Source organism: Hymenobacter setariae (genome assembly GCF_007713685.1).
In the GTDB taxonomy this organism is placed as follows: domain Bacteria; phylum Bacteroidota; class Bacteroidia; order Cytophagales; family Hymenobacteraceae; genus Hymenobacter; species Hymenobacter setariae.
In genome coordinates, this window is record NZ_VMRJ01000001.1 from 1,168,508 (window position 1) to 1,282,524 (window position 114,017).

Consider the following 114,017-nt stretch of genomic DNA (forward strand, 5'->3'; position numbering starts at 1 on the left):
CAGGCGTAGGCTCGGCCATCGGTGGTACGGCTGGTGCTATCATTGGCGCTATCGCAGCCATTGGCACGTCGGTAGCTCTGCCAGGCCTAGGTCTCATTATTGCTGGCCCGCTGGCCGCAGCACTTGCTGGCGCTGGTGCCGGTGGCCTCACGGGCGGCCTAGTAGGCGCGCTAGTAGGCTCGGGCATTCCTGAAGAGCATGCTACCGAATACGAAGAAGGTATCAAGAACGGTGGTATCGTGATGGGCGTGAAGCCCCGCAACGCTGAAGACTCGAAGTATTTCGAGGAGCAGTTCCGCAACAACGACGCCGACAAAGTGTACCGCTACTAAGTAGCTCCGCTTCAAAAGTCAAAAGCCTCTCCCAATTGGGAGAGGCTTTTTTTGATGCTAGGCCATTAGCTGGTGATTTGCATTTTTTCTGGCTGTCAGTCAGCCGCTAGCTCGTTGCTTCAAGAATGGCCTGCAACGTACAGGTCGGCCGGGCGTCCCTTGCGTAAGGGCTTGTCAGGTACTTCGGCAACTTACCAAACCTATGTGCTTAGTGCATGAACTAAGCAAATGAATTATTAATGAAATACTTGGCACTTACTCCTCCACCCAATTGATGGAGCAGACTAATTTGAACTTGCTGGCAACCATTCATAGCGTAGTCAGTTTTAGTACAGAATTTGGGTGCTGGCGGCGAAGGTTTATAACTAAGATACCCACCTAGGGTATGGACTATTGTAATAACGTATGTGGATAGTAAGACTAGCGCTGGCGCGGCCCTACACCTTCGTGGTGATGGCGCTGCTCATTCTAATCGGGGGCGTGCTAACGATTCAGCGCATGGCGGTGGACATTTTTCCGGACATTCCGATTCCGGTAGTGGGCATCGTGTGGACCTACAACGGCATCGCACCGGAGGAGATGAACCAGCGCATCGTGGTGCCGGTGCAGCGCTCCATTACCACGACCGTTAACAACGTAGAACACTTAGAAAGCCAGAGCCTTAAGGGCATCGGTCTCATTAAGGTATTTTTCCAGCCGGGCACCAACCCCGATGCGGGCGTTGCCCAAATTACGGCCATCACCCAAACGCTCCTGCGGGTACTGCCGCCCGGCATCACGCCGCCGCTTATTATCCGCTATTCGGCTTCCAACGTGCCGATTGCGCAAACTTCGCTGAGTTCGGAAACCCTAGGTGAGTCGGACCTCTTCGATGCGGCCAACGCCTTTATCCGGCCCGGCCTGGCGGTAGTGCAGGGCGCCTCGGTGCTGCTGCCAAATGGCGGCAAGCCCAAGCAAATAATGGTGGACCTCGACCCCGTGAAGCTTGCTGGCAAAAACCTAAGCGGCAACGACGTGGTGAATACGCTGCTGGCGCAAAACGTGATTATCCCAGCCGGCTCAGCCAAAATCGGCTCGCGCGAGTACGATGTGCGGCTTAACTCCAGCCCCGAGGCGGTTGCTACGCTTAATGATTTGCCCATTAAGACGGTAGACGGTACTACGGTGTATATCCGCGATGTAGCCTTTGTGCACGAGGGCGCGGCGGTGCAGCAAAACGTAGTGCGCCAGAACGGGCGCCGCACGGCTATTATTCCAATTCTGAAAAGTGGCTCGGCTTCCACGCTAGCTATTATTGATAAGATTAAGCAAGTGCTGCCGAACATTCAGGCCAATGCTCCTCCGGGTCTGAATATCAAACTCTTGTTTGACCAATCGTTTTTCGTGCGGGCCAGCATCAAGGGCGTAATCATTGAAGCTAGCATCGCGGCGGGCCTCACGGCGCTCATGATTCTGCTGTTTTTGGGCTCGTGGCGCTCGACCCTCATTATCGCCATCAGCATTCCGCTTTCGATTCTGGTCAGCATCATCGTGATGAATATTCTGGGCCAGACCCTGAATATTATGACCCTAGGTGGCCTTTCGCTGGCCGTGGGCATCTTGGTCGATGACGCGACGGTGGAAATAGAAAATATCCACCGCAACATGGGCCAGAAAAAGGGCCTCAAGCGCAGTATTCTGGATGGGGCGCAACAGATTGCGACGCCCGCGCTGGTAGCCACGCTGGCTATTTGCATCGTGTTCGTGCCGGTGTTTTTCTTAGGTGGGGTGGCCTCGGCCATTTTCGCCCCGCTCGCCACGGCGGTTATTTTCGCCATGCTGGCTTCGTACATTCTTAGCCGGACACTGGTGCCAACGTTAGTGATGTATTTGCTCCGCAAGGAGTTGCCCATCTATCACGCCCAGGAAGAAGAGGAGGTGCCAAGCGCCCACTTCCGCAACGGCCGCGAAGTGCCGCAGCACGAGCGCGACCTGGCGCGCCTGCGCCGCCAGCAGTTTGAGAAAGAGCACCCCAGCGGCACACCCGAAGAGGAAGCCGAGGAGCCTATCACCGATGCCGAGCGCAAGGCCGCCGATGGCATCACTAAAAGCTGGGTGTGGCGCTTGCACACGGCGTTTGAGCACCAGTTTGAGAAGTTTCGGGCCGTTTATACCAGCGCGCTCGACTGGGCATTGGATAACCGTAAGAAGGTAGTGACAGCCTTCGCGGTACTGTTTATCGGCTCGCTAGGGCTGTACCCGTTCATTGGCCAAAACTTCTTCCCAACCGTGGATGCCGGCCAGCTGCGCTTGCACATTCGGGTACCCACCGGCACGCGGGTAGAGGAAACCGAGCGCCGCTTCCGGCAGGTGGAAGAGGTTATTAAGCAAGTGATTCCGAAAGATGAGTTGGATTTGGTACTAGATAATATTGGCTTGCCAGCCATTCCGATTAATCTCATTCTCAGCGACAATCCTACCATCGGGGCGGGTGACGGCGAGATATTGGTGAGCATGCACGAGGAGCACGGCCCCACCGGTGAGTACATCGAGGAAATCCGCCGCCGCATTCACAAACAGTACCCCGACCTGGTTATCTTCTTCCAGCCTGCCGACATCGTAAACCAGACGCTGAACTTCGGTCTGCCCGCCCCCATTGATATTCAGGTATCGGGCCGCGACAAGGCTGCCAACAAGCGCATTGCCGAGGAGCTGAGCAAAAAGGTGGGCGCCGTATCAGGCGTTGTTGATGCATTTGTATACCAAGCATTTGACCAGCCACAGATTCGCCTCGACATCGACCGGGTGCGGGCGCAGCAGGCCGGCCTCACGCAGCGCGATATTGCCAACAACGTGCTCGTCAACCTGTCATCGAGTACCCAAACTAACCCCAACCAGTGGCTGAATCCGCAAAACGGCGTGAGCTACACCGTGGCTGTGCAAACGCCTCCGCGTGACCTCTCGACCACCGACGCGCTAGGCAACATCACCGTAACCGGCGCCACGCAGCCTAGCCCGCAGTTGCTTACCAGCTTTGCCCAATTGCGCCGCACCGAAACTACAGCCGTGGCTTCGGACTACAACATTCAGCGCACCGTGGATGTGTACGCCAGCGTGAGCCAGCGCGACCTAGGCGGCGTGAGCGGCGACATCCGTAAAATCATCGCGGCGGCGCAGAAGGAAGCGCCTAAGGGCACGACCATTACCCTACGCGGGCAGTCGGAGTCGATGCGGACCTCCTTTATCGGCCTAGGGCTGGGTGTAGCGGGTGCTATTCTGCTGGTTTACTTGCTGATGGCGGTGAACTTCCAGAGCTGGCTCGACCCGCTCATCATTATTACAGCGCTACCGGGTGCATTGGCGGGCATCCTCTGGATGCTCTTTATTACCCAAACCACGCTCAGCGTGCCGGCCCTCATGGGTGCCATCATGTGCATTGGGGTAGCCACAGCCAACTCGATTCTGCTCGTCACGTTCGCCAATGAACGCCGCGAAGAAGAACCAGACCTCGACCCGCGGGATGCAGCTCTAGACGCTGGCTTCACCCGCCTACGCCCGGTACTAATGACGGCCCTGGCCATGATTATTGGCCTATTACCCATGTCTTTAGGCATGGGCGAGGGCGGCGAGCAAAACGCTCCCCTGGGTCGCGCCGTGATTGGCGGCCTAACACTAGCTACGATAACAACCTTGTTTTTTGTGCCGATTATGTTTTCTTATCTGAAGAAGAAAGAAGAGCAACCGGCCGAGGCGGAAGCACAAGCACAAGCGGCGTAACCCACTTTCCCGCGCCCTCCCCCAAAAGAGGATACGGGGAAATGATGCTCACCACGCCTGCTCACGCTACTATAGTTTATAAGTAATCCATCTGAATGTCAACCGAAGAACGAAATAGCGGCAGTGGTCGCTTCTGGCTGCTTATCATTATTGCCTTAGTTGTATTTGCAGGGCTGTTCGTGCTGGGCTGGCTGCCGCGCCACCGCCGCGACACCGCCCGCGACGAAGAAAAGCAGGAGCAGCAGACGGCCAAGCCCGTCGTGACCGTGCAGCCCGCCAAAGCCGCCCCCGATACCACCAGCGTGACCCTCCCCGCCGACCTACGCTCGCAGCACGAAACCGAGCTGTTTGCCCGCGTCAATGGCTTTGTGCAGAGTTGGAAGGCCGACATTGGACAGCGTGTGCGGCGGGGCCAGGTGCTGGCTACTATCACCACGCCCGAGCTCGACCAGCAGATAGCACAGGCCCAGGCCAACTTGGCACTAGCCCGCACCTCGTTTGGCCGTTTGCAGAGCGTGACGCTGCCCGGTGCTATTTCGAAGCAAGAACTAGATGCCGGCCAGGCGCAGTATCTAGCTCAGCAGGCCGTGGTGAAACAGCTACAAGCCCAGCGCTCGTTTCGGCAGGTAATCGCACCTTTCAATGGCACCGTGACCCAGCGTAATGTGGATGTGGGCACGCTCGTGACGGGGGGCAACGCTACTGGCTCGCAGCTCTTTAAGGTAGAGCAAACTGACACGCTCCGCGCCTTTGTGGACGTGCCGCAGAACTTCGTGCCTAGCATCAAGCGTGGCTTGTCGGCCAGCATCATCGTGCCCGAATTTCCAAACAAGCCTTTCAAAGGCATTGTGGCTCGCGATGCCGAAGCCCTCGACCCGCAAACCCGCACCCTACGCACCGAAGTGCGCCTGCCCAACCGCCAGGGCCAGCTGCGCCCCGGCACCTACGGCCAGGTACGCTTCAAGCTACCGCAAACTGCGCCCACTGTCCTTATCTCAGCCAACGCATTGGTACCCAGCGGTACCGAGCAGAAAGTAGCGGTGGTGCAAGATGGTAAAGTTCACTACCAAAACATCGTGGTAAGCCGCGATTTTGGCGCAAATCTCGAAGTCAGCCAGGGACTGAAGGGTGGCGAAATGCTGGTTATCAACCCCGGCGAAAACCTCACCGAAGGCCTCGAAGTGGGCACCAAGCTAGCCGAGGCACCTAAGAAACCCGCCGGCCCAGCACCCGCCGCACCGCGTCCTAACGACCCCGACGCGCCGCGCGTATCGTCGCCGCTAGGCAAGTAGTTATTCAGTTGGTTGCTAATACTTTGCTGAGTCATGCAGCGCGCAGCGAAGCATCTCGCGTGTTCACATCTGCGAACGTTGGAATTTGCTGCGCCGCACGAGATGCTTCGCTGCGCGCTGCATGACAGACGCGCTAAGCGACCAAGAACTAGACATTAATTTATCCGAATGCGTAGTACCCCTCTTATCTTATTAGGCTTAACCCTAGGTGGCTGCGCAGCCACGCGCTATCACTACGACCCGCCCACCCAGGCCATCCCTACAGCCTGGAAAAATGCGCATCCGGCCGACTCTCTAGGTCGCATTCAGCCCGAGCGTCCCGTAGCTGCGCCCACCGAAGCCCCGCCGCAGCTGAGCCAAACCCCAGCCGCCGGGCCGTGGTGGGCGGTGTTTAATGACACGACCCTAACTCGGCTCGAAACCCAGGCTAACGCGCTCAACTTCAGCACGCGAGCGGCGGTGGCCCGGGTTGAGCAGGCGCGGGCGCAACTGCGCATTGCCGATGCCCAGCGGGCGCCGGTGGTGGCTATTGCGCCCTCCACGTATTACTCGCAGTTGTCGGCGCTGCGGCCCCGGCAGGCGTCGGCCATTCCGGCCGTAGCGGTCAATCAAAACCAGTTTTACGTACCCGTCAATGTAAATTATGAGGTAGACCTATGGGGCCGCCTTCGGCGTAATGCCCAGGCTGCCACCGCCAACCTACAAGCCACCGAAGACGACGAGCAGGCCGTGCGCCTGACCGTAGCCGCCGATGCCGCTAACGCCTACTTTAGTTTGCGCGGCCTCGATGCTGAGTTACTAGTACTCGATAGTGCCCGCCAGGCGCGCCGCTACAACGTGCAGCTCACTAGTGCCCGCTTTAAGGCTGGTGTGGACAACGAAATCGGCGTGCGCCGCTCCGAAACCGAGCTGGCCAATGTAGAAGCCAGCGCTGTGGAGCTACGTCGCCAGCGCGCCGGCCTAGTGGCTTCGCTCTCGACCCTTACGGGCCGTCCGGCAAGCAGCTTTGTGCTGCCCTCGGTGCAGCCCGATTCGGTGGGCCCAGTTATTCCGATACCCGACCAACGCCAGGTGCCGGCCACGCCACCCGGCCCGCTGCTGCCCGCGGCGCCCGTTATTCCGGCCAACGTGCCGGCCCAGCTGCTCGCCCGCCGCCCCGACCTGCGCCGCGCCGAGCGCCTCACCGCCGCCGCCGACCTGCGCGCCAAAGCCGCCCGCCTGGCCCGCCTGCCCACGCTACAACTCAATGGCTATATCGGCCCCCAAACCACCAACGTAGGCGACCTTCCCAAGCTAGCCAATGCCTATACCTACTACGTGGGCGGCGGCTTCAACATCCCCATCTTCGACGGGGGCCGCCTGCGCGGCAACCAGCAGCTAGCTGAGGCCCAGACCAACGAGGTAGTTGCCAATTTCCGCAACCTCACCCTTACGGCCTACGAGGAAGTGGAAACTGCCCTAGCCGACGTAGCTAGCAGCCAGGCCCAGCTAGCCGCCCAGCAGCGCGCCCTGCGCGCCGCTCGCCTCGCCGGCCGCCTTACACTAGAGCGCTATCGTCGCGGCCTCACCGACTACTTCGCCGTGGTCGATGCCGACCGCCAAACTCTCGATGCCGCCCGCCTTGTGGTGCAAACCCAAACCACACAGCTTCGTGCTGCCGTGCAGCTAGTGCGCACCCTAGGCGGCGGTTGGCAATAGGCTTTAACCGTCTGTCATGCTGACGAAGGAAGCATCCTGCGTGGTGCAGTAATGTTACTCAACTAGTAAGCAGGCGGACAAGATGCTTCCTTCGTCAGTATGACAAACGGTTAGTTATCGCTTCCTAACGGTTCACAAAATCGCTACTTCTCTGTTGTCTCCGCGCCGGGCCACCCGCCCGGCGCTTTTGTGTTTATGAAACTACTCTACTCCTACCTGCGCCACTACTGGGGCCTACTGGCGCTGGCGCTGCTGCTGGCAGCTACCAACCAGATTTTCTCGCTGCTCGACCCGTACATTTTCCGCAAGCTGGTCGACCATTTTACGCCGAAAGAGGGCGGCGCGGGCTTTCATATCGTGCCGTTCTGGCCCTTTTTCAAAGAGGCGATACCTTATATCGGGCTTATGCTAGGTGTCGCCATGGTGTCGCGTGTGGCTAAGAACTTCCAGGATTACTACGTCAACGTGATTACCCAACGGCTGGGGGCGCAGCTGTACTCCGATGGGCTGCGGCACTCGCTCGATTTGCCTTATCAGGTATTTGAGGACCAACGCTCGGGCGAGACCCTAGGCAAGCTTCAGAAGGTGCGTATCGATGTAGAGAAGCTAATTCAAGGCTTTGTCAACGTGCTATTTACGGCGTTGGTGGGCATCATCTTCGTGATGTGGTACGCCATCAGCGTGTACTGGCCTATTGCGCTGGGGTACTTCCTCACTATTCCGCTGCTGGGCATCTTGAGCTTTGCGCTGAGCAAAAAAATCAAGGTTATCCAGAAGACCATCGTGGGTGAGACTACGGCCCTGGCCGGCGCCACCACCGAAAGCCTGCGCAACATCGAGCTGATTAAAAGCCTAGGTTTGGCCCAGCAGGAAACTAAGCGCCTCAACGGCATCACCGACCGCATCCTGAAGCTGGAGCTGCGCAAGGTGCGCTACCTGCGCTCGCTAAGCTTTGTGCAGGGCACGTTCGTGAACTTGCTACGCAACGTTATCATCTTGCTGCTTTTGTATTTGCTGGTGCAGCGACACATCAGCCTAGGTCAGTTTTTCTCGTTCTTTATTTACTCGTTTTCCATTTTTGGGCCGCTGCAAGAGCTGGGTACTATCATTGGGTCGTACCGCGAAGCCGAGGCCTCGCTGGGCAATTTCCAGCAGATTCTGGACACGCCCCGCGACGTGAAGCCCGCCCACCCGCAGCCCATCGCCAAAATCGAAACACTGGCCTTCGACCACGTAGTATTTAAACACCTCACCGCCCCCGCTCCAGCACTGGCCAGTATTTCGTTTGGGGCCAAGCTCGGCGAAACCATCGCGTTCGTCGGCCCCAGCGGCTCGGGCAAAACCACGCTCGTGAAGCTACTCGTGGGCCTCTACCCCGCCCAGAGCGGTCAGATTCGCTACAATAATATTCCGAGCACGGAGGTGGACCTAGACCAGTTGCGCGAGCAAATTGGCTTCGTGACCCAGGACACGCAGTTGTTTGCTGGTACCATTCGCGAAAACCTGCGCTTCGTGGCCCCCCACGCCACCGATGCCGAGTGCCTCGCCGCCCTGCACCAGGCGGCGGCCGATTCGCTACTGGCCCGCGCTCCGCAGGGCCTCGACACCGTGCTTGGCGAGGGCGGCGTGAAGGTGAGCGGCGGCGAAAAGCAGCGCCTCAGCATCGCCCGCGCCCTGCTGCGCCACCCTACCTTACTGGTATTCGACGAGGCTACGTCGGCCCTCGACTCGCTTACAGAAGAGGAAATCGGCCGCACGGTGCGCGAGCTGTCGGGCTCGCGCCAGCACATCACGGTGCTCATTGCGCACCGCCTCAGCACCATCTTGCACGCCGACCGCATTTTCGTGCTGGAGCGCGGGCAGGTAGCCGAGCAGGGCCGCCACGAGGAGCTGCTGGCCCAAAAAGGCCTGTACTACGCCATGTGGCGCCAGCAGATTGGCGAGCGCAAAGAAGTGGCGGTGGGGTAACGATTAGTAACCAAGAAATCAGCTGGCTGGCCCTAAGTAACGACTTCAACGCTGCGCTTGCTAAAGGCAGTCGGAGCGCCTTACCTTGCACCTGCTCACCTCATTCTCTCACCATGTCCTCTACCCGCAATATCATCGCCTGGATTCTTCAAATTCTGCTGGCCGTTGCCTTTATCGCGTCGGGCGGCAACAAGCTGTTGCATCTCGCCGACACGGTGAAAGGCTTTGGTGGCATGGGCTTTCCGAGCTGGTTTGCCTATTTCATTGCGGCGGCCGAGGTGCTGGGCGGCATCGGCCTACTGGTGCCGCGCTTTACGCGCCCAGCGGCCTTAGGCCTTCTACTTATTATGATTGGCGCGGCCTACGTGCACACCACCAAAATTCCGGGCGGCCTGCTGCCTAATGGGCTACCGGCGCTGGTGCTACTAGTGCTGCTCATAGTGGTGTATCTGCTGCGTCGCCCCGCGGCTGCCCGCGCTTAAAATTGCTTTCATAGAAGAATGATGGCGCAGCCAATGCGCCGCTATTCTTAGTTCAAATGGAATCTCCCGCCGAAACCGAAGAAGTATACGCCATTCCGGCCTCCTACCGGAAGATGGAAAACCTGCACATCCTGTTCTGGCTCGTCAAGGACATTAGCTGGTGCATGATTTGGAAAACGCTGGGCATCATCATGGTTTTTCCAACCTTGAGTATCGCCCTGCTTATCACCTGGCGCACGCGCGGCATCAAAGCCGAGCTGGCGCATAACCTAGCCATTGTCTTCTGGATTTCGGCCAACTCGTACTGGATGATGAGCGAGTTTTTTGGCTTCGACACGGTGCCCATCGGCACCATTACCGATGGCAAGCATCTGGCGATTATTCCATTTAGCATTGGGCTGTTCATTCTGCTGTACTACTACATCGTGCAGAAACCCCGCGAAACCCGCGAGGACCAAGTGGCGACGTTGTAACTATATCCGTCCTGCAGAGTGCAGCGGAGCGTCTCGCGTGGTGCAGTAAAATCAACCGTATTAATTACTGCGCCACGCGAGATGCTTCGCTGCGCTCTGCAGGACGATTTTTACCTTCCTGGCACGCCCTGGGCCAGGGTCTTGATGCGGCACACGAAGGTGGTGGCCATCAGGTATAAGGAGTGGCCATCGTCGCCCCAGGCACAGTTGGCCACTACCTCGCCGGGGTCGATAGTGCCTAGGTGCTGACCTTGGGGCGAGAGGATGAGCAGGCCACCCACCCCGGCCGCGTACACGTTGCCGGCTTGGTCTACTTTGAGGCCGTCGGGCACTTCTTTGAAGCGGATTTTGGGTAGGCTAGCCATGTCGAAGAAGGTGCGGCGTTTGCCTAGTTTACCGTTCTTACCTACCTCATAGGCCAGGATAACGGGCCGCAGCGAGTCGGCATTAGACACATAGAGCGTGCGGCCATCAGGACTGAAGGCGAGGCCGTTGGCGCGAGCTACGTCGGTTATTTCGGCCGTTACCTGTCCATCGGGGGCGCGGCGAAATACGCCCGTGAAAGCTAGCTCGCGGGCGGGTTCGGGACTCTTTTTGCTGAGCAAGCCGAAGGGCGGGTCGGTGAAATATAGGGTGCCATCGGGCGCGGCCACTACATCGTTGGGGCTGTTGTAACGCTTGCCTTGGTAGTTGTCGGTGAGGGTGCGCTTGCCGCTTTTCTGCCCTAGGGGCAGGCTGGCGATGCGGCGGTCGCCGTGCTCGGCGAGCAATAGATTGCCGCGGCCATCCAAGGCCAGGCCGTTGCTGGAGGGCTCGTCACTGTAGGGCAGGCGGCCGGTGTAGCCGGTGTGCTCCAAGAACTTCGAGTGGCCACCCTGCGCTTTCCAGCGGTAGATGGTTTGGGTTTTGGTATCTGAAAAGAGCAACATGCTGCTATCGGGCACCCACACCGGGCCCTCGACATGGGTATGGCCCGAGGAGATAATTTCGAGCGGCGCGCCGGGCGCAATTAGCTGGTCGAGGGCGGGCTGCTGGCGCACTACGCGGCCAGTGGTGAGATAAGGTGCTTGGGCCACCACCGGCCCGGCCGCCAGCCCTAGGGCCACCCAGGCACTACAAACAATCGAAAAACGCATAGCTAACGCAAGGAAAAAGGGCGGATACGCTCGCGCCTGCCAAAGGCTTACCCAGCTCTGCGCCCGAATGTTGCACCGCTGAGCTTTTCTCAACCCTATCCGCACGCGGCCGTAGGAACAGCTTGCGCGCCTCGCCGCGAAACCTTCCGCGCCGTTCGCGGTGAAAAATTCTACCGTATGCGCTTCCCTCTGCTTTTTGCCTGCCTGCTGTCCATGCTTTCCGCCGCCGCGCAAGACTTAAAAATCCCGCTCGAAGAAGTGGCTCAAACCGGCCGCCACCAGCCCATCGGCGTGGGTATTTCGCACAAGGGACGCATTTTCATGACGTTCCCCAAAAAGAAGAACGATAAAAACTACGAATACGATTATGGCCTGGCCGAAATCGTGAACGGCCAGCGCCGCCCCTACCCCAACGCTCTCTGGAACCAGTGGGACTCGACGCAGGCCGCTACCCGCTTCGTAAATGTGCAGGCCGCCGTAGTCGATGCCGACGATAATCTCTGGGTGCTCGACCCCTCGAATCCAGATGACCAAGCACCCGTCATTGCCGGCATCAAGCTCTTAAAAATCAACCTAGGGATGAACAAAGTCGAACGCATCTACCGCTTCGAGGACTTGCCCCGCGAGCGCACCGGCCTCAACGATGTCCGCATCGACACGCGCCGGCAGCTGGCTTACATTTCCGACCCTGTGCTGGCTGGCATCGTGGTGCTCGATTTGAAAACCGGCAAGAGCCGTATCGTGCTGCAAGGCCATAAATCGACGGCCACCGAGCCGGGCTTCGTGCTGCGCCTCGATGGCAAGGAAGTAAAAGACAAATCGGGTAAGCCCTTCAGCAGCAACGTCAACGGCATCGCGCTGCCGCCCAATGGCAAGTATTTCTATTACCGCGCCATCAACCAAACCAAGCTCTACCGCATTGCCACCGAGTACCTCGCCAACCCTGCCCTAGGTAGTGCCGAACTGGCCACCCACGTCGAAACAGTGGGCGAAACCGGTGTGAGCCACGGCATGCTCTCCGACGAAGCAGGCAACATCTACCTCTCCGATTCGCCCAATTACGCCATCCGCCGCGTGACGCCCGCTGGCCGCCTCGAAACCTTGGTGCACGACCCACGCCTGAGTTGGCCCGATACCTTCGCCCTAGGCTATGACGGCTACTTGTACCTGACCGCCACGCAAATAAATCGCGCCCCGAAGTGGAACGGCGGCGAAAGCAAGGTCGATTACCCGTTCCGTTTGTATCGGATTAAACTGCCGTAAAACCCCACCCCCGGCCCCCTGGCCCCTACCCCCTCCGGGAGAGGGGAGCCGGACGATTATTATTGTAAGCAAAAGAGCCTTTAGCGTACTGCTAAAGGCTCTTTCCTTAATTAACGTTTGTTTGCGGTCGGCTCTCCTCTCCCGGAGGGGGTAGGGGCCAGGGGGCCGGGGGTGGGGTTAATGCGCTACCAAAGCTGGTGCACCTGTGGCCTAATCATGCGGTCGTACACGCCGCGTACGGCGGCCAACTGCTCAGACGTCAAGGCTGGGATTTCTTCTGTTTTCAGGTTTGATAGCAGCTGCTCTGGCTTCGACGCGCCGGGGATAATGCAGCTAACCTCCGGGAACATCAATATCCAGCGCAGGGCCACTGGGGCCAGATTAGGCTGGTCGGGGAAAATCTTTTTCAGCTCTTCCACTGCCGCTAGGCCGGTGTTGTAATCTACTCCCGAGAATGTTTCGCCTTTATCAAACGCCTCACCATTGCGGTTGAAGTTGCGGTGGTCGTCTTTGTCGAAAGTAGTCTGGGCTGAGAACTTGCCCGTGAGCAGGCCGCTGGCCAGTGGCACCCGCACAATTACGCCCACGTCGCGGCGCTGGGCCTCTTTGAAGAGCAATTCGGCCGGGCGCTGCCGGAACATATTGAAAATCACTTGCAGCGTGGTCACGTTGGGGTACTCGATGGCTTTCAGGCCTTCCTCTACCTTTTCCACGCTCACGCCTAGGTTCTGGATTTTACCTTCTTCCTTGAGGCGGTCGAATACCTCAAAAATTTCGGGGCGGTAGTACACTTCCGTGGGCGGGCAGTGCAGCTGCACGAGGTCGAGGGTGTCGAGGCCCATGTTGCGCAGGCTGTCCTCCACGAAGCCGCGCAGGGCGGCGGGCTGATAGGCCTCGGCGGTGTGGGGCTGAAGGCGACGGCCACACTTGGTAGCCACGTAGATGCGCTCGCCGGCGCGGCTGCGCACGAGGCGGCCCACGGCCTTTTCACTTTCGCCGTCGCCGTACACGTCGGCCGTGTCGATGAAGTTGATGCCCGCGTCTACGGCGGCGTTTAGGATATGGTCGGCGTTGTCGTGGCTGAAGGGCTCGCCCCATTTGCCACCTACCTGCCAGGTGCCGAGGCTGATTTCAGAAATGGAGAAGCCGGTTTTGCCGAGGGTGCGGTGCTGCATGAAGGGTGGGTTTTGAAACAAGAAAAGCGGACCTAGGCCCGCTTTTGTAACTCGTAAACGGCCCTAGGGTTGCCAGTTGCGCGGGCTTTAGCTTCGCTGACTTTCAGTTGTAGTCTGCGTTTGGTTTGATGTTCGCCAGTAAACGCGGGCAACCAAGTCCGCATAACGGCTAAATCTTGCCTTCGCCCACGCACGTCACACCGAATAACTTATTCGCCGATGCGATTTTCATCTCTACCGACGTCAAGCCCAGCAAGATATTATTGACCACAGGGCTGAATGGCCGCATATTGGAAGCCGCATCTTTACCCTTCAGATTATCGAGTTGGCGCACGGTCCATATCATTGGAAACAGGCCGCCGTAGAGGTAGTAATTGCTGATTTTGCGGAAACCCGCCGTTTGCAGCACTTTGCGTAGCATCGGAATTTTGTAGCGCCGGTAGTGCCCTAGGTACACGTCGTGCCCACTCCAAAGCGACTGAAACGCCGGCACTGTGATAAAGAAGTAGTTATTGTCGCCCACACAAGCTGCCTTCACGCTTTGCAGCATGGCTAGGTCATCTTCGATGTGCTCGAGCACGTCCATCATCACCACCAGCCCATTCTCGATGGTGGCCGGAATGCTATGGACTTTCTCAATTTTCTGGCCCTGCGTCAAGGACATTTCTTCTAGCGAGTAGCCCGTATCGACGAGGTATACCTTGCTGATGGCGTCGCCATACAGCTTTTCGAGCTCGATGGCGAAGAAGCCCGACCCCGACCCAATATCCACAATGGTTAGTGGCTTGCCCCCGGCCAGCGCTTTTTTGGCGTAGTTGAGCAGCGGCAGCTTTTTGCTTTGGTAATACCAATGCACGTGCGGGTCAACGCCAGCTTCGAGTTCCTTTAAATCCATGCGGCTACGAAAATTCTTGCTTTAATACAGTGCGTAAATATAGCCCGGCACTGAGTTGTCGCCGTTGTGCGCCGCTGCGCACCCAGGCTACGCGCTAGCCTCGGCTACTCCGTTGCGGCTTTGGGTGCGTAGTGCCGAAACAGCCCGCCCGCAATGGGCGTCCAAAGCGCGGCGCGCTGGCCACTGACTTTCAGTCCGTTATTTGCCCACGTATTGCAGGTGTGCCAAAAGCTGTAGGCCCACTGGCCTTCGTAAAAGGCATCGTGCCCAGCATAGGTGTGGCCCGGCAGGTACTGCACGCGGCCATCGTCCCCCGGCCGAAAGCTGCCCTGCACGTAGGCAACTAGCCGAGCGTACTGGTCGGGGGTGAGCTCCAGGCGCACGCAGGTGGTGCTGGGTGCCAGCTCGCTCTGCTTGTAAAAAGTAGTGTGCATGGCCGACGTACCTAGGTGAAACGCCGCCCGAAAGGCAATTGGAAACGTAAGGTCGCCCCAGCCCGGAATGTAGAAAAAGCCTTTGTCGCCCCAGCCGAAGGCGAGGTAGTCGTAGCCCGCGCTATCGCGGCTGGTGGTGTGGGCGTATTTTATCTGCCGGCTCCAATCTACTTGGGCGGTGCGCACGGGCAGCACCAGGTCGGTGTGCACGCCATTGGGCGTGTAGACATACACCGGGATGCGAGGCCCGCCCGGCGGCACCGGCTCGGCCGCCACCGGAATAAGTGCCAGGCCAAACGCGGCGGCCACATACAGCAGCAATACGGCCACGAGCCCACCTAGAGCATAGCCAATCGCTTTTAGAGTTTTACGGAAGAAGTTGCTCATGCCCAGCAAACATAACGCGGCTGTCCCATTGCGCAGGTTTGCGGCTTGCATTCATCGGGCGGCACGCTAATTCAGGCAGACTATAACGCCCGCGCAACTACTCCGCTAGCCGCACCAAGCTCGCTGAGTTTATGCAGTAGCGCAAGCCACTTGGCTCTGGCCCATCGGGGAAAACGTGCCCTAGGTGCCCGCCACACACGTTGCAAACGGCCTCCATGCGCTGCATGTGGTGGCTGTCATCGAAAGCATACCGAATGGCGTTTTTGGCCACCGGCTGCGTAAAGCTCGGCCAGCCCGACATGGCGTGGTACTTCGTGCCCGCGTCAAACAACACGCTGCCGCAACCCGCGCACGCGTACACGCCCGGCTCGTAGCTGCGGCAGTACGCGTTGCGATACGGCGGCTCGGTGCCTCGCTGCCGCAATACTTGGTACTGCGCCGGGGGTAGCTGTGCCTGCCACTCGGCCTCGGTTTTCTCGACGCGGCGAGGCGGCTCGGGGTTACTGTATTTGGCGTAGTAAAGGATGTCTTTCCAGCGTAGCACGGCAGCATAATAAAAAGCCTAGCTGCTTGGCAGCAGCTAGGCCCACTATGAAAATGTAGGAGTATAAGCCAGCAAGCTCCCTACGGAATTTATGTACTGGCCGGTTGCGCTACACTAGTACGCTGTCCAAGCCTTTTTGCATGGCATTCTCTTGAAATTCAGGCAACTTCAAGCCTTCAGCCCGCGCTATGGTTACATCAGTCATACCTAGGAAGCTTAGCATCCAACGCAAGTAGGGCGCGACGAAGTCATAAGCCTGCATCGGCCCCTCGGAGTAGATGCCGCCGCTGGCAATGGCTACGTATACCTTCTTCCCAGTAATCAAACCCTCTGGGCCAGTAGGCGTGTAGCGGAACGTGATGCCTGCCCGCGTCAGGTGGTCGAGCCACGATTTGAGCGAAGCTGGCACCGAAAAATTGTAGAAGGGCACACCGATGACAAGCACGTCGGCTGCCATTATCTGGGCAATGGCTTCATCGGAATGGCGCACGGCCGCCTGCTGCTCGGGCGAGCGGCCTTCGGCCGGTGTAAAATAGGCTTGCAGGTGCGCCTCTTCGAGGTAAGGCAGCGGGTCAGCAGCTAGGTCTCGCACCACTACCTGGCCGCCTGGGTGCGCAGCCAAAAGCTTATCAATAATGCCTTGACTCAATTGGGTGCTTTGCGAAGCAGCACCCCGGGAGCTGGAAATAATTTGCAGAATATGCATGGTAAATTGGTTGGGAAGAAGATGTTTAAACAGCGGCTTTCCGAGCTAACCCTTAGCCCGCGCGAAGCCGATTTGATTACAGAAAGTAATCAGATGTCTGTTTGTTGTTATCTTGAGCCAATTACAGATTACCTGCTAGTTGCATGATTACGCCTAGGTAATCACCTAGCCCCATCTTCCTCAGTCTATACTTATGCTCCGCCACGACATCGCGCAGTGCTCCGCCACTCTTTCTCCTTTACGCAGCGCCTTGGCCGTTGTCAGCGGCAAGTGGAAGCTTCAAATCTTAGTGGCGCTGATGTCGGGCGCCCGACACTTCCGCGGCCTAGAGCGCAGCGTACCCGGCATTTCGACCAAGGTGCTGGCCAAAGAACTAAAAGACCTGGAAGCGCACCAACTCATCGCTCGCACGGTGCACCCCGGCCCGCCGGTAGTAGTGGAGTACGAGGCGCTGCCCTACGCCCACACCCTGGCCCCCGTCATCAGCACCTTGCGGGAGTGGGGCCAGCAGCACCAGCAGCGCCTAGGTACCCTACTTGACACCTTAGAGCAATAAAGCTATTGGGGAGAAGTCCTCCTACCGGCCGACCGGCTTTCTCGTGCGTCGCCGCTCAATAGTAAAGCCCACTCTAGTAGTTACCTCCGTGTACAGACCTAGTTTATTGAAGCTCAAGCCGACCGAGTACCTTTTGAATTGTGTCTCTAGGCCGCTTTGAAACTGCCAGTAATCTTGCCACCAGGCTAATCGTCCGGTTGCTACGAGTGAAAGATTAACAGTCCGGGAATCGTTAAGATGAATAAAGAAGGGATAGTCAACACCTGCTTCTAGGCCAGTTCTAGCTGCAGAAATTTCCTCAACTGCATAGGTAAGCCTGCCAACGGCCAAATACACAGGTACCGCCCTACTTATCAGCTTGCCGGTATACGTTGCGCTAGCGGTGTAGCGGGTATAGACAAACCCCCGCTCGCCCAATCGCACGCGCTGGTAGCTGGCAGCTACGTCTACATTATGGTCGCAGTCTACAAATAGATTGTCGAGGGCCAGCGTGGCATTGCGCTGGTAGTTAGCAGCCCCACCCTGGTAACCAAACTCTGCTCGCAAAGAGCCCATGCTATGCCGCCCATGAATGAGGTATGGATAGAAGACTTTTACCTTGCCACCCAGCGGGGTATAGTGCAACCCACTTAAAAGTGAAAGCTCTAAGTGTTTATGATAGAAGAAATCTAAATGGCAAGCTGCTTTCAAGCGCACGGGAGCTAGTACCGTCGTATCCCTCGTAAGGATAATCTTTCTTTCCAGCGGCTCAAACCCAACAAACGAAAACACAAGAGTCACCGTGTCGCGCGAAATGGCTAGCTGAAAGTTGCCCTGCGTATCAGTCGTTGTGCCTACTTCCGAGTTTTTCAGTGCTACGGTCACGCCAGGCAGTGCCTCCTTGCTTGAATTATCCTGTACCGTGCCACGCACTATTTTTTGCGCTTGCACAGCCGGCACCATACCTAGCAGCAATAACCAGATTAGTCCGTAGATTTTTTTCATACCTAGTTCGCCTAGCTGTTATAGCCTAGATGCCACAGACCTGAGTTTTACACATAGCACTAAACAAAACGGCCGCCTCGGTTTCCCGAGGCGGCCGTAATCATACTTAGCAGAGCAGTACTTACGCTGCTACGCCGCTTTCCTGCAACTTAATGAGGTTCAGAGCCGAGCCGGCCTTAAACCAGCCAATTTGGCCTTCGTTGTAGGTGTGGTTTACCGTGATGAGGTCGGTATCGCCGTCGGCGTGGCGCAGGCGCACTTGCAGCGGCTGGCCGGGAGCAAACGTGCCGAGGCCGAGGATGTCAATTTGGTCGTCTTCTTCGATGAGGTCGTAGTCGGCCTTATTGTCGAAGGTGAGGGCCAGCATCCCTTGCTTCTTGAGGTTGGTTTCGTGAATACGAGCGAAGCTTTTCACCAGCACAGCGCGCACGCCTAGGTGGCGGGGCTCCATGGCGGCGTGCTCACGCGAGCTGCCTTCACCGTAGTTCTCATCACCTACCACGATGCTACCGATACCTAGGCTCTTAAGCGTGCGGGCAGCCTGCGGCACTGGCACGTAAGGCTCGCCCTGGATGCCGCTCGACTTCACGGAGTTGGTTTCCCCGTTGAAGGCGTTGGTAGCACCGATGAGCATGTTGTTCGAGATGTTGTCTAGGTGGCCGCGGAAGCGCAACCACGGGCCGGCCATCGAGATGTGGTCGGTGGTGCACTTGCCCTGAGCCTTGATGAGCAGGCGCAGACCTACGAGGTCAGTGCCTTCCCATGGCTTGAAGGGCTCTAGGAGTTGCAGGCGGTCCGAGGTGGGCGCTACCAGCACCTGCACACCCGAGCCATCGGCGGCAGGAGCCTGGAAGCCAGCATCTTCTACGTCGAAGCCACGGGGGGGCATTTCTACACCCTGGGGCTCGTCGAGCTTCACGTTGCCGCCGTTGCCGGGCAGCGTGTCGGTGAGGGGGTTGAAGGTCAGGTCGCCAGCGATAGCGAAGGCAGTCACGATTTCGGGCGAAGCCACGAAGGCGTGCGTGTTGGGGTTGCCGTCGTTACGCTTGGCGAAGTTGCGGTTGAAGCTCGTGATAATCGAGTTCTTGCGCTTGGGGTCGTCGGTGTGGCGAGCCCACTGGCCGATGCACGGGCCGCAAGCATTAGCCAGCACAACACCGCCCATTTCGGCGAAGGTGTCGAGCAGACCGTCGCGAGCTACCGTGTAGCGCACTAGCTCCGAGCCGGGCGTGATGGTGAACTCAGCAGCTACGTGCAGGCCTTTATCTACGGCTTGCTTCGCTACGCTGGCAGCGCGGGTGATGTCTTCGTACGACGAGTTAGTGCACGAGCCAATCAGACCCACTTCTAGCTTCTCGGGCCAGCCGTGCTCTTTTACAGCGGCAGCAAACTGCGAAATCGGCCACGCAGCGTCTGGGGTGAAGGGGCCGTTTACGTAAGGCTCTAGCGTGTTGAGGTCGATTTCGATGAGCTGGTCGTAGAACTGAGCGGGGTCAGCGTACACCTCGTCGTCGGCGCGCAGGTGCGCAGCTTGGGCACGAGCTAGGTCAGCGATTTCGGCGCGGCCGGTGCCACGCAGGTAGTCACCCATTTTCTCATCGTAGGCAAATACCGAGGTCGTAGCCCCGATTTCGGCGCCCATGTTGCAGATGGTGCCTTTGCCAGTAGCCGAGAGGCTCTCAGCGCCTTCGCCGAAGTACTCTACGATAGCGCCGGTGCCGCCTTTTACGGTCAGGATGCCAGCTACTTTCAGGATTACGTCTTTAGCCGAAGTCCAACCGCTCATTTTGCCGGTCAGCTTCACGCCAATCACTTTCGGGAATTTCAGCTCCCAGGGCATGCCCGCCATTACGTCTACGGCGTCGGCGCCGCCTACACCGATGGCAATCATACCTAGGCCACCCGCATTGGGAGTGTGCGAGTCGGTGCCAATCATCATGCCGCCGGGGAAGGCGTAGTTTTCCAGCACTACCTGGTGGATGATGCCCGCGCCCGGCTTCCAGAAGCCAATGCCGTATTTATTAGATACCGAGGCCAAGAAGTCGTACACTTCTTTGTTCTCGTCGTTGGCGATGGCGAGGTCTTCGGTAGCGCCGTCTTTAGCTTGGATAAGGTGGTCGCAGTGCACCGTAGAGGGCACGGCGGTTTTGTCTTTGCCAGCTTGCATAAACTGCAAGAGGGCCATTTGGGCAGTGGCGTCCTGCATGGCCACCCGGTCGGGGGCAAAATCCACGTAGCTTACACCGCGCTGGTAGGCCGTACCTACTTTGCCACCGTAGAGGTGAGCGTAAAGGATTTTTTCGGTGAGCGTGAGCGGGCGGCCAACGGCCGTGCGGGCGGCTTCGATGCGCGCGCCGAGGCCCGCGTACACGGCCCGAATCATATCAAGGTCAAACGCCATAAGGAGTGAGAGTGGGTTTTTAGCTTAGGCGCAAAAGTAACTCGTAGTCTAAGCAAGTTGGTAGTAATCGGCGGATTTAGGGCTATACTTAGAAGTTGTCCAAATAATACCCCATTATTACCTTAAGTAGGTATACGTTTTTTAATCAGCCACAGTCATCTATTGTAACTAAGGACTGCACTTGCTGGTTTTAACGCTTCTACCTTTCCTTCTATGAAAGTTATTCCTCTTGTACTCCTAGGTGCCGGGCTGCTGGCGGGCTGCCACTCAGGCACTAGCACTAGCTCGGCCGAAACGGGCACTACCTCGGCAGCCACGCTGCTCACGCCCGGCCCCTGGCGCGGCGAGCTGGCCATTCAGGGGCAACAGCTGCCCTTCCTGTTCGAAGTCAAAACTGAGGGCGGCAAGCCCGTGGTGTACCTCATCAACAAAGGCCTGAACGGCGAGGAGCGCCTGCGCTGCGATGAGATTTCGGCAGCCGGCGATTCAGCCACCATCCGGCTACACGTCTTCGACGCAGCGCTGGTAGTGCGCGCCGACGGCAAAGACAAGCTGAAAGGCACTTGGGTGAAGTATGACGCTAAGACGCCGTACCGAGTGCCGCTGACAGCCGAGGCAGGGGAACCGCTCGTGCCCATTCCAATAAAGGATACGCCTTACCTGAATGGAACTTGGAACGTTACGTTTCGAGATGGGGAGAACACGTATCCAGCGGTCGGAATTTTTCAGCAGCAGGATAACCAAGTGACGGGCACTTTCCTTACGAGCACTGGTGACTACCGCTACCTGAGTGGCAAGCTAATAGGGCAACACCTACGCCTTAGCACCTTCGACGGAAGCCATGCCTTCCTGTTTGAAGCCAATGACAACTCTGCCAAGCGAGAGATTCAGCTTAAGTCACTTACCGGCGACTTCTACTCCGGTAAATCGGGCCATGAAACCTGGACCGCTACTCTCGACCCCAAGGCCAAGCTGCCCGACGCCGACACGCTTACCTATCTCAAAAAAGGTGAGTCGCGGCTAAACTTCAAGTTTCCAAGCGTGGTGCAGGGCGGCAGCATCTCCCCCACCGACCCCAAGTACCGGGGCAAGGTGGTTGTCATTCAGGTGCTAGGCTCGTGGTGCCCCAACTGCATGGACGAGACCAAGTTCTTGGCGCCTTGGTATGAGAAGAACAAAGCGCGCGGCGTTGAAATCATTGGCCTAGGGTACGAGCGCATGCCCGAATATGACCAAGCCGCGGCCCGCCTGCGCCAAATGAAAGAGCGCCTCAATGTGGGCTATGACCTCGCCGTGGCGGGCGTGTCAAACAAAGACTCGGTAGCCAAGTCGATGCCGCAGTTAGCTAAGTTTCTGGCCTTCCCCACTACCATCTTCTTGGATAAGAAAGGCGTGGTGCGCACCATCCATACGGGCTTTAGTGGGCCGGGCACCGGCAAGTACTACGAGGAGGAAACCGCCCGCTTCAACCGCACCGTGGACAAGCTGCTGAAAGAGTAACCTAGGTATTTAAACAAGGAACGGGCGGCGCAAGAAAGATTATCTTCCTTGCACCGCCCGTTCCTTGTTTAAATACCTAGGGCCTACTGCCCAGCTAGCTGGGCGCTGGTGCGCAGGCTAAGCGGCGAGTACGAATACTGGGGGCCACCGCCCCGCATGCCGCGCATGCCACCCATACCGCCCATGCCCCCGTAGCCACCCATACCACCGCCATTCATGGCGCTATATGGGTCGTTGGAGCTGTCAGACTTGGGCATTTTGGGCTTCATGCCGGCCAGCGTAACGCCCACCGTAGCGGCTTGGCCCGTGGCTAGGGTCGGCACCCGGCGGTAGATAAGCCGTAGCGGCACGGCCAGCTCATAAATGAGGTTGCCCTGGGCATCGAGGTCGAGGGCGGCTTTGATACCTAGCTGCGACTGGGCATCGGTGAGCACCGGCTCTTTACTGCCGCGGAAATTGAGCAGCTCCATTTCCTTGGCGCCTAGCAGCACCTGACGCAGGCGGGCTTGGTGCTCGGCCAGGCGCTCGGCGGCCGAGGGGCCCATGGCGCCGGCCGGCCGCTGCTCGCCCCTAGGTAAGGACTCGAGGTCGATGGGCAGCGGAAAGCGGATACCGAGTTGCTGCTGGTTGCGGCCCGTAGTATCGAGCCACACTACCATACCTATATACACAAACCTGGCCTGCGTGCTGGCATCGTTCGCCTTCAGGCGCAGGTACATGGTGCGGGTATCGTTGAGGACTTGGTACTGCAGCTTGCTGTTGTTGTCGTACTGCAGCGAGTCGGTCCACTCGGTGGCCTTGCCGTCGATGGTAGGCGGCGTAGCTACAAAGACACTTTTGATTTTGGCAGGTGGCAGCTTGGGGCCGCCTAGGTGGGCAGCGGGCTGGTGGGTAGCCATGCCAAGCAGGGCAACGGCCGGCAGCAGCGCCAGCCAGGAAAATAAGAAGCGCATAAGATTCAAGCAGCGGTGGACTACAAAACTACGTCACCCCAGTACGTCGGCCGTGACGCAGGCCGTGCACCTACGTAAACGCCGGGTTGGCCGCATTCTTGCCTAGGTGCCAGCAAGTAGCCGGCAGCAAGACAACCTTAGCCGTTGTTTTGCGTGTTGCAGCTACCCAATAACCTCTACCTTACTCTTCCCATGCCCTTCCCTTTTTTCCGCGCTGGGGCGATTGCGCTACTCTTTCTGCCACTTGCCGGGCTAACACCACGCCCGGCCGCCCACCCTACTGCCGTGGCAATGCCGCTGCAAGGCGCCAAGCCCGACCCACAGGTCATTGCCCAGTTTGGGATGTTCGAAAACCCTAAGCTGCAACAGTACATTGCGACCCAGGGCAAAAAAATGACGGCCATTTCGGACCGTCCCGGCGACTATGGCTTCACCATTGTCGATTCGCCCATTATCAACGCCTTTGCCACGCCCGACGGCCACGTGTACTTCACGCGGGGCATTATGGCCTATTTCAACAACGAAGCGCAGTTTACTGGCGTGCTCGGGCACGAGCTGGGGCACATTACGGCCCGCCACGGCCAGAAGCAGCAAACCAAATCGACGATTGCCAGCATAGGACTACTGCTAGGGCAAGTAGTGGCGCCGCGCGTGATGCAGTCGGTAGGCGGGCTCGCGCAGCAGGGCATTCAGCTGGGCCTGCTGAAGTACAGCCGCGATGCCGAGAACGAGGCCGACGTCCTAGGGGTGAAATATTCGTCTAAAGTTGGGTACGACGCCTCGCAGATGGCCGACTTCTTCCTGACCCTAGAGCGCACCGAGAAAGCTAGTGGTGGCGGTAGCACGCCGGGCTTCCTCTCGACTCACCCCAACTCGGCCGACCGCTACCAGCGCGTGAAGGCCCTGGCTGCCCAAACCAAGCAAACGCTCGGCAACCGCACCCTCACGGTTAACCGTGACAGCTACCTGCGCTCTATCGACGGCCTACCCTATGGCGAAGACCCGCGCCAAGGCTTTGTGGAGAGCGGCGTATTTTTCTTGCCCGAGCAAAAGCTGCGCCTGCCCGTGCCCTCAAGCTGGAAAACCCAGAACTCGACCGACCAATTTCAAATGGCTGAGCCCAACGGCAAGGCAGCGCTCATCCTCACCTCAGCCGGCACGGGCACGCTCGATGCCGCCGCTCAGGCCCTGGTTAAGCAAGTCGGCCTAAGCTCGCCTAGCTCGCAGCAAACCACCATCAATAGCTTCCCAGCCTTGGTGGTAGAAGGCGACCAAGCTGCCCAAGACCAGCAGAGCGCCCCTACCCACGTACGCGCCTACCTCATCCAGGATGGCAAAAGTGTGTATGCCCTCATTGGCCTGGCGCCCAACTCATCGTTCGCCACCTACGCCCCACAGTTTGCCAACGTGGCCCAGGGCTTTCAGCGCCTCACCGATGCCAGCAAGCTCAACCGCCAGCCCGAGCACGTCCGCGTAAAGACGGCCACCGCAGCCACTACCCTCGCCTCGGCGTTGGCCGCCAACGGCGTGCCAAGCAGCCGCTACGAAGAAGTAGCCATCCTCAACGGCATGCAAACCAACTCGAAGCTCACCAAGGGCATGTTGTACAAGGTGATAGCTAAATAAGCCACGGCCTCAGGTCTAGGTTCCAGCCAAGGCTTATCAATAAGAAAAGTAGCCTTGTGTCAAGCTCGCAGTTGAGTTTGGCACAAGGCTACTGGCTTTTTAATTCCACATTTTACTTACGGTCTCATTCAAAAGCTGTCATGCTGAGCCCCGCGAATCATCTCCTCGTGTCCTTACTAATGGTGCGACAGAGATGCTTCGCGGGGCTCAGCATGACAGCTTTTAGGTTTTCGTATATGCCCTAGGTCGTCGAGAGCGCTTCGGCTTGACCGGCAAAGCGCTCGGCGGCCGGCGCGAGGCCAGCGGCCTGGGCTTCTTCATTCGCCAGTTGCGTGAGCTTGACGCGCACTTGCTCAGCGTTGCCAAATTGAAACCCTAGCTGTGAGGCGTAAGCTTGCGAAGCGGCTATTTTGGCCGCCAGCGCCGCTTTGCTCAGGGGCAGTGCAGTTTCAGGGAGGCCGGCCGGTAGCTCGGGTGCGGGCAGCGCGTTGGGCTGCCGGATAATGTAGGGCGTGTCGCGGTACCAGAGCACTGGCACGGTGGGCGGCACCACGGCTTGCACAGCCCGCATTACCTGGCGGTGGTCGACGTGCAGCCCCAGGCCCTGCGGGGCAAAAACTAGTTGTGGCGAGGTTTCTGTTACCGCGGTGGCAAGTAGCGTTGTTAGCTCCGGGCCGATATTGTCGGTAGGTAGCAGGTCGGTAAACAGGGCGGCGGGGCTGTGGTAGCCGCGGTGCGGAGCTTCGGGCAGGTCGAGCCAGCGCACTTCGGAGGCACCTAGGTACTGGGCGGCGGCGGTGTCTTCGGCCCGGCGGAGAGCTAGGTAGTCTACCTCCGGGCCGAAGCCCTTGTCAGTTTGGCAAGCCAAAGCGAAGCCGGTAGGATTGGGTACCGAGCGCGTGAATACTGTGAGCAGCACGCACTGCCAACTGGCCTGAGCCAGCGTAGCAAACGTGCCACCGCAGGAGAAAGCCACATCATCGAGGTGTGGCGAAATGAAAAGAGCAACGGGCATAAAGCGAGGACTTTGGACGAAGCCGCGAGCTTGGCACGGCAGGACTTTGCTACAGCAGATGCGGGGCTTCGCGGTAGCGGCAGGGCTCCGGCGCGGCTAGGTCTTCGGCCCAGTTTAAGTCTGGGGCGGTGTTGGCTAGTTGCTGGTAGATGCCCGCAATCTGGCGGCCGATGACGGGCCAGGCGTAGGTGGTGCGTACCTCTTGCAGGGCCGTAGCGGCGAGGCGGGCGCGCAGGGCCTCATCGTCGAGGATTCGGGCCAGGGCAGCGGTAAGGGCGGGCACGTCGCCGGGCGGCATCAGCAAGCCGTTGTCGTCGTGGCGCAGGCAATCGACCACACCCACGGCCTCGGCGGCTACGCAGGGTAGGCCGCTGGCCATGGCTTCGAGGATGGTGTTGGAAAAGCCCTCAGCGTAGGTAGGCGATACGAAGATGTCGGCCCGGTGGTACACCTGCGGCACGTCGTCGTACTCGACGTAGCCAGCCAGCTCGACTTGCGCGCGCCAGGGCGATTCGGCCACGCGGCGGCGCACTTCTTCTAGGTCGGGGCCGATGCCTGAGATGAGCAGGCGCAGAGCCGGGCGGGCGGGGGCAAGCTGGGCGAAGGCATCGAGCAAATCGAGCACGCCCTTGCGCCGGTCTACGCGGCCGTGGTACAGCAGCGTCGGGTGGGCGGGGTTGGCCCACTGGCCGGGCTGCCAGTTTTCCCGGGGCCGGAAGCGGTCTACTTCTACTGCGCCGGGTACGAGGGTAAAGCGTGCCGGGTCGGTGCCGTGGTGGCCAACAACCTCATCGGCAAAGCTTTGGCAGCCAATGAGCACGGCCCCGGCGTGGTCGAGCACGGTGCGAATGGCCCGCTGGTGCGTGCCGCAACACTCGACGCCCACCCAGTGCCCATCGCCCCCCTGAATACTGACCACGTTGGGCAGACCTAGGCGGCGACTTAGGTGCAGCGCGGCCAGGCCGGGCGGGTAGCCGTACTGGGCGTGTACTAGGTCGAAGGGTTGCTCGGCGTGCAGTTGTTCAACAGTCTCGATAATGGTTTGAATATCGTCCTCAAACCGGCCGCCGTTTTGCTCGCCTAGGGCCTCTAGGCCCACCACGCGCACGCCCGGCACCGGCGGGGGCGGGCCGCCGCCGTACACGCCGCGGCCTAGAGCATCGCCCCGGTACTGCGATACCATCGTGACGTCGTGACCTAGGGCAACCAACTCGCGCAGTAGATTTTGCGCGTACACGCTCATGCCCGAAATGGCCGGGAAGTAGCGGCGGGAAATAAAGCAGACTCTCATGCGGTGGGCAGTTGGCGCTCGGCCTGGCGCAGGTAGGCCAGGGATTGCGGAATCATGAGGTGGGCGCGGGGCGACTCGCGCGACATTTCAACGCAGACCAGCCCAGCAAAACGAATGTCGCGCAGCGCCTGCAACACGGCCGGTACGTCCATATCGCCCTCGCCAAACGGTAGGTGCTCGTGCACGCCGCGGCGCATATCCTCGAGGGCAACCGTGCCGATTTGGGCTGCAAACTCGCGCACGGCCGCGGCCGGCTCCCGCTCTTCCGTCACAAGCAGGTGGCCGGTATCTAGGGCCAGGCGCAGGCTGGGCACGGCAGCTTGCAGGCGGAGGTAGTCGTCCACGGTTTCGACAAGCATGCCCGGCTCGGGTTCTAGCGAGGCTACCACGCCCCGCTCGTGGGCGGCGGCGGCTACTTGGTGCGCGCCTTCGAGCAGCCAGTCCCAAGCCTGGTTTTTCTCGACGCCCGGCTGGGGTACGCCGGCCCAAAACGACACCGTTTCGCCCTCGCAGGCGGCGCACACGTCGAGGCAGCGGATGAGAAACTCGACCCGCCGCGCCCGGCCGGTGGCGCTGGGCGCGAGTAGCGTGGGCTCGTGCTTCTGGCGTGGGTCGAGCAGGTAGCGAGCACCGGTTTCAATAACCAGCCCTAGGTTCAGCTCCCGCAGTTGGCTAGCTAACTGCGCATTGCGACCCGCAAAATCAGGGGCAAACGGGTCGTGGTGGTGGTGGTCGAGAGTGAGGGCCACCCCGTCGTAACCGGCCTCGGCAATGAGCGTGAGCGCATCACCTAGGCGGTGGTTGCTGGCGCCGTTGGTGTTGTAGGCGTAGCGCAACTGGTGCGGAGCGGTGGGGCAGTCGGGCAGCGAATTAGGCATGGGTTGGAGTAGCTTCGGAATCGCTGAAATAATACACGTGGCGCTCGGGCTCGCGGTAGAGGGCGTAGAGCGCGCCTACCTGCTCGCGGGCCAGTTGGGTGTTGAACCAGGCCGGCCCACCTAGGGCGGCTTCGTCGGCGGCGGGCAGGGGCACAGGCTGGGCACCGGGCGGCGGCGTGCCGAGGCCCACCAATGGGCTCTGGCGGGCCAGCAGCTTGGTAAGGTTGCGGCGGCCGATGCGGTCGTAGGTCATAGTTTCTACTTCCAGCTCAGGCACAATGGCTTTGAGAGTGCGCACCGGGCTATCGGGGTTGGTAAACTCCACGTAGTAAATGCTTAGGCCTGCCGCGGCTAGGCGCTCGTGCACCACGCGCAGCAAGTCGGCGGGGGTGGCCAGGGAGTTGAACGGCACGGTGGGCAGTTCCGAAAACTTGACGGTGCGCTGCACGCTGAATACCGAGTTTTCGAGCTGCGTAAATAACTCGGCTGGGCTTAGCGCCAGCCACTCGCGCATGGACTCGGCGGCGCGGGGCTCCTGGTTGGCCAGCACGGGCGGGTCGCGCCGCACCTGGGCTAGGTAGCCGGGCGCCACGGTTTCGAGCCAGGCCATGTCGCCGTGCTCGAAGCGTTTGCGCACGCGGCTAGAGGCGTACTCGCGCAGGGCTTTGGCCAGGGCTACTTCGCGGTCGGGGTGGGCCGCTTCGCCGCAGCCGGTAAGCATCAGCGCATGCGGCACCTTGGTTATATCGCGCTCGTAGCCAACCACGTATAAGCTAGTGATGCCGAAATCAGTCGAAGCTAGCTTCACTTGAATTTCCAGGCCGGCCTCGTCGTATTGGCGCAGTAATTCGCGAGTGGCGGGGTCCTGCACGTCGTCGAGCTCGATGCGCACGCCCTGGTCGAGGGCGCGGTAATTGATGGCGTTGCCATCGCGCTGCAACAGCTCTAGCAGCCCGTGCGAGAGGGCGCGCTCCAGCGACTCGCCCGCGCCCATGCCGTTGGTAATGGGGGTGTAAAGCCAGTCGTGCTGCTCCTGGCCGTGCCAGTCGCCGGGCCAGGTAGCGGCCGTTTCGATGGGCACCCAGATGAGGTCATTGGCCGGGTAGGTGTGCGCCTGCGTCCACACCAGTTCGGTGTCGGGCGTGTAAGCGGTGCCGGCCGGCAGCCGGTCGCGCAGCGGGTCGAGGCAGGCTACTCCTTCAGCTTGCAGCTGCCGGTATGAAGCCCGACGGCGCGGCATTTGGGTCAGGTACAAGTTGACGAACGTCTCCTCCGTGATTTCGCCGTAGGCCCCCACGCGCGCCTGCCCATCGGTGGCGCCGTAGCCGGTGCCGGTGCTCATGCCGCCGGGTAGCCACTGGGCCAGGCTCCACACGGGCACGCCTAGATAGTCAAGGCTGGTGAGCGGAATTTCGTACACCGGCTCGGGCGGCAGGGCACTTTTGTAGAGGGCTACGGGGGCGGGGTCGGGTAGCGATTGAGGAGACATGTCAGAAAAAGTTAAAAGCAGGAAATCGGCAAACGGCCGGCCAGCTAGCTGCGCTTCAAATAGCTGGGCAGCCGCCGCTTTGCCACCGCTGGCCACGGGTTCCCAAGGGGTGAGCACGCCGTCGAAATCCAGGGGCAGCAGCACGCGCTGGTAGTGGCGCACGTCGCCGTGCGAGAGAGGAATGTGGGCGTCGTAGGCGCGGTGGGTACTGATGTGGGTAGGCTGACCTAGGGCGTCGAGCTTGAACTTGAGCGCATCGCCGCAGCATAGCAGCTGGCGGGCGGGCAAGTGCAGCACGGCGTGGCCCGGCGTGTGGCGGCCGGTGTGGTACAGCACAGCCCCCGGGTGCAGTTCGGCGCGGTCTTCGTAGGGCCAACTCACCCGGAACGCTTGGCAAAAAGGCAACTCGTCTTGCTGCATCACTACCTCAGGCTCGAACGCCTCGACGAGCTGCCACAGGGCCCCGAACACGTGGCAATGCGAGCCAGATAGGTAACGAACACCACCTAGGGTACCGATAAAATCCAGCGCGGCCGCGTCGTAGTAGCCAGCGCCTTCAAAGGCTACGTTGCCATGCTCGGCATCGATAAGCAGGTAGCCGCGCGGCCCGATGCCTACCGTTGGCTCGTTCCAAAACTGCCAGATGCCGGGCAGCACCTCGGCCCATTGCGTCGTGAGCCGCGCGCCTACTTCGGCCGGCGTGCTAAACTGCCAGCCGGCGGGCGGCAGCGGGTGGCGATAGTCGCGGCACACCGGGCAGTCGGGTGGACCCGGCGCAAAGTAGCGCTGCCAGAAGCCGCAGTTTTCGCAAACGTAATGAGGCATTTAGGAAGTGTTTTAGTAGATATTGCCACCTAGGCGCGGTGAACTAGCTATAAGCTGGCCAGCTCCTGACTTTTGGTGGCCGCTAGGTCGAGCAGGCGCATCGTGTGCAAGTCGCGGGCGGGCGGAAAAGGGAACGGCTGCCCGCTGTGCACAGCTTCGGCAAATGCTTCGACTTGGCGCTGAAAGGGTGAAGCCTCTTTGTCGAACGCAACGTCCTCCACGGTGCCATCGGGGCGGGTGAGGGTCAGCGAGCCACCGGGCGTTTGGCCCATCGTGTTCACGGCCAGCGCTCGGCCTAGGTCGCCAATCACTTCGAGGGAGCGGCGCGGAAAGTTGTCGGGACAGTTGTACGCCACCGCGTGCGAGAGCAGGACCCCGCTGGCCGTCTGCCCGATAATTACCGCCCCGTCGTCCACGGGGTAGTCGTGGATGCGTTGCTGCGTGAGGGCTACCACGGTTGTCAGTGGCTCATCGAGCAGGGTTTGCACCAGGTCGAGGCCGTGGGGCGCGAGGTCAATCATGGCCCCGCCGCCCGCTTGCTCGGCCGAGATGCGCCAGTTTTGGTAAGTGCCCTGGTCGGTGTCGGGGGCCCAATCGGCGGGCGTCCAGCAGGCGTAATGGATGCGCACGCAGGTCACGCGCCCTAGGTCCCCGTTTTGAATCAGTTCGCGCAAGCGCACGTGGGCCGGGTGGAAGCGCTGGTCAAAAGCCGTAGCCAAAGGAGTGCCGGCCGCTTCGGCGGCGGCTACCATGCCGGCCGCTTCGGTGGCGGTGCGGGCCAGGGGCTTTTCGCACAGCACGGGCAGCCCCGCGGCAGCCAGCGCCTGCGCCACGTAGGCGTGGTGGGCATTGGGCGTAGCCACGTACACGGCTTGCAAACCGGGCGTTTGCAGAAACTCTTCTAGGTTCGTGGTACGCAGCAGGGTAGTGTCGTTGGGTTGCACGGCGGCCAACGCGGGCTCGCTCAAATCGCAAAGCGCGATTAGTCGGCCGTTGCCGGAGGCCGCGATGGCCGGGGCCACGTAGTCGCGCGCCACCCAGCCGCAGCCCACAATGCCCCACAAGACATCGGGTTGATTTTCGGGCATAAAAGCTAGTAAGAGATTAGCGCGCAACCGGGAGCAATCCGGCCGCGGTAAGCACCTGCTGGTGAAACTGCTGCGTGAAGCCCGCGTGCACGATGTTCAAATCGTCGAGGGCCTGGTGCAGGCGGAAGCGGGCGCTTTGGTCGTGCCAAGCCATTTCCAGCACCCGGTCGAATACGTCGGCGGCGTGGAAGGCGCGGGCGGCTGGCACATCTACCACGCGGGTGCGGTCGAGGGCCGCCGTCACCACGGGCTGGAGGGCCGTTGGCAGCTGCTGCATAGCCTGCTGCGTCGCCTGGGCCATCAGGCCTGGCAAATGGCTACCTAGGAGCTCGTCGCCTGCGTAGCCGGGGTCAGGTAGCGCCGCATTGTGCAGGTGGTGGGCTAGGCCCGTCAGAAACGCCTCGCCGGGGTCAGCTCCAAAATAAGGGCTGAGCAGCACCGCGTAAATAGCCACCATCGCGCAGTGGTCAGCGTGGCTCTCGGGCGGCCAAAGCATAATGCGCGGCCGACCCGGATGGGTAGCCCCCGCCCGCGGTTGCTGCGCTAGCTGCTCCACAAAAGCTGGCTGCCGGCCAGCTACCACATCAACTGGCGCACTCGTTGCCTGTGCTAGCTGCGTTACTAAGTCGGCATCTAATGGCTGCCCGGCATCATGCAACGCTTGTTGCAACACCTGGTTCGCTTCAGTTTCTGCCAAGCCCAGCGAGCCGAGCAAGGCCACGTCGTAGCCAGGCAGGCGTACCCCGATGAGGGCGCGGGCAGTCTCGCGCAGAGCGACCGTAGCTGGCGCTTCGCCCGCTACCAACGCACCCCAAGCACGGCCAAATAGCTGCTCGGCCAGCGAGCCTTCGCGGCCCGCTACCCGCACGCGCTTTAGGTCGTTGAGTTCGCGCAGCAGCGGCAGCACCTTGGCCAACTCAACCAGCGCCTCCGGCCTAGCCGGGGCGCTGGTGTTTACAGAAGCCTGCACTAGTTAGGCAGCCGGAATGTCGGGGCTGAACGAAGCCAACGCGGGGGCCAGAGCGCCTTTGGCAGCTTCTACCACGGGCTGCGGCTGAGGGCCTTCTACGCCCGCGGCCAGCCAGTTGAGTAGTACCGCCTGCTGCTGCTCGAAACCGTGGATAGGCACTTCGTTAGGGTGGGCTACCATCGGCGATTTAAAGAATACCCCTAGGGCCGGCGTCACGCCGCCTTCATTGCGGCGCTTGGCTAGGTCGGCCAGGCGAGCCAACTCCAGCGCGAGTGGAGCCGCCAGGATAGAATCGCGGCAGAGGAAGTTAATCTTAATCTGCATTTTCTGCCCTAGGAAGCCTTCTACGTCGATGTTGTCCCAGGCCTCTTTATTGTCGCCGCGGGGCTTGTAGTAGTGGATGTGCACCACGTGGTTGTCTACCTTGTAGCCCGTTATCTGGTCGAGCACTGAGCCTTTGGTCGTGATTTTCGACGCCAGCGACTCCGCATTGTCCAGCGCCAGGCCGTCGCGGTTACCTAGGATGTTGGTCGAAAACCAGCCGTCGATGTGCAGGTTGCGGGCGTGCAGGGCCGGGGCCAGCACGGTCTTCATAAAGGTCTGGCCGGTCTTGCCATCCTTGCCCGAAACGGGCACCCCGCGCTGCTCGGCCAGGCGCAACAGCGCCGGCGCATCAGCGGCGCACGAGGGCGTGAAGTTGACGTAGGGCACGTCTTCTAGAATGGCGGCATAAGCATAAAGCATAGCCGGCGGAATCTGGGCGTCGTCGGCCTGCACGGCGGCCTCAAAGGCCTCGGGCGTGGCAAACTGCGGCAGCGACAAATCGGGCATGGCCTCGGTCGAAGCCAGGTTGATAACTACTACGCGCTCTAGGTCCTGCTCTTCGCGGAAGCGCTGGAGGTTAGCCCGAATAGCTTCGACGGCGGCGGCGTGCGATTCCACTTTCAGCAGGTGCTGGCCGGTTACGTTGCGGCAAAAGCGCACGTTGCCCACGGCGGGCCAGGGCTGAATGGCTTTCAGCTCGTCTTCCACATCGGCCATTTGGTGGCGCTCCAGCACGCCGTGCTGGCGGGCGGCGGTTGCTAGGTCGTCGGGGCTCAGGTCCCAGCCGCCAAACACAAGGTTCTCATAACGCACGAGCTGGTCGGTAAGCTGCGCGGGCAGGGTAGCCAGCGGCAAGCCAGTAGTACCCATAGCACCAGCGCGTAGCAACGCTACGCCGGCCACTGCCGTAGTAGCTACAGCCCCGCCCAGCCCTACAATGGCTACGCCCAGGCGAGTAGTTTGCTGCGACGCTGCTCCTAGCGTAGCCGCAGAGAAATCTGAGGTTGAAAAATTTTCTGACATAGAAAAGGAGAAAAGGATAGGGTAGGTCGGCCTTGGGCCGCTTATCCAACGAACAGATTTTCAGGCGAAGTGTTTTAGTAATGGTGGACCTATTATTTTCATAATGTTGCCATTGCACTACTCCTTTGAACACGGTAAACTCCGCTATTTAAATTAGTAATTTGCTGGAAGCCTATCGAATTAAGGTCGTCCGTGCAAAGCCGAATGGGCAGTTTAAAAAATTAAATAATAAAGCATTTTTTTTGTACTGAGCCCGACTGAAAGGGCTAGAACGCCCTGCATTCGTCGCTGCTTGCGGGCCCCTACCCCATTCGAAGCGACCCGCTTTTCGGCGCCTAGGTGGCAGACATTCAACTAATAGTGGGCATAGCAAGTACAGTAGGCTACCGCCTTCCTGCGGGCCTCTCGTCCTCGCTATGTTTGCCAATTCTCGCCTGCTACTCATCTATACTATTGTCTTATTAGATGTTATCCTAGGCTCGGCCTTGGGGCCCGTAATGCCGCAGTTTGTGCAGGGCTTATCCCAGCCGCAGTTGTGGCTTACGCTGGGCACGGCCCTCTTTCTGGGCATTCAGCTGGTGGCGGCCCCACTCCTAGGCGTGCTATCCGACCAAGTTGGCCGGCGGCCGGTGGTGCTTGTATCAGCCGTAGGCACGCTGGTGGCCAACCTGTTTTTGCTGCCGGTGCGCACGATACTCTTTTTCGTCAATCGCCTCAGCGATGGATTTACCAATGGGCTTTACTCGCTGATGCGCTCGGCCGTAGCCGATGTATCGAAGCCGGAGGAGGTGGTAAAGACCACGGGCCTCGTAAGTACGTTTCAGTCATTGGGCGGCGTGCTGGGGCCGCTAGTAGCTAGTGTGGTGCTGTGGCTGGGGCCACCCAAAGACCAGCAAACGCGGTGGGTGGTGGTAGCCGTGCTGGGGCTATCGGTGCTCAACCTCGCACTCTCGTTTTTCTTTAAAGAAACGGCCAAGGAAACCAAGCAGTTTGATGCCAGCCAGCTGCGGCAAGAACTGGTGCGCAGCCTCAACGTCCGCCAGCTGTGGCAGCGCCTAAAGGAGTTTGACCAAGACCGCCCCGGCCTGGCCCCTATTACGTTGCTTACCCTGCTGCTTACGCTCAACCAAGGCTACCTGAACTACTTTATTCCCTACGTGGGCCTAGGGAAACTCAAGCTCGATGCGACCCAGATATCCTACTTTTTTGCGTTTTTTGGCGGCTTATGCGCCATTAGCAATTTCCTGTATTTCAAGTACCTAGTCGACCGGCTTAATAAGCGCTGGGTACTCATAGGGGCCGCCTGGATAGGCGTAGCGCTGCACATTCTTTACGCCAATGTGCAGAGTTCGCTAACCCTGCTCTACGTGGCCGCCGCGGCCGATGCGCTGTCGGCTTCCCTCATAGCGGGCTTGCTCAATGGCTTGCTGGCGCAGCTCTCCGATGAGGAGAACCGGGGCGAGCTGTTTGGGCTCACGCAGGCGCTGTCGGGGCTCGCTAGCCTAGTTACCACCCTGGCCTACGGGGGCCTGTCTTTGCTGGCGCTCAATGCCCCGTTCTACTGGTTTGCAGCCTGCATGGCCGTGCTAGCTGTGCTGGCCATGCGCCTAAAAATTCCTACCGAAAAACCCGACGAGGCCCCCGCTTCGGCTGCTTAGTTAAACTGATACTCTGTATCCATAATAGCAAAGTGCCACTGCCTTGCTGCTGCACCCTAGGTAGTGCTGCGGCAAGGCAGTGGCACTTTGCTTAACCACTCCTTTGCAAGTCAATCCACCGCAAGTGGATGTATCTGCCTAATCAGTTAAATCCGCTATAACGTGCGATTTAGACGTTGAAGCGGAAGTGCATGATGTCGCCATCTTGCACCACGTAGTCTTTGCCTTCCACGGCCATTTTACCGGCTTCTTTGATTTTTACTTCGGTCTTGTACTCTTGGTAATCCGCCAGCTTAATTACCTCAGCACGGATAAAGCCTTTCTCAAAATCGGAGTGAATAACGCCGGCAGCCTGCGGCGCTTTATCGCCGCGGTGGATGGTCCAGGCGCGTACTTCTTGCACGCCAGCCGTGAAGTACGTAATGAGATTGAGCAGCTCGTAGCTGGCGCGAATGAGCTTGTTGAGGCCCGACTCGGTGAGGCCGTATTCGCCCAGGAACATGGCTTTTTCCTCGGGGTCTTCCATCTCGGCAATCTGCGACTCGATGGCGGCCGACACCAGCACTACTTGCGCGCCTTCGGCAGCTACGTGCTGGCGCAGGGCCTCCACGTGCTTGTTGCCGTTGGTGGCAATGCTAGCCTCGTCTACGTTGGCCACGTAGATAACGGGCTTGATGGTGAGCAGCTGTAAGTCGGCCACGGCTTCCTTCTCGTCTTCGGTGGCCTGCACGGCGCGGGCGTTTTCACCGGCTTCAAGGGCGGCCTTGAATTTTTGCAGGGCGGCTACCTCTTTCTTGGCGGCAGCATCGCCCGCCTTGGCGCTACGCTCCGACTTGACAAGCTTTTTATCAACGCTCTCCAAGTCTTTGAGCTGTAGCTCGGTGTCGATAACGTCCTTGTCAAACACGGGGTCTACCCCACCGGCTACGTGTACGATGTTGGGGTCGTCGAAGCAGCGCACCACGTGAATGATGGCATCGACCTCGCGGATGTTAGCCAAGAATTTATTACCTAGGCCCTCGCCTTTGCTGGCGCCTTTTACTAGGCCCGCAATGTCCACAAACTCGATGATGGTGGGCAGCACGCGCTTAGGATTCACGAGGCCTTCCAAGATTTGGAGGCGCTCGTCGGGCACCGTAATCACGCCCACATTGGGCTCGATGGTGCAGAAAGGATAGTTGGCCGACTCGGCCTTGGCGTTAGATAAAGCGTTGAAAAGCGTGGATTTGCCGACATTCGGCAGGCCGACAATACCGCAGCGGAGGCCCATTTTTAGTGAATTAGGAGTTGTGAGTTATGAATCATGAGATGCCCACAATTCGGGAGCAAAGGTACGGCCGATGCAGTGGCGGCGGGCTTACCCTAGGTCCTTACAAAAACGCGCCGCCCCTGATGAAGGGAGCGGCGCGCCGTAATAGGTTCGTTTGTGTGTCGTGTTTTTGTAAGTAGGCAGTCAGTGCGTTAGTAGGTAGTCTCGCCGAGGTCGGTGGCGGGCTGCGGAGGCTGCTGGCCCTCGCGGGGCGGCTGCTCGCCATCGTAGGCCGGGCGTGGGCGGTCGAGCTCGGCCACCTCTTCTTCGGTCAGCAGCTCGTCGCGCACGTAGTCCACTGCATCGTGCAGGGCATCAATAAACTTGTTGAAATCTTCTTTATATAGAAAAATTTTGTGTTTCTCGTAGCTAGCCGGTCCGTCGGGGTCACTGCCGGGGCGGCGTTTGCTTTCGGTGATGGTGAGGTAGTAGTCTTGGCCGCGCGTAGCTTTTACGTCGAAGAAATAAGTGCGCTTGCCCGCCTTCATGCGGTGGGAATAAATTTCTTCCTGGTCTCTGGGGTAACGGTCGTCCACAATTAAAGTGTTGAAAAGAGAAAAAACTTATTTGGAGTGATTAAGTCGCAATAATGGTTTACAAATATAAAGCCAAATTAGCTAGCCTTCCACTCGCCTTAAAAGCACGCGGTGGGGCCGTAACCAAGGGTTTATACCTAAGGTTTCATCTTCAGAAAGTACTCAGAAGTCGGCACGGCCAGGAATGCAATAGCTTTGTATTACTCTCTGGTCAGTAATTATTTCTTTTCTCCGTTTATGCCCGCCCCTGCCCTTGACCTAGCGGCCATCCGCTCGTTTGAAAACCTAGAGCTACTGGCCCGGCAATTGGTCGATGGCTTTATTACGGGGCTGCACCAGTCGCCCTATCATGGCTTCTCGGTTGAGTTTTCGGAGCACCGCCTCTACAACCCCGGCGAGAGCACCCGGCACATGGACTGGAAGGTGTTTGCGCGCACCGATAAGCTCTTTGTGAAGCGCTACGAAGAAGAAACCAACCTACGCGCGCACTTGCTACTCGATGTGAGCCCTAGCATGTACTACCCCGCGCCAGGCTACGACAAGCTTAAATTCAGCGTGTTGGCCGCCGCGGCCCTCACTACGCTCTTGCAACGCCAGCGCGATGCAGTGGGCCTCGTCACCTTTGGCGAGCAGATAGAGCTGCAAACCCCCGTGCGCTCGACCACTGCGCACCGCCACACCCTGCTGCTCACGCTGCAGCAGTTGCTGGAGCGGCCCGCGCCAGCCCCCGGCACCCGCCGCCCGGCTGCCACTACCGACGTGGCGGGCGTGCTGCACGCCATTGCGCAGCAGATTCCGAAGCGCTCGCTCGTTATCGTGTTTAGCGACATGCTGGGGCGCGGCGCGCAAGAGCAGGAGGCGGCCCTGGCCGCACTACAGCACCTGCGCCATCAGCACCACGAAGTGCTGCTGTTTCACATCCTAGACCGCGCCACCGAGTCCAGCTTTGACTTTCAGGACCGGCCCTACATCTTCGAAGACGTCGAAACGGGCGAGGAAGTGCGCCTGCAGCCCTCACAGGTGCGTGAGCAGTATCGCGTGGCCATGCAGCGGTTTGAGCAAGACCTAGCCCTGCGCTGCGGGCAACTAAAAATAGATTTTGTGCCGGTCGATGTGCGCGAGCCCTTCGCTAAGGTCCTGCACGCCTACCTCGTCAAGCGCGGTAAAGCGCAGTAATTCAATCGCATGTTTGCTACTTATTTTTTCGGAGCCATCTTTCTGATTTTCCTAGATGTCCTGCTGGCCCTGGTTACCATGTACATCGCCTACTCGCACGGCCACTCGCGCAGCAAGTGGTTTTTGCTAGGGCTGGTGCTACCGTTTTTCTCTATTTTCATCGCCCTAGGTGTCGCCATCCGCGATGAGCAACGGGCTAAGGCGGCCCGCGGTGGCGCGCCCGCGCCCATCCCCGAGCCCGGCGAGTTCTAAGCGTTTTTTGAGGTTGTTAGAGATTGGCTGTGAGCGCTTAGCTCGCAACAGCGGGAGGCTGCGTGCTAGCCGCCAACTCAAAAACTGCTAGTTTCGCGGCAGTTTTCAACCGGTCGGGCCGCCCGGCACTTTCGCTTTTTGTATGTACCAAGTATTGTTGTTTCTGCACTCGTGGGGGCGCTGGTTTGTGTTGGGCACGGGCCTGCTGGCCGTATTTCGGGCCTACGGCGGCTGGACGGGCCGCCGGCCCTTTACGAAAGGCGACAATGGTATCACCGCTGCCTTTTCGGGCTTTATGTGGCTGCAAGTCCTTATTGGCCTGGGCCTTTATTTTGGCCTGAGCCCTTGGGGCCTGAACGCCATGAAGCAGCCCGGCGCTATGAAAGACCCCACGGCCCGCTTCTTCGGCATGGAGCACATTGCGGTGATGATACTCGCGGCTGTGCTGGCCCAGGTAGGTCGCATTGCCCTCAAAAAGGCGCCTAGCGATACCATTAAGCATAAGAAGGCCTTTATCTACCTAGGTATTGCGCTGCTGCTCGTGCTGCTCATGATTCCATGGGGCATTTGGAACCCGCAACGCCCGCTATTCCGCTTTTAACCGCAGCTGAAGCGGATATAATAGATAGCGCAGAAGCGCAGGCCGACCGGCGTAATGTGTTCAATAAAAAAGGCTACCCTTACTGGGCAGCCTTTTTATTTTCAGCTAGTTAGGTTGCCGGAGACAAGCCCATTTGCACTATTTATTACATCCAGCTTCAGTTGCGGTTTAGATGGACTGCCCGCCCGATGCTTCTAAGCGCTGCGCCGTAATCCAGCGGGCCTCATCGGTGCAGAGGAAGGCCACTACCGGGCCGATGTCATCGGCCAGGCCCACGCGACCTAGGGCTGTGAGCGCCACAATGTGGTCTTGTAGTTCCTGGTTGTCGCGCACACGGCCGCCGCCAAAGTCGGTGGCAATGGCGCCTGGCGCTACGATATTGACGGTAATGCCGCGGGCACCTAGCTCCTTGGCTTGGTACTTCGTCAGCGTTTCCATGGCCGTTTTCATACTGGCGTAGGTCGAGGAGCCGGGATAGATAATGCGCGTCAAGCCCGACGAGATGTTGACGATGCGGCCACCGTCGTTGAGCAGCGGCAGTGCCTGCTGCGTCAAGAAGAATGGCCCTTTGAAGTGAATGTTCATCACTTGGTCAAACTGTTCCTCCGTCGTTTCGGCAAAGGGCGCATAGTGCCCCGTGCCGGCATTATTGATGAGAAAGTCAAACCGGTCGGCATCAAACGTGGCGCGCAGTGCAGTTCGCACCTGCTCGAAGAAAGCGCCGAAGGTGCTGACGTTGGAGGCATCAAGCTGCAAGGCTACGGCAGTTTGCCCTAGGGCACCAATTTCGGCTACTACGCCTTCGGCCTCAGCCTGCTGGGTATGGTAGGTCAAGATAACATCAATGCCTTTTTTGGCTAGGTTCAGGGCCATGCTCTTGCCTAGGCCACGGCTACCACCGGTCACTAAGGCTATTTTGGAAGTGCTCATTTTCAGAGTTGATTAAGGTGAAATGACGCTGCAAAGGTCCAGGCGCCAGTTGGCTAGCGTATGGTGAGTAGTACAGTTTCTTAGGGTAGGCTTTCTACTTCTGCTACCTCGAGTTGCTCGGCGCGCACCTGCTCGCGGTACTGCTTGGGTGTGCAGCCGCCAAAGCGCTTGAAGAATTTGGTAAAATTGGCCGGGTCGTAGGTGAGCGTGGCCGCCACGGCTGCCACGGGCTGGTCGGTATCGCGGAGTAGCTGCTGCGCCACGGCCAGAATACGCAGCTGATAATCGTGGCAGGGCGAATGACCAGTTGCGAGCTTAATCGTGTTGCTCAAGTGCGTAGGATGAATGCACAGTACACCGGCAAAATCACGAATTTCAAACATCTCGGTGGCGCGGCCCGACACCAGGTCAGCTAGGTGCCGGTCAATCTCGCGCAGATAGTCGGCGTATATCTCGTGCTGGCGGGCCAGTAGCTTCTTAGGAATGGGCGTTGTGGGCATACAAAGGCGATAAGTGGGCCGCAGAATATTGTTTGGCAGGCGAGGATAAAGTAGACGCAGCACGAGCTGGTTTATTTTTAGCTACTCAAGCCACCAAACGCCACGTAGCGCCCTGCCCTATGCCGACCGACTTCCTTTCCAGCGCCCACAAGCAATTTGCCTACTACCAGTTGCTCGGCGAGCAGGCGATGGCGCAAATCCCCGACGATAAGTTATTCTGGCAGCCCAACGCGGCCAGCAATAGCATCGCGACCATTGTGAAGCACTTGTGGGGCAATATGCTATCGCGCTGGACCGATTTTCTCACCACCGACGGCGAGAAGCCTTGGCGCGCCCGCGAAGCCGAGTTCGACAACGACCTCGCTACCCGCGCCGAAGTACTCGCCAAGTGGCAAGAAGGCTGGCAATGCCTCTTTGCCGCCCTAGGGGCCCTTACCCCCGCCGACCTCGACCGCACCATCTACATCCGCAACCAAGGCCACTCTGTGCTGGAGGCTATCAATCGTCAGTTGGCGCACTATCCTTACCACGTCGGCCAAATCGTATTCATAGCCCGGCTTGTGGCCGACGGGGCGTGGCAGTCGCTGTCCATTCCGCGGGGCAATTCGGCGGCTTATAACGCGGAGAAGTTTGCGCAGCCACCGCATCAGGCACACTTCACGGATGAACGGCTGAAGAAGTAAGTTGCGCTACCCTATCATACGATTGATTAGTGTCATACCTGCCTTCTGTAAGCAGCCAGTACTGCTTCTTTGGTAGCCAAGGTGAAGCTGCCTGTGAGGCGTAGTACGTCCGCGGCTTGCGGCCCCACCTAGGGAGGTGCACTCATGCCTTTTCCACTCAAAACATTGTGGAAAGAGAGCACAGTGAGGTAGGTGTGCAGACGACAGCCAGTAGCCGGTGATGGCCTGAGTAGTGGCTCTTTCCTAGCAGTACGCAGCAGTATTCTGGTCCACTTCAACGAGCAAATGACCTGCGCTACTAAGCAGAACGGCTAGCATCTACTCATTACCCTTTACTATTTTTCTTACAGACAGTTACCCTTTAAATAAATTAGCTTAAATTATTTAATTTTAATATTAAATTACATTTATATTTAAGGGCAATTTCGCACACTTACTCTCACCAACCCCACCCCATGAAACGCCTGCTTACTCTTTGCCAACCCGTTCTGCTCTTGGCCACACTATTGCTTGGCTGCTCCAAACAAAATAGCGTCACACCTACCTCCAATACCACTGAGAAAGCAGGTGAAAATGTAAGCATGGGAGCCAATTTTAAAATAGGCACATTGGCTGCCCCTACTATCACCTGCGGCGAGGCCACGCAAGCCTCCATCAATATAGTGGTGACGGCGGGCGCCAGTGGCGCCCCAGCTGGTTTTTCGGTACAGTGGATGACTGCCGCAGACTTCGCGGCAAATAATAACACATGGTACGCTTCCGAAGACACCCGTTTATGCAAAGCCTCTTTTTCGGGCAATGCCAATTTATCGCGCTACAATTTGCTAGCCAATGAATCCGTAACGGTTAACATAGGCGAATTTCAATTTGATAATGGGGCATCGACTACTTGCCCCGACGCCTTACCCTGCGGCACGGCCTACGTGTTTCGGGCCTTTGCGCACGCTAACAGCAGCTTTCAGCGCAGTGCTTTCACACCTGACCTGGCCTGCTCGACACTAGCCTGCACAAGTGCCAGCGGCTGCACCTACACGCAGGGCTACTGGAAAACTCACGGCCCTCTGCCAACCGGCAATAACGCCTACGTGTGGCCGCAAAGCGTAAAAGACAATGGCTTGACCCTTGGCTCGGTCACCTACACCGCCGACCAGTTGCTAATCATTCTGACCAATCCATCCAGCGGCGGCAACGGCCTAGTTGCCATGGCGCACCAGCTTATCGCGGCTAAGTTGAACATCGCCAACGGCTCCGATGCTACCGCAATAGCTGCTAGCCTGACTGCAGCCGACGAGTTGATAGGAACCCTAGTCATTCCACCAGTGGGCAGCGGCGCCCTCAAGTCTAGCGCTACCAGCGACCTGACTACCAGCCTAGCGAACTACAATGAAGGCAAAACCGGCCCTGGCCACTGTGAATAGCCATCTTTTTCCGACCCATTAGTGAGCCACTTGTGCTCGCCCTGTACCCCACAAAGCCCTATTGCTAGTAGCGATAGGGCTTTGTTATATGTGCTACCCAAATCAATTCACTAAGCTCAACTCAGTTTGATTCTCGTAACTTCGCAGCATGTCGAAAACGCAAACTCTAGAGGATTTCTACCGCACCAAGATTGACTATCTGCCCGAGAACCTGCGGCAGGATATTGGGCACTTCAATGTGTTTCGGCTCGATGACTATGTAGGCCCGAAGGCACATACGATGCCATACAGCCGCAAGGATTTTTATAAAATCACGCTGGTATCGGGTAACAGCAATTACAATTTTGCTGACAAGACGATAGAGCTGCGTGGCAACGCACTATTTTTTGCCAACCCCTTGGTTCCCTACAACTGGGAGCCGCTGGATGACGACCAGTCGGGCATTTTCTGCATTTTCACGGAGGCCTTTTTGCAGCGGCAGTTGGGCTTGGTAGCGCAGGATTTGCCGATGTTCAAGCCGGGCGGGCAGCCCGTATATATGCTGAGCGACGAGCAACTGGCGGCGATGCGCCTTCTGTTCGATAAGATGATAGTAGAGCTCAATTCAGACTACGCATATAAGTACGACCTACTACGCAACTATGTCTTTGAGCTAATACACAGCGCCCTAAAGCTACAGCCAGCCACCACACTCTACCACGACAGCAGCGCGGCCACGCGCATTGCGTCGCTGTTCACGGAGCTGCTCGAGCGCCAATTTCCGATAGAGTCGCCGGGACAGCGGGTGCGGCTGCGCAGCGCCGAATCGTTTGCGGGGCAACTGGCGGTGCATGTTAACCACCTCAACCGGGCGCTGAAGGAAGTAACCGGCAAAACCACAACCCAACTCATTGCCAGCCGCCTCACGCAAGAGGCCCATGCCTTGCTCAAGCACACGCCCTGGAACGTGGCCGAAATCAGCTACTGCTTGGGTTTCGAGGAGCCAGCACACTTCAGCAATTTTTTTCGCAAGCAAACCGGCGTTGCACCCTCCACAATGCGAGTTGTTTGATTTTTGCAAGTAATGGTTTGAACCGGGTAAGCTACTAGGCTAGGCGCTCCGCTTGTTTTGCAATGTCAAAAACGCAAAACGTATGAGCACTCCCAAAACCTGGTTCGTGACCGGTGCCTCACAGGGCCTGGGCCTAGCCTTAGTAAAACGGCTGCTGCGCGAAGGCCATCAAGTGGCTGCTACTTCGCGCAATGCCGAAACCCTTGCCCAAGCTGTAGGCATTACCTCGAACGCCTTTTTACCACTGCAAGTAGACCTAGGCAGCGATGTCAGCGTTCAGGCCGCTATCGCGCAAGCCATCAGCGCTTTCGGCCGCCTCGATGTAGTAATAAATAACGCTGGCTACGGCATCGGCGGCAGCATCGAGGAGTTGACCGACGCCGAAACGCGCCAAGCCTTCGACGTCAATGTCTTCGGCACCCTGAATGTAGTGCGGCACGCGCTGCCACAGCTGCGCCAGCAAGGCGCGGGGCACATTATTAATATCTCATCTATCGCGGCGCTGGCCGGCGCTACCGGCTGGGCCGTGTACTCGGCTACGAAGGCTGCCGTGAGCGCCTTCACCGAGATACTAGCGCAGGATGTGGCCAGCTTCGGCATCAAGGCGACGGTGGTAGAGCCCGGTGGGTTTCGCACCAACTTCCTCACCGCCGAATCGCTGGCCCTACCGCAGCAGCCCATCGCAGCCTACGAAGACATCCGCGCCTCGCACGCCCGCTACCTCCAGCTCAACGGCAACCAGGGCGGCGACCCCGAAAAAGCGGCCGCCGCCATCATCCAGATTACTACCGAAGCCAACCCGCCCCTGCACCTGTTGCTGGGCCGCGATGCCTACAACCGCGCCACCAACAAGCTCGAAGCGCTTGAGCAAAATTTCCAAGCTTGGCAGGACCTAACTCTCTCAACCGGGTTCACTGAATAGCAGAAATCCGGGGCGGAGAGCGTTGATATACCAATTGATGTTACCAGAATATAATTTTTGGCGTGCAACTACGGTATAGCAACTGTCATCTCGTCTATAAGAGCAGTAGTCATTCATGCTTTCATCCCCGCCCCCATGCTGTACCTATTTGGCCGCCTCGCTTTAAGCGACTCCCTTTCTTACCACGAAGATTTCAACTACGATGACTACCAAGAAAATATGGTTCGTGACCGGAGCCTCGAAGGGCCTGGGTCTGACGCTCGTGCAGCAGCTATTAGCCGCCGGCTACGCCGTAGCCGCTACCTCCCGCAATCTGGCCGAGCTAACGCAGGCTGTGTCAGCTGCCCCTGACCAGTTTCTGCCCCTGCACATGGACCTCAGCAACGAGGCCAGCGTGCAACAAGCTATCCAAGCCACCATCAGCGCCCTAGGCGGGCTCGATGTGGTGGTAAATAATGCGGGCTATGGCCAGCTCGGCGGCCTCGAAGAGCTAACCGACCAGGAAGCTCGCCAGAATTTTGAAGTCAATGTTTTTGGCTTGCTCAATGTGCTGCGCCACGCCACGCCACACCTACGGCAGCAGGGTTCGGGCCGAGTGTTCAATATTTCCTCCGTTGGGGGCTACTCCGGCAATTTTCCCGGCTGGGGCATTTACTGCGGCACCAAGTTCGCGGTGGCCGGCCTCACCGAGTCGTATGCCGCTGAAATGAAGGAATTTGGCGTGCACGCCACGGTGGTGTACCCCGGCTACTTCCGCACCGATTTTCTGACGAGCGGCTCGCTCGGCACCCCCAAAAACCCCATTGCTGCCTACCAAGCCGTCCGCGACTCGCAGGCCGCCCACGAGCAGCAAATCAACGGCAACCAGCCCGGCGACCCAGTGAAAGCAGCCGGAGTGCTCATCCAGGTCAGCGAAGCCGAAAACCCGCCCGTCCACCTGTTCTTGGGTGAAGATGCCAACCAAATGGCCGCCCAAAAAATAGCCACCGTGCAGCATGATGTGCAGCAGTGGCAGGCCGTGACAAGCGCGACGAATTTCGCGGTTGAGGCCTAGCTAAAGCACCTAGGGCGTAAAATCCCGCTCTTAAAAAACCACAGTCAAACAACGTTTGTCATGCTGACGAAGGAAGCATGTTATCAGGTTTGCATGACCTACGCTAGCGTGGTAAGATGCTTCCTTCGTCAGCATGACAGATGATTTCGGAGCCCTAGGTAATGAAAAGGCCCTTGCTGAAGCTTCAGCAAGGGCCTTTTCATTACCTAGGGCTCCTGACAATTATTGCCCGAGCACGATAGCAAAAATCAGCGGAGCAACGATAGTGGCGTCGCTTTCAATGATAAATTTCGGGGTTTTCTCGCCCAGTTTGCCCCAGGTGATTTTCTCGTTGGGCACGGCACCTGAGTAGCTGCCATAGCTGGTGGTCGAGTCCGAAATCTGGGCGAAATAGCCCCACAGCGGCACGTCGTGGCGCTGCAAGTCTTGGTGCAGCATAGGCACTACGCAGATGGGGAAGTCGCCGGCAATGCCACCGCCAATCTGGAAGAAGCCGATTTTGCTTTCTTCCGTGGCAGTTTTAGTGTACCAATCAGCCAGGTACATCATGTACTGGATGCCGGTTTTCATGGTGTGCACATTCTTGATGTCACCCGAAATTACGTGGCCAGCATAGATGTTACCGAGCGTCGAGTCTTCCCAGCCGGGGCAAATGATGGGCAGGTTTTTCTCAGCAGCTGCCAGCATCCATGAGTCTTTGGGGTCAATCTGGTAGTACTGCTCTAGGTCGCCCGACTTTAGAATCTGGTAGAAGAACTCGTGCGGGAAGTACGACTCGCCAGCCTGGTCGGCCTTTTCCCAGTGCTTGAGCACGGTGTGCTCGATGCGGCGCATGGCCTCCTCTTCGGGGATGCAAGTATCGGTCACGCGGTTCATGTGGCGCTTCAGCAGCTCGTGCTCGTCGGCGGCGGTGAGGTCGCGGTAGTGCGGCACGCGCTCGTAGAAATCGTGGGCCACGAGGTTGAAGATATCTTCTTCCAAGTTGGCACCGGTGCAGCTGATAATCTGCACTTTGTCCTGGCGAATGAGCTCGGCCAGTTGAATACCCATTTCGGCGGTGCTCATGGCGCCGGCCAGGGTAATCATCATTTTGCCGCCATCGGCGAGGTGCTTGTTGTAACCATCGGCCGCGTCGATGAGGGCAGCGGCGTTGAAGTGGCGGAAATGATGCTTGAGGAAATTGGTGATTTGCATGGTCAAAGTTTCAAATGCTACTAAGAGAGTAGCCAAAATTTGAGAAAGTAAAGCTTACAGAGGCAAGGCTATTGAGGCGCGTTCTCCCTAGCTTGACTAATTAGTGATTGAATAATGGCCAGTACTTCATTCGAGTCAGCTTTCACACCAGTGAAGTCTAATGCAAATGCTTTACTACATTTTTTTAAGCGGCGTTGCATTGGTAAAAAACCCAGCAGGTCTAGTTTTTTCCCTACACTGGTCATTCCCCGCCGGCGTTGTAAAGGAGAAAGTTGGCTCAGATATTTTTCAGCGTTGATTATCTCTAGGAAGATGTAAGTACCGTCCCGGTTGTCCCACAGGCTGGCTTCTTTAACATCAATCCAAAAAATCTCGCGCGCACGTCGCGCGTGGTCAATCACACTTGAGATAGTGATTGTAAACTGTGGCGTGCGGTCAAATATTCTCCAGATAACCGGCAGTACTTGATTACCTAGGCCAATTATCCATAGCCATACTATCCAGCGCGCCCTTGGGTCGCCACCATGAAGAATAGCAAAACAACCCAGCAGTATAAGTAAGCCAAATAACCCGTATAAGCTATTGGCCACAATGGAGTTATAATATACCAATGGCAGCCGAATAGCTTTCATTACCCTACGCTGGTTCGGCGATAATCAGGTTATGGTTGGTGTAGATACAGATGTCAGCCGCGATGTGCAGCGCCTCTTCCACCATCTGGCGGGCCGTGAGGTGCGGGGCGTGCTTTTTGAGCGCAAGGGCGGCCGACTGCGCATACATGGCACCCGAGCCAATGGCAGCTACGTCCATGTCGGGTTCCAGCACGTCGCCGGTGCCGCTCACAATGAGTAGCTCGTCTTTGTCGGCCACCACCATCATGGCCTCAAGCTTGCGCAGGTACTGGTCTTTGCGCCAGTCTTTGGCTAGCTCGATAGCGGCGCGCTTGAGATTATTGCCGTAGGCCGACAGCTTTTCTTCGAAGCGGTCGAGCAGCATGAAGGCATCGGCGGTAGAGCCCGCGAAGCCGGTTACAACTTTGCCGTCGTTGAGCTGGCGCACTTTGCGCACGTTGTTTTTGGCTACGTGCTTGTCCATAGTGGCCTGGCCGTCGGCCCCTAGGGCAATCTGGCCGTTGTGGCGCACGCCAAGCACGGTCGTGGAGCGAATTTTTGGAAGCATGGTGCAAAAATACATCCCCTACCCCACCGAGTAGCGCTAAACCAAAAACGGCCGAGCTTCATAGCTCGGCCGTTTTGGTTCTTAATACTAAATACTCGTCGCCCGTGGGGCCGGGGGTGGGGTTATCGCGTTAGGAATGCAACAGCCTAAAACTTCACTTGCAGCTTGGCAAACAAGAACCGCCCATTCGAGCCCATTTGCACGGGGTCCCAGGCGCCGCCGGTTTCGGTCACGAGGGGATTGAAGAAGCTGGGGTATACGTTGAAGAGGTTGGAGCTGCCCAGCGACAGGCGCAATTGATTGGTGAGGGCATAGCTCAGGGCCACGTCGGTGGTCAGGCGCTGGCCGTAGTTTTCGGGCTTGCCGTCGTAGTCAATCAGCTTCACGCCACCAAACTGCACAAAGCGCACCAGCGCCCCGAAGCGGCTTAGGCTGTAGTCAAAAGTCAAATTGATTTTGAAGGGCGGCGCGGAGGCTTTCACGAAGGCCTGCTCGCGGGGGCCGAAGAAGGTTTCTTCCTTGCCCGCTAGTCCCGGTGTTGTTTTTACATTGGTCACCAGCAGGCGGTTGAGGTTGGCCGCCAGCGTGGTGCTGAGGCGGCCGTTGCCTACACCTATCGTGTTGGCTATCACAGCGTCGAGGCCCCACGTAGTGGTAGAGGCAGCATTGGCAAAGAATTGCGCCTGCCCTACCCCTAGGCTGGTGAGCGTCGGCCCAATGGTGCTATCAGTCGAGGCAAAGGTGCCCGTGAGCACAATGCGGTCTTTGATGTGAATGTAGTAGCCATCCACGGTAAAAGTCAGAATGGAACCCGCCCGGCCAGTAAAGCCCACGCTGGCCGACTGCGAACGCTCCTGCGTGAGGGCCGGGATACCCAAGGCCCGCGACACCGGTCCGTCGTTGCGGTCAAGCAGAATATCCACTGGCCTGCCGCCTACTACGTTGGTAAACACCGTATTGAAATTAATCTGCGCCAACGAGGGCGCCCGGAAGCCGGTGCTGAGCGTGCCGCGCAGCGAAAGAGCGTCGTTCAGCTTGAGGCGCGTGGCAATTTTGCCGGTGAGGTTGCTGCCAAAATCGGTGTAGTGCTCGTAGCGAGCAGCTCCCTCTACTAGCCACGCCTTGGTCACGTTGAGCTCGGCATCGAGGTACACCCCTACGTTATCGCGGCTGGCGTTCACCTCGTTGCGCGGCTGAAAACCGGGGAAGCCCTGTACCCCGGCCGCCAGCCCCGAGCCGGGCGCATAGTTGGTGTAGGAGCCGGCATCACCCGCAAACAGCGAGTACCACTCGGTGCGAAACTCGCTGCCAAAAGCTAGGTTCAGGCCCTGCGCTACGGTCTTAAAGTTGCGGCTTACGTTGAGGTTCACCACATCTTGCTGCAGCTGAAAACCACCCGCGTCGAAGCTCGTGGGAGAGGCGGCTCCTAGGGTTGCGTTCAGCGAATTGCGCACGCCATAGTGAAAGCGGTTTGAGCCGAAGCTATTGCTCAGGTCCACATCCCAAGCGCCAAAGTTGCCACGCAGCCCCGCCACTCCCTGCGCATCAAAAATATTGCTGCTGATGATGGGGTCGAAGCCGTTGGGATAGAGCGTGGCGTTGCTACGCGGGTTTGGAATGGTATTGCCATCGTCGTCCGTACTGGTCGGGAAGCGGGTGTAGGCGTAGGCGTCGCCTCGGCGCACGTTGAAACCGCCGAACACGTAGGCGTAGATATTTTCGTTCAGCGGCAGCTTGCTGTTGAGATAAGCCGAGGTGTTGTACACCTTGGGGTCGCCGTACTCACGGCGCTGAATGCCGTCGGGGGCCGGCACATTGGCCCGCTGGGTATGCTCGCGCTGGTTGAAGTCGGCCGTGAGGTTTATGTAGCCGCCTTCGCCCACACCCACGCCGTAGTTGAGATTGGCGTTCAAATTGCCCCCATCAAAGGTCTTATCATCAAAACGATATTTGGCGGTGTAGGCGCCATAGTTCACGTTGGCGGTCAGCTCCTTCGTACTGGTTTTGAGCACGATGTTGATGACGCCCGCAATGGCATCGGAGCCGTACTGCGCCGATGCGCCATCGCGCAGAATCTCGATGCGTTCGATGCTGGCGGCCGGAATCGTGTTGAGGTCGGTGCCCGTATTGCCCCGGCCGCGCGAGCCAAATAGATTTACGAGCGACGACTGGTGCCAGCGCTTGCCATTCACCAGCACCAACGTCTGGTCGGGACCTAGGCCGCGCAGGGTGGCGGGGTCGGTGTGGTCGGCACCATCGGCGCCGGTCTGGCGGTTCGAGTTAAAGGAAGGCGCCACAAATTGCAGCAGTTGGTTTACGTCGAGTTGGCCGGTTTTGGCCGTCACCTGCTGCACGTCGATAATATCGACCGGCGAGGGCGAGTCGGTCACAGTGCGGTTGAGGCTGCGCGACCCTACCACCTGCACGCCTTCGAGGGTGGTACTTGCCTCAGCCAGCTGCACCGCGATAGTGCCGCCTGTGGGGCTTATTTCCTGCGTGGTATAGCCTAGGGCACTTATTTGAAGCCGAGGCTGAGCCGTGCGGGCCCGAAGCAGAAAGCGCCCGTTGGCGTCGGTGCCAATACCATTATTGGTGCCCTTCTCTACTACCGTAGCCCCAATAACTGGCCTCCCAGCGGTGTCCAGCACCTGGCCCGACAGCGTTTGGCTCTGCGCAAATGCGGCACTGCTGGCTAGTACTAATGGAAATAACAGTAGATTATGCTTCATTATCTTGAAATTATGATGATGCGCAAATATAGACTGTTTCCGAAAGCACCCTCTATCAAAAGGTACAATTAGCCAGAAAAGCAAAAAACCAGCCCGTAAAGGCTGGTTTTTTGATAGGCTACTTTGAGAAACTAAGTAGCTTCAAGCTAATCTAGGGCTTAAATCAGCATCCGCAGTGGGTCTTCGAGCAGGCCTTTCACGGTTTGCAGGAAGGCAGCACCGGTGGCACCGTCTACTACGCGGTGGTCGCAGCTCAGCGTCACTTTCATAATGTTGCCAATGGCCAGTTCGCCATTCTTCACCACGGCCGTTTGCTTGATGCCACCTACGGCCAAGATGCACGCATCGGGCGGGTTGATAATGGCGGTGAATTCGTCGATACCGAACATACCTAGGTTCGAGATGGTGAAGGTGCTACCCTCCCACTCGGCAGGCTGCAGCTTCTTGCTCTTGGCTTTGCCAGCCAGCTCTTTCACCTCGGTGGCAATCTGCGACATGCCTTTGCCATCCGCGTTGCGGATAACGGGCACCAGCAGTCCCTCGTCCACGGCTACGGCCACGCCGATATTCACCACTTTGTTCTGGCGAATCTTGTCGCCGAGCCACGACGAGTTAATGGCAGGGTGCTGCTTCAGGGCCACTGCGCAAGCCTTGATAACCATGTCGTTGAAGCTGAGCTTCACTGGCGACAGCTCGTTGAGCTTCACGCGAGTTTCCATAGCCTTGTCCATCAGGATTTCCATCGTGAGATAGAAATGCGGGGCCGTGAACAAGCTTTCCGACAAGCGACGGGCAATAACCTTGCGCATCGACGACACAGGCGTGTCGGTGTAGGTGCCTTCGGCAGCGGCCGGGGCAGCCACGGGAGCGGGCTTAGCGGCGGGCTGCTCGGGCAGGGCGGCTGAGATGTACTCGCTCTGCACCTGGGCCGGGGCGGCAGGCTGCGACGGAGCGGCAGCAGCGGGCGCAGCGGCCTGCGGCTGGGCATTCTGGAGGTCACGGGCCACAATGCGGCCGTTTTCGCCCGAGCCTTTTACTTGGCGCAGGTCAACACCCTTGTCTTTGGCGATGCTTTTGGCAAGCGGCGAAGCGAGCAGGCGGCCATTGCTTTCGGCCTGGGGAGCAGCGGTGGGCGCAGCAGCAGGAGCAGTAGTTTCAGCGGGCGTAGCAGCGGCCGGGGCAGCAGTGCTAGAACCACCACCTAGGAGCGCTTGAATGTCAGCACCTTCTTCACCGATAATAGCAAGTACGCCATCTACAGCTACGGCTTCACCTTCTTTAGGGCCGGTGTAGAGCAGGGTACCATCTTCGTAGTTTTCCAGCTCCATCGTGGCTTTGTCGGTTTCGACTTCAGCCAGCACGTCGCCCGATTTCACCTTGTCACCTACCTTTTTCAGCCAGGCGGCAATGGTGCCTTCGGTCATGGTGTCGCTCATTTTGGGCATGCGCACTACTGTGGCCTTCTTACCATTGGCGGGCGCAGCGGGGGCTGCCGGAGCAGCAGGCGCAGGGGACGGGGCGGCAGCCACCGGAGCGGGTGCAGGGGCCGGCGCAGCGGCGGGAGCAGGAGCGGCGGCCGGAGCCGGGGCGCTACCACCATTCTGGCCGTTGAGCAGGCCCGAAATGTCTTCGCCTTCCTTGCCTACAATCGCCAACACGCCATCAACGGGCACCGAGTCTTTCTCTTTGGGGCCGATATAAAGCAGGGTACCGTCTTCGTAGTTTTCTAGCTCCATCGTGGCTTTGTCGGTTTCGACTTCGGCCAGGATGTCCCCGGATTTTACTTTGTCGCCTACTTTTTTGAGCCAGGCCGCGATGGTCCCTTCGGTCATCGTGTCGCTCATTTTGGGCATTTTTATAATTTCGGCCATCGGAATTGCGGGTTGGGATTGGGGGCCAAAATTAGCCGGGAAAAGTCGGGTAAACAATCCGGGCCAACCTAGGCGGGTAGGAAGAAGAACAGCTACTCAGCCAAATGGCTTACGTCTAAGAAATTGCGAATGGTAAACCGGCTACCCGTATAATGCAATTTATACAAGCAAAGGTTCTGGTGCTCAAACTCATCCATGCAGCTCAGCGTATAACCTAGGAGCTGGCACAGCAGCACGCGCATGGCCCGGCCGTGCATACACACAAGTATCAATTCGTCGTCGGGCCGAGTTTTAAGCAGCTCGATAAAGGGACGCTGGCGGGCGGCCACGTCGGCTGGGCTTTCGCCGCCGGGCAGGTGGGCAAGGTCGTTGCCGGCCAGCCACTCGTCTAATACATACTTATACTCGGCGTCTTCTTGGGGCGTGATGCGGGTGCCCTCACGGGTGCCCCAGCTGATTTCGTTGAGCGCCACGTGCGACTCGTGCGGAATCCCTTTCTCAATAAACTTGTGCACCGACTGCTGGGTGCGCTTGAGCTTGGAGGTGTACACGCGGGCAAACGGCAACTCCTTATAAGCCTGCCAGAAGCGCTCAGCCTGCCAGCGGCCACGCTCGTTGAGGTCCGAGTCGACCCCACTGCCCTGCACGATGCCTTGCACGTTGAAATCGGTTTGGCCGTGGCGAAGGAGGTAAATCTGCTGAACAGGCACGGGCGTAGGCGAGTAGTTTTGTTGTAAAGTTGCTAGTCAGTTTGCAGTTGTTTGCACTTGTCCGATAATTTTTATTTCTGACACTTCGCCCGTTCACCGGTTATACCTGCCTGCCTCCTCCCCCAACGCCTCCTGCCCAACACCTTTCTTATGACCCTCGACGACGTAAAAATTTGGGCCTCGCACCGCCCCACCCTGGCCGATTCGCTGGGCATTGAGCTCACGGATATTACGGAGCATTATCTCGAAGGGCGCATGCCCGTCGATGGCCGCACGCATCAGCCTATGGGTTTGCTGCACGGCGGTGCGTCGGTGGCGCTGGCCGAAACCCTAGGTAGCATCGGCGCGGCCACCCGCATCGACGTGACGCGCCAGGCCTGTGTAGGTCTTGAAATCAACGCCAACCACATCAAGGGCGTGCGCGATGGCTGGGTGCGCGGCCGGGCCACGGCGCTGCACGTGGGCCGCAGCACGCAGGTGTGGGAAATCCGCATCACGCACGAAGAAACTGGCGCGCTGGTGTGCATCAGCCGCATCACGATGGCCGTGATTGACCTGCCCGCGGCTGGTAGCAAAACCCAAGCTTAATGCCCGGCGCAGAACCTCGGCTCCTCCCCTGGCCCGCCGCTACGGCCAGCCTCGACGCGCCGGCCCGGCTGCGCCACCTAGCAGCGGGTGCCCTGCGCACGGGCCGGCCGCTGGCCATTTGGCGCGAGCCAGGTGCCACCACGCCGCGCCTGCTAGTAGCGCGTTCGCTCGAAGCTGCCTATACCGGCCTGCCGCCGGCACTCGATGACCGAGCGCCGGCGGGCTTCGCCTTTTTCCCTTTCCGCGATTCCGACCACAACCCCGCTCTGTTTCTGCCCGCCGATGTACAGTTCGAGGAAGCCCAGCCCGACGCGGTGCGCCTTTCGCCCGCTGCCCGCGATATGGCTCCTAACATCACGGCTTGGTTGGCGCTGCCCACCCCGCCCGAGTTGGCTTGGCATTACAGTCCGCAACCCCCGCCCCACACCGCTACCGAAGCAGAATACACGGCGCTGGTGGAGCTAGGCGTAGCGGCCATTGAGGCGCGCACAGTGGGCAAGGTGGTGAGCTCGCGGGCCGCCCGCCGCCCACTGCCGCCGGGGTTCGACCCGCTAGCGGCCTTCCAAGAGCTGTGCCGGCAGTACGAGCGCGCGTTTGTATCCTTGGTAAGCGTGCCGGGCGTGGGCACTTGGCTGGGGGCCTCGCCCGAGGTGCTGGCCGAGGTCACGGCCGATGGGCTGTTTCATACCATGGCCTTGGCGGGTACGCAGCCACTGCTGCACGGCTTGCGGCCGCAAGATGCCATTTGGCGGCAGAAGGAGATTGAAGAGCAGGCGCTGGTATCGCGCTACATTGTTAATTGCTTCAAGCAGTTGCGCCTGCGCGAATACCAGGAAACCGGCCCGCGCACCACCGTAGCCGGCGAGCTGCTGCACCTGCGCACCGACTTTGAGGTGGACCTCAAAAACGTGCCAGCGCCCGCCTCGTTGGGTACCGATATGCTGCGGCTGCTGCACCCAACTTCGGCCGTAGGTGGCATGCCGCGCACAGCGGCGCTGGAGTTTTTGGCGCGCCACGAGGGCTACGACCGAGCGTACTATAGCGGCTTCTTAGGTCCGGTAAACGTGGCCGCGCCTGGCGTATCGCGGCTCTTTGTTAATCTGCGCTGCCTGCAGCTGCGCACCAACGAGGCCATTCTTTACGCCGGCACGGGCCTTACCGTAGACTCGGACCCGGCGCGGGAGTGGCAAGAAACGGAGTATAAAATGCGCACGGCGGCGGCCGTGCTGTACTAAAGAACCGTACCCGTACTGGCTGCCATGCTCCCTTTGGAATACCAGATGAGCATGACAGGCACTTTTGAATTTGTTGCAATGAATCCTCTCCAGGCCGTTTTTAACATCGCCGAAATCTGTGCCCGGCACGGTATTACCGACGTTATTCTGTCGCCGGGCTCGCGCTCGGCGCCGCTCACGCTGGCCTTTGCGCGGCACCCAGCCTACCGGGGCAAGCTGCGCGTGGTGCCCGATGAGCGGGCAGCGGCGTTTATCGGCCTAGGTATCGCGCAGGCCACGCGGCGGCCGGTGGTGCTGGTGTGCACCAGCGGCACGGCAGGCCTCAACTACGCCCCAGCCGTGGCCGAGGCGTTTTTTCAGCAACTGCCGCTGCTGGTGCTCACCGCCGACCGGCCGCCCGAGTGGATAGACCAGCTCGATGGCCAAACCATCCGGCAGCGCGACCTATACGGTGCGCACGCCAAAGGCACCTTCGACTTTCCGGCCGATACCTCGCACGCCGACGCTAAGTGGCACGGCGAGCGGCTACTCAACGAAGCTATCAACCTAACCCAGACTTTCCCGGCCGGGCCAGTGCAGGTAAACGTGCCCCTGCGCGAGCCCTTCTACCCCAAGGCGGGTGAAGAAATGAGCTACGAGCAGCACGTCAAAATCATCCGCGACGACCACTCGAACACCATCTTGCCCCCGGCCGAAATCTTGGACTTGCGGCGGCAGCTGCGCGAGGCGGGCCGTGTGCTGGTAGTGGCTGGCCAGCAGCCCGAAAACCCGACCCTCACGGCTGCGCTCTACGAGTTTGCCGAGGCGCGGCAGGTGCCGGTGGTAGCCGATACTATTGCGAACCTAGGCGACGTGCCGGCCGTGCGGCGGCAGGATATTTTCCTGGCGGGCTTGTCAAAGGAAGATAAAGCGGCGCTGCGTCCCGATTTGCTCATCACCTTCGGGCAATCGCTTATTTCGAAAGCGCTGAAGCTGTTTTTGCGCGACGCGGCGCCCGCCCAGCACTGGCACTTGCAGCCAGCCGGCGAGGTAGCTGATACCTTTCGGCGGCTCACACGCATTATTCGGGTGCAGCCCGCAGTGTTTTTTCAGCAGCTAGCGGTGTTCGATACAAAGGACTATCACCGCGATACGGTGCCCACGGCCGCGGTCTTGAAAACCACTGACGGTAATGGGTCCAGAGGTTCGAATCCCCCCTTCTCCGCAAATGCGCGCGTAGACCAACAGGTCATCGCGGCTTCGAATCCCATCCTCTCTGCGAAAGATGAGGCCAGTTTGACTCCTAATGCGACCACTACTAAGGAGCCTGGCTTTGGTGCGATGCCTACTGTTGCCACAGAGCCAACCCTCACCTGGCAGCAAGCCGACGCTGCCGCGGCCCAGTTCCTAGGTAGCTTCTTCGCCGCCGAAGGCCAACCGTTCAACGAGTTCTCGGCCATGCGCCAGGCGCTGGCAATGCTGCCCGATGGCACGGCGCTGCACCTAGCCAATAGCATGGCCGTGCGCTACGCCAACATTCTAGGGCTACCAGCGGGGCGACAAATCGACGTATTTGCTAACAGGGGTACCAGCGGTATTGATGGCTGCAACTCAACGGCGGTGGGCGCGGCGCTGGCGCAGCCCGCGCGGCCGGTGGTGCTGCTGACCGGCGACGTAGCGTTTTTCTACGACCGCAACGCCTTCTGGCACAACTACCCCACGCCTAACCTGCGGGTAGTACTCTTCAACAACCACGGCGGCGGCATCTTCCGCCTAATCGACGGGCCGCGGCAGCAGCCGGAGCTAGACGAGTTTTTTGAGACGCACCAAGCGCTCACGGCCGAGAACCTGTGCCGCGATTTTAAACTGCGGTATCTACCCGTGGCATCGTTCGAAGAACTTGCTACGGCGCTGCCGGTTTTCTTTGCAGCCGAAAGTGGCGCGGCAGTGCTCGAAATCTTCACCGACTCGAAAACCAACGCGTCGTTTTTTGAGGACTACCGTAAGGCGGTAAAGCAAGCTTTTTCTTAGTGTTTTGTCATGCTGACGAAGGAAGCATCTTATCACGGCTGCTTTCATCAGCATTCATCTTGTACCCGAGCGTTGCGAACGTGATAAGCTGCTTCGCAAGCTCAGCATGACAGTTATATATGGCTGAATCCATCGAGTGGACCCCGATTAAGGAGTTCCAAGAAATTCTCTTCTCCCAGCACGGAGGTATTGCCAAAATCAGCATCAACCGGCCGCAGGTGCACAACGCCTTCACGCCGCTTACGGTGCAGGAAATGATTGAGGCCATGGACATTTGCCGCAATCGCACCGATATCGGGGTCATCATCCTTACCGGTGAGGGTGGGCGTGCCTTCTGCTCGGGCGGCGACCAGAGCGTGCGCGGCCACGGCGGCTACGTGGGCGAAGACACCGTGCCTCGCCTCAACGTGCTCGACCTGCAAAAGATGATTCGCAGCATCCCCAAGCCCGTGATTGCGATGGTGGCCGGCTGGGCCATCGGCGGCGGCCACGTGCTGCACGTGGTGTGCGACCTAACCGTAGCGGCCGAAAACGCCCGCTTCGGCCAAACTGGCCCCAACGTGGGGTCGTTTGACGGCGGCTTTGGCGCGAGCTACCTAGCGCGCATCGTAGGCCAGAAGAAAGCCCGCGAAATTTGGTTTCTCTGCGACCAGTACGACGCCCAGGAAGCCCTCGACATGGGCCTAATAAACAAAGTAGTGCCGCTCGACAAGCTCGAAGAAACAACCGTAGCCTGGTGCAATAAGATATTGCAAAAGAGCCCACTGGCTTTGCGCATGCTAAAATCGTCGTTCAACGCCGAGCTCGACGGCCAGGCTGGCATTCAGGAGCTGGCCGGCAATGCTACGCTGCTGTATTACCTCAGCGAAGAAGCCAAAGAAGGCAAAAACGCTTTCCTAGAAAAGCGCCAGCCCGACTTCTCGAAATTTCCGAAGTTTCCGTAAAGCTTAGCGCCCTTATTGGGTGCCTACCTAGGCCACTAAAACGCCCATCACAGCTGCCACAAAAGGTAAGTGTGGTGGGCGTTTTTGCTGGTAGCACCTAGAGGGCCTTCATCTTACCCTCAGGTCGTTATTTTTTATTGCGGTATCTGCGCCGCCCTGTACCCCATTCAGGGCAGCATCACCATATACCGAAGGAATGACGAAATTAAAAATAGCTTTATTACTCGTAATCTGTATTTTAAGCAAAGTATCTTCCGCTCAGATTAGCCCGCCAGGTTTAGGAGCAGCCCACACCGCCGATTGGCTGGCGCTGGGTGTAAGGCAAGACCTAGACTCGCTGAAAAAGTGGCAATCGATGAGTTATATCGGCTTGGGGAGAAAGAGTAGTCTCGCTAATTATAACCCTTTAGCGAAGTCCTCCATCCTGGTTCTGAACCAAGAGTTTTACTACAAATTTCATCCCCACTGGCAAACCTCTTTTGCCCTCAGCTACCGCCACCAAAACGAATATTCTGATAGTTATCCTTACGAGCCCGAAAATCCGGCTTTTGAGCAGGAGTTCCGGTTATACAGCAGAATATCTTACGTGCTGGAAACGCCTCGCTTCAAGCTGGTCCCGACTTTCCGGCAAGAATTCCGAAAATTCTACACGCCTACCTTCACGAGGGGAGCCGAAACCTTTCAATTTCGCTCTAGACTACGCCTGCAATTGACGGTAAACCTAGACGCGGCAAAAGTTCATCGACTCATTGTCAGCTCCGAGCAGCTATTTTCGGCGAGCGACCTGTCTTTTCCCAATCACTGGACGAGGCTGGGCTACCGCGAGAGCCGATTTGTTGGCTACTATTCGGTAGCGCCCAAAGCATTTCCCCTAATTTTTGACTTTGGCTACATGGCCAATTGGCTTGGGGGTCCCTCGCCTGCTGTTGTGCATTACGCTGCTCTCGATATCATCTGGAAAAACCCTTTTGGACACCATCGACCCAACCGGCGTGCTTCCTTCAAGCAGTAAAAGTAAGAGTAAGCTACCCAGCAACGCGAACGTTACTCACGGCTGCATTTCTAAAGCAGCTCGTTGGCTATCCGCGGCCTACCTAGGCAGCAAAAAGCCCAGCCACTGATGGCCAGGCTTTCATGCATTATGAATAATCGCTGCTAATTAAAAACTAAACCCTAGGGCGTGCAAACTGGCGCAAACGCCTGAGAAAAACCGCAGGCGCTCTTGCTTGCGCCATTTTTTTAGGGCTTTGGCGCGGGCTTTGGCGGCGGCCAAAATAGGGCACGGCGCGGCGGTAGCAGCAGGGGCACTAGTTCCGGTAGCCAGTACCAATTCGGGGGTGGAATGCGGGTGGGATTGCATGGCGGGTGAGAGGTTAGTGTATCTTAAATATAGCCCTTTCTTTTGTGAAAAGCAAATGAAGTTGCCAATTGCCCGACAACTACGCTGCCCTTGCGAGCAGCTTATTTCGTGGTGCTTTTCGTTGCAGCTTTGATGGCTTACCCGCGCTACTGACCTCCTCACTAGGTAGCCTGGGTAGCGACACTCTCTGTTCAAGCCCTAGCCCTATATTGACCGAGAAACCTCGAAGCTTTGGCACTAGGCCTAGGTGCCAATGCTAGGCTGCGCCTGCATGTCCTTATTCGCGATGTCTGATTTTTTACGCGCTTTATCTGAACGTGAGCAGCTGCTTTATCAGCGCACGGTCGCCTTCACTGGCACCATGGAAAGCAAGGAAGCGCAATTGCGCAGCAGCGGCATTATAGAAGAATATCGGCAGTTGCACGCAGCGTACTGGGCCCTATTGCAAGCGAGTTCAGATAAGCAGGAGCAGGTGGAATTACTAAAGCGCGTGGTTTTTCTTAATTGGTACCAATGGGCTGAGCCTACTATTTACTCTGGCATTGACGAGTTGGACGAGGAAGTAGTGCAGGCTGCCTACTCTTTACTAGACAGCTGGTTAGAGCACGACACATTAGACCAAGAGTTTCGGTGGATGCTGTCGTATTACGCCACGTGGGACTATGCCATTCTGCCTTATTCCGAAAACCACTTGCCTTTTCTAACTGCTTTTGTGAGGGAGGCTAGCCAGTCGGTGGTGTACCCGCCCCAGGGGCAACTTCCTCGGCACAGCATGGATAACCGTGGCCAGATGGGGCGCTATTGGCAGTCAGTAGGTCTTGAAATTTCGTAAAGCAGGTGGCCTTAGCCGTTAGTATAGGTAGCGCGGGCAGTACTTTACGGCTGCTTACTTCAGCCTGATACCTTAGGCCTGTTTTTTTTAATGACGAACGCCGAGTACAACCGTAACATCCAGCGCTTTCGGCGGGCGCACTGGCTGCACTATGGCGCCCAGGCCCTGCTGATGGGTTGCGCCGGGCTAGCCACCCGCCACGGAGTAGCTGGGCCCGCCGCCGTAAACCCGCAATTGGCTACGTGGCCGGCGCTGCTGGCCCTAGCCGTGGCAGTGCCGCTGCTAAGTGTGGTGCTCTACGGCGTGTGCCAAAGTATCAGGCCTAACCTGCGGCGGCCCTACGCCGAGAATATGCGCATCTACCTCAGCCGGCTGGTGGTGCGCAATAGCCTACTAGGGCTATTGGGCCTGCCACTGCTGGCGGCCTACCTGCTCACACACCAGTTAGCGATACTAGCCATTTATGCGGGCTTGCTGCTCTTTTTGGGGCAGCGCACGGCGCCTTCGGCCAAGACCTACCAGCGCTGGCTGCTAACCTAGGGGGCTAACAAAACCTGCGGCGGCGCGTTTCCTACCCATGCCCTCCCCCAACCTCCCCACCTCCCTGCTGCTCAACGGCCGCGAATTCAGCTACGACGCCCTGCGCCAAACGCCCGACCCGCACGCTAGCCTCAATGGCTATGAGGCCCGCGTGTTAGAGTTGCTGCGTCAATGGCTTTTGGGGGCTCAGGAGTTTGGGCAGCGCACCTCGGGCAGCACCGGCGACCCGCAACTCATTGTGCTGACGCGGCGGCAGCTCGCAGCGTCGGCCGCCCGCACCGGCGACTATTTCGACCTAGGGCCCGGCGACCGGGCCTTGGTATGCCTCAACTGCGAGTACATCGGGGGCAAGATGATGCTAGTTCGTGGCCTCGAACGCAACATGCACCTGACCGTGGTGGAGCCACACGCCGACCCCTTTGCAGAGGTAGCAACTGAGGCAGAGTTCGACTTCGCGGCCTTTGTGCCCATGCAGCTTAGCGCCATGCTGGCGGCCGGCCGCGCCCCACGGCTCAATAAAATGCGCGCCATCTTGGTGGGCGGCGCGGGCGTGGCGCCCAGCTTGCTGCACCAGATTGAGCAGCTCAGCGTGCCGGTGTACCTCACCTACGGCATGACCGAAACGGCCTCGCACATAGCGCTGCGCCGCCTCAATGGCCCCGATGCCTCGCCACACTACCGCGGGCTGCCCGGCCTGCACCTAGGGCAAGATGAGCGCGGCTGCCTCACGGTGCGCGGCGACGTGACCGACGACCAGCTTATCGTGACCAACGACCGCATTGAGTTGCTCGACAAGCATACCTTCGACTGGCTGGGCCGGGTCGATTTTGTAGTAAACTCGGGCGGCGTGAAAGTGCAGGCTGAAAAAGTGGAGCAGGTGCTCGACGTAGCCCTGGCCGAGGTAGGCGAGTCGCGCCGGGCCTTTGTGGCAGGCCGTCCCGACGAGCGCCTGGGCCAAGCCGTAACGGCTTATATAGAAGGCACTTCCTTGCCTGATGAAGTAGCAGCACAGGTGCTCGCTTTGCTGCGCACGCGCCTGGGCCAGTACGAGGTACCTAGGGCCCTGGTGTACGTGCCAGCGTTCGAAACTACGGCATCGGGCAAGCTTGATAGGGCGGCTACGCTACGCGCCGCCGAGGCTGGCGCACTGCCGCCGGGGTAATTTTGCCCGGAATGAAGCATCCGTTAGCCACTACTCGTTATCCTCACAAGTGTTCACTGCTGGCTGGGCTGGCACTACTGCTCGGCACCTGGGGCGCCGGCCAAGCGCAGGCCCAAACCACCGAAACCGCTACTGCTAAGGCCGACTCTACGGCCGCGCCCGCCGTGACCCCCACCGCTAGCGCGGCGAGCGGCATACCCTCTTCGGAGTTCGAAACCTACACCGTGAAAAGCGGGGTGCGCTACACGGCCACGGTCACGGGCATTTACACCACGGGCACAGTCGAGCGGGTGTACTTTACTACCAGCCAAACCGGCAACTTTAAGCTGAGCGAGCACTGGCTGCTGCCCACGGCCCTTACCTTTAGCTACGGCCGGCAAGATGGCCTGCTGCGCGAGCGCGAACTAGTGGGCCTGCTCACTCCCACCTACCAGCGCGGCCGCGTGAAGTACTACCTGCTCGGCAACGCCGAGCAGAGCAACCTGCGCGCCATTGCGCGGCGCTTTGTGACGGGCGCGGGCGTGGGCTACCAGCTCTACACCGATACGCTGCGCAACGAGATAGGCATCAGCCAATTTTTCTTGTACGAGAACACGCAATACCTCCTAGGGCTGCGGCGCGAAGTACCGCGTAGCTCTACCCGCCTCAAGCTGCGCGGCACCAAGGGGCCAGTGGTGCTCACGGCTATGGTGTACTACCAGCCCTCGCTGCAAAACTACCTCAACGACTACCGTGTGAACCTGACCAGCGGGCTCACCTTCACGCTCACCAAAAACCTGGGCCTCATGGCCGCCTACTCGTACTCCTACGAGAGCATAGCGGTAGAGGGCCGCGCCCCCGGCAACGGCAACCTCACTATCGGCTTTACCTACGCGGCGGGCAAGTAGCCTGCCCTAGGTAGCCTCTAGGGGTGCCACGCAAGCCTGCACTCGGCTGTAGTAAGCTCCTCTTTTCTCAACGTTTGGGTGGCCTTAGCAAGCACTTACCTACCGTAAGCTGGCACCTCTATGCCCTGTTTTTTGCGATTTGCTGAAGCTGGAGACCATTTATTATTCATGAAAACAAAAAAATAATACAAATATTTTACGCTATATAACCGGCTTGCTATTAGCCTATTATATTCATCAAATGTTCATTTAAAAAAATCTAATCCCTCCCCAGCACGGTTGCACTATAACCTTAATTAAGAGAACTATACATATTTTTGACTCTATGGCACTAGCACTAGAGTTAGATTGGACTAAGGTTAAAGCGGTAATTTTTGATGTTGATGGCACCCTCTATGCACAGAGCAAACTGCGTCGGCGCATGCTCTACGACTTGCTGGGATACTACGCCCTGCGGCCGTGGCGCCTGCAAGAAATGCTGCTGCTTCGCCGCTTCCGGGCCGAGCGCGAAAAGCGCCCGGGACACCAAGGCCCTAACTTAGAAAGCGCCCAGTACGCCTGGTGCGCCGACAACAGCCAATTTTCGGTGGCGCAGGTGCGGGCCGTAGTGGGCCGCTGGATGTTTAGCCACCCCAACCAGTACCTAGGCCGCTGCGCCTACCCCGGCACCCGGGCGTTTTTCGACGCGCTGCGGCAGCAGGACATCAAGATTGGCATCTACTCCGACTACCCGGCCCACGACAAGCTGGTGGTCCTAGGTCTGCCCGCCGACGTGGTGGTGAGCTCTACCGACCCCGACATCGACCAGCTCAAGCCCAACCCCAAGGGCTTGCTGCACATAGCGGCTGCTCTGGGCTTGGCTACTACCGATTGCCTATTTATCGGCGACCGCCCCGAGCTAGATGGCGAGTGCGCCGAGCGGGCGGGCATGCCCTACCTCATTGTGCCGCGCCAAGCCTTCGACCAGTTCACGTTTTACCATGACCTGGTCCGTGCCCTCACCGCTGCGCCGGCGCCCGCCACGCTTTCGTCTTTATAACCATTTCCTTTTTTCATGAATCAAGCTTCTACGCCCTCTGCGGAGGCTTTAGCAGCCCCCGTGGCTACCGTGCCGGCCGGGCTCAAAGACTACATTGCCATCGCGCGGCCCGACAACTGGGCCAAAAACGTGTTCATGCTGCCAGGCGTGCTATTCGCCTTCATCGTGTACCGCGCCCCGGTCGATGCCGCCTTTTTTCTTAAGCTCGTGATGGGCCTTACCAGCACCTGCTTGGTAGCCTCGGCTAACTACGTCATCAACGAGTACCTCGACGCTGAGTTTGATAAGTTTCACCCGCTCAAAAGCAAGCGCACGTCGGTGGTGCGCGTCGTCAATCCGGTAGTGGTATACGCCGAGTGGCTAGGGCTGGCGTTGGTAGGCTTTGCCTTGGCTTACCAAATCAGCGTGCAGTTTCTGGCCGTGTCCATGTTCTTGCTGTTCATGGGCGTGATGTACAACGTGCGGCCCTTCCGCACCAAGGAGCGCGTGTACCTCGATGTGCTGTCCGAGTCGGTCAACAACCCTATTCGGTTTGCCCTGGGCTGGTTTATTGTGGCGCCGGCGCTATCGGTCAGCGCCTTCGATGGCGTGGCGCTGTTTAACAGCCTGCCCCCGTCGAGCATCATCGTGGCTTACTGGATGGGGGGCGCCTTCCTGATGGCGACTAAGCGCTTTGCCGAATACCGCCTCATCAACAACCCCGAGCTGGCGGGGCTCTACCGCAAGTCGTTCCGGTTTTATACCGAGCACAGCCTGCTGATTTCGATGTTTTTCTACGCCCTTACCTCGGCGTTCTTCCTAGGTATCTTCTTGGTCAAAAACCGGGTGGAACTGCTGCTAAGCTTCCCGTTTTTTGCCTTGCTATTTGCGTGGTATCTGCGCATTGGGCTGCTCGACAACTCGCCGGTGCAGGGCTCCGAGAAGCTTTATACCCGCAAGTGGTTTATGCTCTACGTGGGGCTTTTCTGCACACTACTGGTTGTGCTGATGTTCGTGAAGATTCCATTCCTGGGCCAGCTGCTCGAAGACCACTATAACCTTAACCACCACTAAGGCACCTAGCGTCCGCGCCTGGTTGTGCGGGCTGCTCACGCTAGAGCAGCCCGCACAACCAGGCGCGGCTTTGTGTGTTTGCGGCCACTTCTACTACCTTTTATGCTGCTTCGCTACCCCTTTTCCTCGGCAACCCTGCTCGGCACGCCCGCCCCGGTGGCAGCCCAGGCCCCCACTAGCAGCCACGTGCTGCAGCAGCGGCTACTGCTGATGCTGCTGGGCCTAGGGTTTTTCTTTCGGCTGTTTCACTTCTTCCACAACCGCTCTTTTTTTATTGACGAGCTATTTCTGAACGTCAACGTTATCAAGTTCAATTTTTGGCAGCTCGCCACAGAGCCGTTTGCCTACGAGCAAAAGGCTCCCCTAGGCTACCTGTGGGCCTCGCGGCTGTGCGTGGTGCTGCTGGGCAAAAAAGAGCAGGCGCTGCGCTTGGTTTCGCTGCTCAGCGGCCTCGGCAGCCTGGTGGTCTTTGTGCCGGTGGCGCGCTATTTTTTGCGCGGTTGGGGCGTGGTGCTGGCGGTGGGGGCATTGGCGCTGGCCTGGCCGGTAGTGTACCACTCGGTCGAGGCCAAGCAGTACAGCACCGAGCTGTTTGCCACCGTGTTGGCCCTGCGGCTTTACATCAAGTACCACCGCCAGCCCACGCTCGGGGCGCAGCTGGCCTGGGGCCTGGGCGGCGCGCTGCTGCTGTGGTTTTCGTTTTCTGCCATCTTCGTGCTAGCGGGCATGGGCATGGCCATTTGCCTGCCTGCCCTCGTGCAGCGCGATTGGAAAAAGCTGGCGAGCTACGTGGTGCCCTGCGGCCTGTGGGTGCTCAGCTTTGGGGCGCTATATGTGCTGTTTGTGAGCAAGTACCACAAGTCGGAGTGGCTGACTTTCTTCTTCAATGTCAAGTACAACGCTTACCCGCCCATCACGCAGCCGGTGGTGGCGCTGCGCTGGCTGGCGGGCAAGATATACGACCTACTGGACCACCCCCTGGGGCTGCGCCTAGATGTGGACCTAGTAAACCAGTCGCCGCTCATCAAGTTCGGCCTGAAGCTGGGGTGGGTGGCGCTGCCAGTGCTGGCCCTAGGGGTCTATCGCCTGGCCCGGCAGCAGGGGCAATGGCTACTGCTCTTCTTGCTGCCGCTGGTGCTAGCGCTGGCCGCTTCTGCGGTGTCGCAGTACCCTTTTTACGAGCGGTTTACCTTGTTTCTGGCACCTTTGATTTTTCTGGTACTTGCCTACGGCGTGCAGCAGCTGGGCCACTGGTCGCTGGCCGGGGTGCAGCTGCGGCCGCTGGTAGTGGGCCTACTACTCGCGGTTTCGCTGGCCAATGTGACGCGGCAGGCTGTAGAAGTCAATCGGTTTTACAACCAGTCGTACTTCCGCGAAGTCATGCTCTACCTCAATGACCACGTGCGCCCCGGCGATGGCGTGTATGTATACTGGAACATGCGGCCCGCCTACGACTACTACCACGATGCCTATGACCTGAAATACAACGCAGTAGAGGGCAGTTACGTCAAAAACAAGTCGCTTAGTCAAGCCGACTACCTGCGCAATCTACAGCCCGATTTTGCGACGTTACGGGGCAAGCGCCGCTTGTGGCACGTGTACGATGCCAATATGTTTGATGGCATCGGTGATATAGTAGGGCAGCCCACCTGGTACTTTGCCCCCGGCCGCAAACCGGGCGGGATGCTGAACAATTACTTTGGCACGCTTGGCAAGCGCGTAGAACATTACCATCCTAGCTTAAAAAGCACGCTAGAGGCTACGCTTTACGAACTGCCTAAGTAGCCTAGCTACCGATAATCCTCGCGGTCTTTTTTGCTGCCATAAAACTTGTCGCGGGTGTAGTGGTCGAGGCCGCGCACCCGCAAGCCCTCCTGGGTGAACAAGCGAGCTTTGCCTTTAGCTACCTTGAGCAGGGGACCTAGCAAAAGGTTGGCACGCAGGTAAAAGATGGGACCGCCCAACTCGCGGCGAATGGTGGGCGCCAGCAGCACCGGTAGCCGCCAGCCCGCGCCCGCACCCAGCGCGGCCCAGCGAAACAGCCGCATTTGGGCGGCGGCTGAGGGCTCAATCATGGCTACAAAATCATTAGGGGTGCGGTCGAAGCGATTGGTCGAATCGTTGAGGTAGCGCACGTGCACCGAGCCCATGCCCACTTGCAGGTTGCCGCTCAGCGACCAGCGCGAGTTTTGCAGGGCCACGAACTCGGTATAAAGCGCCAGGTAGCGAAAGCGCAGCTCGGCGTCGGCGTCAGCGGCCGCGTTGTCGGGCAGGGGCTGGCGCGTCGGAATGCCCGAACTCAAAAAGTACACGGCCGCGCCCGTGCGCACCCGGCCGCGCCACTCCATGCCTAGCTTGAGGCCGTTGATGGTGCAGAAGTGGCTATTGATGATGGAGTAGCGCGAGTCGTACTGCACCACCAGGCGGCGGTGCGAAAAATAGGGCGCGGGCTTTTCGGGAAGGGTATCGAGGGGCTCTTCGGTGGGCATCGGCGCTTTCACCGTGGCCGAAACCTCTTGCGCGCGCAGCATACCCGGCAGACTAACTGCCAGTATCACCACCCACCATCTTACCCAGTAACAACTTGACACCGAATACAAAAGTACTTAAAAACTGCTAATTAGCTCAGCCCGCGGCCCGGCTTTTGTGTTGTGCTTACAGCCTGCCTAAACCGAACCAGCGCGCTATTGTTGGAGGGCGGCTTCGAGAGCAGCCTCAGCTTTGGCCCCCGCGGAGGGGCGCGGAGCGTCTTTCTGAATCAGGCGCCCGTCGCGGCCAATGAGCCAGTACGACGGAATACTTTGCACCCCATAGGTCTGGGCTACCGGACTAGCAAACTCCTGGTCGGCGCGCAGGTGCACGCTGTTGGGGCTGGCTAGCTGGCGGGCGGCCACCGCCTGCTGCCAGGCGGCAGGCTGGCGGTCGAGGGAGACGTACACAAACACCACATCGCGGCTCGCAAACTGCTGGCGCAGCGCGTTGCTGGCGGGCATTTCGGCCAGGCAAGGGCTGCACCAGCTAGCCCAAAAATCGAGGTACACCACCTTGCCTCGCAGGTCACCTAGGGCCACCAGGCGCCCTTCCGCATCGGGCAGCGTAAAGGCTGGGGCAGGCTGGCCGCTGCTAAAGCGCTGATGGGCCCGCACGGCCGCGCGCAGGTCGCGCGCAATAGTAGAGTCACGATTGTGGGCCCGAAAGGTGGGCAGCCAGGGCCCTAGGTCAGCGTGGTAGTACTGCACCTGCTCGAGCAAAAACTGCGCTACTACGAGGTCGCGCAGGGGCGTGGTGCCGAAGGCCCGCGCAGCGCGGGTATACAGCCGCTCGGCCGCAGCGGGGTCGTAGCCACCGGTAGGGCTAGGCGGCAGGCTATCGGCCAGGGGCCGCAGCACGCCCGCCAGGTAGGCCGCACGCAGCCCTTGCAAGGCTGGCTCTCCTAGGTCGGCGGCGTACTGCCCTAGGTGCATGGTGGGCAGGAAATCGAAATAGCCTGTTGGCAGAGCCGCCGCGCCACTCTGCTGGCGCGCCTTGGGCTGAGCGGCTGGGTAGGACAGCAGCGCAGTGGCCCACTCGTAGTCGAGCGCCCGGCGCTGGCGCGCCACAAAGGCGGCGGGCAGCGGGTGCGTGCGCGCAAAGCGGGTTAGCGCAGCTCGCCGCCGCTGGCGATAGGCGTCGGCAAGATGGTGCAACTGCGTGGCGCTCAGGCGTGCGGCGTGGGCGGCTGGGGTGCGGCCAGCTTCGTCGTCGCGGTTACTTTGCTGGTAGGCTTGGATGAGGTAGGTATTGGCCGCTGCGCCGCGTCCACTAAAGCGCAGCGGCTGCTCGGAGCGAGCGGCGTCGAAACTAAGCTGCACGGCATCGCCGGGCTGGAGCGCTAGTGGGGTGTAGCCTTCGGCATAATGCAGCACACCCGTAGCCGGGGCAGGCACCACCAGCCGAAAATCGCCGGCCTTAGTAAGCGTTGCCGTGGTGGTGTGCGCAAAGCCGCCCTGCCAGGTGGCCCCATACAGCACGCTGATGGTCCGGGCCGTGGCGTGCTGCACATGACCCCGGAGCACAGCCGTGCCCGGGCGCGGGGCTTGGTCCGTGGCCCCACTAGCCAAGTGAGCCATTAAGAGCACCACAACCAGCCCTAGGTGGCCCCGGCGCCGCAAGTAGCAGCTAAGCCAGAAGAACATATTTTTTGCGCGCATCGGAAACGGCAAAATTACGACCCGCTGCCCTCCCCTATTTGCCCAGCGTCTGCTCTAGCAGCGCCACGGTTTCGGCCCCGCTCGAGGGGCGTGGGGCGCGGGTGCTTACAATGCGCCCATCGCGACCAATAACCCAGTACGTGGGGAAGCTCTGCACATTGTAAGCATTTGGCACCGCATTGTCGGGGCTGCGCAGGTGCACACTGCCCGGGCCGAGCTGGTATTTAGCCGCTAGCGTTTGCTGCCACTGCTCTTCTTTGTCATCGACGTCGATGTATACAAAAACGACGTCGCGGCCTTCAAATTTCTTTGCTAATTCATGGCTAGCCGGAATTTCATTGAGGCACGGGTGGCACCACGTACCCCAAAAATCGAGATACACCACCTTGCCTTTGAACTCGCTCAAGGATACCTTTTTGCCCGTATTGTCGAGCAGGGTGAAGGTAGGTGCCGGCTGGCCAGGCGATACAGCCAAGGCCCGACGGTAGCGGGCCCGCACCGCGCGAGCCATAGAGGAGTCGCGGTTTAGGTGCTGAAAAATGGCAATTTTTGGTGCTACCTGCTCGGGCGACTGGAAGTTGAACAGCCGGTACACGTAGTGCGCCAGGGCTAGGTCGCGGCTGCGGCCATTGCCAAACGTGGCCTGCGCACTAGCCAGCAAGCTCGCCTGGGTGGGCTGCGCCTCGGGGCCAGGCAGGCGAGCATCGGCCAGCGGTTGCAGCAAGCCTAGGTAAGTTCTGCTGCCTAAGGCCAGCGCCGAGTCTTGCGCGGGGCGCAACGGAGCCAGAAAGTCGTAAAAATCAGCCGGAATAGCACCCGTATTTAATTCGGGGCGGCTCGCATGAAAGCCCCCATAGTAGAGCAAGGTGCTGGCGCGCTCAAAATCAGCATTTTGGCGCACGTAGGCCCGAAAAATAGGCGGCACGGGGTGGTTGGCCACGTGCTCTGCAAAGAAAGCACGCTGCTCTTGGCGGTAGGCATCGGCGGCCGCTACTATTTGGGCGGGGGTAGCGGTGCCGATTTTGCGCTGCGGGTGGTCGGGCCGAGCTGTCGTGAAGCGTAGGGTGGCTTGCGCCAGATAGTTATTAGCCGCTGAGCCGGTGCCGGTGTAGTGCAGCGTTTCGTCAAACTTAGCCGCGTCGAGGCTGAGACGCAGGTCGTCGCCGGGCGAAAGAAAGAGCCTCGTAGACTGGTCCCCATTGCGAAAAGTAACTTCCATGGGGCCAGGTAGATTCGGCAGCACCAGCCGAAAATTACCCTGGGCGTCCAGCTTTGCAGTAAGCAAAGTAGCTGGCTCCTGGGTTAGGAGATTCTCGTTGTACTGCACCTGCACTTGCGGCGCCAGTGGGTGGTCGAGGTGCCCGCTCACCACTACCGGCCGAGGGTCCACAAATGCCGTGGCCGCCAGCAGCCCAGCCACCCACGTGTGCTTTGCCGCCGCCCGCCCGGCTACTGCCCATTGCATGATACGCATACGTTTATCGCTTAAGCACGACCTAGGTTATGATAAGGCACAAACATAGCACTGTGCATCCCCTTGCTACCTGCGGCGCTACTCCTTACTCTACCGCGCCAGCGCCTGTTCGATGGCGGCCACCGTCTTATCGCCTTCGGACGGGCGCGAGGTGTACACTTGTATAAAGCGGCCCTCGCGGTCGATGAGGTAGTAGCTAGGGTAGCCATCGACCTGATAGGCAGAGGCTACGTCATACGTGGTGGTGCGCAAGTGCACGCTGTTGGGGCTAGTGAACTGCTTTTCGGTCAGCGTCTGCTGCCATTTATCCTCGGGGTCGCCCACCGAGATGTAGAGAAACACCACGTCGCGGCCCTCGAATTTCTTTTTGAGGGCGGGGGCCGATTCGGTCATTTCCTTCATGCAGGGCCCGCACCACGTGCCCCAAAAGTCGAGGTACACCACCTTGCCCCGCAGGTCGCTCAGCGACACTTTTTTGCCCGTGTTATCGGTGAGCGTGAAGGCGGGCGCCGGCTTGCCTGCACTCATGCTTAGCCGGAGGGCGAAGGCCTTGCGCACCTCGCGGGCCATGGCCGAATCGCGGTTGTACTGCCTAAACGTGGGGTAGAAGGCCTGCGCCCCGGCCGTATTGCGGCGGATGTTGTCAAACATCAGATTTTGCAGCACCCAGCTCCGCGCCTTGGTGTCGCCCAGTTCGGCGGTAGCAGTTTGGTAGATGCGGCGCCCTTCGGTGGGGTCGGTGCTGAACTTACCGCCCGGCACCAGGCGGTATTGGTAGCCCATTATGAAACGAGCCATCATGGAGTTATCAAGGAAGCTACGGCCAAAGTGCTGGTTTAGCTCGCGCACGGGCGTAGAAGCCAAGAAGTCAAAATAGTCCTCGGGTAAGTTCTCCTCACTGTGCTGCGCGGCGTAGGCCAGCTGCATGGCCGCCCACGTGATGTCGATGGCCAGCTGCTCGTCGCGCCGGAAGCTGGCGGGCAGCGGGTGAGCTTTAGCGTAGCTGGCCAAAAACTCGCGCCGGGCCTGGCGCAGCGCCCCGGCGGCCTGCACAGCCTCGGCGGGCGTGCCCTTCGGAGAATTCTGGATGCGGGGCAGCCCGTTATCGGGCCCGTAGGAGTACTTGTAGAGCGCCTGCGCCAGGTAGTTGTTGACCTCGCTGCCGCGCCCGCTGTAGGTCAGCGTCTTGTCAAAGTCCTTAAAGTCTAGGTGCATCACTAGCTGGTCGCCCGGCATGAGGTACAGCTCGGTGCGCTGGCGCGCGTAGGAAAAGCTCGTGGGCGTGTTCTGCTTCAAGTCTTTGAACTCGAAGCGAAAATCGCCGCTGGCGCTGAGGGGCGCTTTCACCTCTCCTTTATCCATGAGCAGCCGCACGGTGTCGCCGGCCGGGGCGTGGTCGAGGTGGCCGCTAAAGACCGTGACCGATGGCTTGGGTGGGCCGGCCAGGGCCGTGCCGAGAGCGAGTAACCAAAGCGAAGGCAGCATAAACAAACAGGAAAGGAGGGTAAGAAAGCTGGGAAAGACGAAGGCTAGTGTGCTAGGGCATGCTCGATGGCGGCCACGGTTTTTTCGCCTTCCATGGGGCGAGGAGCACTGGCATTGATAATGCGGCCGTCGCGGCCGATGAGCCAGTAGGTCGGAAATACATTTACTTGGTAATCAATAGACGCCGTCCTCTCCTTGGGCTCGCGCAGGTGCACGCTATTCGCGCTAGTGAAGTGGCTTTCGGTCAGCGTCTTTTTCCACTTGTCTTCGGGGTCGCCCACCGAAATGTAGAGAAATACGACGTCGCGGCCCTCGAATTTCTTTTTCAGGTCGTGGCTAAACTCGGTCATTTCCTTCATGCAGGGGCCGCACCAGGTGCCCCAAAAATCGAGGTATATCACTTTGCCCTTAAACTCGCTTAAGGACACCTGCTTACCAGCATTATCTAGCAGCGCGAAGGCCGGGGCCGGCTTGCCTGCCTGCAGCAACTGGCGCTTGGCAATACTCATGCGCACGTTGCGGGCCAGGGTAGAATCTCGGTTGTGCAGCCGAAACGTGGGGTAGAACGCCAGCGCACCGGGCAAGTCCTTGTCCATTTTCCAAGTCATCAGCATTTGTATGGCCATGTCGCGGTCCTCGCCTTCGCCCAGCTCGGTGGTGGCCAGGCGGTAGAGCCTAGGGCCGTCGGCAGGGTCGGTGCTGAGGGTGCCCGACGGGGCCAGCCGGTCTTGGTAGGCGTACAAGAACTGCGCGACGGCGGTATTTTCATCAAGGCCCCGGCCAAAACGCTGATTAAGCTCTTTCAGCGGCACTTGCTGCAAAAAGCTGAAGTAGCTCGCGGGCACTATCTCCGCGGGTGCGGCCTCGCTAGGCGGCAGGTTGGCGCGGCGGAAGCCGACGTAGTCGAGCAGCTGCGTGGCCCACTGCAGATTGATACCAAACTCCGCATCGCGCCGAAAGCTGGCGGGCAGCGGGTGGGCTTTGGCATACTTGGCTAGGTAATCAAAGCGCTGCTGCCGAAAGGCATCGGCGTAGCGGCGCATCTCGGCGGGCGTGGTAGTAGGCTTGCGCTGCTCTTGCGGCCGGGACACATCGCCGGCCGGGCCGTACTCAAACTTCCACTGCGACTGCGCCATGTAGTTGTTGACGTCGGCGCCCCGCCCGCTGTACACCAAGCTTTGGTCGAAATTCTTAAAATCGAGCACCAGGTGCACTTGGTCGCCGGGCATGAGGTAGAGGCGCGTATTCTGACCGGCGTAGGTGAAGTGCACGGGGGCCGTGGCGGCTAGGTCATCAAACTCAAATCGGAAGTCACCACTAGGGCTGAGCGGCGCTTTCACCTGCTTCTCCCCTACAAACAGCCGCACGGTGTCGCCGGCCGGGGCATTGTCGAGGTGGCCACTGAAGACCGTGCGCGGTGGCGTGGGCGAGCCCCCTAGGGCCGAATTAAGGGTGAGTAACCAGAGCGTTGGCAGCATACACAAACTGAAAAAGGAAGTGGGAAAGCTGGTGAAAGGAGACCAAGCTGCCCGGCGGGCAACGCTTCGCCCCGGCCCAAAGGCGGCTTGGCCCGCTCCCTAGGGCGGTTCGCCCCGATTGGGCTAGCAAGCGGCAGGCAAGGTACGTAGGTTTGCCTATATAAATATATCAACTAACGGTATGACTATCACCCCAGACCTTCTGTTTTCTCTGGCCAATCTGCTGGCCCTGCTGGGCTGGGCGCTGCTGGTGCTGGCCCCGCGCTGGCGCGGCACCCAAGCGCTGGTTTTGAATGGGGCTTGGCCGCTGGGCTTGGCGGCGTTTTACGCGGTGTTCATAGCGAGTCACTACCTAGGGGCGCATGGCGGTGAGGGCGGCTTCGGGTCATTGGCGCAGGTGGCAGCGCTCTTCCGCGACCCGTGGGCGCTGCTGGCGGGCTGGGTGCACTACCTGTGCTTTGACCTATTCGTGGGCGCTTGGGAAGTGCGCGATGCCCAGCAACGCGGCGTGCCGCATTGGGCGGTGGTGCCCGCATTGGCGCTCACCTTCATGCTGGGGCCGGTGGGGCTGCTGGTGTATACCGGCGTACGGGCCGCTCTAGGGCAAGAAACTTCTACCTCTTTAACCTAACCCTGAAGCTCTATGAAAACGCTGCTATTTGCGGAGGATACCCCTCTCCTCCTAGGTACTGGTACTACGCCTGGCGTGCTTGCCCACCTCACCACCGCGCTGCACACCTTGCACCGCGCCAATGCGCCGCTCGCCTGGGCAGGCTGGGCCAATGTGGGCCTGGCCGTGCTGGCGCTGGTGCTGCTGCCCCTCGACCACCGCCACGTGATGGGCGCGCTGGTGTGGCTGAAGCCGCTCAAATTCTCGCTTTCCATCGTGGCCTATGCCTGGACACTGGCTTGGCTACTGGCTAGCCTGCCGGCCGCAGCCCAGGGCGCGGTGCGCACCATAGGGTGGGGCGTGGCGGCGTGCATGCTGGTCGAGCAGGCGGTCATTTTTGTGCAAGCGGCGCGGGGCACCACCTCGCACTACAATGTATCGTCGGCGCTCGACGGGGCGCTGTTTGGGCTGATGGGCGTGTTTATTCTGATAAATACCGTGCTCACGGCCTGGGCCTTATACTTGGTGTGGCACCACCAGCCGCAGGGGTCAGCGGGCTACGTGTGGGGCGTGCGGCTGGGGCTGCTGGTGTTCTTGGTAGGCTCGGTGCTGGGCGGCATCATGATTCAGCACCTAGGGCACACCGTGGGCGCGCCCGATGGCGGCCCCGGCCTACCGGGCCTGGGCTGGAGCACCCGCGCTGGCGATGTGCGTATTGCGCACTTTCTGGGTATGCACGCCTTGCAGGCGCTGCCGCTGCTGGGCTGGGCGCTGGGCCAGTGGGCACCGCGCCAGGCCGTGCCCCTCACGTGGCTGGGGGCGGCGCTGTACGCGGCGGCCGTAGCGGGGCTGCTAGCGCAGGCACTCGCCGGGCAGCCGCTGTGGGCTGTGCGCTAAGGTCGACTTTTCTGGCTTTTTCCTCTTTTACATCCTGCTTTTTTGCTGTTCACGATGTCACGCACCGGTTTATTACCACGCGCCTTTGGGCCGTTGCTCGCTGCCCTAGCTTTGCTTCTAAATATGCTGGCGATGGCGGCGCCTGCTACACTTCCCCTAGGTGGAGCGCGGGCCCAATGGGCGCCTACACTCCCTACCGGCCCGTTGGCGTTTCGCACCTCCGATTCAGTGCAGCTATTCGTAAAAATAGCTGGCCGCGGCGTGCCGTGCCTGGTAGTGCACGGCGGGCCCGGTGCGGGCAGCTACGGCCTGGAGCACCTAGGGCTGCGGCCACTCGAAAGCAGCCTGCAGCTCATTTACCTCGACCAGCGGGGCAGCGGGCGCTCGGCCTCGTCGCCGCGCCACAACTACGCGCTGGCTCGCCAGGTGCAGGATTTGGAGGAGCTGCGCCAGCGCCTGGGGCTGCGGCGGTGGGTACTGCTGGCGCATTCGTTTGGCGGCGTCATTGCCACGGCCTATGCCCAGCGCTACCCCGAGCATGTGCAGGCGCTGGTGCTGGTGAATGCAGTGCTCAACCCTACGGCTTCGCTCGAAAGCATGGTGCACTACGGTGATAGCCTGCTGCCCGCCGCGACCCGGCCCCAACTGCCGCCTACGGCGCCCCTGCCCCAGCGCCTGGGCGCCGTGATGCAGGCCCTAGATCAGCAAAAGTTGCTCTACCAGCTGCAATACGCCACCGATACCGCAGCCGCTCGCGCCAGCCGTGTGGTGCAGCAGCAACCCGGCAACCGTGATTTTGCCGCCCACGTCTTCGACTTTGCCGACTATGGCCGCGACTACGCGCCGGCCACGGCGGCCCTAGGGTTGCCGGTGCTGGTGCTGGCCGGGCACGACGACTACACGGCCGGGCCGCGTGCTTATCAGGCTTGGCACTTTCCGCAGCAGCGCGTGGTGGTGCTGCCGGGCCGGCACAACCTGTTGCAAGAGCAAGCCGCGCGCACGCAACAGGCCGTGCGCACCTTTGTGGCGGCGCTGCCCCGGCGCCGCTAGCTTATGCCCGCTGCTTCGCCTCTTTTGCCGCTCCGCGACCGCCGCTTGGCGCTAGGCGGGCTGGTGCTCATCAGCCTGGTAATGCCGCTGGCTAATGGCGGCAAGTGGGCCTTTCAATCGCCCGCGCACTTTGGCATTGCCTGGGTCTGCTCGCTGGTGTACACGCTCATTATAGGCCTGGGCAACCGCGAGCTGTGGCGGCGGCTGCAGCACCGCTACCCACAGGTATCTCAAACGCGGCGGCGGCTCTGGTGGCTGGGCATCAGCAGCGTGGTGTACACGAGCTTGGCTACGGTGGCCGTTACCCTAGGGCTGGGCCTAGTGCCGGGCGGGGCCCATGCTTCGCCGCGGGCGCTGCTACTCATCGTGGCCATTAACCTGGTGCCGACGCTGGTGGGGCTACTCGTGTACGAAAGCCGCCACTCGTACCAGCAATGGGAAGAAAACCAGCACCGCGCCGACCAGCTCGCCCGCGCCCAAACCCAGGCCCAGCTCGACGCCTTGGCCCAGCAGCTCGACCCGCACTTTCTATTTAATTCGCTCAATACCCTGGCCGCCCTCATCGAGCCCGCTAACGAGCCCGCCCAGCACTACGTGGAGGGCCTGGCCGATGTGTACCGCTACGTGCTGCTGAGCCGCGAGCGCTCCACCGTGCCGCTGGCCGAAGAGCTGGCCTTCGTGCAAACCTATGTGGCCCTGCAAAAGGTGCGCTTCCGCGATAACATCCACGTCAGCTACGACTTGCCGTCCGCCGCCCTAGGTCGGCACGTGGCCCCGCTGAGCGTGCAAGTATTGGTCGAGAATGCGCTGAAGCACAACGAGGCCTCGCAGGCCCGGCCGCTGCACCTGCGCCTCGCGGCCGACGCCGCAGGCACCGCGCTGCGCGTCGAAAATACCTTCCAGCCGCGGCCCGCCGGCTTGGCTCCTGGCACCGGCACGGGCCTGGCCAATGTGCGCCAGCGCTACACTTTACTAGGGGCGCCCGCGCCGGTAGCCGTGGAGCAGGCGGCCGGCATCTTTGCTGTCACGCTGCCCTTGCTGCCTGCCTAGTCCGCCTATGTCCGCCCTTCGCATTCTTATTCTCGAAGACGAGTACCCCGCCGCCGAGCGCCTGCAGCGACTGCTAACCCAGGCTGCACCCACGGCCCAAGTGCTGGCCGTGCTCGATACCGTGGCCGGCGCGCTGGCGTGGCTCGATGCGCACCCCGCACCCGACCTCATTCTGAGCGACATTCAGCTGGCCGATGGCCTCAGCCTCGACGTCTTTGCCCAAACGCTGGTGCGCAGTCCGGTCATCTTCACCACTGCCTACGACCAGTACGCCCTGCAAGCCTTCCGGGCCAATGGCATCGACTACTTGCTCAAGCCCCTTAAGCTACCCGAGCTGCAAACGGCCCTAGCCAAGCTCACGGACCTGGGCGCTAAAAATCACTACCTAGGAACTAGCCCAGCCGAGGCAGCAAACCCACCCAGCACCGCCCCACCGCTCCCGCTCAACGCTTCCATCGAGCGCCTGCTCGACGCCCTGCCCCGCCCCCAACGGCCCTACAAAACGCGCTTCTTGGTGCGGCAGGGTGAAACGCTGCTGCCCTTGCCTACCGCCGAGGCGGCTTGGTTTCAGAGCCGCCACGACACCGTGACGCTGGCCACCCACGACGGCCGCCGCTTTGTGGTGGACTACACCCTAGAGCAGCTCGACAGCCTACTCGACCCCGCGCAGTTTTTTCGGCTCAACCGCCAGTTGATTGCGCAGCTGCCTGCCGTGCGCCGGCTCGTGCCACACCTAGGCGGCAAGCTGCTGGTCGAACTCAGCCCTGCCCCCGGCGGGGGCGACGACGTGCTGGTGAGCAAGGAGAAAGCCAGCGCCGTGAAGAGTTGGCTGGAGGGGTAAGTATGGACGCCGCTTAGACCGAAAGTTATTCCCACCTAGGCTGAAAGAGTATTTAGAGTACCGACATTCTAAAAACCCAACCTAAACCGCCTGTCATGCTGAGCCTGCGAAGCATCTTATCACAGTCGGAGTAGCCTAACGTGAGAAGATGCTTCGCAGGCTCAGCATGACAGGCGGTTTAGGTTGGGTTTCTACATTACCTATCGAGCCAGCTTTTGAAGACGCTCACCTTTTCGCGGCTTACGAGGATGGGCCCTTCACTCTCAGGCGGGGCGGGCTTGAGAATGGTTTGCAGGCGCGAGTTGGTGTAGTGGATGATATCATGGATGGCGGCCTGCCGGGCTAGGTAAGCGCGGTTGAGCCGGAAAAACTGCGTCGGGTCGAGCAAGCTTTCGAGATGTTCCATGGTGTAGTCTACCACATATTTGCGGCCGTCGGTGCTTTGCAGCAGGGTCGTTTTTTCGAGACTGAAGAAGTACGCCACCTGCTCGACGGGCACCACCTTGAGGTGCTCGCCCACGCGCACCACAAACTGCGCTTTGTAGCTAGCCACCGGTGCCGGCTGGCGCAACTGCTGAATGAGCGCTGTCAGCGTAGCCGCATCTAGGGTCGGCACCGCGACATTTTCGGCCTCAGCTTTTGTACTGGAAACCGAACCTTTTGTACTAAAATCCTGGTCATTCGCAGCGGGCAGCCGCTGCCGCAATCTAGCTAAGGCCGTGCAAAGCTCCTCTTCATCAATGGGTTTGAGCAGATAGTCTACGCTATTTACCTTAAAGGCCCGCAGCGCATACTGGTCATAGGCGGTAGTAAAAATGACTGGACATTTTATTTCTACCTGCTCAAACAGCTCAAAGCTGAGGCCATCGGCCAAGTGAATATCCAGAAACAGCACGTCGGGCGCGGGTCCGGCTTGCAGCAGCGCTACGGCCTGCGCCACCGACTCGGCCGGCCCTAGGAGGGTGAGCGGCGCGGCGTGCTTTTGGAGTAGGCTGGTGAGGCGGCGGGCCGCCAGGGGCTCATCTTCAACGACTAAAGCTAGCATGACAAAACTTGAAGAAACAGAAAGCTACGCGGCCGCCTAGGTAGCCTTTAAGGGCGGGCCAGGCTATCGCGCAGCTGCCACAGCCCCCGGCTAAGAGCAGTGGCGTGGTAGAAATAATTGGTTTGGGCCAGCTGCGCCACCTCGCCCTGACCAGAGGTCGCCAGCCGAAAAACGAGCGTGCGGCTATGCAGCTGCCACGCCTCGGCAGGCGCGGCGGCCAGGCGCACCACCAGCGTAGCCTCGAGCAGCGGCTGAAAAGCGGCACTGTCGGCCGCTGCCACTGGGCGCAGCTGCCGCAGGGCTGGCACCAAGCGCCGCAGTCGGGCCGCCTCCCGTACCTGATACGGCCGGGTGGGCCCGGCCCCGGCCACGAGCGGGTACACGGTCAGGCTTTCTACATCGGCTGGCTGCACCTCGCGCAGGGCTTTTTCGACGGCTGCCCGGTCGTTGGGAGTGGCGCCGCGGCGCACCAGCAGCCACCCGATGCCGGCGGCCACTAGGGCGCACAGCACCCACAACAGCTCGGGGTAAAAAGCCTTTTTCACACGCGCTCCAGCATAAGCCTAGGTCCTTGGCTGCCCCTGCTACAGGGCCAGCAGCGGCAAAGTAACCACAAACTCGCCTGCTACGGGGCCCGCCGCCACGGGCCGCTTGGTGAGGAAGCCGTAGCGGGCGCGCAGGTTAGCCAGGCCGCGGCCCGAGGTTTCGTCGGCGGCCAGGCGGCGTGGGCGCAGGGTGTTGCGCACGGTGAGGGTGGCAGCCGCGGCATCTACGGCCACGTGCAGGCGCAGCGGGTCGGCCTGGTAGGCGGTATTGTGCTTGAGGGCGTTTTCGAGCAGCAGCTGCAGGGCCAGTGGCGGTAGGTAAAAGGCCCCTAGGTCAGCGGCGGGTGGCAAACTCAGCACGACTTGCAGGGCTTCGTCGAGGCGGGTTTTTTGCAGAAAAATATAGGATTCGGCAAACTGCAATTCCTCGCTTAGGGGCACCAGCTCTTGGCTTTGACTGTCGAGCACGTAGCGGTACACTTGGCTAAGCTGCCGGATAAAGCGCACGGCACGGGCGGGGTCCTGCTCCTCGACTAGCGAGGTCAGGGCGCTGAGCGAATTGAACAGAAAATGCGGGTCTACTTGCCGGCGCAACGAGTCGAGGCGCGCCACGGCCGACTCCTTTTCGAGGCGCTCGGCGCGCACGGTGGCTTCGCGCCAGGCCATAAGGAAGGAGCGCGAGTGCAGAAACAGCGAAACCACCACCGTCATCAGCAGCGGAAAAGCCGACTGGGCCAGGAAATTGTGCTGAAACGTGTAGCCCGGCGCCCGGTGCCACAGCAAGATGGAAAAGCCCTCGCCCACCCCCACTATCACCAGCAGCGACGCCAGCGTGGAGGCGCCCACCGTGAACAGCAACCGCCGCAGGGGCCGCTCTTCCCAGCCCACTTTGATATTGAGCCAATCGACGGTGTAGCCATTGGCCAGCCACAGCCCCACGCAGTAGGCCAGCGAGTAAGCCAGCGAGATGGCGTAGCCCTTAGGTTCGCGCCAGGGCGGCGGCGCGTATAAGAGGGCTATCAGCGCGTTGGCCACTGTTATCCACCCTAGGCGACGCCAAAACTTGCCCACTTCCGAGTCCTTGCCGGGCAAGTCGGTGCGGGGCGCCACGCTGGCAAAAGGCGACGGCAAAGTGGGCGGCGAAGGAGCAGACACGGCGGGCGGTGGAGCGAGTAAAGCAGTCATAAAAGTAGGTCATCAATGAGTAGTGTGCACCCTCAATTCCTGCTTCTAAATGGGTCTGTCATGCTGACGAAGGAAGCATCTTGCTCGCTTCGTTGCTAATGAAAAAAGTTACTGCGCCACGCGAGATACTTCCTTCGGCAGCATGACAGACCCATTTAGAAGCAGAAATAAGCTTATACCTTGCTCTCTATTTCGCGGCTTGTGCCGATGCTACTTCATACTTCTTGAGGCGGCCTAGCACTTGGTTTTGGCCCCAGCTAGGTGCCAGCGGACTGGTCGGCCGGAAGGCGGTGTATTTGGCTTTGGCTTCTTCGTAGAGAGGCTTAGCAGCTTCGGCCCCGCCGCCAAACATGCTGGGCGTGTAGTACACGTTGTTGGCACCCACCAAGTAGGGACGCGGGTTAGCGGGGTTTAGCGCCTTGGCTTGCGTCACAGTTTCGGTCACCATGCGCGAGTACTTCATGCTGCGCAGCATGGGCGAGATACCTAGGCGCGCTTGGTAGATATAGGCCTGCAAGGTCAGCAGCTCCGACTCATCCCCTTTTAGCTTGCGCGCCTGGGCCAGGGCGGCTTCGGCCTGGTCGAGGGTAGCGTCTTTGGCATCGCCGTCTTCCTGGCTCTGGAACACATTGATGAGCAGCGCGTAGGCTTGGTAGTAGCGGGGCAACCAGTCGGCGGGAGCCACGGCGGCGGCGCGCTCTAGCTTGGTGGCCAAGGCTTTCAACTCGGCCGCATCGCCGGTGTTCATTACTTGCGCGATGGTGGCGCCCAGCAGCTCGGCATAGCCGGCGGGGGCAGCGGTAGTAGTGGCAGGAGCAGACTTAGTAGCAGTAGTTTGAGCAGCGGCGCTGAAGCTAGCGGCAGCAAGGGCGAGGGCGATAAGCGACTTTTTCATGGCTGAAACGGGGAAGGTGGCCAAGTGGCCGGGTTGATGATTCAAAGGTGCCGCTGCCCTCCCCTACCCAAAATTTCCCGTTGCTGAACCGTCCCTAGGTGCACCCGAACCGGCTGAAAAGCCGGAAGAAGCGTGTGGGCAGAACGTATCGTGGACCCTGCGGGTCCGCGAGTGGTGCACGCTAGCTGACGCACACTACTCGCGGACTCACAGAGTCCACGGTACATTCTGCCAAGGCCTACTTTCCGCCCGACTCGACTAGATTGGCCAGGATGCGGTAGGCGCCGGGCACGCCGGCCGGCAGCTCCCGAAACAGCGACAAGCCGGTGTAGATGTAGCGGCCCTTGCCGTAGGGCGCCACCAAGATGGCGCTTTGCTTCTCCGTTTCGCCGGGGTCGTGGCTGGCGATAACGGGCTGATAGTGCGCATCCCACTGTGACGGATAATACAGCCCTTGCTCCTGTACCCAGCCAGTGCTAAAGTCGGCGGGCGTAAGCTTATTGGGCGTAGCCAGCAGGCCTTGCGCGAGGCTAGGAGCGGCTGATTTAGGATTGGCTTTAGGAGCTTGGCGCACCACTACGGCCCCGCCTGGGGTCGGCAGGAAGGTCACGGGCGTATTTTCTACCGTCACGCGGTCGGCGCTGAGCGTGAGGGGGTATGGCCCGATTTCGGACATCACGGTGCCGCGGTTCACCACGTATTGCACCAGCATGGTGCCGCCGTTTTCGACGTACTTGAGCAGTTGGGCTTGCTGGGTTTTGAGACGGTCGAGCACGTTGTAGGCGCGCACGCCCAGCACCACGGCGTCGTACTTCCCTAGGCGGTCGGCGGTGAGGTCGGTGGCGGGGTCGAGCAAGCTCACGGTGTAGCCGAGCTGGCGCAGGGCCTCGGGCACCTCGTCGCCGGCACCCATGAGGTAGCCGATATTTTTGGTGTGGCCACGCGCCACGTTCAGGCGCACCAGCGGGGCCGTGGCCTCGGGAAAGAGCGTCTGGGTCGGAATGTGCGGGTAGATTATCTGCTGGATGCCGCGGCTGTACTGCTCGGTGCCCACGGTGGCCACGGCGCGCAGCTCGGCTTTGCCCTCGGCTGCGCTGGCCAGCGGGCGCAACGTGAAGTTGACGGTTTGCTCGTCGTCCTTGTTTTTGAGGGTGAAGGCCACGGTGGCGGGCTCAGCCTGCCAGCCGCTGGGCACCTGCAAGGCCAGCGACCCAGCTACCCCGGCCTGGCCGGCGCGCAGCGTCACGGGCACTTGCTTGGGCTGCTGGTCGGCAAAGACGTAGGCGCGGGCGGCGGGGATATTCACCATCACCGGCGGCACCACGGCTAGCGGCTGGTACAGCTCGCCGAGGACCGGGTCGGTATGCTTGTATTGGACGGGAACGGTAATGGAGTTTAGTAGGTCCTCTTTGAAAAAGATAGCCAACTCAGCTACAGAAGGATTCTCAGGAAAACCCACTAACTCCCGTTCAGATATCATTTCACTACCCACAATGTGCTTTGTTGTATTCCCTTTTTTTACAAATAGCTCAGGAGTGGGAAGTACAGAGAAAGGCGGGTATAGCGTATAGCCTTGTCTACCCAGCGGAAACTGCTTTGGAAGTGTATACATCCCTTTGCTGGGCGGCAAGCGCAGCCAGTAAGGTTGTGTCTCTGGAATAAATGGGTAAATTCTACCTTTAAGCGCCAGCCGCAATGTTTTTCCAGCTTCTATTTGGGTTTGAACTGCGCTATCTGCGTCTAGTCCATGCATGGAAAGAATAGTTGCAACAGTTACCGGCGTTGAAGAACGGTTGGTAATTTCAACATTAATACTATTGCGCTGCCCGGCTAGGGTTGTTGCCTCTGCTACAGTAGCCTCCACATACAGTCCCCTAGCTGCTTGTAGCAATTTGCTTATCTCTACTATTTTTTGGGCTTCTAAATCAACGGTTCGAGGCTTGTCCTGATTAGAAATTGCAGCATAAATAGCTTTCTGCACGTCTAATAACCCCGCCACACTCGCGCTAGGGTTGCTCGCGTCATACTTCCGAATCACCTCATCTACCATCTTCCCGATGGCCGCGCCGCCCGGCACGCGGTTCCAGGTTTGGTCGATGCCCTCGAATAAATCGGTTTTGGCGGGCGTGCCTTTCACGAACTGGAAGTACTCGATGGCCTCGCCGCGCTGGGCGGCCGAGCCGAAGCCCTGGCTACGGTGCTGCGAGCGCGAGTGGGCCGCGATTTCGCCGTAGCTCTGGCCTAGGAGGGGGTTGTAGCCGCCTGCATCGAGCTTGAGGTAGCCGTCCATATTCTCGCCGGGCTTCACGAAGAAGCTGCCGGTGTTCCAGTATAGGCGCTTAGGCTGCCAGGCTTGCACGTATTTGAGCTGCTCGGGGAAGCGCTTGGGGTCGCCGGCAGCGTCGAAGGCTTCGGCGGCCAGGATGGCGCTGGCCTGGTGGTGGCCGTGGCCGGCGCGGGCATCGGGCGGGAAGCGCGTGATGAGCACATCGGGCCGCCGCTGGCGGATAACCCACACCATATCGGCGAGCACCTGCTCCTTGTCCCAAATAGTGAAGGTCTCGGCCGAGGTCTTGCTAAAGCCGAAGTCGTTGGCGCGCGAGAAGTACTGGTGTGCCCCGTCGATGCGGCGCGCCGCCAGCAGCTCCTGGGTGCGGATGACGCCAAGCTGCTCGCGCAGCTCAGGGCCGATGAGGTCCTGACCGCCATCGCCGCGAGTGCAGCTGAAGTAGCTAGTTTCGAGCTGGCGGCCGTTGGCGAGGTAGGCCAGCAGGCGGGTGTTTTCGTCGTCGGGGTGGGCGGCGATGTACATCACCGAGCCCACCACGTTGAGCTTTTTGAGACCTAGAAGAATTTCAGACGACGTATAAGTCTTGGGTGCCTGGGCCTGGGCAGTTGCCAGGGAGCACGTAACAAGCAGCAAAGCCCACAGGCGAGTGGCGCGGAGAAGTCGAAGCATAAAGCGTAAACCGGTTCGAGCCGTGAAGTTACCGGCAGGCGGTAATCCGGTCGCGGTTTAGTGCTATGCTATAGGGGATATTTTGACTAGTGCTGGCGCGAGTTACGCTGCACTAAACTCGCGCCAGCACCAGCCAGCAACCTAAGTAATATGTTAATTGGGAGCTACCGACATGCCGCTGGTCCGATGGCACGGGGCATAGCCCCGCGCCATCGGTGGAACTATGCACCTAGGGCCGACCGCGCAGCTGAAAAGCACGCGACACATTGAAGCCGAAGAAGATGTCGCCTTTGAGAAAATTACCCGTCGTTTGGGGAATGACGAATTTCTCAATCATACCCTGCGAGTTGGTGACGTGCAGTTGAAAGACGTGGCCCCCGGTTTCGATATCGAAGCCCAGGGCCAGGGAGTTGCGGAAGTTATCGGCCGTGGCGCCGGGCAGCAGGTAGTAGTATTCGCCGGTGAGGGCCAGGCGCTTGGTGAGCTTTTGGCGGGCGGCTAGGCCTAGGGCCCACACATTGTTTTGGTCGCGGCGCAGGTCCACGTAGTTGCGGTGCACGAGTGTGGGCATGAGCTGCACCGACAGCGCCGAACTGAACTTGCGGGCCAGCAGCGCCTGGTAGGTGTAGGTGAGGCGCGAGGTAGTCGTGCGCTCGGGCTGCGGCTCAAACCGCAGCGACGACAGGGCCGCGCTGGCAAAGAGCGTAACCGATACCGGCAGCGCGCCCGGCCCCGAGCCCTGGCGCAGCAGCCGGTACTTGCCAAAGCCGTCAAACGTTTTTTCGAGCGAACTGCGGCCTATGCCCACCGCCAGCCGGTCGGTGAGGCCGTACTCTAGCCCCAGCCGGATGGTGGCCTGGTCGAGGCCAAAGAAATTGTAGGCGCCGCTATTGAGGGTGCCGAACCGGTGCGAAATCAAGAACAGCAAGCTGCCCGCGCCCGGCGTCTCGATAGACTGTCCGTTGATGACGCGCGTGCCCTTGAAGGTGGCCACTGTCAGCTCGCGGCGCAAGCTGTCGCCGGTGAGGTGGTCGAGCTGCTGCATTAGGTCTTGCTGGGCGTGGGCGGGGGCCGCGCCCAGCAGCAGGGCGGCACCTAGGGCCAGCGGCCCCCAGGGTAGGGTTAGGTTCATAGGGGCGAGGAGCTAAGGGAGGGGGTCGCAGGCGAGGGCCACGGTCACGTCCACGGTTTTGGCAATGTGGCCGCGCACGAGCAGCGGAATCTCGATGCGGTAGTCGGCCGGAGCTATCACAAACTTGGCGTTCACCAGCAAGTGGTTGCTCTGAAGCTGCAGAGTGCCCGGCACCCGCACCCGCTGCGTGACGCCATGAATAGTGAGGTCGCCCTCGACCTGCACAGGCTGCGGGCTAGCAGCAGCGAGCGCGGCCGCCTGAAAGTCAACCAAGCGCCCACTGAACAGGGCCTTAGGGTACTTCTCCGACTCCACGTAGTTCTCATTGAAGTGGTCCTGCATCAGGGGCTTCGGAAACTTGAATTCCTTCATCAGCACCGTGAAAGCCACCTGGCCCGTTTGCGTATCCACCACGGCCGCCACCTGCTGGTTGCGGGCGCTGATGTCTTCAATGGGCGTGGCCGAAAAGAAGCTGATGGTGCCCGTACGCGTGAAGTACTTGGCGGGCGCCGGGGCGGGGCGGTGGGCTAGCCAGCCCAGCAGCCCCACCAAAAGCAGTAAGTGTTGCATAGCGTCTGCAAAAAGGAGGGTTAGTTGTTAGGAGCGCCCGCCGCCACCCACTTGCGCAGCTTGGCCCGGTCGCAGGCCGAGAGCTGGGCGCCGCCCTTGGGCATGGGCGAGTAACCGGGCGCGTGGTCCACGGAGCCCAGCAGGCGGCCGCTGGTGGCAGCGGCTTTCGTTTGGGTGTAGGCGCCGAGGCCCACGCCACCAGCGGCCGCACCGTTGGCGTGGCAGCTGCCGCAGTTTTGCAGCAGTAGCGGCGCCACGGTGGCGGCGTAGGTCACGCGGGTAGTGTCGCAGCTTGGGGTGGGCAGGGGGCCACTGCCGAGCAGGTCTTCCCCGTTTTGCGAGGCGCAGCCCCCGAGAAGGAGCGCCACGCCGGCGAGCAATAGTAGTTTGGCAGGCATAAGCTGGGAGGGCAACGAGTAAGCAAAGCAGCTGAAGTCAACTAATGGACACCTAGGGTGCCGCTACCATCCACACGTTGCCCACGCCGTCGCCCTCTACCGTGTTGCGGGCGCTATTGTCGGGGGTGTAGTAGTACAGGGGCAGACCCTTGTAGGTGGTTTGCTGGCGCGAGGCACCACCTGGCCCATCGGCGCGGGTGATGCTACCGAAATCACTGGCTTTCAGACCAGATGGCATTACTGTGGGCACTTCGCCATACACCGGCCACACGCTGGCGCAGCCGCCCGTGCAATTAGTGGGCTGGGTGCTGGGGCTGGTTTGGTCTTTGGCGAAGGTGTAGAGCGTGCGACCCTGGCCATCAATCAAGAAGCTCTTGAGGCCTGTGGCATTAGTCGTCTTGTTGGTGACGTTGGTGCGGGCCAGCAGCATGCTGTAGTCGGGCCGCATCGTAAACCACACGCTGCCCACTTTATCGCCGGTTACCTGGCCAGGTTTTTCGCGCACAAACTGCCCGCTGGCGTCGGCCGGAGCGTAGTAGTACATCGGCCAGCCCTTGTAGGTGGTCTGCTGCTGCCCGGTACTGGTCGTAATGGTGCCAAAGTCGCTGGCTTTCAAATCGCCGCTCACCACAATGTTGGGCGCGTAGAAGATGGGCCACACGCTGGCGCAGCCCCCCGTGCAGTTGTTGGTGCCCGATAGGTCGCGGGCGAAGTAATACAGCGTGTTGCCCGCCGCATCCACCATGTGGGGGCCAGCCACGGCATCGGGGGCCATCGCAATGGTAGGCGTGGGGGCCGGGTCGGGGCTATCCGAGTTATGGCAGCCGCCGAAGCTCAGGGCAAGGGCCAACAGGGGGCCGGCTACCCAGCCAAGCGGCCGGGCATAGGAGTGGTATCCAAACATGACAATGAGTGGTAAAGGGTTAAGCAATAAGCCAGTTAGAGTAGCCGCTAAGCGGCACCAAGTACCTGCCGGGCCCGGCAGGCGTGGGCAGGCCCTAGGGCCTGCCAGCAGCCCCGCCGCGAACGGGGCCACTAACACATCGAATTAACGCCCGCTGCCAGCGGGCCGGCTCCTGCGCAGCTACCGCAGCAGCCCGTACTTAAGCGAGAAAGAAGCTCCGGCACTGGTGAGGCGCACCTTGCCCGCTCCTACCCCACCCAGCGGCACCTGCCAAAACGGCTCGGCCTGCACCGACCAGCGCGTACCCAACGGCTTCTCAAAGCCGACGGCTAGATTGAGCACACTCAGGAAATGGTTGGACCCTTTAAGCACCTGCGCCGACTTGGTGGACGTTTGGCCGTTCATGGTCCAGTCGTAGCTGTAGCGCTCATCACGCATTAGCAACGAATTGAGCCCTAGACTAGTAAATACGGTGAAAGTTTTCCGGTCTACCACATCGTAGCGTAGGTCGAGCGGAATTTCGGTTACGCGGCAGCTCGCCACCAAGTCATACGTACCCGGATACCACTGCCAGGCGGCAGGCGCCTGATAGTCGGTACTGGCGGCCAGGTAGTGCTTTTGGCTGCTGAGCAGGCCGCCGCGCAGCCGCAGCCGCGTCGTGAAGCGGTACTCCAGCGTGAGGCCGTAATCGAGGCCCAGCCGGGCCGACTGGGCGGTGCGCACGCCGCTGGCGCTCGGCCCGGCCAGCAGGCCTACTACCACTCGGTACGGGGGGCGCGGCGCTGGGCGCCGGGGCGGGGTCGAGTCGGCGACTGCGCGCTGCTGCATTGCTAAGGGGCGTACCGAATCGGGTAGGGCGCGCAGCGAATTAGCTACCGAGTAAGACGGAACTTTTAGCAGAGCTACTCGGCCGTCTAAGGATTCTACTGTTTCAGCTTCTTTATTATAAGCCAAGTACTTACGAGCACGCGAATGGGCTGCCGCTCGACGCTCCACTAAAGTATTGCTTAGGCCAGCTGAGCCAGCCATTGACCTAGCGCCCGGCTGCGCCGCCCTACTTCTTTTGCTAGCTGCACTGGTGGCCAGCAGCTTGCTGCCAGTAGCTATTGGCATTTTAGTCAGTGCTTTTTCTGCATTCACACGCTGCGTTTCAAGTATAGAAGCAGGTGCTGAAACTTTACCTAGGGTCACACTCTGCGGAGCTGCCACCGCTTCGCCTAGGTGGCCTAGGGCGGCGGGCTGGGCTGAAGTGACGGGCTGGGTTGAGCGGATAGAAGCGACTGGTGAAGAATTTAAAATTCGGCCGGTGTGGGCGCTGGCAGTAGCCGCCGAGGGTGCAGCGGCTTGTGATAGATTCTGCTGGCTAGCAGCACTCCTTTCCGTAGTTGCCGCTGGGTTAGCCAAGCGGGCTACTTGCCAGAGCAGCAGTGCAATTAGCACTAGCTCGCCGGCAAAAAAACGACCGATTTTGCGCCGCAACTGCTGGGTGTGCGCGGCGGTATCGAGCTTGGTTTCCATACGCGCCCATGCCTCCGGAGGCATCTCATCCGGATATGCTTCCGCGCCGCGCCGAAAGAGCGCGTCCAGCTCTTCATCTGACATAGGGGGCGTAGGCATGGTGGTGGGTGCGTTTAAGCAATTGTTTGAGGCCGGCGCGGGCTTTAGATAAATTGGTTTTGGAAGCCCCCACCGTCATGTGCAGCTGCGCCGCGATTTCTTCGTGCGAGTAGCCGTCGATGACGTAGAGGTTGAAGACGGCCTGGCAGGCCGGCGACAGCTGCCCGATGAGGTGCAGCAGTTCCTCGAAGGCCAGGGCATCGAGCGGTGTGTGGCCGCCGTCGGAGTAGTCGGGCCCGCCTTCCTCCATGCTAGTGAGCAGCGCATGGCGGTGCTCGGCCCGAAACCGGTCGATGGCCGTGCGGACCATGATACGATGCAGCCAGCCCGTGAGCGAGCCGCCTAGGTCGGGGTAGCGGGCAGCATCGAAGCGGGGCAGCTCCTGAAATACCTTCAGAAACCCATCGTTCACCGCCTCTAGCGCCACCTCGGGGTCGGGGAGGTAGCGCCGGCAAATGCTAGCGGCAAACCCGTAGTAGTGCTTGTATAGCAGGCCCTGGCCGTGCCGGTCCAGGGGCCGGCCCGCCACGAGTAGTTCCGCAAGCTGAATGGGTAAGGGTCTGGACATGCCCGGTCGCTAATTACTTCCTACTACCTGACTCGGAGCGAATCTTCAAAAGGTTACCGGCATATCCCAAAAAAATAAGAGAAATTTTAAATTTATTATATAGCCAGCACGGTAATTAATTACAAGGTCTTGTTTACTAGTAGTGTGTGCATAATGCACAAAATCAAGTCATGCAGAGCGTAGCGAAGCATCTCGCGTGGTGCAGTAACTAATGCGTTAGAGATTACTGCGCCACGCGAGATGCTTCGCTACGCTCTGCATGACCTAGTATTTGATTGACAAAAAGTAATTAATGTAGTCCTTTATACAGACCTTGAAATTGCTCTACCATGAAGAAAGCCCCGAACTAAGCAGTCGGGGCTTCCTATTATTAGACGCAACGCGTCAGCTTTCCTTCTTCCTAGGTTCTAGCTGGGTGCTAATCAGGCGCTACCGACGTGTCGCCGGGCGACTTCTTGTTAATCGAGATGAGCAGCGCGGCCACTACAAACTGCGGGGCCAGTTGGCGCACGGGGGCGGCGGCGTAGCGGCCGGCGGCATCGGGAGTGGTAGCGTAGCGGTAGCCGTAGATATTGTCGCGGCCGAGCAGGTTGGTGACGCCTAGGTGCACGATGGTATACTGCCCGGCCAGGTGCGTGAGGTAGCTCAAGCTGAGGTCGAGGCTTTGGTAGCTGGGCGTGCGGCCTTGGTTGAAGCCGGGCAGGTTGGGATTATAATAGGTGCGGGCGCTGCCGTAGCTGTAGGTGCCGCTCACTTGCAGGTGCAGCTTCTCAAACCAGTATTTGCCCACCAGGCTCAGGTTGTGGGTGGCGGCGAAAGTGGGCGTGGCCAAGGCAAAATCGGCCCGCGCCTGGCGGCGGGTGTCGAGTAAGCCGTAGCTCACCCAAAAGTCGATTTTCTTAAAGGTCTGGTAGCGGTCACGGAAGAAGATATCTACGCCCTGGGCGTAGCCAGCGCCCGAGTTGGCATAGGCATTCCGGTTCAAGAAATCGGCGCCATTGAAGCGCACTAGGCCGTGGTAGTCTTTGCGATAGAGCTCGGCGCGCAGGGTGCGACTGCTAGTCTGGTACTGGTAGCTGAAGATGTAGTGCGCCGCCCGCTCGAACCCTAGGTTTGGCTGCACGCGCAACAGGTCGTTGGTGGGGTTTTGGTAGAATAAGCCCCCGGCCAGCGCCACTTGCTGGCAGCTGCCCAGCTGCCAAGCCAGGGCTAGGCGCGGCGCTAGGTTGGCCTGCCGCAGCAGCCCCGAATACTCGCCCCGCAGCCCTAGGCGACCCGTGAGGTGTGGCGCCAGGCTCAGGTCGCTTTCGACAAATACGGCCGGGCGCTTTTCAAAAAAGCTGGGGGTGAGCGCGGTCGCCTCGGCGGTGGCCTGGTAGCGCAGGTCGTAGCGCTGCACGGTGGTTTCGGTGCCCACTTTCAGGTTAAACCACGTGCTGGCCGAGTCGTTGGTGAGCACCAGGCGGGCGGTAGCGGTGCGTTCCAGCTCCTCCACGCGCAGGGGCTCGGGCTGCACGGCGTTGCGCTCGCTACCTAGGGCCAGGCCGGCGTTCAGGCTCCAGCCGTGACGCAGGGCGGTGCGGTAGGTGGTGTTGAGGTAATAATTCTGGTTTTGCAGCGCCGTGAGGCGGCCGGTGGCGGCGTAGGCGGCCTCGGGGTCGGCTTGGCGAGTGGCCAGTTGCTGGCTGCTGTAGGTGCCGTAGATTTTAAACAACCCGCCGCTCGCTGTGCGGTGGGCCAGCCGCACCGAGCCACCTAGGCGCTGCGGCGCCTGCTCCCAGCCCTGGCCGGGGGCGGTGAGGCCGAAGTAGGGCGCTAGGTTGGTGTATTCGAGCGTGGCCGAGGCCGAGGTGCGGTCCCAGCGCTGGGTGCGCGAAAGGCTGCCGCCCACGCTCAGCAGCGAGATGCCGGTTTGGGTTTCGGGGTCGAGGTCAATAGAGTTCAAGCCCACCACTGCGCTCAGCGCCTGCCCGTACTCGGCCGAGTAGCCGCCCGTGCTGAAAAGCGTACCCTTAAACAAGGTGGGCGCAAACCGGCCCCGCGCCGGCACGCCGGCCGTGCTGCCGCCGTAGAAGCTTTGCACGGGCAATCCGTCGAGGTAGTAGCGGATTTCGGAGGCCGCGCCACCGCGCACAAACAGCTTGCCCTCCTCCCCCACCCGCGTAGTGCCAGGCAGGGTATTGAGAGCGCTGGCAATATCGGCGTTGGCCCCGGCTGTGGTCAGGATATCAAGTGGCTTGAGGGCCGCGGCGCGCTTCTCATCGCTGGCCTCGAAGGCCCCGGCCACAATGCTGACGGTACCTAGGGAGGCGCGGCTTTCGCGCAGGCGGCGGGGTGGCAGGGCCAATGGGCCACCAGGTAGCGCCAGCGGCGTTTCTTGCATTTCGTAGCCGATGAGGGTGCACACCAGCGGCAGTGTGCCCGTGGCGGTGGTGCTGAAAACGAAGCGCCCGAGCGAATCAGTAGTAGCGCCGTCGAAAGTGCTTTTCAGAAATACGTTCACGCCGGGCAGCGGGCGGCCGGCCCCATCGAGCACCGTGCCGCTGAGCTGAGTGGGCCCTAGGTGCGTGCCGGCCGACGCTGGGGCACCAAGCGGTGCGGCGGGTGCCTGGGCAGCGGCAGTACCTAGGGTGGCAAAAACGAGAAGCAGGGGCAGTAGCGGTGCGTTCATGGGGCCGGATAGCTTGGGGTGGCTTGGTGGCCCAAAGGTGTCCGGCCTAGGTAGCCACCTTCAATAAAAGCTACTGAACCCGCAAAACCCTGGGTTGAACCGTCGCGGCAGCCCGTTTGGGCGTAGCCAGGCAACGCCAGCGGGGCGGCTGCGTTGTAGGCGGTGGAAATGCGTATTTTCGCCCCCGCTCTAGCTATTTCGTGATGCCTGACTCTGCCCTTCCCGTCGATTACCAACACCTTTTTCGGTCGCTGCCGGAGAGTTTTCTGCTGATGGCGCCCGACTCTACCGTGCTCGATAACACCGACAGCCACGTGGCTGTGTCGCTCAAGAGCCGGGAAGAAGCCGTAGGCAAAACCATTTTTGAGGCTTACCCCACCTCCGGCACCAGCGGCGTCAATGCCATTCAGGAGTCGCACGACTACGTGCGGCAGCACCTCGAGCCGCACACCATGCCGCTCATTCGCTATGACCTGGCTGGGCCCGATGGCCAGCTCGAAGAGTTTTACTGGCAGGCTACCCACTACCCCATCCTCGACGCCCAGGGCCAGCTGCAATACATTTTGCAGCGCACCCAAAACGTGACCGAGCAACTACGCATGGCCAAGGCCGCCGCCGAGGCCCAGGCTAAGCTAGCCGAGGAGCAGTCGCGCACGCTCTTCATTCTGGAAAGCCTGCCGGTATTTATCTGGACCACCTTGCCCACCGGTGAGGCGGATTACTTTAACCCACGCTGGCTGGCTTTCACCGGCCGGAACCTGGCCGAAGAACTAGGCGAGCAGTGGACCGCCGACCTGCACCCCGACGACCAAGCACGCGTGCAAACCACCTGGCAGCAGTGCGTGGCCACCGGCGAGTCGTTTCAGGCCGAGTATCGCCTGCGCCGCGCCGATGGCGAATACCGCTGGCTACTAAGCCGCGCTGAGCCCCGCCGCGCCGACGATGGTACCATTACGATGTGGGTAGGCGGCGCCACCGACATCCACGACCAGAAGCTGATGGTGCAGGAGCTCCTCGACACCAACGAGCAGCAGGCCAGCCTCTCGGAGCAGGCCTACCAAAACTACCAGCTAGCGCAGCAGCAGCGCCAGACTTTATATAGCCTACTAATGCAGGCCCCGGCTTGCATCGGCATCGTGCGCGGTCCGCAGCACCGCTTCGAGTTTGTGAATGAAGGCCTGGCTGAGCTGGTAAACCACACCGAGCTAGTGGGCCGCACCACCGAAGAAGCTTTTCCAGAACTGCGCGGCCAGGGCATACTCGAAGCGCTCGACCAGGTGTACGCCACCGGCGAAAGCTACCACGGCCGCGAACTGCTCATCCGACTCGATACCGGTGCCGGTCAGCTGCGCGATGCGTATTTCAACTGCCTCTACCAGCGCTTCGATGAGAGTGGGCAGGCCGCCGGTATTACCATCTACGCCTACGAAGTCACCGAGCTAGTCGACACTCGCCGCAAGCTTAAGGAGCTGCTGAGCCAATAAACGCTTTTGCCAGCACTGCTTCTAAAGTCTACTTGCGGGTGGCAATGGGTATTGCTGGCCACCCGCGAGCAGGTGAGTTATTCGGCAAGCGCGCATCATATTTTGCACTTACTATCAGATACTTGACTAAAAATAAGTTATCTACCAATAGCAAGCTTTGGCTTTTGCTATTGGGGGACTTTACTAGTTTGTAAAGTCAGGTTACGGTCGAAATTAGGTAGCGCGGGCAGGTGCCCGGCCAGCACTTTTGGGCATGCTTCTCGCCCCTGCATTGCCCCTTGCCTGCCCGCCCTTACCGCCGCCCGCGGCGCCGGCCCTGCACCCCAATTTTGCCGAGCGTCTGTATAAAACGCTTGGCCACCACTCGGCCCAAGAAGTCCTGCGCTGGCCCGCAACCCAGCCCGGCGCCACCCCGCACAGTGTAAGCGGGGCCGCCCTGCTGGCGCGGGTGCAGGCCTGGCAGCAGGCGCTCGAAGCCACCGGGCCACTGCCCCTAGAGGCACCCGTGTTGCTGGCCCACCACGGCAGCCCCGAGCTAGTAGCGGCACTGCTGGCCGTGCTGGGCCTAGGCGGGGTACCCGTGCTGCCTCCAGCGGGCGCGGGGGTCCGCATGCTCTACCACTTGCTCAAGGCCGAGCGCATCGCGCTGGCCTTAGTCGCGCCTAGCATGCAGCGCCGCCTAGGGTGGCTGGGGCGCCTGATAGGCTGCCGCTGCGTGGCAGCGCCCGCCGTGCCCAACTATGATGAGTGGGCAGCCCCTAAACCGGACGCCGTGGCCGCACCCGTGCTACGCGCGGTGCGCCCCGAGCAGCCGGCGCTCATTTCGCATAGCTCGGGCTCGACATCGGGGCGGCCGGCGGCAGTGCGGCGCAGCCACCGCGTGCTCCAAGCCCAGCACGACGCGCTGCGCACGCAGTTTCCGCCTTGGCCGGGGCAGCGCGACTTTCCGCTGTTTCCCAACGTCATCTTGCACAACCTGGCCGTGGGGGCGCTCAGCATCGTGCCCGACCTGCCCGGCGGCAAGCTGGCGCAGCTTGACCCCGCTCGCGTAGTAACCCAGCTAGTGGCCGAGCGCATCGAAACCCTGACAGGCAACGTGTTTTACTTCGAGCAACTGTTGGCCTACCTAGGGCAGCAGCCGGCCACATTTCCTGGGGTACGAGCGCTGGGCGTCGGCGGCTCGCCGGTGCCTGAATTGCTGCTGGTAGCGCTGCGTCGCTGCTTTCCGCGGGCTGTGTGCCACGTCATCTACGGCGCCTCCGAGGCCGAGCCTATTGCCGTGCGCACCGTGGCCGGCCCCGCGCTCGACCCACGCCTGGGATACTGCGTGGGCCAGCCGCATGCGGGCCTCGCTATTCGGCTGCATGAGCCGCAGCCCGTTTGGCAACCCGACGCTGATGCAACCCGCACCGCCCTAGGTGCCCTCACCGGCCCGCCGCGCTACCAAGCCGGCGAGGTGCTAGTGCGGGGGCCACACGTGGCGGCGGCTCCCGGCGCCTGGCTGCCCACCGGCGATTTCGGCTACTTCGACGCGGCTGGGCAGCTCTGGCTCACGGGCCGGCGCGGGGCGGCTGCGCTGGTGCGCGGCGTGGGCCACTACCAGCTCGAGCACTATCTGCGCCAGCTGCCCGGCGTGACGCAAGTGGCGGCGCTACCCCGCCCCGACGGCGCGGCCTTCGACGTGCTAGTGGCCGGCAGCATCACGGCTGCGGCCGTGCAGGCGGCCAGCGCGACCGCGTTTGGGCCAGGCCTAGTGGGGCAGGTAACATTCCGCGCCCGGCTGCCCGTCGATGGCCGGCACTTCTCCAAAATTCGCTACGACCTCCTTTGCTAACCCTCGCTCTACCCTCACTCGCTATGAAATCCGAATTTGCCAGCATTCCCCTCGACCGCCTACGCTATGGCTTGGTTTGGGAAGACCACGCTACCCTATACCAGGCGCTCGACCTAGGGCCCGAAGACCATGCACTCATCATCACCTCGGCGGGCTGCAACGCGCTGAATGCGCTGCTCGCCGGCCCGCGCCAGGTCACGGCCATCGACCTGAACCCACTGCAAAACCGGTTGCTGGCCCTCAAGGCGCACGCCATAGCCCACCACCCGCCGGCGGTGCTGCGCGGGCTGCTGGGCCTCGATGGCCCGGCCGCAGTGGCCGCTGCCAATGCTGCGCTGCAAGCCACGCTGCCCCCGGCCGACTACGCGGCGTGGGCCGCTTACCTGGCCCGGCACCCTAGGGGCCTGCTGCTGGCCGGGCAGCTCGAAAGCTACGTCACGGGCTTTGTGCCGAGCCTGCCGGCCGTGTGGCAGGCTCGGCTGCGGGGCTTGCTCGCCTGCGGCAGCGTGGCCGAGCAGTGGGCCTACTTTCGGCAGGAGCTAGACCAGCCTGCTTTTCAGACGCTGTTTGTGGCCTATTTCGACGCAGCCAACCTCAGCCAAGGGCGCGACCCGCGCCTATTTCGCTACGCGGCCGCGTCGGGTGGAGCCCTCTTTTACGAGCGGCTGCGGCGGCAATTGAGCCAGCGACTGGCGCGGGATAATTTCTTTTTTCACTTCCTGTTTTTTGGGCCCGAAAACCTGCCCGAAGCCCTGCTGCCGCCCTGCTACCAAGCCGCCCACCAGCCGCAACTGCGCCGCAGCTTGGCCCGGTTGCGGCTGGTGACGGGCGAGGCCAGCGAGTTTTTGCTCTCGGCCGCCGGGCACGACGTGACAAAAGCCAGCTTGTCCAACATTTTTGAGTACGTCAGCCCTGCTGAGTTTGGGCGCGTGAGCCGGGCGCTGGCAGCCCGGCCCGCTCCGCTGCGCCTGGTCTTCTGGAATTTGCTGCAAGCTCAGGCGCCCCGGCGCACGGCGGCGGTGCCGCTGCTACCCGCTGCCTCGGCTGCCCTAGGGGCGCAAGATGCCTGCTTCTACTTCGGCGGCGTGCGGGTGCTGGCGTATGCCGGCTGCTCAGCGCCTGTCGCCTCACCGGCGCCGCTGCTGCAAGCTGTATAGGGCAGTATAGCGAGGCACAACCAGCTTATTGTGCGGATTTTATAGTCCGCAATTACGCACGCCTAAACGCGAACTACAAAGTCCGCGCAACGGTGCACTATATACCAGTATTAAAGCTGCTTTCGGCAACCTAGGGCGCCTAGGTGCTAATCACCCTCCTCTTCTATTTCCTATGAATTCGGACTTTCTGCAAGCGCTGCTGCGCCAGCATTCTCCTACCCAGGCGGCCGAAGTGCGGGCGGTGCGCCCCCGGCCACTCGATAGCTCCACCAGCATTTTGTCCAGCCTCACGGCCGGGCGCACAGCGCAGCCCATCGGCCTGTTTGGGCTGGAGGCCGAGCTACGCGAGGCCGGCCAGCCTTGGCGCACCGAGCGCCTGGTGCTCAAGGCCAAGCCCCACGCCCGCGCCATTTGCCAGATGATTACGGGCCTGGCCCAGGCTTGCGGCGGGGCGGTGGCCGAGGTGTACCCGGCCTTCGAGTACCTCACCGGCTTCGGTGCCACGCACTGGCGCGAGCTGGCCGTGTATGCCACCCCGGCCGCCGCCCTGCTGCCCCGCGTGTGGGCCACCCACGCCGACCCTGCCACCGATACCTACCTCGTGGTGCTGGAAGACCTCAGCGAGCGCGAGCTGCTGAACTCAGTGCTCGCCCCCGCCCACTGGACCGATGCCCACCTGCGGGCGGCCCTGCGCCAGCTCGCCGCCTGGCACGCGCACCACCTCGTGCCCAATGGCGCCGCAGCGCCCGAGGCCGCGCCGGCCACCTGGCCTCAGCTTGCCCCGCTCTGGGAAGCGCTGCTAGACCACGCCGGGCGGCACTTTCCAGACCAGTATTCGGCGGCGCGGCGGCAGCAGCTAAGCCAGGCCATTCGGGCAGTACCGAGCAACTGGGCCACCCTAGGCACCCTGCCCAAAACACTTATTCACAACGACCTGAATCCGCGCAATACCTGCTTCAGGCCCGGCGCCGATGGCCAGCCCCAACTGGTGGCCTACGACTGGGAACTGGCCACCTACCACCTGCCGCAGTACGATGCAGTGGAGCTACTGTGCTTTGTGCTCGGGCCCGACCGCTACCACCTCCGCGCCGAGTACCTAGACTACTACCGCCAACAGCTGCACGCCTGTACCGGCTGCTTCGCCGACGCGGCTGCCTTTGCGGAAGGTACCCGCCTGGCTACCCTAGAGTTTGGCTTGCACCGCCTAGGGCTCTATCTACTACCGCATGCGCTCAGCCCCTACCCATTTTTGCCGCGGGTGATAGAAAGCTTTTTCGCGGCAATGGCGGGTGATTGTTAATTGTTAGTGCTTAGCAGTTAGTCGCCTGTCATTGCGAGCGTAGCGAAGCAATCGCACCTGGATGAGACCACCTAGGTTCCGTCTTGATGCGATTGCTTCGCTACGCTCGCAATGACAAATATGGTTAAACGATACTAACTAAGCGCTATACCAATTCCTGCTCAAACAGTGCATAGTAAGTCACCTCAGTAGGTAAGTTTTTGATAAATCGTAGCGCGCGGTTGCCGGTGCGCATGAGGCAGAAAATTACGTCGTCGTAGTGGGCGCGAAACTCTTGCATGGCGTAGGCGGCCAGTAGCGCTTGCAGGCCCTGGCCCTGGTAGTCGGGGTGCACGCCTACTGTTTTGGCCAGTAGGGTGCGGGTAGTGAGGCGCGGGTAGTCGCGGGTATATACGGGGTGCTCGCTAGTAGCCCGGCCCAGCGAGTGGTAGTTGGGCTGGCACAGGCTGAGGGCCGCCAGCCGCCCGCTCGGCCGGTGCCGAAATAGCACCGAGGCGTGCGGGCACAGCCCCTCGGCATACGCGTGGTTGTAGAGCACTCGAAACTGCGCCTTGCTCACGGCCCGGTAGGCCGGGTTTTGGCTGAAAATCTGCTGAATAAGCTCAAAAATCTCATCTTCCAGCTCATCCCAAACTGGCGGCGTGAGGGGAATAAACTCGAACGGCAGCTGGTGCAATTGCTCTTGCACCGAGCGCTGCTGCTCGTACACCAGCGGCACGTCTTGGGCCAGCAAGTGGTGGCTTTCAAAAGTTAGTGCCTTCCGAAATCCTAGCTCTTCGAGCAGGCCGGGGTAGTAGGGTGGGTTTACGGGCTCGCGGTTGAACTGCCGCCACGAGGGCACCGCCCCCAGCCGGAGCCGGTAGCGAAAGTAGGTGCTAAAGTGCAGCGGACCCTGCACTACCTTAAACCCTCGCTCGGCGGCATCGCTATAGAGCTGCTCGAAAGCTACTTGGTTGAGGAGCAGCGCCCCCGACGTTTCCCAAAACCCGAAATAAGCGACCTCGCCCCCGGCTTTCGGAAACAGGCCTGCGAGGCGCATATTCCAGTGGTCGGTGTAAAAAATGATGTCGTAGGTGGCAGCCAGCTGGGCACAAAGCTCGGCGGCAGACTCATCGTCGGGCGCGTAGCCCAAACCGGCATAAGGCTGCCGGCCCACGGCATCGAAGCTCGCGGGCAGCTCACCGGCGTAGGGCAAGCGGTCTAAAAAAACGGACATAGGAAGGCTAGGAGCGTAGTTTTCAAAAGCGGAAGGAAGGCAGAGCAGCAATAGCCGCCGGCTGGGGTCTCCAATCGGCGGCTACATAGTAATTATAATTATCAGGGGCAAGGCACCCCCAGCGCCAGCCAGTGGCGCCGGAGTTGCCCTAAAAGTAGTAGCGATATACGCATATTAGGTTTCAAAGATTGTTAGTTGGTTATTTCGACCTCGCCGCTGCGCCCGTCGAGGCGCACGTGCTGCCCGCTGCGCAGGCGCTGCGTGAGCCCAGGCACGTTGATAATGGTAGGAATACCAAGCTCCCGTAGAAGAATGACAGAGTGCGACAGCGCCGAACCGCGCTCAATGAGCACCGCCCGGCACCCCGGAAACAGCGCCGCCCAGCCGGGGTCGGTGCGCAGGGCAGCCACCACGCGCCCGCGCACAGCCCCTAGGTCGGCCTGCGCGGGGTCGGTGATAACGACAACCTCGCCACTCACCTGGCCCGGGTAGCAGCCGGTACCGCGCAAAGCGCCATCGGCAGGTGCGACAGTAGGCGCGGCCGGGCGGCTGGGCACCACCAGCCGGCCCGCTGGCGCCGGGGCCGCCCGATAACCCGCAAACTCGGCCTGGCGCGCCGCCGCTAGTGCAGCCCACTGCGCCCCTCCGGCCTGGGCGGCGGTGGCCAACTCAGTTTCGGTGAGCCAAAAGACATCGAGCGGCGCAGCTAGGGTGCCCGCGGAGGCCAGGAGCTGCCCTAGGGCCCGGTAAGCAGCCCGGTACATGCCAAAGAGGCGGGTGCGCTCGAGGCGCAAGGCTTCGCGGCGAGCCACGGCCTGGCGTAGCGTGGTTAGGCTGGCGCGCACCTGCCGGGCTTGCCACCAGCCCCGGCCCTTGAGTCGCGCCGTGAGCTCAGCGGCCGCCTGGGCGGGCAGCGTTCCTGCAGCAGCAGGCGCGGCCGGCGGCGCCAGATACGCCACTAGGTACTGGTAGAAAAGCGCCTCGCTGGTGCGCATGGTTTCGGTTTCGAGCTTGAGCTCGCCCATGGTGCGGTCGCCGTAGCGGGCCACGTAGTGCTGCACCCGTTGGTGAAAAGCCGGGGCCAGCTGCGCTACTTGAGCGGGCAATTCGGGGCCGGGCTGCTCGAGCAGTGGCAGCAGCGCCGGAAATTCTTGCCAGGCCAGCGCGCCCAGCTCGCGTAGGGCAAGGGCGGGCAAGAGGCTAGCCAGGGGCTCGGCCTCCGCGCCGGGTTCGGCTGGGCTACCGGCTAGGTAACGGCTCAAAAACTCTTCGGGGTCAGCCACGCCCAGCCGCGACAGGTGGCGGGTGGCCGCGCCGTGGGCCATCATCACCCGAAAGTCGTTGATGATGGGCGTGGTCCAGCGCGTGAGTAAAGCTTGGTTGAGGTGCTCGATTTCGCCCAGCAGCTCGGCCGCGCCCAGGGCTGCCAGCGGCAGCTGATAGAAGCGTTGGTACTCGGCCTCGAAGCGCGTTTGGAATGCTCGCGCCCGTTGTGGCAAGCGCGCAAACTTGCCCAGCAGGCGCCCTAGGGTCAATGCCAAGCGGGGCAGCAGGGCTAGGCGCTGGCGTAGCGTTTTGCGCTGGCCGTGCACAAAATCGACGGGTTCGAGCACACCCATCATGCGCTCCATATCGGCCTTGCTCTGGCGAAAATTGGGCAGCAGCAACAGGCCCCGGTACCAGTTATTTAAGTTGTAGTAGATGCGCCCTTGCTGCAAGGCCAGGAGGTTGGTGATAACCGGCTCGTGGGCCGCCACGGTGGCGGCGGGCAAGCCCAGCGCGTGCATGGTTTGGCGGTACACGGTGGCGTAGGCGCGTTGCGCAAAGCTGAAAGTGAGCGGCGTCGTCACGCCGCAGTAGCTTTCCTGAATATTGGCGTTGTCGTACACCACTACCTCAGGCACGGGCTGGGTGATTGGGCGGGCTTGCACCAGCCAGAGTCGGCCCGCTTGGTCCTGGGCAAACTCTATGTCCTGCGGGCCACCTAGGGCCGCTTCAAGGCGCTGGCCGAGGTGATAGAGTTCGGCCAGGGTTATGGGGGTGAGTAGCGCGGCTGGCGTAGACCCCACCTCCACCCCCTCCCCTCCGGAAGAGAGGAGCTTTTCGCAAGAGGACGGTTGAGTAGTCTGGCTCCTCGCCACCGGAGGGGAGGGGTCGGGGGTGAGGTCGGCGTGCACCTGGGCTACCAGTTGCCCGTCGGCTTTGCCTAAGTAATACTCTTCTGGCACCAGCTGCCCATTTACCAGCCCTTCGCCTAGGCCCGCTACGGCGTGAATGGCCATTTCCTGTGGGTATTCGGGGAAGGTGGTGAAGAGCACGCCCGCCGCCCGCGCCGCCACTTGGCGCTGCACCACCACGGCCGGGCGAGCAGCTAAGGATAACCCGCGCTGGCGGCGGTAGTCTAAGGCCCGGTCGGAATAGGCACTGGCAGCCACCTGCGCCACAGCCGCAAGCAGTGCTGGCCAGCTGCTCACGTGCAGCACGCTGTCCATCAGCCCCGGAAAGGCGGCTGCGGCGCCATCCTCATCGGCCACTGAGGAGCGCACGGCTACTGGCTGTCCATCGCCAAAGCCCCAATCGGCTAACAAGGCCTTCAGTGCGGCTTGGGTAGCGGCCGGCACTTCAAAGCTACCTAGGCGTGCCCGGCGCTCGGCCAAGCCGGCCACAGTGGTGGGCAGACCTGCCAGCACCGGCTCGAATAAGGCAGTGGGTAACACCGCAAACCCAGGCACGGGCGCACCCAATGCCTGTAGCCGCAGCAAGCCGGCACCCTTGCCTCCTAGGTGCGCGGCAGGCGCAGCTAGGAGCCGCGCACCGGGCACAAACAATTGATTATCTACCAAAGCCATACGCTTCGGCCAGCACGGCCAGGTAAGAGGTGAGCATAACGAGCGATACTACTTTTTCGGCCTGGCGCAGGCGCGCCTCGTGGGGGTGGCGGGCCGCCGTGCTGTACAGGGCCAGCCCCGAGGCCAGCAGCAGCCAAAGCACAGCGTAGCCCCCCCAGCGGGCGTGCAGCCCGCGCAGCAGCAGGGCCTGCACGGCACCACCAGCCAGCACTACCACTACCGTGAGCGACAAGGCCGGCCCATAGCCCAAGGTCCGCGAATACGAATCGACGCCCGCCCGCTCGGCGGCCGGGGCGTGCAGCTTGCGCGCCAGTTCGAAGCTGAAGCCACCCAGCAGGCTCAGCAGCAAGAGCAGCGGCAAGTATTCGCCACCTAGGGCTTGCCGCGGCGCATAGGCCGAGAACAGCCACAGCACTACCAGCGGCATGATAAACATGTGCGACAAGGCGTAGGCCACCAGCCGCTTGCGCAGCCACTCGCCCACCCCAAACTCTGCCCGCATCAGCAAGCTATAGCCAAGGGCTACGGTCCACAGCAGCAGGGTAGCCTTCCCTTGCGCGGCCGACCAGCCTAGCTCTAGCAGGGCGCCGGCCCAGGCCAGGCGGCGCAGCTGCGGCAGCGTCACGCGGCCGGTTTGCAGCACGCGGTGCGGGTGGGTAAGGGCATCCTGGGCAAAGTCTTTTTCCTCATCAAACACCCGCAGGCGGAAGAAAAACGACACAGTAGCCAACGCGCCCAGGGCTGCCCAGGCTAGCCCGGCAGTGGGCACGAGGGAGTTCTGGTAGACGGCGCTGGCCCAGGTTGCCACGCCCCGCACGGTGCAAAATAGCACGACAAATAGCCCTATGTTGACGGGGGCGAACCGCTCTTGCAGATAGGCCCCTAGGTTGCGAAACTTCATGGGCCGAAGTAACAGCGCTGGTACCCGGCAAAAACGGCAATTTGCGCGCTAAGGGGATTTTACTTCTTCCTTTGCTTCGATTGCTACCAGCTCACTTACAAGCAGCTACCTAGGGCGCTATTAGACTTTAGCGCTACCATCTAAGCGGGCACTACCCTACCCTAAACCACGCTGCCCCTTACTTAAAATCTGGCAGGCGCACCAGGGCTAGGTAGTCGCTGAGGCCGCTGGGCTGCTCAAACACGTGGATGAAGAGAATGGCTTCTTCGCCCGCGCTACGCCACACCTCGGCGTAGAAGTTTTCGACCGCATACAGGCTCAGGCGGAAGCTGTCTTCGGTGCGTTCGGCTAGGGCGTGGCCGTGCTGAGCCAGGTGCTCGGCTTGGCGGCGTTGATGTAATGTTTTGAAAGTGGCGCAGGTCATGGCTTGGTATCCCGAAGTTACGACAGGGCGCCAAAACCGCGGGGCTACCTTCGCGGCCATGAATTCAATGCGCTTTCCGCACCCGCTGGTGCTACTTACTGCTTTTATTTTGCTCGCCGCGGCGCTCAGCTACGTGCTGCCCGCCGGCGAGTTTGTGCGCCGCCTCGACCCCGCCACCCAGCGCCAGGTAGTGGTGCCGGGCTCTTACCACCGGGTACCTCCCACCCCCGTTTCGCCCCTCAACATGCTGGTGAGCCTACCTAGGGGCTTGGTCGATGCGGGCTCAGTAGTGTTTCTGATTTTTTTGGCCGGTGGGGCCTTCACGGTAGTCGACCAAACGGGAGCCTTGCGTTATGGTGTCGATAGCCTGCTGCACCGCGCTCAGGGACGCGAGGCGGTGCTCATTCCGCTAGTATCGCTGCTCTTTGCCATTATGGGCGCACTAGAGAATATGGGCGAGGAAATAATCGCCCTAGTGCCCGTGCTGCTTGTGCTGATGCGGCGGCTTGGCTACCCGAGCATTGTGGCGGTGGCGGCCAGCCTGGGGGCGGCCGTGGTGGGCGCGGCCTTCAGCCCGCTCAATCCCTTTCAGGTAGTTATTGCCCAAAAGCTGGCGCAGTTGCCGCCATTTTCGGGCTGGGCCTACCGGGTGGTGTTCCTAGTTATTGCCCTAGGTATCTGGATAGTGGGCACCATGCGCTACGCCCGCCGCCACCGCGTGGCGCCCGATACTACCTCCCCCACCGCCACCGAGGAGGCCACCACGCACCGCGGCCAGCCAGGATTAGTGCTGTTGCTTCTGCTAGTGGCGTTCAGCGTATTTGGCTACGGCGTGGTAAGCCTAGGCTGGGACTTTGACCAGATGTCGGCGTTGTTTTTTGTGCTGGGCGTGGGCGCGGGGCTGGTGGGTGGCCTAGGCCTCACGGGCACTGCTGAGGGCTTTGTGGCGGGCTTCCGCGACGTGGCTTTTTCGGGTATTCTTATCGGGTTTGCGCGGGCCATTTTTGTGGTGCTCGAGCAGGGCCATGTGGTCGATACCATTGTGCAGGGGCTGGCTGCACCGCTGGCCCACCTGCCGGTGGCACTGGCGGCCCTAGGTATGCTGGTAGTGCACACGGCGCTGCACCTGCCGGTGCCCAGCGTGAGCGGCCAAGCCGTGCTCACCATGCCACTATTGGTGCCACTCTCCGACCTCATCGGGCTCTCGCGCCAGGTCACGGTGCTAGCCTACCAATACGCTGCCGGCCTCGGCGACCTCGTAACGCCCACCAACGGCGGCCTCATGGCCATGCTCGCCGCCTGCGGCGTGCGCTACGACCAGTGGCTGCGCTTTGCAGGCAAGCTATATGGGCTGCTGCTGGCCCTAGGCGCCGTGGCCGTAGTGCTAGGCATAGCGTTCCATATTTAATTATCAGTGGTCAATGGTTAGTTGTTAATGGCTGAACATTAACAACTAACCATTGACCATCAATCATCTACCCTACGCAGTGCTTCGCCGTCGAACACTTGTGGCAGCTTGCGCTTGCGCTCCACAATTTGGAAGGTAGCGCGGTCCAGGCTTTCGCTCCAGAAAATATCTGACACCAAACCACGGTGTGCGGGCTGACCGGCGGCAGGCTTTACTTCTTCCACGAGGTCGCCAAAGCCGAAGGGTGGCTTGTTATAGATTTCCTTGAACAACTCGCCGCGCACCAAGAATTGCTGCTCGTCGTAGCGCAGCGTTATCCACTCGCTGTCGTCGTCGAGGTCGCTCACTTTCTCAAATACCTTGCCCACTGGCTGCAGCCACTCAAAGGAGCGCCGGTTGGCGGGGTGCAAGTAACTATAGCCGTAGTCGGGTGACCAGGCATACAAACCAAAAACAATGGGACGCGGACGGGGCATAACTCGCAACTAAAAAAATCGGGAACCTAGGGAGTAGGTCAAACCCCAAAACTGCTGTTCCGGTTGCCTGCGGCCCCAAAAACGCACCGCTGGCCCTGCCCAAAGCAGCGTGTGGGCTTACGGCTGTGGCTATTGTTTTAGCATACCTAGGCCTCAACCGCCACCGTGCTTTGGCTCACCGCACACGCTAGTAGCGGCCAAGCCAGCTACTGCCGAGGCTTCCGGATTATATCCTAACAAGATTAGTTTGCGTATAAGGTGGACTTTAACTGGCCGCGCCAGGTGGCTCCATAGGGGGGCCAGCGGTGCGGCTTTTTTTTATGTCTACTCCTACCTTGTCTGAGCCCGCTCCTTCCCGGGCGTCTATTGCTTCGAAAACAACGAAAGCTGCTCCATCCAAAGCTAAAAATACCCCCGCCCCTACCAGCCAAGCGCCCGTGCGCGATGGCTTCGGGGCCCTCCCACACGCCCAAGGCACCACGTTTCGGGTGTGGGCGCCGGCCGCCACTGCCGTATCGGTAGTAGGCACCTTCAATGACTGGGACAAAGACGCCAACCCACTACAAGCCGAAGCCGATGGCAACTGGGCTGTCGACCTGCTCGGCGTAAAAGCCGGCGACGGCTACAAGTTTGTGCTACAAACCCCGGCCGGCGAGCTGACCCGCAACGACCCCTACGCCCGCGCCGTCACCAACTCGGCTGGCTACTCGCTGGTATTCGACCCCAACGATTTTGACTGGGAAGGCGACAATTTCCAAATGCCCGCCTGGAACGACCTCGTTATCTACGAGCTGCACGTGGGCACTTTCAATGTGAAAGAGCAGGGCCATCCTGGCACGTTCCTCGACATTATCGAGCGCCTAGAGTACCTGCAAGGCCTCGGCATCAACTGCATCGAGATTATGCCGGCCACCGAATTTCCGGGGGCTTATTCGTGGGGCTACAACCCTTCGAACCCTTTCGCCTTAGAAAGCGACTACGGTGGAGCCGAAGCTTTCCGCAAGCTCGTGAAAGCTGCCCACCAGCACGGCATTGCGGTGGTGCTCGACGTGGTGTACAACCACTTTGGGCCTGGCGACCTTGACCTGTGGCAGTTTGACGGCTGGCAGGAAAACGACGGCGGCGGCATCTATTTCTACAACGACTGGCGCGCCGAAACGCCCTGGGGCCACAACCGCCCCGACTATGGCCGCCCTGAGGTGCGCCGCTACATCCTGGACAATGCCCTGATGTGGCTCGAAGACTATCACTGCGACGGCCTGCGCATGGATGCTATTGCCTTCATCCGCAACGTGCACGGCGAGGAAGACCCCGGCGCCGACCTGCCCGACGGCTGGAGCCTGATGCGCTGGGTAAATGAGGAAATCAAGAACCGCCAGCCCTGGAAAATCACCATCGCCGAAGACCTGCGCTCGAACCCCGCCATCACAGCCGGCACCGAGCAGGGCGGCGAGGGCTTCTCGGCCCAGTGGTCGGCCTCATTTATCTACCCCGTGCACCAAGCGCTGACCACGATGGAGGACCGCGACCGTGACATGCACGCCATCAGCCGGGCCATTTGCACGCACTACAATGGCGATGCTTTCCAGCGCGTTATCTACACCGAAAGCCACGACGAGGTAGCCAACGGTAAAAGCCGCCTACCCGAAGAAATTGGGGGTGGCGACGTCGAAAACTTCTTTGCCAAGAAGCGCATGGTGCTCGGCGCAGCCCTCACGCTCACGGCGCCCGGCATTCCGATGCTGTTCCAAGGCCAGGAATTCCTCGCCCCCGGCTCGTTCAACGACACCGAACCGCTCGACTGGGCTTGGGCCGAGGCGCACGGCGGCCTCACGCAGCTCTACCGCGACCTCATCGCGCTGCGGCGCGACCTGCGCGGCGTGACGCCCGGCCTGCGCGGCCAGGGCTGTAATGTATTCCACGTCAACAACGACGCCAAAGTCGTGGCCTTCGCCCGCTGGACTGATAGCCCCGAGAATGCGACCGTGGTCATCGCCAACTTTGCCAACCAGCCCTACCAGGGCTATACCATCGGCCTGCCTGCGGACGGCAACTGGACGGTGCGCTTCAACTCCGACTGGCACGGCTACGACCAGGATTTCCAAGACTTCCCGTGCTACGGCACCAACGCCGAAGGTGGCGAGTACGATGGCTTTGCACAGCACGGCAGCCTCGACCTAGGACCCTACGGCGTGGTTATACTATCGCGCAGCTAGCCCAAGGCTAGGTTTTAATAAAAGCTCTTTACCGGGTATCAGTTCGCTGGTGCCCGGTAAAGAGCTTTTTTGCTATCAGCCATTTTCGGCCCCTAGCAAAACGCAAGCAAGCCTAGCGAAATGCTACCGAGCTACTCGCCCAAGCAAGTATCGGCAGCTCACCTTGTCAATTCATAGAACCTTATCAAACAATTATTTATAAGCAAATCAAAGAATAGTTAAGGTGGTGCGGCACTGGCTTTGTACCACTTGGCCCGAGCCTTTATTGTAAGCAGTCTGGCACCCAGCCTTACTGCGGCTGGCCTCTCCCTAGGTGATAGCAAGCCAGGCGAGAGGCCTTAGCCGGGCCACACATTTTTTAGTATATGAATCTGCTAACCAAACGCTTGCTAAGTGTGGCGGCAGGGCTACTGCTGCTACTCGGTATTTATATCTTAAACACGCTCGCGCACTCCGACTACGCACTCGCCGAGGGCATGCCGCCGGCGCTCCGGCTAGCGGCGGGGCTCCTTATCGCGAGCGCGCTGGTGCTGCTAGACTGCGTGCTCTACGTGCCAGCCACCGAAAGCCACCAACTTCATTTTCAACCTACTGGCTCTATGACCAATTTCTTAGCTACTAGTGCTGTAGCGGGGCCGCGAGCTACCAACTCCAAGCCGACTAACCTAGTTGACCTCCTTGACGAAGGCTTGCTGCTATTAGATGAAAACCGGGTTGTTACGGTGGCCAACCTCACCATCAGTCAGCTGCTGGGCCTACCGGCTGCCCAGCTAGTGGGCCGCAGGGCCGACGAGCTAGCCGCCGAAAGCCCGCTATTTAGCCAGTTGCTAGGCTATCTCAATGCCCCGTCCTCAGAGCCTAACCCAGTATTTACGCTCACGCAAGGTGCCAATACGGGGCCTTATGAATTGCTAGTTCGCACTCTGCCCAGCGGCTGGCTGCTGACGCTACGCAACGTAGCCGAGCACCAACAACTCGACCAAGCCAAGTGGCACTTCCTGGCCAGCGTATCGCAGGAGCTGCAAAACTCCTTAAGCATTATGCAACTTAGCCTCAACCGTTTGCACGACGGGGCGGCGGGCGCACTCACCCCCGAGCAGCATAATATTACTTATACCCTAGGGCGCGAAAACAGGCACCTGCGCAAGCTAGTGGGCGAACTGCTAGACGTGTCGCAGCTAGAGCTAGGCACGATTCAGCTCAATTTTAAGGCGGTGCGCCTACCCAGCCTGGTGCAGTTCGTGACGGACACCATCGGGCCGCAGCTACAGCCCAAGCGGCTGGTATTGGAGGTGCAAGTGCCCGATACGCTCCCCGCCGTGCGCGCCGACCTCGAAAAAACAACCTGGGTACTGCTCAGCTTGCTGGCCAATGCTATTCGCTACTCCCATCTGCTAGACCACTTGCGCATCGTGGCCAGCTTGGCCCCCGATGGGCGACATGTGCGGGTGAGCGTGCAAGACCAAGGCCCCGGCATTGCGCCCGCCGACCAAGACAAGATATTCCGCCGCTTTGCCCAACTGCCTACCCAAGGCGGCGCAGGCCTGGGCCTAAGTATTGCTCGCGAGTTTATAGCTAGCCAAGGTGGTGAATTGGGCGTAGAGAGCACCCTAGGTGCGGGCAGTACGTTCTGGTTTACCCTGCCGCTGGCCGATGCGGCGTAAACCAGAACGACGCTAGCTACACGGGCTCTTGGTCGTGGTGGCGAGGGCAATGCCTTTGCTCAGCACACCAGCCTAACCTTAGGGCTATAGGACTTGGCAGCGCAATAGGGCATTAAGCAAAAAGAGGCTGGCAGTAGCATTTCTACTGTCAGCCTCTTTTTGCTTAATGCCCTATTGTTTTAACTACGCCCGCCGAACTTATCGTCATGGTTACCACACCATCTGACGAAAGCGGAGGTGCTTGATAGCTATACATTGTGTCGCCCGTAGCGGTCAGCAGTTGCCGCCCTAGCGGCGGACCCATTAGCCGGTGGGCTTGCCCAGCAGGCATACCTAGCCGTACCAAATGAGCTTGCTGTTGGTTGTGATTACCTAGCCGAGCTTTAGGGCTTAGCCACAGTACATAGCCAAGCATTAAGCCAATGCTCGCTACAACAGCCAGCAGACCAAGAATAGCTTTTTGTAGCCAAGCGTGCACCATGGTAGTCAAGTAGTTTGCTGTCCGACAGCAAATTTAGCTAAAACTCCCACGATGTTCGCCTAGGTTACACTGGGGCTTGGTCGTAGCGCTCGGTGGTGGGCAGCGGCCAGCCACCTTCAAATACAAACTCGGTGAGGGGCTTGCGGGTGCGGGGCGCCAGCTCGCGCTCGCGCAGGCTGTCGGGCACAGCGTCGGCCGGGGCGGGGTAGCCCACCGTGAACACGGCTACGAGGTCGTAGTCGGCCGGAATGTTGAAAGCCGTGCGCAGGGCATCTTGCGAGAAGCCCGCCATTTGGTGAATTTGCAAGCCCAGTTCGACGGCCTGAATGGCCAACGTGGCTGTGGCTTGGCCTACATCGTGCTTGGCCCAGGCATTGGGGTTGCTGTCGTGCGAAAACGTCTTTTTAGCGATGCTGGCTACCAATACGGGTGCTTCTTTGGCCCACACTTGGTTGAACTCGCCCATCGAATGCAGGATTTTATCAAACGCTTCGGGGTGCTTCTCCTTATTGCCAACCAAGTAGCGCCAGGGCTGCTCGCCAAAGCACGAGGCGGCCGAGCCAGCGGCAGTAAATAGCTGCTCCAGCGCCTCGGCGGGCACAGGCTGGTTGGTGTAGGCGCGGGGGCTGCGGCGCTGCGTGAGCTGCGGCAGAATGGGATGCTCGGGCGTGAGAACGTTGGTAGTATCGGACATGACAGACGAAAAAAGTGAGGTCGGGGGCATAACAGGCAAGCGCGGGGTAGATGTTTTGGTAACCTCTGGGGGGCAGCCTAGGTAAAGAAATTTATTGCTTACTTGCCCGCGCGCTTCGCCGGGCGGCTTACCTTTCGCCCGGCTTTTTTCGCCCATCCCACCCGCTTATGCAGCCCCAGCCCCACGCCCCTGACGCACTATTCCCCAACTCCCTCCTGATTGAAGTCGCCTGGGAGGTCTGCAACCAGGTGGGCGGCATCTACACCGTTATTCGCTCGAAGGTGCCCGCTACAGTGCCTGCCTGGGGCGACCGCTACTGCCTGCTGGGGCCCTACTTTCCGCAGCAGGCACAGGGCGAGTTTGAGAGCTACAGCGACGAGCAGCTCGCTAACATGAACGACCCCTACGCCCGGGCTGTGCGCGAGCTGCACCACCAGGGCTACGATATCTGCCTGGGCGTGTGGCTCATCACGGGGCGCCCTAGGGCAGTGCTCATCAACCCCTTTCAGAATTATCACCGGCTGGGCGAGCTAAAGGCTGACCTCTGGCGCGACCACCAAGTGCCCACGCCCGACAATGACGACCTGCTGCACCAAGTAGTGGCCTTCGGTGACCTAGCACGACTATTTGTGGAAGAAGTGGCCCGGCAAACCGTGGGCCAGTACCAGGTTATCGGCCACTTCCACGAGTGGATGACGGGTGTGGCCATCCCCGAGTTGCGCCGCCGCCAAGTGCCGGTGCACCTTGTGTTTACGACACACGCCACGCTGCTGGGCCGCTACTTGGCCATGAACGACCCCAATTTCTACGACCACCTCATGCTTGTGGATTGGCGCTCGCAGGCGCGGCACTTCAACATCGAGCCGGCCGTGAGCATGGAGCGCGCCGCCGCCCACGGTAGCCACGTCTTTACCACGGTGAGCGAGCTGACGGTGCGCGAATGCATCTACTTGCTGGATAGAATACCCGACGCAGTGCTGCCTAATGGCTTGAACATCGAGCGCTTTGTGGCCTTGCACGAGTTTCAAAACCTGCACAAGCTCTACAAAGACAAGATTCACGAGTTTGTGATGGCGCACTTCTTCCAGAGCTACGCCTTCGACCTCGACCAAACGATTTACCTTTTCACCTCAGGCCGCTACGAGTACCACAACAAAGGCTTCGACCTCACGCTCGAAGCGCTGGCCCGTCTCAACCACCGCCTCCAGCAGAGCGGCCTAGAGGGGCAAGTCGTGATGTTTTTCATCACCAAGCGTCCCTACACCAGCATCAACCCACTGGTGCTACAAAGCCGCGCCCAGCTCGACGAGGTGCGCGAAACCTGCCGCGCCATTGAGGAGCAAGTAGGCGAGCGTCTTTTCTACGCCGCCGCCGCCAGCCAAGACCACCGCCTGCCCGACCTCGACGGTATGGTAGACGACTACTGGAAGCTGCGCTACCGCCGCGGCCTACAAAGCTGGAAAACCTCGCAGCTGCCCTCGGTCATCACCCACAACCTAGTGAATGACCAAGACGACGACATCCTAAACTTTGTGCGGCGCGCCAACCTCGTGAACCACAAGCATGACCGGGTAAAAATTGTGTACCACCCCGACTTCGTGAGCACGACCTCGCCCCTCTTCGGCATGGACTACGGCCAGTTTGTGCGGGGCTGCCACATGGGCGTGTTTCCGAGCTACTACGAGCCCTGGGGCTACACCCCGCTCGAGTGCGTGGCCCGCGGCGTACCGGCCATCACCTCCGACCTCTCGGGTTTCGGCGACTATGTGCAAAAGAACGTGCCCGAGCATGAAGACAAAGGCATCTTCGTGGTGCGCCGCCAAGAGCGCAGCTTCGACCAAGCCGCCGAAGAGCTCACCGAAATGCTCTGGAATTTCGTACTGCTTACCCGCCGCGAGCGCATCAGCCAGCGCAACCGCGTCGAAAGCTCAGCCGATATTTTTGACTGGAAAAACCTGCGCGTGTACTATGACCGGGCCTACGCCCTAGCGCTAGAGCGGCAGTAACCTAGGCGCGGTAACGTCTTAGGTACCTACGGCATCCTATTCTCTGTCATTGCGAGGAGGAACGACGAAGCAATCGCACCTACTCAACTTACAGTTGCTTTTTTAATGCGATTGCTTCGTCGTTCCTCCTCGCAATGACAAGAGGCAGCAGGCCAATTAAACTACTTTCTCTGAGCCTGCTATTTGCTAGTAGCGTTGCTTTAGCCAATGAGTTCTGGCTGCAACCCGCTAGTTTTCGGGTAGCTGTTGGCACCCCAGTGCCACTACGGTTGCTGCTGGGCGAAAACCTAACGGGCCGACCGTGGCCCCGGCCAGCGCGACGCACGCAGCGCTTTGTGCACCTAGGGCCCACCGGCAGCGCCGACTCAACTAACCTGCGCCCAGCCCTGCTAGCTGATTCAGTGGCGCCGTCCCTCACGCTAAGAACGCCGGGCACACATGTGGCAGCGCTCACTAGCACGCTGGCTTTTAGCGAGCTGCCCGCCGATAAGTTTACGGCCTATTTGCGAGCCGAGGGTTTTGATAAGGCGCTGTTGTATCGCCAGCAGCAAGGGCAAACTACTACCAAGCCTGGCCGCGAGGCTTATCGCCGCTGTGCCAAGGCGCTCATGCTGGCTACGGCTAGCGCCCGGGCACCCCGCAGCCCCGCCGACACCGCTTACCGCCACTCCCTGAACCTGCCTCTAGAGCTAGTGCCCGAGCAAAACCCCTATTACTTAAGGCTAGGTGCATCGCTTACGCTACGCGTGCTGCGCCAGGGCCAGCCGGTGCCCGGCGCACTGGTGCGAGTTTGGGACGCAAGCCCGCCTGCTCCCGACAAAAGCAGGGCCAACACTGCTATCGAAACGCGTTATTTTTCGACGCGTGCAAACAATAACGGTCGAGTTTTGTTACGCCTACCCGGGGGCGGGCCTTACTTGGTAGTAGCCAAGTACCTAGAGCCTGCACCGGCCGCTTTAAAGGGCCAAACCGACTGGCTGAGCACTTGGGCCACGCTCACATTTGGCGGTCCCGGCGCTCCTACGGACGGGCCTACCACCCTCTTTCGTAAATAGCTACTGCTGAATATCTTAAAATTGACCGTTCGGCAATTTCCAATTTCTTCCTACCTTCGTCTTTCGCATCGCACTTTTTGCTCCCCCCGCCGTTTCTCTATGAAGTACTCCATTGATAAAAAAGAGAGCTACACCGTCATCACCATTGATGAAAAGAAGCTTGATACGACTGTAGCTCCCGACCTCAAGTCGGAGTTTGTGAAGCTGAACGCTGAAGGAACCAACAACCTGATTCTGGACCTACAAAACGTAAAGTACACTGATTCGTCGGGACTTAGCAGCATTCTAATCGCCAATCGTCTTTGCAATTCTACGGGCGGCCTGCTGGTGCTCACCGGCCTGCAAGACCACGTGCTGAAGCTCATTACCATCAGCAAACTCGAATCGGTACTGCACATCCT

The 114,017-nt window shown here is 60.2% G+C and carries 96 protein-coding genes (2 of these 96 running past the window's edge); 47 read left to right on the plus strand and 49 right to left on the minus strand.

All coding sequences use genetic code 11. The features are described from left to right. From FNT36_RS25895 to FNT36_RS04885, 7 genes are all read left to right on the plus strand, one after another. A protein-coding gene (locus FNT36_RS25895; protein ID WP_317129593.1) for a hypothetical protein crosses the window boundary here: on the plus strand, positions 1-332 show its end. It extends 616 nt beyond the left edge of the window; the window shows 332 of its 948 coding nt (coding positions 617-948); its start codon lies beyond the left edge, outside the window; its stop codon occupies positions 330-332. Positions 333-737: 405 nt separating this feature from the next. Next, positions 738-4,088 (plus strand): efflux RND transporter permease subunit, encoded by a 3,351-nt coding sequence (locus tag FNT36_RS04860; RefSeq protein WP_144844897.1) that lies wholly within the window; start codon positions 738-740, stop codon positions 4,086-4,088. 95 nt (positions 4,089-4,183) lie between these two features. Beyond that, complete coding sequence (locus FNT36_RS04865) at positions 4,184-5,380, plus strand: efflux RND transporter periplasmic adaptor subunit (protein ID WP_144844899.1); 1,197 nt, start codon at positions 4,184-4,186, stop codon at positions 5,378-5,380. A 168-nt stretch (positions 5,381-5,548) separates the two neighbouring features. Then, positions 5,549-7,078, plus strand: coding sequence for an efflux transporter outer membrane subunit (locus tag FNT36_RS04870; RefSeq protein WP_144844901.1), 1,530 nt, complete (start codon positions 5,549-5,551; stop codon positions 7,076-7,078). 195 nt (positions 7,079-7,273) lie between these two features. After that, positions 7,274-9,046 carry an ABC transporter ATP-binding protein gene (locus tag FNT36_RS04875; protein WP_144844903.1) on the plus strand — a complete coding sequence of 591 codons (1,773 nt, stop codon included), beginning with the start codon at positions 7,274-7,276 and terminating at the stop codon, positions 9,044-9,046. Positions 9,047-9,159: 113 nt separating this feature from the next. Next, the gene (locus FNT36_RS04880) at positions 9,160-9,528 is read left to right on the plus strand and encodes a DoxX family protein (RefSeq protein ID WP_144844905.1); all 369 of its coding nucleotides are present in this window, start codon (positions 9,160-9,162) and stop codon (positions 9,526-9,528) included. A gap of 56 nt (positions 9,529-9,584) precedes the next feature. Next, entirely contained in the window at positions 9,585-10,001 is a 417-nt protein-coding gene (locus FNT36_RS04885; RefSeq protein WP_233635685.1) for a hypothetical protein, read from the plus strand. Between the two features lie 110 nt (positions 10,002-10,111). Here the strand turns inward: FNT36_RS04885 and FNT36_RS04890 are convergent, their stop codons facing one another. Continuing rightward, positions 10,112-11,137: an SMP-30/gluconolactonase/LRE family protein gene (locus FNT36_RS04890; RefSeq protein ID WP_144844906.1), complete on the minus strand. Its 1,026-nt coding sequence runs from the start codon at positions 11,135-11,137 to the stop codon at positions 10,112-10,114. A 177-nt stretch (positions 11,138-11,314) separates the two neighbouring features. On the opposite strand from FNT36_RS04890, the gene FNT36_RS04895 reads away from it, so the two are divergent. Further along, the gene (locus FNT36_RS04895) at positions 11,315-12,400 is read left to right on the plus strand and encodes an SMP-30/gluconolactonase/LRE family protein (RefSeq protein ID WP_144844908.1); all 1,086 of its coding nucleotides are present in this window, start codon (positions 11,315-11,317) and stop codon (positions 12,398-12,400) included. 185 nt (positions 12,401-12,585) lie between these two features. Here the strand turns inward: FNT36_RS04895 and FNT36_RS04900 are convergent, their stop codons facing one another. The 5 genes from FNT36_RS04900 to FNT36_RS04920 all read right to left on the minus strand — a co-directional run bounded on the left by FNT36_RS04900 (position 12,586) and on the right by FNT36_RS04920 (position 16,541). Further along, positions 12,586-13,575, minus strand: coding sequence for an aldo/keto reductase (locus tag FNT36_RS04900; protein WP_144844910.1), 990 nt, complete (start codon positions 13,573-13,575; stop codon positions 12,586-12,588). Positions 13,576-13,744: 169 nt separating this feature from the next. Continuing rightward, a complete protein-coding gene (locus tag FNT36_RS04905; RefSeq protein WP_144844912.1) occupies positions 13,745-14,470 on the minus strand; it encodes a class I SAM-dependent methyltransferase in 726 nt (241 codons plus the stop codon). A 104-nt stretch (positions 14,471-14,574) separates the two neighbouring features. Then, positions 14,575-15,291 carry a DUF2459 domain-containing protein gene (locus FNT36_RS04910; protein WP_144844914.1) on the minus strand — a complete coding sequence of 239 codons (717 nt, stop codon included), beginning with the start codon at positions 15,289-15,291 and terminating at the stop codon, positions 14,575-14,577. Positions 15,292-15,388: 97 nt separating this feature from the next. Beyond that, entirely contained in the window at positions 15,389-15,835 is a 447-nt protein-coding gene (gene msrB / locus FNT36_RS04915) for a peptide-methionine (R)-S-oxide reductase MsrB (RefSeq protein ID WP_144844916.1), read from the minus strand. Positions 15,836-15,944: 109 nt separating this feature from the next. Further along, positions 15,945-16,541: an FMN-dependent NADH-azoreductase gene (locus FNT36_RS04920; RefSeq protein ID WP_144844918.1), complete on the minus strand. Its 597-nt coding sequence runs from the start codon at positions 16,539-16,541 to the stop codon at positions 15,945-15,947. Between the two features lie 193 nt (positions 16,542-16,734). On the opposite strand from FNT36_RS04920, the gene FNT36_RS04925 reads away from it, so the two are divergent. Continuing rightward, the gene (locus tag FNT36_RS04925) at positions 16,735-17,097 is read left to right on the plus strand and encodes a winged helix-turn-helix transcriptional regulator (RefSeq protein ID WP_144844920.1); all 363 of its coding nucleotides are present in this window, start codon (positions 16,735-16,737) and stop codon (positions 17,095-17,097) included. Positions 17,098-17,118: 21 nt separating this feature from the next. On the opposite strand, the gene FNT36_RS04930 is transcribed toward FNT36_RS04925, so the two are convergent. Together FNT36_RS04930 and FNT36_RS04935 are read right to left on the minus strand one after the other, a co-directional pair. Beyond that, positions 17,119-18,081: a carboxypeptidase-like regulatory domain-containing protein gene (locus tag FNT36_RS04930; protein WP_144844922.1), complete on the minus strand. Its 963-nt coding sequence runs from the start codon at positions 18,079-18,081 to the stop codon at positions 17,119-17,121. 121 nt (positions 18,082-18,202) lie between these two features. After that, positions 18,203-20,482, minus strand: coding sequence for an aconitate hydratase (locus tag FNT36_RS04935; RefSeq protein ID WP_144844924.1), 2,280 nt, complete (start codon positions 20,480-20,482; stop codon positions 18,203-18,205). A 213-nt stretch (positions 20,483-20,695) separates the two neighbouring features. On the opposite strand from FNT36_RS04935, the gene FNT36_RS04940 reads away from it, so the two are divergent. Next, a complete protein-coding gene (locus FNT36_RS04940; RefSeq protein ID WP_144844926.1) occupies positions 20,696-21,982 on the plus strand; it encodes a TlpA disulfide reductase family protein in 1,287 nt (428 codons plus the stop codon). 83 nt (positions 21,983-22,065) lie between these two features. Here FNT36_RS04940 and FNT36_RS04945 read toward each other — a convergent pair whose 3' ends face one another. Continuing rightward, positions 22,066-22,935, minus strand: a complete 870-nt coding sequence (locus FNT36_RS04945) for a hypothetical protein (RefSeq protein ID WP_144844928.1) — start codon at positions 22,933-22,935, stop codon at positions 22,066-22,068. 192 nt (positions 22,936-23,127) lie between these two features. Here FNT36_RS04945 and FNT36_RS04950 point away from each other — a divergent pair, with 192 nt between their 5' ends. Then, complete coding sequence (locus tag FNT36_RS04950; RefSeq protein WP_144844930.1) at positions 23,128-24,561, plus strand: M48 family metalloprotease; 1,434 nt, start codon at positions 23,128-23,130, stop codon at positions 24,559-24,561. 241 nt (positions 24,562-24,802) lie between these two features. On the opposite strand, the gene FNT36_RS04955 is transcribed toward FNT36_RS04950, so the two are convergent. From FNT36_RS04955 to FNT36_RS04985, 7 genes are read right to left on the minus strand one after another with little or no spacing between them, the layout of a single operon-like run. After that, positions 24,803-25,576: a PIG-L deacetylase family protein gene (locus FNT36_RS04955; RefSeq protein ID WP_144844932.1), complete on the minus strand. Its 774-nt coding sequence runs from the start codon at positions 25,574-25,576 to the stop codon at positions 24,803-24,805. A 49-nt stretch (positions 25,577-25,625) separates the two neighbouring features. Continuing rightward, positions 25,626-26,867: a glycosyltransferase family 4 protein gene (locus FNT36_RS04960; protein WP_144844934.1), complete on the minus strand. Its 1,242-nt coding sequence runs from the start codon at positions 26,865-26,867 to the stop codon at positions 25,626-25,628. Further along, positions 26,864-27,745, minus strand: a complete 882-nt coding sequence (locus FNT36_RS04965; RefSeq protein WP_144844936.1) for a sugar phosphate isomerase/epimerase family protein — start codon at positions 27,743-27,745, stop codon at positions 26,864-26,866. Before FNT36_RS04965 ends, FNT36_RS04960 begins: the two co-directional genes overlap by 4 nt. Next, positions 27,738-30,059, minus strand: a complete 2,322-nt coding sequence (locus FNT36_RS04970) for a YcaO-like family protein (protein ID WP_144844938.1) — start codon at positions 30,057-30,059, stop codon at positions 27,738-27,740. The genes FNT36_RS04965 and FNT36_RS04970 overlap by 8 nt, the downstream gene beginning before the upstream one ends. Before the next feature lie 47 nt (positions 30,060-30,106). Continuing rightward, entirely contained in the window at positions 30,107-31,147 is a 1,041-nt protein-coding gene (locus FNT36_RS04975; protein ID WP_144844940.1) for a Gfo/Idh/MocA family protein, read from the minus strand. Positions 31,148-31,163: 16 nt separating this feature from the next. Further along, on the minus strand, positions 31,164-32,117 hold the full coding sequence (locus tag FNT36_RS04980) for an HD domain-containing protein (RefSeq protein ID WP_233635686.1): 954 nt from the start codon (positions 32,115-32,117) through the stop codon (positions 31,164-31,166). Positions 32,118-32,120: 3 nt separating this feature from the next. Further along, positions 32,121-33,464 carry an inositol-3-phosphate synthase gene (locus FNT36_RS04985; protein ID WP_144844942.1) on the minus strand — a complete coding sequence of 448 codons (1,344 nt, stop codon included), beginning with the start codon at positions 33,462-33,464 and terminating at the stop codon, positions 32,121-32,123. 416 nt (positions 33,465-33,880) lie between these two features. On the opposite strand from FNT36_RS04985, the gene FNT36_RS04990 reads away from it, so the two are divergent. After that, complete coding sequence (locus tag FNT36_RS04990) at positions 33,881-35,122, plus strand: MFS transporter (RefSeq protein ID WP_144844944.1); 1,242 nt, start codon at positions 33,881-33,883, stop codon at positions 35,120-35,122. A 169-nt stretch (positions 35,123-35,291) separates the two neighbouring features. On the opposite strand, the gene ychF is transcribed toward FNT36_RS04990, so the two are convergent. Continuing rightward, positions 35,292-36,392 carry a redox-regulated ATPase YchF gene (gene ychF, locus FNT36_RS04995; RefSeq protein WP_144844946.1) on the minus strand — a complete coding sequence of 367 codons (1,101 nt, stop codon included), beginning with the start codon at positions 36,390-36,392 and terminating at the stop codon, positions 35,292-35,294. A gap of 191 nt (positions 36,393-36,583) precedes the next feature. Continuing rightward, entirely contained in the window at positions 36,584-36,967 is a 384-nt protein-coding gene (locus FNT36_RS05000) for a DUF3276 family protein (protein WP_144844948.1), read from the minus strand. A gap of 237 nt (positions 36,968-37,204) precedes the next feature. On the opposite strand from FNT36_RS05000, the gene FNT36_RS05005 reads away from it, so the two are divergent. The 3 genes from FNT36_RS05005 (at position 37,205) to FNT36_RS05015 (ending at position 38,996) form a co-directional block, all read left to right on the plus strand. After that, a complete protein-coding gene (locus tag FNT36_RS05005) occupies positions 37,205-38,143 on the plus strand; it encodes a DUF58 domain-containing protein (RefSeq protein ID WP_144844950.1) in 939 nt (312 codons plus the stop codon). 9 nt (positions 38,144-38,152) lie between these two features. Continuing rightward, complete coding sequence (locus FNT36_RS05010) at positions 38,153-38,395, plus strand: hypothetical protein (RefSeq protein WP_144844952.1); 243 nt, start codon at positions 38,153-38,155, stop codon at positions 38,393-38,395. 142 nt (positions 38,396-38,537) lie between these two features. After that, complete coding sequence (locus FNT36_RS05015) at positions 38,538-38,996, plus strand: hypothetical protein (protein ID WP_144844954.1); 459 nt, start codon at positions 38,538-38,540, stop codon at positions 38,994-38,996. Positions 38,997-39,164: 168 nt separating this feature from the next. Here the strand turns inward: FNT36_RS05015 and FNT36_RS05020 are convergent, their stop codons facing one another. Both FNT36_RS05020 and FNT36_RS05025 read right to left on the minus strand, forming a co-directional pair. Then, positions 39,165-39,926, minus strand: coding sequence for an SDR family NAD(P)-dependent oxidoreductase (locus FNT36_RS05020; protein WP_144844956.1), 762 nt, complete (start codon positions 39,924-39,926; stop codon positions 39,165-39,167). A gap of 80 nt (positions 39,927-40,006) precedes the next feature. Continuing rightward, complete coding sequence (locus FNT36_RS05025; protein ID WP_144844958.1) at positions 40,007-40,426, minus strand: helix-turn-helix domain-containing protein; 420 nt, start codon at positions 40,424-40,426, stop codon at positions 40,007-40,009. 119 nt (positions 40,427-40,545) lie between these two features. On the opposite strand from FNT36_RS05025, the gene FNT36_RS05030 reads away from it, so the two are divergent. The 5 genes from FNT36_RS05030 to FNT36_RS05050 all read left to right on the plus strand — a co-directional run bounded on the left by FNT36_RS05030 (position 40,546) and on the right by FNT36_RS05050 (position 45,554). Next, positions 40,546-41,109 carry a DUF1572 family protein gene (locus FNT36_RS05030; protein WP_144844960.1) on the plus strand — a complete coding sequence of 188 codons (564 nt, stop codon included), beginning with the start codon at positions 40,546-40,548 and terminating at the stop codon, positions 41,107-41,109. A 608-nt stretch (positions 41,110-41,717) separates the two neighbouring features. Continuing rightward, positions 41,718-42,527: a hypothetical protein gene (locus FNT36_RS05035; RefSeq protein WP_233635687.1), complete on the plus strand. Its 810-nt coding sequence runs from the start codon at positions 41,718-41,720 to the stop codon at positions 42,525-42,527. 148 nt (positions 42,528-42,675) lie between these two features. Next, the gene (locus FNT36_RS05040) at positions 42,676-43,578 is read left to right on the plus strand and encodes a helix-turn-helix domain-containing protein (protein WP_144844964.1); all 903 of its coding nucleotides are present in this window, start codon (positions 42,676-42,678) and stop codon (positions 43,576-43,578) included. A gap of 82 nt (positions 43,579-43,660) precedes the next feature. After that, complete coding sequence (locus FNT36_RS05045; protein WP_144844966.1) at positions 43,661-44,500, plus strand: SDR family NAD(P)-dependent oxidoreductase; 840 nt, start codon at positions 43,661-43,663, stop codon at positions 44,498-44,500. Between the two features lie 202 nt (positions 44,501-44,702). After that, positions 44,703-45,554, plus strand: coding sequence for an SDR family NAD(P)-dependent oxidoreductase (locus FNT36_RS05050; protein WP_144844967.1), 852 nt, complete (start codon positions 44,703-44,705; stop codon positions 45,552-45,554). 222 nt (positions 45,555-45,776) lie between these two features. Here the strand turns inward: FNT36_RS05050 and FNT36_RS05055 are convergent, their stop codons facing one another. The 6 genes from FNT36_RS05055 to FNT36_RS05080 form a co-directional block, all read right to left on the minus strand. Next, entirely contained in the window at positions 45,777-46,748 is a 972-nt protein-coding gene (locus tag FNT36_RS05055; protein WP_144844969.1) for a deoxyhypusine synthase family protein, read from the minus strand. A 68-nt stretch (positions 46,749-46,816) separates the two neighbouring features. Further along, positions 46,817-47,380: an STM3941 family protein gene (locus FNT36_RS05060; RefSeq protein WP_144844971.1), complete on the minus strand. Its 564-nt coding sequence runs from the start codon at positions 47,378-47,380 to the stop codon at positions 46,817-46,819. Positions 47,381-47,384: 4 nt separating this feature from the next. Beyond that, positions 47,385-47,927 (minus strand): ATP-dependent protease subunit HslV, encoded by a 543-nt coding sequence (hslV, locus tag FNT36_RS05065; RefSeq protein WP_144844973.1) that lies wholly within the window; start codon positions 47,925-47,927, stop codon positions 47,385-47,387. 146 nt (positions 47,928-48,073) lie between these two features. Next, positions 48,074-50,656, minus strand: a complete 2,583-nt coding sequence (locus FNT36_RS05070) for a TonB-dependent receptor (RefSeq protein WP_144844975.1) — start codon at positions 50,654-50,656, stop codon at positions 48,074-48,076. 158 nt (positions 50,657-50,814) lie between these two features. Beyond that, a complete protein-coding gene (locus FNT36_RS05075) occupies positions 50,815-52,527 on the minus strand; it encodes a pyruvate dehydrogenase complex dihydrolipoamide acetyltransferase (protein ID WP_144844977.1) in 1,713 nt (570 codons plus the stop codon). Positions 52,528-52,619: 92 nt separating this feature from the next. Then, entirely contained in the window at positions 52,620-53,237 is a 618-nt protein-coding gene (locus FNT36_RS05080; RefSeq protein WP_144844979.1) for a histidine phosphatase family protein, read from the minus strand. Between the two features lie 150 nt (positions 53,238-53,387). Between FNT36_RS05080 and FNT36_RS05085 the strand changes: the two genes are divergently transcribed. The 12 genes from FNT36_RS05085 to FNT36_RS05140 all read left to right on the plus strand — a co-directional run bounded on the left by FNT36_RS05085 (position 53,388) and on the right by FNT36_RS05140 (position 66,672). Then, on the plus strand, positions 53,388-53,825 hold the full coding sequence (locus tag FNT36_RS05085; RefSeq protein ID WP_144844981.1) for a hotdog fold thioesterase: 438 nt from the start codon (positions 53,388-53,390) through the stop codon (positions 53,823-53,825). Beyond that, positions 53,825-55,060 (plus strand): chorismate-binding protein, encoded by a 1,236-nt coding sequence (locus tag FNT36_RS05090; protein ID WP_144844982.1) that lies wholly within the window; start codon positions 53,825-53,827, stop codon positions 55,058-55,060. The genes FNT36_RS05085 and FNT36_RS05090 overlap by 1 nt, the downstream gene beginning before the upstream one ends. Positions 55,061-55,138: 78 nt before the next feature. Further along, positions 55,139-57,070: a 2-succinyl-5-enolpyruvyl-6-hydroxy-3-cyclohexene-1-carboxylic-acid synthase gene (gene menD / locus FNT36_RS05095; RefSeq protein WP_144844984.1), complete on the plus strand. Its 1,932-nt coding sequence runs from the start codon at positions 55,139-55,141 to the stop codon at positions 57,068-57,070. Between the two features lie 119 nt (positions 57,071-57,189). Next, the gene (menB, locus tag FNT36_RS05100) at positions 57,190-58,014 is read left to right on the plus strand and encodes a 1,4-dihydroxy-2-naphthoyl-CoA synthase (protein WP_144844986.1); all 825 of its coding nucleotides are present in this window, start codon (positions 57,190-57,192) and stop codon (positions 58,012-58,014) included. 196 nt (positions 58,015-58,210) lie between these two features. Further along, a complete protein-coding gene (locus tag FNT36_RS05105; protein ID WP_144844988.1) occupies positions 58,211-59,026 on the plus strand; it encodes a DUF2490 domain-containing protein in 816 nt (271 codons plus the stop codon). A gap of 634 nt (positions 59,027-59,660) precedes the next feature. Next, a complete protein-coding gene (locus FNT36_RS05110) occupies positions 59,661-60,206 on the plus strand; it encodes a hypothetical protein (protein ID WP_144844990.1) in 546 nt (181 codons plus the stop codon). Positions 60,207-60,296: 90 nt separating this feature from the next. Continuing rightward, the gene (locus FNT36_RS05115) at positions 60,297-60,746 is read left to right on the plus strand and encodes a hypothetical protein (RefSeq protein WP_144844992.1); all 450 of its coding nucleotides are present in this window, start codon (positions 60,297-60,299) and stop codon (positions 60,744-60,746) included. Positions 60,747-60,783: 37 nt separating this feature from the next. Continuing rightward, entirely contained in the window at positions 60,784-61,908 is a 1,125-nt protein-coding gene (locus FNT36_RS05120) for an AMP-binding protein (protein WP_144844994.1), read from the plus strand. An 11-nt stretch (positions 61,909-61,919) separates the two neighbouring features. Then, positions 61,920-62,795, plus strand: a complete 876-nt coding sequence (locus FNT36_RS05125) for a DUF481 domain-containing protein (RefSeq protein WP_144844996.1) — start codon at positions 61,920-61,922, stop codon at positions 62,793-62,795. Between the two features lie 325 nt (positions 62,796-63,120). Further along, a complete protein-coding gene (locus FNT36_RS05130) occupies positions 63,121-63,834 on the plus strand; it encodes an HAD family hydrolase (protein ID WP_144844998.1) in 714 nt (237 codons plus the stop codon). Positions 63,835-63,849: 15 nt separating this feature from the next. Continuing rightward, positions 63,850-64,887, plus strand: a complete 1,038-nt coding sequence (locus FNT36_RS05135) for a UbiA family prenyltransferase (protein ID WP_144845000.1) — start codon at positions 63,850-63,852, stop codon at positions 64,885-64,887. Between the two features lie 102 nt (positions 64,888-64,989). Further along, the gene (locus tag FNT36_RS05140) at positions 64,990-66,672 is read left to right on the plus strand and encodes a hypothetical protein (protein WP_144845002.1); all 1,683 of its coding nucleotides are present in this window, start codon (positions 64,990-64,992) and stop codon (positions 66,670-66,672) included. 5 nt (positions 66,673-66,677) lie between these two features. On the opposite strand, the gene FNT36_RS05145 is transcribed toward FNT36_RS05140, so the two are convergent. From FNT36_RS05145 to FNT36_RS25900, 5 genes are all read right to left on the minus strand, one after another. After that, on the minus strand, positions 66,678-67,418 hold the full coding sequence (locus FNT36_RS05145; RefSeq protein ID WP_144845004.1) for a hypothetical protein: 741 nt from the start codon (positions 67,416-67,418) through the stop codon (positions 66,678-66,680). Between the two features lie 153 nt (positions 67,419-67,571). After that, positions 67,572-69,077, minus strand: coding sequence for a TlpA family protein disulfide reductase (locus FNT36_RS05150; protein WP_144845006.1), 1,506 nt, complete (start codon positions 69,075-69,077; stop codon positions 67,572-67,574). Between the two features lie 34 nt (positions 69,078-69,111). Further along, positions 69,112-70,551: a TlpA family protein disulfide reductase gene (locus tag FNT36_RS05155; protein ID WP_144845008.1), complete on the minus strand. Its 1,440-nt coding sequence runs from the start codon at positions 70,549-70,551 to the stop codon at positions 69,112-69,114. A 90-nt stretch (positions 70,552-70,641) separates the two neighbouring features. Beyond that, positions 70,642-72,036: a TlpA family protein disulfide reductase gene (locus FNT36_RS05160; protein ID WP_144845010.1), complete on the minus strand. Its 1,395-nt coding sequence runs from the start codon at positions 72,034-72,036 to the stop codon at positions 70,642-70,644. A 44-nt stretch (positions 72,037-72,080) separates the two neighbouring features. Beyond that, entirely contained in the window at positions 72,081-73,514 is a 1,434-nt protein-coding gene (locus FNT36_RS25900; protein WP_144845012.1) for a TlpA family protein disulfide reductase, read from the minus strand. A gap of 181 nt (positions 73,515-73,695) precedes the next feature. Here FNT36_RS25900 and FNT36_RS05170 point away from each other — a divergent pair, with 181 nt between their 5' ends. From FNT36_RS05170 to FNT36_RS05190, 5 genes are read left to right on the plus strand one after another with little or no spacing between them, the layout of a single operon-like run. Next, positions 73,696-74,145 (plus strand): ABA4-like family protein, encoded by a 450-nt coding sequence (locus tag FNT36_RS05170; RefSeq protein WP_233635688.1) that lies wholly within the window; start codon positions 73,696-73,698, stop codon positions 74,143-74,145. A 12-nt stretch (positions 74,146-74,157) separates the two neighbouring features. Further along, complete coding sequence (locus tag FNT36_RS05175; protein ID WP_144845014.1) at positions 74,158-75,021, plus strand: hypothetical protein; 864 nt, start codon at positions 74,158-74,160, stop codon at positions 75,019-75,021. A gap of 54 nt (positions 75,022-75,075) precedes the next feature. Continuing rightward, positions 75,076-76,071: an alpha/beta fold hydrolase gene (locus FNT36_RS05180; protein WP_144845016.1), complete on the plus strand. Its 996-nt coding sequence runs from the start codon at positions 75,076-75,078 to the stop codon at positions 76,069-76,071. Positions 76,072-76,074: 3 nt separating this feature from the next. Next, positions 76,075-77,121 (plus strand): sensor histidine kinase, encoded by a 1,047-nt coding sequence (locus tag FNT36_RS05185; protein WP_144845018.1) that lies wholly within the window; start codon positions 76,075-76,077, stop codon positions 77,119-77,121. Positions 77,122-77,128: 7 nt separating this feature from the next. Then, complete coding sequence (locus FNT36_RS05190; RefSeq protein WP_144845020.1) at positions 77,129-77,962, plus strand: LytR/AlgR family response regulator transcription factor; 834 nt, start codon at positions 77,129-77,131, stop codon at positions 77,960-77,962. A gap of 196 nt (positions 77,963-78,158) precedes the next feature. Here the strand turns inward: FNT36_RS05190 and FNT36_RS05195 are convergent, their stop codons facing one another. The 12 genes from FNT36_RS05195 to FNT36_RS05250 form a co-directional block, all read right to left on the minus strand. Next, on the minus strand, positions 78,159-79,007 hold the full coding sequence (locus FNT36_RS05195) for a LytR/AlgR family response regulator transcription factor (protein ID WP_144845022.1): 849 nt from the start codon (positions 79,005-79,007) through the stop codon (positions 78,159-78,161). A gap of 47 nt (positions 79,008-79,054) precedes the next feature. Next, positions 79,055-79,552: a hypothetical protein gene (locus FNT36_RS05200; RefSeq protein WP_144845024.1), complete on the minus strand. Its 498-nt coding sequence runs from the start codon at positions 79,550-79,552 to the stop codon at positions 79,055-79,057. A 39-nt stretch (positions 79,553-79,591) separates the two neighbouring features. After that, on the minus strand, positions 79,592-80,737 hold the full coding sequence (locus FNT36_RS05205; protein ID WP_144845026.1) for a sensor histidine kinase: 1,146 nt from the start codon (positions 80,735-80,737) through the stop codon (positions 79,592-79,594). A gap of 187 nt (positions 80,738-80,924) precedes the next feature. Further along, positions 80,925-81,632, minus strand: coding sequence for a hypothetical protein (locus tag FNT36_RS05210; protein ID WP_144845028.1), 708 nt, complete (start codon positions 81,630-81,632; stop codon positions 80,925-80,927). A gap of 238 nt (positions 81,633-81,870) precedes the next feature. Beyond that, positions 81,871-84,591 carry a PIG-L family deacetylase gene (locus FNT36_RS05215; RefSeq protein WP_144845030.1) on the minus strand — a complete coding sequence of 907 codons (2,721 nt, stop codon included), beginning with the start codon at positions 84,589-84,591 and terminating at the stop codon, positions 81,871-81,873. A 229-nt stretch (positions 84,592-84,820) separates the two neighbouring features. Beyond that, positions 84,821-85,723: a DUF5777 family beta-barrel protein gene (locus FNT36_RS05220; protein WP_144845032.1), complete on the minus strand. Its 903-nt coding sequence runs from the start codon at positions 85,721-85,723 to the stop codon at positions 84,821-84,823. Between the two features lie 12 nt (positions 85,724-85,735). After that, a complete protein-coding gene (locus FNT36_RS05225) occupies positions 85,736-86,293 on the minus strand; it encodes a YceI family protein (RefSeq protein ID WP_144845034.1) in 558 nt (185 codons plus the stop codon). 20 nt (positions 86,294-86,313) lie between these two features. Further along, positions 86,314-86,691 carry a hypothetical protein gene (locus tag FNT36_RS05230; protein WP_144845036.1) on the minus strand — a complete coding sequence of 126 codons (378 nt, stop codon included), beginning with the start codon at positions 86,689-86,691 and terminating at the stop codon, positions 86,314-86,316. Between the two features lie 52 nt (positions 86,692-86,743). Continuing rightward, positions 86,744-87,622 (minus strand): hypothetical protein, encoded by an 879-nt coding sequence (locus FNT36_RS05235; RefSeq protein ID WP_233635689.1) that lies wholly within the window; start codon positions 87,620-87,622, stop codon positions 86,744-86,746. Between the two features lie 153 nt (positions 87,623-87,775). After that, complete coding sequence (locus tag FNT36_RS05240) at positions 87,776-89,212, minus strand: porin family protein (protein WP_144845040.1); 1,437 nt, start codon at positions 89,210-89,212, stop codon at positions 87,776-87,778. Further along, positions 89,187-89,780 carry an RNA polymerase sigma factor gene (locus FNT36_RS05245; protein ID WP_144845042.1) on the minus strand — a complete coding sequence of 198 codons (594 nt, stop codon included), beginning with the start codon at positions 89,778-89,780 and terminating at the stop codon, positions 89,187-89,189. The genes FNT36_RS05240 and FNT36_RS05245 overlap by 26 nt, the downstream gene beginning before the upstream one ends. A 418-nt stretch (positions 89,781-90,198) precedes the next feature. After that, entirely contained in the window at positions 90,199-92,451 is a 2,253-nt protein-coding gene (locus FNT36_RS05250; RefSeq protein WP_144845044.1) for a TonB-dependent receptor, read from the minus strand. A gap of 203 nt (positions 92,452-92,654) precedes the next feature. Here FNT36_RS05250 and FNT36_RS05255 point away from each other — a divergent pair, with 203 nt between their 5' ends. The 4 genes from FNT36_RS05255 (at position 92,655) to FNT36_RS05270 (ending at position 98,226) form a co-directional block, all read left to right on the plus strand. Beyond that, positions 92,655-93,935, plus strand: a complete 1,281-nt coding sequence (locus tag FNT36_RS05255) for a PAS domain-containing protein (RefSeq protein ID WP_144845046.1) — start codon at positions 92,655-92,657, stop codon at positions 93,933-93,935. 253 nt (positions 93,936-94,188) lie between these two features. Then, entirely contained in the window at positions 94,189-95,769 is a 1,581-nt protein-coding gene (locus FNT36_RS05260) for an AMP-binding protein (protein WP_144845048.1), read from the plus strand. A gap of 23 nt (positions 95,770-95,792) precedes the next feature. Next, complete coding sequence (locus tag FNT36_RS05265; RefSeq protein ID WP_144845050.1) at positions 95,793-96,926, plus strand: DUF3419 family protein; 1,134 nt, start codon at positions 95,793-95,795, stop codon at positions 96,924-96,926. A 172-nt stretch (positions 96,927-97,098) separates the two neighbouring features. Next, on the plus strand, positions 97,099-98,226 hold the full coding sequence (locus FNT36_RS05270) for an aminoglycoside phosphotransferase family protein (protein WP_144845053.1): 1,128 nt from the start codon (positions 97,099-97,101) through the stop codon (positions 98,224-98,226). 145 nt (positions 98,227-98,371) lie between these two features. On the opposite strand, the gene FNT36_RS05275 is transcribed toward FNT36_RS05270, so the two are convergent. The 4 genes from FNT36_RS05275 to FNT36_RS05290 all read right to left on the minus strand — a co-directional run bounded on the left by FNT36_RS05275 (position 98,372) and on the right by FNT36_RS05290 (position 103,616). Then, a complete protein-coding gene (locus FNT36_RS05275; protein WP_144845055.1) occupies positions 98,372-99,442 on the minus strand; it encodes an N-acetyltransferase in 1,071 nt (356 codons plus the stop codon). 191 nt (positions 99,443-99,633) lie between these two features. After that, positions 99,634-102,291, minus strand: coding sequence for a PEP/pyruvate-binding domain-containing protein (locus FNT36_RS05280; protein ID WP_144845057.1), 2,658 nt, complete (start codon positions 102,289-102,291; stop codon positions 99,634-99,636). Continuing rightward, complete coding sequence (locus tag FNT36_RS05285; protein WP_144845059.1) at positions 102,275-103,192, minus strand: UbiA prenyltransferase family protein; 918 nt, start codon at positions 103,190-103,192, stop codon at positions 102,275-102,277. The genes FNT36_RS05280 and FNT36_RS05285 overlap by 17 nt, the downstream gene beginning before the upstream one ends. Before the next feature lie 178 nt (positions 103,193-103,370). Further along, positions 103,371-103,616 carry a hypothetical protein gene (locus FNT36_RS05290; protein WP_144845061.1) on the minus strand — a complete coding sequence of 82 codons (246 nt, stop codon included), beginning with the start codon at positions 103,614-103,616 and terminating at the stop codon, positions 103,371-103,373. 58 nt (positions 103,617-103,674) lie between these two features. Here FNT36_RS05290 and FNT36_RS05295 point away from each other — a divergent pair, with 58 nt between their 5' ends. After that, a complete protein-coding gene (locus FNT36_RS05295; protein ID WP_233635690.1) occupies positions 103,675-105,024 on the plus strand; it encodes a YfcC family protein in 1,350 nt (449 codons plus the stop codon). Between the two features lie 59 nt (positions 105,025-105,083). On the opposite strand, the gene FNT36_RS05300 is transcribed toward FNT36_RS05295, so the two are convergent. Beyond that, complete coding sequence (locus FNT36_RS05300; RefSeq protein WP_144845065.1) at positions 105,084-105,500, minus strand: DUF6960 family protein; 417 nt, start codon at positions 105,498-105,500, stop codon at positions 105,084-105,086. A 320-nt stretch (positions 105,501-105,820) separates the two neighbouring features. Between FNT36_RS05300 and FNT36_RS05305 the strand changes: the two genes are divergently transcribed. After that, positions 105,821-107,716: an alpha-amylase family glycosyl hydrolase gene (locus FNT36_RS05305; RefSeq protein WP_144845067.1), complete on the plus strand. Its 1,896-nt coding sequence runs from the start codon at positions 105,821-105,823 to the stop codon at positions 107,714-107,716. 365 nt (positions 107,717-108,081) lie between these two features. Further along, positions 108,082-109,380 carry a sensor histidine kinase gene (locus FNT36_RS05310; protein WP_144845069.1) on the plus strand — a complete coding sequence of 433 codons (1,299 nt, stop codon included), beginning with the start codon at positions 108,082-108,084 and terminating at the stop codon, positions 109,378-109,380. Positions 109,381-109,925: 545 nt separating this feature from the next. Here FNT36_RS05310 and FNT36_RS05315 read toward each other — a convergent pair. Next, a complete protein-coding gene (locus tag FNT36_RS05315) occupies positions 109,926-110,555 on the minus strand; it encodes a nitroreductase family protein (protein WP_233635691.1) in 630 nt (209 codons plus the stop codon). A 167-nt stretch (positions 110,556-110,722) separates the two neighbouring features. On the opposite strand from FNT36_RS05315, the gene FNT36_RS05320 reads away from it, so the two are divergent. The 3 genes from FNT36_RS05320 to FNT36_RS05330 all read left to right on the plus strand — a co-directional run. Next, on the plus strand, positions 110,723-112,561 hold the full coding sequence (locus FNT36_RS05320; RefSeq protein WP_144845073.1) for a glycosyltransferase: 1,839 nt from the start codon (positions 110,723-110,725) through the stop codon (positions 112,559-112,561). A 134-nt stretch (positions 112,562-112,695) separates the two neighbouring features. Beyond that, on the plus strand, positions 112,696-113,616 hold the full coding sequence (locus FNT36_RS05325) for a DUF4198 domain-containing protein (RefSeq protein ID WP_144845075.1): 921 nt from the start codon (positions 112,696-112,698) through the stop codon (positions 113,614-113,616). Positions 113,617-113,715: 99 nt separating this feature from the next. Continuing rightward, on the plus strand, positions 113,716-114,017 hold the 5' portion of the coding sequence (locus FNT36_RS05330; protein ID WP_144845077.1) for an STAS domain-containing protein. The gene runs 73 nt beyond the window's last position; the window shows 302 of its 375 coding nt (coding positions 1-302); the start codon lies at positions 113,716-113,718; its stop codon lies off the right edge, out of view.

What these genes read in the sequence shown, in the direction of transcription:
- FNT36_RS05105 (WP_144844988.1), top strand. Translation starts at nt 58,211, where the DNA reads ATGACGAAATTAAAAATAGCTTTATTACTCGTAATCTGTATTTTAAGC.
- FNT36_RS05120 (WP_144844994.1), top strand. Translation starts at nt 60,784, where the DNA reads ATGCCCTCCCCCAACCTCCCCACCTCCCTGCTGCTCAACGGCCGCGAA.
- FNT36_RS05280 (WP_144845057.1), bottom strand. Translation starts at nt 102,291, where the DNA reads ATGGCTTTGGTAGATAATCAATTGTTTGTGCCCGGTGCGCGGCTCCTA.
- FNT36_RS25900 (WP_144845012.1), bottom strand. Translation starts at nt 73,514, where the DNA reads ATGCTGCCAACGCTCTGGTTACTCACCCTTAATTCGGCCCTAGGGGGC.
- FNT36_RS05115 (WP_144844992.1), top strand. Translation starts at nt 60,297, where the DNA reads ATGACGAACGCCGAGTACAACCGTAACATCCAGCGCTTTCGGCGGGCG.
- FNT36_RS04870 (WP_144844901.1), top strand. Translation starts at nt 5,549, where the DNA reads ATGCGTAGTACCCCTCTTATCTTATTAGGCTTAACCCTAGGTGGCTGC.
- FNT36_RS05320 (WP_144845073.1), top strand. Translation starts at nt 110,723, where the DNA reads ATGCAGCCCCAGCCCCACGCCCCTGACGCACTATTCCCCAACTCCCTC.
- FNT36_RS05300 (WP_144845065.1), bottom strand. Translation starts at nt 105,500, where the DNA reads ATGCCCCGTCCGCGTCCCATTGTTTTTGGTTTGTATGCCTGGTCACCC.
- FNT36_RS05310 (WP_144845069.1), top strand. Translation starts at nt 108,082, where the DNA reads ATGAATCTGCTAACCAAACGCTTGCTAAGTGTGGCGGCAGGGCTACTG.
- FNT36_RS05135 (WP_144845000.1), top strand. Translation starts at nt 63,850, where the DNA reads ATGAATCAAGCTTCTACGCCCTCTGCGGAGGCTTTAGCAGCCCCCGTG.
- FNT36_RS05125 (WP_144844996.1), top strand. Translation starts at nt 61,920, where the DNA reads ATGAAGCATCCGTTAGCCACTACTCGTTATCCTCACAAGTGTTCACTG.
- FNT36_RS04905 (WP_144844912.1), bottom strand. Translation starts at nt 14,470, where the DNA reads ATGGATTTAAAGGAACTCGAAGCTGGCGTTGACCCGCACGTGCATTGG.
- FNT36_RS05075 (WP_144844977.1), bottom strand. Translation starts at nt 52,527, where the DNA reads ATGGCCGAAATTATAAAAATGCCCAAAATGAGCGACACGATGACCGAA.
- FNT36_RS05185 (WP_144845018.1), top strand. Translation starts at nt 76,075, where the DNA reads ATGCCCGCTGCTTCGCCTCTTTTGCCGCTCCGCGACCGCCGCTTGGCG.
- FNT36_RS05015 (WP_144844954.1), top strand. Translation starts at nt 38,538, where the DNA reads ATGTACCAAGTATTGTTGTTTCTGCACTCGTGGGGGCGCTGGTTTGTG.
- FNT36_RS05215 (WP_144845030.1), bottom strand. Translation starts at nt 84,591, where the DNA reads ATGCTTCGACTTCTCCGCGCCACTCGCCTGTGGGCTTTGCTGCTTGTT.
- FNT36_RS04930 (WP_144844922.1), bottom strand. Translation starts at nt 18,081, where the DNA reads ATGAAAAAAATCTACGGACTAATCTGGTTATTGCTGCTAGGTATGGTG.
- FNT36_RS05070 (WP_144844975.1), bottom strand. Translation starts at nt 50,656, where the DNA reads ATGAAGCATAATCTACTGTTATTTCCATTAGTACTAGCCAGCAGTGCC.
- FNT36_RS05265 (WP_144845050.1), top strand. Translation starts at nt 95,793, where the DNA reads ATGAAATCCGAATTTGCCAGCATTCCCCTCGACCGCCTACGCTATGGC.
- FNT36_RS05255 (WP_144845046.1), top strand. Translation starts at nt 92,655, where the DNA reads ATGCCTGACTCTGCCCTTCCCGTCGATTACCAACACCTTTTTCGGTCG.
- FNT36_RS05285 (WP_144845059.1), bottom strand. Translation starts at nt 103,192, where the DNA reads ATGAAGTTTCGCAACCTAGGGGCCTATCTGCAAGAGCGGTTCGCCCCC.
- FNT36_RS05145 (WP_144845004.1), bottom strand. Translation starts at nt 67,418, where the DNA reads ATGCTGCGCGCGCAAGAGGTTTCGGCCACGGTGAAAGCGCCGATGCCC.
- FNT36_RS04860 (WP_144844897.1), top strand. Translation starts at nt 738, where the DNA reads ATGTGGATAGTAAGACTAGCGCTGGCGCGGCCCTACACCTTCGTGGTG.
- FNT36_RS05025 (WP_144844958.1), bottom strand. Translation starts at nt 40,426, where the DNA reads ATGCCCACAACGCCCATTCCTAAGAAGCTACTGGCCCGCCAGCACGAG.
- FNT36_RS05130 (WP_144844998.1), top strand. Translation starts at nt 63,121, where the DNA reads ATGGCACTAGCACTAGAGTTAGATTGGACTAAGGTTAAAGCGGTAATT.
- FNT36_RS05205 (WP_144845026.1), bottom strand. Translation starts at nt 80,737, where the DNA reads ATGACTGCTTTACTCGCTCCACCGCCCGCCGTGTCTGCTCCTTCGCCG.
- FNT36_RS05030 (WP_144844960.1), top strand. Translation starts at nt 40,546, where the DNA reads ATGCCGACCGACTTCCTTTCCAGCGCCCACAAGCAATTTGCCTACTAC.
- FNT36_RS05085 (WP_144844981.1), top strand. Translation starts at nt 53,388, where the DNA reads ATGACCCTCGACGACGTAAAAATTTGGGCCTCGCACCGCCCCACCCTG.
- FNT36_RS04950 (WP_144844930.1), top strand. Translation starts at nt 23,128, where the DNA reads ATGCCCTTCCCTTTTTTCCGCGCTGGGGCGATTGCGCTACTCTTTCTG.
- FNT36_RS04970 (WP_144844938.1), bottom strand. Translation starts at nt 30,059, where the DNA reads ATGCCTCATTACGTTTGCGAAAACTGCGGCTTCTGGCAGCGCTACTTT.
- FNT36_RS05150 (WP_144845006.1), bottom strand. Translation starts at nt 69,077, where the DNA reads ATGCGCGCAAAAAATATGTTCTTCTGGCTTAGCTGCTACTTGCGGCGC.
- FNT36_RS05245 (WP_144845042.1), bottom strand. Translation starts at nt 89,780, where the DNA reads ATGTCCAGACCCTTACCCATTCAGCTTGCGGAACTACTCGTGGCGGGC.
- FNT36_RS05260 (WP_144845048.1), top strand. Translation starts at nt 94,189, where the DNA reads ATGCTTCTCGCCCCTGCATTGCCCCTTGCCTGCCCGCCCTTACCGCCG.
- FNT36_RS05220 (WP_144845032.1), bottom strand. Translation starts at nt 85,723, where the DNA reads ATGAACCTAACCCTACCCTGGGGGCCGCTGGCCCTAGGTGCCGCCCTG.
- FNT36_RS04945 (WP_144844928.1), bottom strand. Translation starts at nt 22,935, where the DNA reads ATGCGCTTCTTATTTTCCTGGCTGGCGCTGCTGCCGGCCGTTGCCCTG.
- FNT36_RS05050 (WP_144844967.1), top strand. Translation starts at nt 44,703, where the DNA reads ATGACTACCAAGAAAATATGGTTCGTGACCGGAGCCTCGAAGGGCCTG.
- FNT36_RS05175 (WP_144845014.1), top strand. Translation starts at nt 74,158, where the DNA reads ATGAAAACGCTGCTATTTGCGGAGGATACCCCTCTCCTCCTAGGTACT.
- FNT36_RS05045 (WP_144844966.1), top strand. Translation starts at nt 43,661, where the DNA reads ATGAGCACTCCCAAAACCTGGTTCGTGACCGGTGCCTCACAGGGCCTG.
- FNT36_RS04960 (WP_144844934.1), bottom strand. Translation starts at nt 26,867, where the DNA reads ATGAGAGTCTGCTTTATTTCCCGCCGCTACTTCCCGGCCATTTCGGGC.
- FNT36_RS05195 (WP_144845022.1), bottom strand. Translation starts at nt 79,007, where the DNA reads ATGCTAGCTTTAGTCGTTGAAGATGAGCCCCTGGCGGCCCGCCGCCTC.
- FNT36_RS05295 (WP_233635690.1), top strand. Translation starts at nt 103,675, where the DNA reads ATGAATTCAATGCGCTTTCCGCACCCGCTGGTGCTACTTACTGCTTTT.
- FNT36_RS05250 (WP_144845044.1), bottom strand. Translation starts at nt 92,451, where the DNA reads ATGAACGCACCGCTACTGCCCCTGCTTCTCGTTTTTGCCACCCTAGGT.
- FNT36_RS05020 (WP_144844956.1), bottom strand. Translation starts at nt 39,926, where the DNA reads ATGAGCACTTCCAAAATAGCCTTAGTGACCGGTGGTAGCCGTGGCCTA.
- FNT36_RS05010 (WP_144844952.1), top strand. Translation starts at nt 38,153, where the DNA reads ATGTTTGCTACTTATTTTTTCGGAGCCATCTTTCTGATTTTCCTAGAT.
- FNT36_RS05240 (WP_144845040.1), bottom strand. Translation starts at nt 89,212, where the DNA reads ATGCCTACGCCCCCTATGTCAGATGAAGAGCTGGACGCGCTCTTTCGG.
- FNT36_RS04910 (WP_144844914.1), bottom strand. Translation starts at nt 15,291, where the DNA reads ATGAGCAACTTCTTCCGTAAAACTCTAAAAGCGATTGGCTATGCTCTA.
- ychF (WP_144844946.1), bottom strand. Translation starts at nt 36,392, where the DNA reads ATGGGCCTCCGCTGCGGTATTGTCGGCCTGCCGAATGTCGGCAAATCC.
- FNT36_RS04965 (WP_144844936.1), bottom strand. Translation starts at nt 27,745, where the DNA reads ATGCCTAATTCGCTGCCCGACTGCCCCACCGCTCCGCACCAGTTGCGC.
- FNT36_RS04880 (WP_144844905.1), top strand. Translation starts at nt 9,160, where the DNA reads ATGTCCTCTACCCGCAATATCATCGCCTGGATTCTTCAAATTCTGCTG.
- FNT36_RS05190 (WP_144845020.1), top strand. Translation starts at nt 77,129, where the DNA reads ATGTCCGCCCTTCGCATTCTTATTCTCGAAGACGAGTACCCCGCCGCC.
- FNT36_RS04865 (WP_144844899.1), top strand. Translation starts at nt 4,184, where the DNA reads ATGTCAACCGAAGAACGAAATAGCGGCAGTGGTCGCTTCTGGCTGCTT.
- FNT36_RS05040 (WP_144844964.1), top strand. Translation starts at nt 42,676, where the DNA reads ATGTCGAAAACGCAAACTCTAGAGGATTTCTACCGCACCAAGATTGAC.
- FNT36_RS04940 (WP_144844926.1), top strand. Translation starts at nt 20,696, where the DNA reads ATGAAAGTTATTCCTCTTGTACTCCTAGGTGCCGGGCTGCTGGCGGGC.
- FNT36_RS05060 (WP_144844971.1), bottom strand. Translation starts at nt 47,380, where the DNA reads ATGAAAGCTATTCGGCTGCCATTGGTATATTATAACTCCATTGTGGCC.
- FNT36_RS05005 (WP_144844950.1), top strand. Translation starts at nt 37,205, where the DNA reads ATGCCCGCCCCTGCCCTTGACCTAGCGGCCATCCGCTCGTTTGAAAAC.
- FNT36_RS04875 (WP_144844903.1), top strand. Translation starts at nt 7,274, where the DNA reads ATGAAACTACTCTACTCCTACCTGCGCCACTACTGGGGCCTACTGGCG.
- FNT36_RS05225 (WP_144845034.1), bottom strand. Translation starts at nt 86,293, where the DNA reads ATGCAACACTTACTGCTTTTGGTGGGGCTGCTGGGCTGGCTAGCCCAC.
- FNT36_RS05305 (WP_144845067.1), top strand. Translation starts at nt 105,821, where the DNA reads ATGTCTACTCCTACCTTGTCTGAGCCCGCTCCTTCCCGGGCGTCTATT.
- FNT36_RS04975 (WP_144844940.1), bottom strand. Translation starts at nt 31,147, where the DNA reads ATGCCCGAAAATCAACCCGATGTCTTGTGGGGCATTGTGGGCTGCGGC.
- FNT36_RS04920 (WP_144844918.1), bottom strand. Translation starts at nt 16,541, where the DNA reads ATGCATATTCTGCAAATTATTTCCAGCTCCCGGGGTGCTGCTTCGCAA.
- FNT36_RS05210 (WP_144845028.1), bottom strand. Translation starts at nt 81,632, where the DNA reads ATGAAAAAGTCGCTTATCGCCCTCGCCCTTGCTGCCGCTAGCTTCAGC.
- FNT36_RS04885 (WP_233635685.1), top strand. Translation starts at nt 9,585, where the DNA reads ATGGAATCTCCCGCCGAAACCGAAGAAGTATACGCCATTCCGGCCTCC.
- FNT36_RS05270 (WP_144845053.1), top strand. Translation starts at nt 97,099, where the DNA reads ATGAATTCGGACTTTCTGCAAGCGCTGCTGCGCCAGCATTCTCCTACC.
- FNT36_RS05325 (WP_144845075.1), top strand. Translation starts at nt 112,696, where the DNA reads ATGACAAGAGGCAGCAGGCCAATTAAACTACTTTCTCTGAGCCTGCTA.
- FNT36_RS05275 (WP_144845055.1), bottom strand. Translation starts at nt 99,442, where the DNA reads ATGTCCGTTTTTTTAGACCGCTTGCCCTACGCCGGTGAGCTGCCCGCG.
- FNT36_RS04900 (WP_144844910.1), bottom strand. Translation starts at nt 13,575, where the DNA reads ATGCAGCACCGCACCCTCGGCAAAACCGGCTTCTCCATTTCTGAAATC.
- FNT36_RS05055 (WP_144844969.1), bottom strand. Translation starts at nt 46,748, where the DNA reads ATGCAAATCACCAATTTCCTCAAGCATCATTTCCGCCACTTCAACGCC.
- FNT36_RS04955 (WP_144844932.1), bottom strand. Translation starts at nt 25,576, where the DNA reads ATGCCCGTTGCTCTTTTCATTTCGCCACACCTCGATGATGTGGCTTTC.
- FNT36_RS04925 (WP_144844920.1), top strand. Translation starts at nt 16,735, where the DNA reads ATGCTCCGCCACGACATCGCGCAGTGCTCCGCCACTCTTTCTCCTTTA.
- menD (WP_144844984.1), top strand. Translation starts at nt 55,139, where the DNA reads ATGAATCCTCTCCAGGCCGTTTTTAACATCGCCGAAATCTGTGCCCGG.
- FNT36_RS05090 (WP_144844982.1), top strand. Translation starts at nt 53,825, where the DNA reads ATGCCCGGCGCAGAACCTCGGCTCCTCCCCTGGCCCGCCGCTACGGCC.
- FNT36_RS05290 (WP_144845061.1), bottom strand. Translation starts at nt 103,616, where the DNA reads ATGACCTGCGCCACTTTCAAAACATTACATCAACGCCGCCAAGCCGAG.
- FNT36_RS05140 (WP_144845002.1), top strand. Translation starts at nt 64,990, where the DNA reads ATGCTGCTTCGCTACCCCTTTTCCTCGGCAACCCTGCTCGGCACGCCC.
- FNT36_RS04890 (WP_144844906.1), bottom strand. Translation starts at nt 11,137, where the DNA reads ATGCGTTTTTCGATTGTTTGTAGTGCCTGGGTGGCCCTAGGGCTGGCG.
- menB (WP_144844986.1), top strand. Translation starts at nt 57,190, where the DNA reads ATGGCTGAATCCATCGAGTGGACCCCGATTAAGGAGTTCCAAGAAATT.
- FNT36_RS05315 (WP_233635691.1), bottom strand. Translation starts at nt 110,555, where the DNA reads ATGTCCGATACTACCAACGTTCTCACGCCCGAGCATCCCATTCTGCCG.
- FNT36_RS05160 (WP_144845010.1), bottom strand. Translation starts at nt 72,036, where the DNA reads ATGCTGCCTTCGCTTTGGTTACTCGCTCTCGGCACGGCCCTGGCCGGC.
- FNT36_RS05110 (WP_144844990.1), top strand. Translation starts at nt 59,661, where the DNA reads ATGTCTGATTTTTTACGCGCTTTATCTGAACGTGAGCAGCTGCTTTAT.
- FNT36_RS05230 (WP_144845036.1), bottom strand. Translation starts at nt 86,691, where the DNA reads ATGCCTGCCAAACTACTATTGCTCGCCGGCGTGGCGCTCCTTCTCGGG.
- FNT36_RS05180 (WP_144845016.1), top strand. Translation starts at nt 75,076, where the DNA reads ATGTCACGCACCGGTTTATTACCACGCGCCTTTGGGCCGTTGCTCGCT.
- FNT36_RS04895 (WP_144844908.1), top strand. Translation starts at nt 11,315, where the DNA reads ATGCGCTTCCCTCTGCTTTTTGCCTGCCTGCTGTCCATGCTTTCCGCC.
- FNT36_RS05170 (WP_233635688.1), top strand. Translation starts at nt 73,696, where the DNA reads ATGACTATCACCCCAGACCTTCTGTTTTCTCTGGCCAATCTGCTGGCC.
- FNT36_RS05155 (WP_144845008.1), bottom strand. Translation starts at nt 70,551, where the DNA reads ATGCGTATCATGCAATGGGCAGTAGCCGGGCGGGCGGCGGCAAAGCAC.
- FNT36_RS04985 (WP_144844942.1), bottom strand. Translation starts at nt 33,464, where the DNA reads ATGTCAGAAAATTTTTCAACCTCAGATTTCTCTGCGGCTACGCTAGGA.
- hslV (WP_144844973.1), bottom strand. Translation starts at nt 47,927, where the DNA reads ATGCTTCCAAAAATTCGCTCCACGACCGTGCTTGGCGTGCGCCACAAC.
- FNT36_RS04990 (WP_144844944.1), top strand. Translation starts at nt 33,881, where the DNA reads ATGTTTGCCAATTCTCGCCTGCTACTCATCTATACTATTGTCTTATTA.
- FNT36_RS04935 (WP_144844924.1), bottom strand. Translation starts at nt 20,482, where the DNA reads ATGGCGTTTGACCTTGATATGATTCGGGCCGTGTACGCGGGCCTCGGC.